The organism is Paenibacillus tabacirhizosphaerae (genome assembly GCF_040812395.1).
GTDB lineage: Bacteria > Bacillota > Bacilli > Paenibacillales > NBRC-103111 > Paenibacillus_E.
Genome location: NZ_JBFNXH010000010.1, coordinates 57,672 through 172,108, shown reverse-complemented (window position 1 = coordinate 172,108; position 114,437 = coordinate 57,672). Strand labels below are relative to the sequence as shown.

Here is a 114,437-nt window from a genome sequence, read left to right as displayed (position 1 = left end):
TGATTATGAGCGGAAGATGGGGCTGCCGCTCCGGCTGTCTGAAGAGCACGCTTCCCCTGCTCCGCTCATGACGATGCAGGATTTCGTTGGCATTCGCGGGAGAGAAATCAAGACCTCTGTGGATAACTTAAGCGTCTATCCCGGAGATTGGATCGCGGTGGTTGGCGCTAACGGAGCGGGTAAAAGCTCGCTGCTGCTGGCGATCATGCGGTTGATCCCAACGAAGGGCAGCTGCCGGATCGAAGGGGTGCAGGGAAACAAAGTGGAGCAGCTCGCTGAGCGCGTCGCTTTCGTGTTCCAGAACCCTGAGTTCCAGTTCGTGACGCACGCTGTGGAAGACGAGATTGCCTATTCGCTACCAGAGGGTGTACAGCAAGGAAGAATAGAATCAATGCTTCGGGAGTATGACCTGCTCGCGCTTCGTACCCGTCACCCGTTCCAGCTGTCGACGGGGCAGAAGCGCAGGCTTAGCGTCGCTTCCGCCATGGTGCGGGAGCCGCGCATCCTGCTGCTCGATGAGCCGACCTTCGGGCTGGATGCGCAGCGTACATTTCGCATGCTGGAGAAGCTCGAACAGCTGCGCGCGAGCGGAACGGCCATCATCATGATTACGCACGATGCGGAAATCGTGAACCGGTTCGCGACCCGGGTTTGGCAGGTCGAGGCGGGGCTTGCGAAAGAGCTTGCTCCATCGCAGTCCCCAAGCTTTGGCCGCGCGGCGGAAGGAGAGCCTCATCTATGCAAATGACGTTCACGTACCGCGAAACGTGGCTACACCGGGTGAACCCCGGCGTGAAGCTGCTGCTGTCCATTGTTATGTTCATCGTTGTTGTGCTCACGCACAACCTCAATACGATGATCTATCTCACCGTAGGCGCGCTCCTGCTGCTGATGTTGTTCTCCGGCCATCCTACCAAACGGCTGCTGCTGTACGCATCGCCGTTTCTGCTTATTTTCTTCTCATCTTCCACGGGGATGATGATGTTCGGCAATGGCACCAAGCTGTGGTTCCAGCTTGGATTCGTCAAAATCACCGAAGAAAGCTTCTACCGCGGCCTCCATCTGGGTTTCCGCGGTCTCCAGGTGGCTTCGGTGGGCTTGCTGTTCAGCTTGACGACACGGCCCGTCGCGCTGTTCTACTCGATGATGCAGCAGTGGAACGTAGCGCCGAAATACGCTTACAGCTTTTTGGCGGCACTCCGCATGGTTCCTGTCATCCTCGAAGAGTTTCAAACCCTTCGGCACGCCCTGAAGGTGCGGGGCAAGAAACGGCGCAGCCTCTTCACAGGCTGGTACACGACGCTTCGCATGTACGCCATTCCGCTGCTGGCGCAGAGCATCCGCCGTGCCCACCGAACGGCGGTCGCGATGGAGGCGAAGCGGTTCTCCTCGCTCCGCCAGCGAACCTACTACTACCGGATTACCTACACAGCGTGGGATCTCATCTATTTGTTGTACTTCATCCTGCTGCTTGGCGCCGCCTATTACTTAGGCGTGGCGTACCCGCTTATTAGCGGCGCAGCGGATGTCAGATAACCGCGCAGGTTCACCCAAAAAAAGCCTCCCCCGCCACGTGCCACGTGGCAGGGAAGGCTTTTTCTCTATCGTCCCCATTTGAGCGACATGGATAAGAGGCAGCATGGGACTTCATGCGTCTGGGTGTTGATCTCGAACTGCACGCTGCTGGGGGAGTAGCTGGTCTTCACCGAACATTCGCAGCCGAAGGAGCGAACAATGCGATCGACTTCCTGTTGATTGCCGGTTTGTGCGGCCGCCATGATTTGCTTGGCGATCTGCGGATCGGCTAACTTGCTGAGCAGGAGCGAGGCATCCTTCATAAGCCGCTGAAAGGCGGTAACGGAATGCGTAAGTATTTTCGTATCCACAGGCGGAAAGTCTCGTTCTGGAGTCCAGTAAACGGGACGATAAGCGGGAGGCAGGTATAAGCCGTCGTAGGATGAAGAATAGAGATGCGGGTGCACCCCCGGATAGTAGGAGTAAGAGTCGTTCATGAATGTTCTCCTTTACTTGAAGTGAACCTTAAGCTTAAGCCAGTATATGAAAAGAACAGGTTTAGGTGAATCCCTCCCTGATCCAACGATTGACAGAAAGGTAATCGCGCAATATAATACTAAACACATAGGAATTGTTATATTTCATCTACCGAACCAACGGAGATACGAATTCAATTTAGAATTTGTGTCTTTTTTTTATCATTTTTTGCAAAATTGTTGAAAAGGCATCTGTTGTATAGGACATACGGAGGTAATGGGAATGATCGAGTTTCAAGATATAGAGAAAGTGTTTGAACTTCCGGACAAGAAAGTAGAAGCGCTGAAAGGCATTCGTCTTACGGTGGAAAAAGGCGATATCTTTGGCGTGATCGGACACAGCGGAGCTGGCAAGAGCACGTTAATTCGCACAGTAAATATGCTGGAAAGGCCGACCTCAGGCAAAGTAATTGTGGACGGCAAAGATTTAACGGCGTTGACGGCTAAAGAATTGCGGGATGTGAAGAAGAACATCGGCATGATATTTCAGCATTTTAACCTGCTGGAGTCCAAAACCGTGTTTGATAATGTCGCAATGCCGCTCACACTGGGCCAAACCCCCAGGAAAGAAATTCAGGAACGGGTAAATGAGCTGTTATCGTTCGTAGGATTAAGCGACAAAGCCAAGAGCTATCCGAATCAACTGTCCGGGGGCCAGAAGCAAAGGGTGGGCATTGCCCGGGCGCTTGCTACGAACCCGTCCATTTTATTGTGTGACGAAGCGACGTCGGCGCTTGATCCGCAAACGACAAATTCCATTTTGCAATTACTAAAGCAAATAAATGAAGAGTTTCAGATCACAATTCTGATCATCACCCACGAAATGAATGTCATTAAGGAGATTTGCAACCGGGTTGCAGTGATGGCACACGGTCAAGTCGTGGAACAAGGCAATGTGCTGGAGCTGTTCGCCAAGCCGAAGACGGAAACGGCGCGCAATTTCGTGAGCTCGGTCGTGAGAGACGATATCCCGCAAAGCATTGTGCAGCTCCTGGCGAGTACGAAGGGAAGGTCGAAAATTTTCAAGGTTCATTTCTTGGGAGAGGGCTTTGGGCAGTCCCTATTCTCGCAGGTTGCGAAGCAGTTCGATAACGAGGTCCGTGTCTTGTTTGGCCAGATTATCGAGCTGCAGGGCGTGCCGTTCGGTAACTTCATTATCGAAATCCAAGGCGAAGAAGCCGAAATCGACCGAGCTTACGAGTACATCCGGCAGCAAAATGTAACAGTGAAGGAGATTTCGTAGCAGATGGAAGTGAGTATCAGTCAAATTGTGCAGGCGCTGTGGGAAACGTTGTACATGGTAAGCGTATCCTTGGTGTTCGCATCCTTGATCGGCCTTCCGATCGGGATTTTATTGGTCGTTACCCGCAAAGGCCACATTTTGGAGAACAATGCTGTTTTTTCAATTCTGAACCCGGTCATTAATGTGTTTAGGTCTATTCCGTTCATTATTCTCTTAGTGGCAATTATCCCGTTCACGCGGTTCATTGTCGGGACATCCATTGGCACAACGGCAACGATCGTTCCATTAGTTATCTATTGCGGTCCGTATATTGCCCGGTTGGTGGAAAACTCGTTATTGGAGGTGAATACGGGCATCATTGAAGCAGCGGAAGCGATGGGGGCTACACCGTCACAGGTTATTTTCCGTTTCCTGATTCCTGAGGCGTTCGGTTCATTAATCTTAAGCCTGACAACAGCGACAATTGGCTTAATTGGCGCGACGGCGATGGCCGGGGCTGTTGGCGGCGGAGGTATTGGCGACTTGGCGATTACCTATGGCTATCAGCGGTTTAGCACGATTACGATTGTGGCGACCGTTATTATTCTTGTTGTTCTTGTACAAGGGATTCAATCGCTCGGCAACGTGTCGGCGCGGAAAATACGCAGGAAATAAAGAAAACCAACTTACATAATGGGATAGGGGAAATGACGATGAAGAAGATAAGCGTATGGCTGCTCATAGCAATAATCACAGTGGTGGTGGCTGGGTGCGGGAAATCAGCCCAACAGCAGGAGATCAAAATAGGTATTCGGGGCGGGGAAAGCCGCACGTGGGATTTTGTGAAAGAGCAAGCGGAGAAAGAAGGCCTCAAGATTAAAGTGGTCCAATTCAATGCGAATGTCGACCCGAACACGGTGCTGAACGATGGAGAGATTGATGCCAATGCCTATCAGCATGTGGCCTATTTGGATCAGTTTAATACGAAAAATCACACGGATATTGTGCCTGTTGGTTCAACCATTATTGCTCCGTTAGGCATTTATTCCGATAAATTCAAGAATATCAAGGACATTCCCGACAATGCCAAAATCGCCGTGCCCAATGACAACTCCAACTGGGGACGAGCGCTGCTGCTGCTTCAAGAGGCCGGTTTAATTAAAGTCGTGGACAATTTCAATGGCGAAGGTGGAGCCGATAAAATCAAAGAGAATCCGAAACATATTGAAATTGTGCCGATTATTGGCGCGAATACGCCACGCGTGATGAAGGATGTCGCCGCTTCCATTATTAATAATGGCATCGCCGTAGAAGCGGGACTGTTGCTGAAAGATTCTCTTTATCATGAAAGCAATACCGCTAAACCTTATATCAACATCATCGCAACCACGAAGAAAAATGAGAACAAAAAGGAATTTAAAAAGCTGGTAGACATTTATCAGTCCAAAGCCGTTTCCGATTTTATCACGGAAACCTACAAGGGGAATTATATCCCGACAAAAGTTACGGTAGAAGAGTTGAAAAACTTTAAAGACGCCTACAAGAATAATAAGTAAAGCGAGGGATGCATATGGCTTCCAAAAGGCAGATCCATTTGTCCGCCTATTTAATAGGCACCGGCATTCATGTTGCATCTTGGCGGCATCCGGATGCCGCTCGAAATGCCAGCATTGATATTGAATTCTACAAATATTTGGCGCAAACGGCAGAGCGGGGAAAGTTCGATATCGCCTTTTATGCGGATAGTCTGGCTGTGAATGAAGATTCGCATCCGAATATTCTGAACCGGTTTGAACCGGCGACATTCCTCGCAGCATTAGCCGGAGCCACGTCGAAAATCGGTCTTGTCGGCACGGCTTCTACCACCTACCATGAGCCTTACAACCTCGCGCGTTTATTTGCTTCCGTCGATCATATTAGTGGCGGACGCGCAGGGTGGAATGTGGTGACTACCGGCGATGCGACAGGCGAAACGGCGCTTAATTTCAATCGCGACCACCACGTTGAACACGATGAGCGTTACCGGCGGGCGGAGGAATTCATCGACGTTGTCCAAGGCTTGTGGGATTCCTGGGAAGAGGAAGCCTTCGTGCAGAACAAAGAATCCGGTGTTTTCTTTGATCCCGAGAAGCTCCATCGGTTGAACTACAAGGGGGACTATTTCGCTGTCCAGGGCCCGTTGAATATCGGGCGGTCGCCTCAAGGACAGCCGGTGATCGTGCAAGCCGGCGCTTCTGAACCTGGGCAGCGGTTCGCCGCAAGAACGGCAGAGGTTGTGTTTTCCCACGTTAAAGATATTGAAAAAGCCAAAGAATTCTATAAAAGTTTGAAAGGCAAGCTGTCCGATTATGGCCGATCTCCTGAGGAGCTTCATATTCTGCAAGGGATATCGCCCATTATCGGGGATACCAAGGAGGAAGCTCAGGCCAAACATAAAGAAATCTCCGATTTATTGATCCCGGAGCAAGGCTTGCGCTTCTTATCCGGATACCTGGGCAAAGTGGATTTCAGCAAGTATTCGCTGGATACGCCTGCTGCGGAGGTGGATTTCCCGGAAGAAAACGGGATTCAAAGCCATTTTGAACGGATGACGGCGCTTATCCGGCATGCGAATCCAACGCTGCGCGATTTGTATGCCTTGTTGGAAGAAGGCTCGAATCTGGAGTTGATCGGAACGCCGGTACAAATCGCAGATGTATTGGAAAAATGGTTCACGGAAGGAGCCGCCGACGGCTTTATGCTGATAGCGCCGATTCTCCCGGGCGTGCTGGAGGATTTTGTCGATAAAGTGGTTCCGATTTTGCAGGAAAGAGGCCTCTACCGCCTGGATTACGAAGGCAGTACACTGCGGGAGCACTTGGGGCTGGCGAAACCGAGCAATCGCTTTGTAAGAGACCGGCACCATCAATAGACGCTTGCTTGGACAAAAACGAGGTCATAAGTGGCAGCGACGCCCCCCTGTATGCTGAACTTATGCTCATATTCCTTATACATGTTGGCGAAAAGGCGTCGCGGGCTGATGCCGCTTACTGTGGAAGCTTCTGAGGCGCTTGCTCCCGTTGCTTTAACCGAATGAAGGAAGTCTCTTACGGAAGCATAAGTTTCCGTTTGAATTGCGCGCTGAGAGTGAATATTTGAAAATCCCGCTGCATCGAGCGAATGGCGCCACTGCGCCATCGATTGAAACAAAAGACCGTGCCGTTGCGGCTCGAGACCGCTGGCTTTATAAACTTCATTGAATGCTTCGTGCAGCTCGTAGAACGTATCCGGGCCGAAGGTGGTGAACAGTAACAAACCTCCGGGCCGGAGCATTCTTCGGAGATGCCCCAGTGTCTGCCTTGGATTGCTGAGCCATTGAAAGCAAGCGTTGGATACGATGAGGTCGAATGAATCCGCTCCGCAATCAGCGGCCCACTCTTCGATATCAGCATGAAGAAAGTGTAAACGAGCCGGTTGATTATTGCTGTAACCTGCATAGTTTGAGCGGAGGCGCTGTTCAGCTGCATCAATCATTGCGGGAGCAATATCAAGGGCAGTAATTGACGAGCAGGGCCATTCCGTATACAAAATTTCGGTCAGAGTTCCTGTGCCGCAGCCGATCTCGAGCATGTTGATTCTGTCTGTGCCACTTTCATCCTTCCACGCTGTAAGAGCTTCTGCAAGACCGCCTGCCATCTTGCGCTGCACATGGGCGTGAGTATCATACGAACCTGCTGCACTGCGGTTAAATTGACTCCGGATTGCACGTATCTTGCTGCTCATGCCACCATCTCCTCAGTTCTTCAGCAATATGTGATTCCCTTCCCAAGAAGGGTACATGCCCGCAGTAGGGGATGGTCAGCAACTTGGCTTGAGGCAATTGGGCTGCAAGCTCTAATGCAGCGCCGTAAGGGCAAATCTTATCCTCGGTGCCGTGTACAAGAAGAACCGGACAATCAATTGCCGGCAGCCTGGACAAGAGTTCCTCGTTTCGCAAAATCTGCAAACCTGCGATGAGCGCAGGAGTCGTCCAACTGCCGATTGGAGGAAAACCTGTGCCAAGTCCGGACTCCCATTCCGCGTCTGTAAACACAAGCTGCTGAAATTTAGACTCCGTCGCTTGCCGATCTTTCGTAATCCCCGTCATCATTTGCCTGACGTAGGCATCTGCCCATCCGCGGGCCATCTCTTCTTTGGGGCGGGTAAAGCGGGCTGTTGCCGCAATTAACACAAGGCCATCGGCATATCCGTTGGCCGCCAGCCTAAGCGCAAGCAAGCCGCCAAGGGACCATCCTCCAATTAACAGCGGGCTGCGGTCAGTCCTTTTGCTAGAGGATATCTCCGAAGATAGGACATTTTTTGCCGCGGTTTCAGTCAGGAACAGCATTTTTTCCGGTGATTCGGCATGGCTGTAATCGACGGAAATATGGCGAAAGTCCGGCAGCAACCTACGCAGCCGATCAAACACGGCATCCGGCATGCTCCATCCTGTCAGCCACAGGATCGTGCCGCTGTTGCCCATTGCATTCATGGACGCAGCACCCCTAATTGATGTCCGACGTTTCGGATTCGCATGGCGGCATCGATCAGTTCTCGATCTGTATGTACGGCTGACAAGGAGAAGCGGAGTCGCGCGGTGTGATCTGGCACAGTAGGCGGGCGGATGGCTGCTGACGCAATGCCCGCAGCTTCCAGCGCACTGCTGAAACGCGCGGTCGCGGCATTATCGCCGATGATCACGGGTACGATAGGAGTGTCCCCAGAGCTAACGTTAAACCCGGCGTCGCTAAGCGTAGAACGAAAAAAACGGCTTGCCGCGTGAAGTCGTTCACGGCGCCAGTGCTCGCCCTTTACGAGAACCAATGCCGCTGCAATCCCGGATACAATCGAAGGAGGCAGTGCGGTTGAATAGATAAGCGGTCTTGCCTTGTTCACCAACCATCGAATTAATGTGCGGCTGCCGCATATATATGCACCATAGACACCGAATGATTTGCTGAACGATCCCATATGAATATCCACATCCTTCTTTAACCCGAGCGCATGGCATAATCCCTCGCCTTGCTGCCCATAAATCCCTCCGCTGTGCGCCTCGTCAACCATCAGCATGGCTTCATACTCTTGTTTGAGCGCGACAAGTTTATGCAAAGGAGCCTGGTCTCCGTCCATGGAGAAGACGGCGTCTGTAACGATCAGCTTTCGCCGCTTATCCCGGTGCTTATCCAATAATGCCCGTAAATGTTCCATGTCTTTGTGACGGTATCGGACATGCTCTGCGCGGCTTAATACGATGCCGTCCACAATGCTCGCATGGTTCAGCCAATCACTGAAAACGACATCGCCCCGACCCAACAGCGAGCCAATTACGCCAGTATTTGCCATATAGCCATTTGCAAAAACAAGCGCTGCTTCACAGCCCTGCCAATCAGCCAGCGCTTCCTCAAGGCGGCTATAAGGCGGCCTGTTGCCTGTCACCAGACGCGAAGCGCCGGAGCCGGCCCCTTCCGTCAGCAGTGCCTCGCGCATGGCTTCAATGATGGCCGGGTGTTGGGCGAGCCCAAGGTAGTCATTGGAGGACAGGTTGAGCAGTGCTCCTCCCCCGCGATCCGTGTAACCAGGAGATTCTGCGACCGTACGGCTGACACGTAAGGAACGCTCCAGCGAGGATCCAGCCAAAGTTTCAAGTTCTTTTTCTATCCATTTCATGTGGTCGTCACCGCCTTAAAGGGCGTTCAATTCAATTTCAAAGCCCAGATCATCAATGATTTGATAATCGGCTGAAGCGTCTTGGCCTGCTGTTGTTAAATAATCGCCTATGAAGAGGGAATTCGCAGCGTACAGAGACAAAGGCTGCAGTGTGCGCAGGTTGACCTCGCGCCCGCCTGCTACGCGAATTTCTTTCGACGGGCAAATGAAGCGAAACAGAGCCAGTACCTTCAATGCTTTCATTGCCGGCGTGCGCCCTGCATGCTCCAACGGAGTTCCCGGAATCGCATTCAGGAAATTGATCGGAATCGAATCGGCATCGAGTTCGCGAAGGGCATAAGCCATTTCAACAATTTCCTGATGGGTCTCGCCCATGCCGATAATGACGCCGGAGCAGGGGGACATGCCGTTGCTCTTAACTTTTTCAACGGTTTCAACGCGTTGGTCGTAGGTGTGGGTTGTAGTGATGGAGGGGTAATTGGCTTTGCTGGTGTTTAAGTTGTGGTTATATCGATGTACGCCGGCTTTTGCAAGATTTTCGGCTTGCTCGTCCTTCAAAATGCCCAGACAGGCGCAAATTTTTAGCGGCATGGTTTCACGGATTTCTTTAACCGCTTCGACCACTTGCTCGAGTTCTTTGTCTGTCGGGCCTTTCCCAGCTGCTACGATGCAATAGGTTCCCGCTTTACGTGCCAGCGCTTCGCGCGCACCGGCAAGCAATGTGTCTTTATCGAGCAGGGTGTACTTATTGACCGGAGCCGTTGAAACGATAGATTGCGAGCAGTAGCCGCAGTCCTCGGGACAAAGGCCGCTTTTCGCGTTGATGATTATGTTCAGCTTCACTTTATTTCCGTAAAAATGCTTCCTTACCGTATACGCAGCCTGCATGAGCGGCAGCAATTGATCATTGTCGGCCTCGAGTACGGCAAGCCCTTCCTCTAACGTTAAACATTCCCCGACTAACGCTTTGCGGGCAAGTGATTGCCACTCTATTTCGACTGCCATTCTGTCCATAGTATTCATCCTCCCGTAGATGGAACTGCCAATGCTTGTCTGATCGGCGCCAACTGGATTGTTTTCTTTACGGTTTGCATCAACGCCTCTGAATTCGCTTCGGCGTGCAAGCGGGGAAGCCGTCCGAGGACCTTAAGCCCGCTATATTGTTCGATTAGCTCGGCATTCATAGCAAGGCTAGGATCGCTATGCAGCTCCGTTAATTCGCCGTCATTCAAAATGACGCCTACGATGGGGACAGCGCGATGCTGCAGGAATGATGCAGTTAGCAGTGTGTGATTAATCGTGCCGAGGTTGGGCCGGGCGACAATCAGAGCAGGTATGCGGAGCGCTGCAATTAAATCCGCAACGAGGGCGTCGTCGGTCAGCGGAACAGCGACGCCGCCAGCGCCTTCGACGAGCAGCGCTTCGTAACGTTCAGCAAGCGGTTTGCCGGCAGCGATCAGTTCCTTCAGCGTAAGGGTTACACCGGCCTGCTTGGCGGCGATCAGCGGCGTAAGCGGAGCCTCGAATGAAAACGGCGCTACCGCCTCGGGCTGTTCATCAATTCCCGTGCTTGTCAGCAGCCGTTCAGCATCGGTACCTCCACTACCAAGAAGTGCCCCAGATTGCACCGGCTTCCAGACACCGGCATTCAGCCCTTCGGCGCGCAGCACACGGGCGAGGGCAGCCGTCACAACCGTCTTCCCAACGCCAGTGTCTGTCCCTGTCACAAATATTCCGCGTATCTGTTCAGCGTTCGCTTTATTCATACAGCCTCGTCCTCAGTGACGTTAAGTACCGATTCCGCCAATATATCAGCCATTGCATCCAATTCAGCTTCGCTGCTGGCAAGCGGAGGGATGAAAACAACTACATTGCCAAGCGGCCTCGTTAGCATGCCGAGTTCCCTGGCTCGCAGGCTCGTGCGAACGCCGATCCGTTCCGCCCAATCGTAGGGCTCGCGGGAAACTTTATCGCGGACGAGCTCAATTCCGACCATCAGCCCTTGTTGCCGGATTTCACCGACGTGCGGGCGATCTTTCAGCGCTGCGAGCTTATTTTCTACATAAGACGCCTTGGCTCGTACGCCTTCAACCATGTTGCGTTCTTCCATCAGCTTCAAACTAGCCAAAGCAACGGCACAACCAAGCGGATTTCCTGTGAAGGAGTGACCGTGGAAAAATGTTTTCTGCTCCTGGTAATCGGCGTAGAATGCGCCGTACACCTCATCCGTCGCAAGCGTCGCAGCAACAGGCAGATAGCCGCCTGTAAGCCCTTTGCCGATTACCATCAGATCAGGTGAAACGCCTTCGAGATCGCAGGCGAACATAGCGCCCGTGCGGCCGAAACCAGTCGCCACCTCGTCGGCGATGAGCAGTACGCCATGCTTGCGGCACAGCGCAGCCATCTCTCGCAAACAGCCTGGAGGCATGACAACGATGCCGCTGGCTCCTTGCACAATGGGCTCTACAATGAGAGCGGCAATCTTATCCGCCTGAGTCTCGAGCAGAGCACGCAGTGAGGCTAGCGTAGTTTCTAATGCTCCCGTTTCACCGCCTTTATGGCGATAAGCATAAGGATATGGAATGATGTGAGTGGGAAAGAGCATGGGGCGGAACACATCATGATAGAGCGGGATAGCACCGACACTAACCGCGCCAAGCGTATCTCCGTGATAGGCTTGATTCATGGTTATGAAAGTTGTTTTATCTTTTAATCCCTGGTTATGCCAGTATTGAAACGCCATTTTGACCGCGATCTCGACACCGGTTGCCCCTGAATCAGAGTAGAACACTTTGGTCAAACCTTGCGGGGCGATCCCCGCCAGCTTTGCTGCAAGCTCGATGGCAGGCACATTGGCCATGCCGAGGAGCGTGGAGTGCGCAACACGCCCTAACTGATCCGCGACCGCCTGATTCAACTCAGGTACGTTGTGTCCGTGTATGTTTAGCCAGACCGAAGAGAACCCGTCATAATAGGCGCGTCCATGAACGTCGTACAGCATAATGCCTTCACCGCGTTCAATAATGAGTGGGTCGGCATTCTCGTAATCTCTCATTTGTGTAAAGGGATGCCATAAATGAGCTTTGTTCATGGCAGCAAGCTGCTCATAATGCGGTGTCACAAGCTATCACCATCCGGTAATTATGTTAATTGTCAACCAAATAACAATAGAATAGGTTAACAATCGAATGTAGCCATTCTAGCAGACCATAGAGTCTGTTGTAAAGAAAAAGTAGCATACTGAATGCTTGCGGGTTCCACAAGCAAAATAAAAAAAGGCGGGCAAATTGGGTGTCAATTTGCTCGCCTTTTCGATTAGTTGCTTGATGTTACACGCGTTTCAGCGTTACATAACTCGTTGCTTTTGCTCCGGATGGAAGCACTGCTGTTAATTCGAAGGAGGTTACATTACCGGTTACAGTGACTTTACCACTGGAATTAATGGAGACAGTTCCAACAGGACTGCCAGACGCGCCTTGAATATCGTTTGCAATGAAGATTGTACCCAGTGCGAAATTGTAGGATCTGATCTCATCTTTTTCATACTTGTTATCGTAATTATCGATGACACTCAAATCCATATCTGTATAAGCGTCGAAGGCGTATACCGTAGTAGCTACGGAGACATTTCTGTCGATTGACGAATTGCCGGCTTTCACTGTTTTAGCTGCAATGCTGTCGCTTTTTACAGTGACGGTTACACGCAATTGCTTGTCATCGTTATTACCGATGCGTACAATCAATAAAACGTCAGCGGTACCGGGTTTGTTACCGAGCACATAAGCATGATGGTCAGCGGATACCGCGGCTTTAACAACGCTTGGATTCGAAGATTGAATGGACTGAACAACGCCAGGAATGGCTACCGGTTCCCCGCCTGAGGTTACTTTTATTTCAATTTCTTTGGCGAGCTGACTGAGTGCCGGATTTTCAGCTTCTGCTTTCGTAGCCAGTAAATCCAGGCCTGTTGCTGAGTCGGTTATGCCGCTGTCAAGCACATTAGGGATGACATAAGTGCCCGAAATTGCAACGTTCCCTGTATCTGTAGTTGGCGCAGAGATGGTCAGCTTGCCTGTAGCTGTCTGAATAGATGCAGCGTCCAAGCCGCCAAGCGTTACGGTGTAGTCACCCGCAGTAAGTGCGCCGTCTTTGGCAACTAGTGTTGCAGTTGTGCCATCGCTGGACCATTCCGTTGTAGTATTTACGACGGCAGTTCCTTTATTCAGTGTCAGTGTCGCTTTGGCAGTATCCACTTTTTTGTTTAAAGTAACCTGTACTTTTTTGTTGTCTGAATCCGCTTGTACGCTTTTGACGGAAACGAGCGTTTGATTTTGAAATGCGCCTTGAGCGGCGTAGGAGCTCAGAACCAGATCCGAGCGAGTAGCAGATTGATCGCCAGCTTTGCTAGCCGCGTGAATTCCGAGACCAGTCGCTTGTTTCACAGCGTCGCTATACCATGGCGTGCCGGTTACGCTCACTTTTTTGCCTAAACCTTTGAGCAGAACCGTGTCCAGTTGACCGGTTGTAACCGAGTCGCCAGGGACAAATGTCGTGTCGGTGACACCATCAATCAAGCCGGCTTTTTTCGCAGCTTCAATATACGGGATGGCCCAACCATTTGCTGAATCACCAGCAAGGACGTCGGAAAAGCTGGACACCTTAACGGTAGGATCCACTTTAATGCCATAGATTAATGTAGCTACTTTTGCGAATTGGGCACGAGTCATATTTTGTGTAAGACCGAATGAAGTGTTAGAGACGCCTTCAAAAATACCAGCCGAAATCATGGCGTCGATTTTAGCTTTCAGACCAGCGTCGATACCGGCCAAATCCGTAAAGTCAGAAGTGGATGCTGCAGCGGCAGCGGTCTGCGAAGGATTCGCAAGAGCAGCAGACGACAACATAGAGAATGCAATTGCCGAAATCGCAAGTGTTGTGAGTTTACTAGATTTCATAAATACCTCCTGATAGTGAATGATAAGATACTATAACTATACATTGCATGATGAGGTGCGTCATTGTCAAATTGTTGGCAGTCTATGTGATGGAGTGCTAAGTCCAGTAAAATAGTTTCATAGGCAAATGAGAATGATAATTAACCTCATCAACTAACTTATAGTGAGAATGATTATTATCCTCATTTACTAATTTTAAATAAACTACTTTACAAATGTAAGTGAAATAGATATAATAAACACAACAACATTGATGAAGCGAGGAGGTTGAAACCATGGGTAAATGCGCATGCGGCAACACACAAAACACTGAAGGTAACTGCGACGGTTCACACGCTAAAAAAGATAAGTAATTTCTCGCCAACATATAGAAAAGGATTCCACGAACATCGAGTTCGTCGGAATCCTTTTTTTCGTTTAGTAGCAAAACGCACTGTGCAAGCATTAACATAGAGAGAATCCTTTGTTATGCTCTCGCTTATCTACATTTCTAATGTCTGATTTGCGAAAGGTATTTCTATCGTGCAGAATAGAGGCAAGTATGTGATTCTGACAGAGGAGTGACGGATTGAATGAATGTGAAAGAAGCGATTCGTGAACGGCGCAGTATCGGTAAAGTCAAATCCGAGCCAGTAGATAAAGCCTTAATCGAAGAGATCCTTGAAGCTGCTGTGTGGGCGCCGAATCATTGTCATACAGAGCCATGGCGCTTTTGGGTCATGACGGGAGACGGCAGAAAGCTACTAGCGCGGGGGTATGCGGAAGTTGCGGCTGCTGAGGCTGGTGATGTGTCTGAAGAGGAATTGGCGCTAGTGAGAAGCGGGCAAGAGAAGAAAGCCTTTCGAGCGCCGGTCGTCATCGCTGTAGCTGTAGCGCCAACGGATCATCCGACTGTGCCGGAAATTGAAGAATACGCGGCTGTCCATGCCGCTGTACAAAATATGCTGTTAACTGCTCATGCGCTTGGACTAGGCACAGTTTGGCGCTCTGGAGCACCGACCTATCATCCGAAAATGAAGGAAACTTTCAATCTTCAAGGAAAAGAAGAGTTGGTCGGGTTCATTTATATCGGCTATCCGGATATGCCGACGCCGAAGGCGGAACGGGTGCCATTCGCGCAGAAAACGGTATGGCTCAGCGAGTAGAAGACTTTTAAAAAAAGGATGCGGGGCATGTCCCTGCATCCTTTTTATTTATTTTTTTAGCGCGACTGCGATTTGAGCAGCGGTTTGCGCGTTGTGATAGACGAGCGCGATGTTGGTTTCCAAGCTGCGGCCCTCGGTTAATTGTTTAATGCGCGCAAGCAGGAATGGCGTTACCTTTTTGCCGGTAATGCTCTGTTCTTTGGCTTCAGCCAGCGCCTGCTGAATAACGCCTTCAATTTCAAGGTGGTTCATGGCCGACTCGACTGGCACGGGATTGGCGATAATTGCGCCGCCGTTCATGCCAAGCTCCCATTTGGTGCGAAGCATGCTGGCTACTTGGGCAGCCTCTTCCAAATGGAAGTCTACGCCGTAGCCGCTTTCGCGTGCATAGAACGAAGGAAACTCGCTGGTTTTGTAACCGACAACCGGAACGCCGTGGGTCTCCAGGTATTCGAGCGTGCGGCCGATATCCAGAATGGATTTGACGCCAGCGCAGACGACCGCGACGTTCGTTTGCGCAAGTTCGGTCAAGTCGGCCGATACGTCCATGGTGTCTTCACCTTCGCGGTGTACGCCGCCGATACCGCCGGTCGCGAATACTTCGATGCCAGCCAGTGCGGCGCCGATCATCGTTGCGGCTACAGTCGTCGCGCCGATTTTACCGGACGACAGGATATACGGGAAGTCGCGGCGGCTGACTTTCTCCACGTTTCCGTTTGTGGCGAACGCTTCGAGCTCCTGCTCGTTCAGACCGATCTTGATTTTGCCATCCATAATGCCGATCGTAGCCGGAACTGCGCCGTTATCGCGGATAATCTGCTCGACCTTCTTGGCCATTTCAATGTTCTGCGGATAAGGCATACCGTGGGAAATAATTGTTGTTTCCAGTGCGACGACTGGCTTATTAGTAGCTAGCGCTTCTTTCACTTCATCTGTAAACGTGAGGTATTTATTCATAGCAGGGATAGTCTCCTTTAATTAAGTTGTTGGTTTAGCCGTTTGAATGAGGCGTTCCTCATTCAGCTCGCTGGCAACGGAATCTGCGGTTTGCAGCGTGATATGGGCAGCGGCAAGGCCGTAAGAACAGGCCTCGATATAGGAATGATGGTGCAGCACGCCATAAGCGACTCCTGCTAGGAAGGCATCGCCCGCGCCAGTTACCTCCACGACTTTCGTCGGAATGGGGGCAAAAAGCTGGCTTCCTTCTTCGCCATGATACATTATGCCTTTGCTGCCAAGCGTAATGAAGACGTGCTTCGCGCCGCGAGTACGGATAGCTTCCGCCAGCTTAACGAAGTCAGGCTCCGCGGTGATGGGAACGCCCGCAAGCTCGCAGGCTTCCTCCAGATTGGGGAAAATCGCGGTCACCCCTTGGAGCTGCTGGGGGAGCTTCTTCGCCTTCTCTGAGGAAACAGGGTCAACGAATAGGGGAACACCATCTTCGCTACAGCGTTTAATCAAATCATCCAACGTTTCGGCAGGCAGGTTCGTATCCGCGATGGCCAGCTTGGATGCGGCAATGTGCGACCATTTTTCTTTGATGAGCGCAGGTGAATATTTATCGTAAATTTCCATGTTGGCGAAAGCGAGGAACATCTCGCCGGTGGCATCCAAAAGCGCCGTGTATATCCCCGTGTTCTCATTTGGCAATACAATCGCCTGGCTGACATCGACCCCGCGTTTCCTCGTCTCTTCCAGCACCCACTGGCCAGCCTTGTCGTCACCGACTACGGTTAGCAGTGCTGCCTGGCAGGACAGCTTGGCGAGCGTTTCAGCTATGTTGCGAGCGACCCCACCGCACGCTTCCGTCACGGTGACCGGGTTCGAGGAGGCAAGGCGAATCGCTTGCTTGCTGCTCGCTTTGCTGTCCAGGTTTGCACCGCCGATGCACATGACGGTATTATCATCTGCTGTGATGTAAGCGCGGCCTCGTATAATGCCCTTCTTCATTAGCGCAGCGATATAACCGGCAACGGCTGATCTTGAGATGCCGATGCTGGTTGCCATTTCATGTTGGGAGATGAACGGATTCTGATGGATAAGCGCTAAAATTTGCTGTTCCCGATCCATGAGCGGCTCCTTTCTGTATGGTGCTGCTTCCAGTGTACTGCTCCTTTGGACATTTGTCTATATGGCAAACAATTGTCCGAAAGTATCTGTCTATGCATACAAAAACCTTGTTATTATTGCTTTTGCATCACTAAAAAGAAAATAGCCTGCTCGTGATCTCGAATGGCATGTGATTAAAACGAAGAAGGAGCTGGCCGCGGCAGCTCCTTCTTCGATTCATGTATGCAACTACTGGGGCATTCAGGCAGATCAGCAACTCTTAACGGGCGGCTTTGGAGCGGTTAGCGAATCCCAGTAAGCCAAGCAATCCGAGCAGTCCCCAATATTTCCACTTCGATGAGGGCTGAGTCGCTGCTTGCTCTGATAAAGCTGTGTAAGAGGTCGGGGGTGTGAGGCCATATGACGCAGCATTTGATTGGCTATGGATACTGCGGTCATCCCTGGGCATGCCGAATGGGTTCGTGTTGAAGAAAGTTGGCGAGCCTTGTTTGGCCGTTTCCCAACGCTCTTGCGGAGAGCTGACCTGCTTGGCCCTAGGATGGGCATGGAAATGGTGGGCTCCAAGCAAGGCTGTAATGGACAGAAATGATACGAGGGCAAGCTTCACTAATCGCGAGGACATGCTCTATACCTCCAAACGTTTGTTGAGTGTAAGTTAGCTAGGTATCGATATTTTCCCCATGATATTGGAAGTTATGTACAAAAAACCGTTGAGCCTCTAAAGGCATTCAACGGTTTTTTGGGTTGTGCTGCTAGTTACTTCGTAACTGTTACGGAAATCGTCGTTTTCATATTGGAATAGGTCACGGTGATTTTCGCAGTTCCTTTTCCAGTCGCTTTAATGATGCCATCCTTCACGTCGGCAACCATGATATTGGAAGAGGTCCATAATGCTGGTTTCGTCACATCATTTTCAGAGCCGTCTGTGTAGGTAGCCACGGCCTCGACCTCAGCGGTCTTGCCTTCGCGAAGCTCGACTTTAACGACATCGGTTTTCAAATATTTCAATGTATCGATTTCCACCGGAATCGAGATGGATTTCCCGCCAAATGAAGCGGTTAGTGTTGTTTTTCCTGAACTGCTGGCGGAGAATAAACCATCGGTAACCGTGCCTAATTTGTAGGCAGACACTTTCCAAGTTGCGGAATTGGTTACATCTTTGGTCGTGCCATCGGACAATGTGGCGGTAAGCTTCACTTGCAGCTGCTCGCCGCTTTTCACTGTGATGAAGGCGGTATCCGCTTCAAGCGTTTGGATCACGCCGATCTCCACAGGAATCGTAACGCTTTTGCCGCCGTAGGTAGCCGTAATCGTTGCTTTTCCTTTGGCGACAGGCGTTACAAGGCCTTTGGAAACCGTGACAATTGCCGTGCTGCTCGATTTCCATTCTGCATCGTTCGTTACAGTGCGAGTAGCGCCGAGAGAATCTGTCGCTGTCAATACGATCGAGCGGGTTTCGTTGACATCAAAGATCAGGCTGGATACACTCGCGGACAGGTCGCTCGCCATGTCGACTTGAACGGAGATCGTAACCGTTTTGCTATCCAACTGCGCCGTTAGCGTGACTTCGCCAGAAGTCAAAGCTTTCACGCTGCCTGCATCGACGGTAACGACTTTCGGATTGCTGCTTGTCCAGATCACATCCGAAGTTACTGGCTTGGTCGTGTCATCCGTATAAACCGCGGTTGCCGTCAGGGCGACTGCATCGCCTTTTTTCATGACGAGCTTCTCTTGACTGATCGTTAAGCTTTTCAAAACGCCAACCGATACTTGAGTCACGGCAGTTCGCGTGCCAAACTTCGCAGTCACGGTTGCCGCGCCCGTAGCGATCCCCGTAATATCGCCGTTTCTAACTTCGGCAATTTCTTTCGCGCTGGTTGTCCATTCTGCTTTGGTTGTGACGGTTTCTTGCCGTGCGTTCTTATAGTAGGCAGTGAGCACTAACTGCTCAGAACCGCCAATTTGCAGATTCACGGTTTTCTTGCTCAGTTTGATGCTGTCTGGAATATCGACCTCAATTGTAGTCGTTGTTGTTTTGCCGCCGTAACGGGCTGTTACTTTGGCGATACCGGATTTATAAGTTTTAACCAACCCTTTGGCAACAAAAACGACGTCTTCGTTATCCGAGCTCCATTCCGCGCGGTCTGTGACAGGTTCCGTCTTGCCGTCAGCGTAGGTTGCGTATAAAACCAGAGCTTGTTCTTCATTTGTTTGCATGGAGAGGAACTCTTCGTCCACAAATAATCGGTGCGGGACTTCAACGTCGACTGTAGCTTTGACGGTTTTATCTCCGAATTTCGCCGTCACGACAGCTTCGCCGATGGCATGAGCGATTAGCTTGCCACCGGATACTTCAACGACATCCTCGTCGCTTGACGTCCATTCTGCGCGAGCCGAAACGTCCTTGGTCTTATCGGCATCTGTAGGCGCCTCCGCATAAGTCGCTGTGAGCGTAAGCGTTCCGGTTTCGCCTTTTTTCAGCAACACAGTCTGCTTGTCCAGATCCAGTTTAACAGCGTTATCCACATCGACGGTAATCGTCGTTGTTTTCGTGCCGTAAGTGGCAGTCAGGGTAGCTTTACCAACGCCATAGCCTTTAATCGTGCCTTTGATGGCATCGGCTACTTTCTCTTTATCCGTCGTCCATACGGCTTTCTCCGAAACATCGGCGCTAGTGCCGTCCGGATAGGTCGCGATAAGTTCCACTTTTTCCGTACCGCCTGTCAGTAACGAAATTTGGGATTTCTTCGCATCAATACGTCTTACGACCTCAACGTCAACAGGCAGCGTTAAAGATTGATTCATATATTTGATAGTGATGATAGCACTGCCCGGATTCTGGCCTTTCACCAAGCCGTTGGTCACTGTCGCGACCGAGCTAGTATCGATGGTATAGTCAGCTTTACTGGTGACCTCCTCCGAAGTGCCATCCTCATAATAGGCCATGATTTTCAGTTGTTCGGTACCGTTGAGACGCAAATCCAACGATAGCTTGTCCATCGTTAGGGATTTGACTTTCTTCGTGACCGTAACGTTCACGATTTCAGTTTTACCCATATAGGTGGCGGTAATGACAGCTTTACCTTCTTTTTTGGCTGTAACGACGCCTGCATAAACAGAAGCGATATCCGTCGTTCCTGAAGTCCAATCGGTCTTGACCGTCGCGCTTTCGGTAGAGCCGCTAACATAAATGGCGGTTGCCGTTAGATTCGCCGTGTCTCCGACTTGGAGAACGAGTTCGTTCTTGTTGAGCACGAGTTTAGAGATTTCATCGGCTGCTGATACCGTTCCTACGACTAAGGATTGAGCGGCTATAACAAAAATAATTATCAATGATAACCACTTGCTGCGACTAAACTTCATGATTGATTACCTCCACTGTGTTCTCCTTCCAGTCATAAAAAAATTATGGAACGTAACTATTATCGGAAAAAGAACGTCAAAATTGAATAGCCAAAATGAGAAAACCCTGAGCGGCGGGCTGTTCGCTGGGCTCAGGGTCAATAGGTTTGAGAAGATGGCTGTAGTCGTCTTAACGCTTCACAACATTGAAATTAGAGTCGATTAGCAGCCAGTTTTGCGGGAAGCTGAGGCCCAGCTTCCAGTAACTGATGCCGCGTAGTTTAAGTTCTTTCAGCAGGCGGAATTTGGCTTGAATAGAGCGCGCATCCTCGAACCAAACCGTATGCTCCTTGCCTGCAGCATCCCAATAATTGAAATGGGGAGCTTGCGCGGTGTAGTCGTACAGGATTTGGGCGTTGTTCTTGCGAGCCAGATCGATTGCCGCCTGCGGGGAGACCGCTTTGGCGAAGGGCCCGCCTTTGACGTAAGGCAGCGTCCAGTCGTAGCCGTACAGGTTCTGGCCCATCATGATTTTGGAGGCGGGCATCTCAGTTAAGGCATATTCGAGCACTTTGCGTACAGGCCCAATGGGAGAGACAGCCATAGGTGGACCGCCACTGTAGCCCCATTCGTACGTCATGATGATGACGAAGTCGGCAATTTCGCCGTGAGCCTTGTAATCGTGGGCTGTGTACCATTCCCCAGCCTGGGCGGAGCTGGTTTTGGGCGCGAGGGCAGTAGACATCAAGTAACCTTCCTTGTGAATGCGATCGGCCGCTTTGCGGAGGAAGCGGTTATAGGCCTCTCGATCGGACGGGAGCAAGTGCTCAATGTCGAAATGAATGTCCCTGAAACCATACTGCTTTGCTGTCTTTATAATCGTATCCAGCAAATGGTTCTGAACCGTTTCGTCGGTGAGAATGATATGTCCCAGCCCTGCGCTGAATTGGTCATTCTCCAAATTCGTCACCACCATCATGAGGGTAACGCCCTCCTGCGAAGCGATGGTGCTGAGATCATCTAGTGGGGGCGCCTGGAGCGTGCCATCTCGTTTGATCCGGAAGCTGAACGGCGCCAAGTAGGTCAGATGAGGAGCGGCCTCCTTGGCTGAATCCTTGAGCAGGGGAGATACGTCCCCACCGCGGGGTTCAAGGTAAGCATTCACTTCAGCCGATGTCCGTGGAATCGGCGGGATGTATAGACGGAAGCCTACCGGAAGCGGACGGCCAATCGGAATACCGTTGACAGACGCTAACGTATGCGGGTCGACACCGACTTTACGGGCAATTAAGTAAAGACTCTCGTGCGGCTGCACCCAATAATAGGAGCCGATAATCGGAATGACTAATGCCTGTCCGATGACGAGCTGTTGACTCGGATCAATTTCATTCGCTTTAGCGATTGCATCCACGGACACGCCATAAGTCTGTGAAAGCTGGTACAGCGATTGTCCCTTCTGGATTGCATGGATTTGCATGGGGTTACCCTCCTTAGAGTTTTCCGTAAGGAAAACTGGCATCGTAAGCATAAACTGAGTTTTCCGTAAGGAAAACTTGCATCGTAAGCATAAACTGAGCTTTCCGGTACTTTTTCTTTACCTTATTCCGATAGAGTGAAATGGGTGTATGTCTACTCATTTTTCTTATCTGAAGTGAAGAGGGGGAGCGGCCCGCATGCATATCCTCAAGCGAAAAGAAGATAATAAGATAATTGGAAACTTCTTCTTAAAAGGTGCTGCTTATGACACGAAAACCTCGTCGCGAAATCGCTTTTGTCAGCTTGCTGGGCATAACACAACTGCATTTGCGAAGTCCGCTAATCATTGGTTGGTGGTCCGCCGCTTTCCCAGGGTTTGGGCATCTATTGTTGTCCAAGCACATCCGCGGTTTTATGCTCATTGGATGGGAGATGCTGATCAATACGCAAATGCATCTGAACGAAGCTATGGTGTATACGTTCACCGGTCAATTCGACCACGCCAAGGAAGTGGTGGATATCCAGTGGATGTCGCTTTACGCGCCCGTGTATTTATTTTCGATTTACGACAGCTACCGAACGACTGTGGATATGAATCATTCCTACCTATTAGCCGCAAGGGAAAATGCTCCGATTGCTATTTTTAGAATAGGGGCGTTGGAAATTAATTACGTAGATAAACGATCGCCATGGCTATCCGTCGTCTGGTCACTGCTGATGCCGGGTGTGGGGCAGCTCTATTCGCATCGCATAGTCAATGCCTTTTTCGTGCTTGTCAACTGGATCGTGATTTCTTATCTGGCTCATCTGCTCGAAGGGATTCATTATCTGCTTATGGGGGATTTTGCCCAATCTGCAACCGCCGTGGAGATGAAGTGGCTTATGTTCTTGCCTTCGATTTATGGATTTGCCATTTATGACGCTTATGTGGTTACCGTGGAGTACAATAGACTGTTTGACCGGGAGCAGGCTCGGTTTTTAAAATCCGACTACCAACCATCTCAGTTTGCTTTTCCTAAATCTCCGTTTTTAAAATGAGGGTGACAGCATGCATGTAGTATCTTCTTTTGAACATTCCATTTACTTAGAGCTGGCCATCACTGCGCTGGAAGAGGCTGGTATCCCCAAAGCGCGTATTTATGCTGTTCCTCTGCGTCGCAGATCCCAACAAGTGAAAATGTTTGATACCATTCATCGCTCCGATGGCGTAAGTTTATTCGACGCGGGTGTTGTTCTAGGGACTGCACTTACAGTCGTAGGCTCCTCCTATGGATTTATACTCAAGGAAGGTCCCATTTTTTGGGGCGTTATCGGTGCGATTGTTGGATTCATAATCGGTGCGCTGGCGGATGTCCTTCATAAAAAAAAGAAGTCCAAGCCGGGCGCAGCGAGCAGTAATACAGAAGTGGTAGTGCTCGTTTCTTGTTCCCAAGAGGATGTGAAACAGGTTGAATCTATTTTCTGGAGCCATCATGCTTTCGGCGTTGCGGTCTGTGAGTGACCGGGAAGAGGGACTGAAACAGCTTCTTAAATTCGGTACTATTGGGAAATAGTACTATCCAATTTGTGACATGGCTCCTATACTCGATTTAAAGAGTTATACATTATCGCGTTGCAGCAGGCAACCATTGGGGGATTTCAGTTATGTACACAAATCGGAAACGGAATACATCCGCATTTACATTTATGGTGTGGGCATCATTTATCGGCGCTTTTCTAGCTATGTTTATCGGAATTTATACACTTGAGGAATCGTTAAGCGTGAAAGGTTACTATGCGGTATGCGCGTTATTCCTGACGATGTCAGCCTTCGTCTTGCAGAAAGTCGTACGCGATAATTTGGAAGATGGATACGGAGCACGGAAGCGGAATACCTCGGCATTCACTTTTATGGCGTGGAGTGCATTTACATTGGCTCTGCTCGGAATGTTTATTGGCATTGTCGTTCTGGAACAACCGCTGTCTGTCAAAGGGTACTACGCAGTTACCGCGTTGTTCTTGACGATGTCCTCCTTCGTCCTGCAAAAAACGGTACGCGACAACAATGAAGACGATGCCTTGCACCATCCCATGGATACGGGCGAGGAACTATAATGAGAGCAGCGTTCACGGCCTTATGGAGGCTGGCGGACGCTTTTTTGAATACAACCGATTAGAAGTATATGGATAATAGTCCCGTGGGAACCATTTTAAATCTCATCTTTGGGAGTCGAGTTGTTGCAGTTGTAAACGAGAGGCTTAAGAGGAACGTGAGTGCGCTATTTACTCGAAAAGCGGCTTATGAAATAGACAGGCGGAACTACGATGCTTTATTTTGTTGTTTTCGCTGCCCGGCAGCCGAAATTTCGGTCGATAGAGCACTCACGTTCCGCTAAAATGGAGATGGGGACCAGTTTTCCTACATTAAGGTACTGCTGATCCTCATCCAACAACTTATAAGAAGGTGCGAGTATGTCCGAGGTTACTGTTCGTTTGATACATCATCATGAGCGGGAAGAACTACTGAATCTATATAAGCATTTGCATGTTGATGACCCTGAACTGGTCTATGACGATCATCTTGAGCAGCTTTGGACTGAAATCATGAATGATAGCTATATGAAAATCATTGTTGTGGAGGAAAAAGGAAAGCTAGTTTCTTCTTGTGTACTAACAATCATTAGAAACTTGACCAGAAGTGCAAGGCCTTATGGATTAATAGAAAATGTTGTGACGCATGAGGCATATAGAAAGAACGGTTATGGTCAGATGGTTTTACGTAAAGCGGAACAATTGGCGAGTGAAAAGAACTGCTACAAAATCATGCTGTTGACAGGATCCACGCGTGAGGAAGTCCACAATTTTTATGAAAAAAGCGGCTTCCGTAAAGGCCTGAAAACAGGTTTTATCAAGAAGCTCAATCCGTAAGTTAAATCGGTACAAAAAGGAGATAAATAGGAACGCTTGTTCTCAGAGAGAATAAAAGGTAAAATATACATACAATTGAATCTTGGGTGGCATGGTTTTCCTTCGAAAGGAGGTGAGGCCATGGATATAAAAGATGCAATAACGGTTATGTTCCTTTTTGGAATGTTCATCCTTGCACTTTTATCCTATGTAAATAACAAGAAAAAGTAAAAACCCACCCCAAGGTTATCTGCCAAAGGTGGGTCTTAATTGCCCTATGACTTAGAAGGGAAAAGATCATCCAAGCCAATTGTATGGCCAAGTGTTCTCAGCACTTGGTCTTTATTAATAGTATGGTACCATAATCAAATGTTTGCTTCAAATCTAAATACAATTTTTGGCGGGGCGATAAGAGAGCCAATCGTATATGTGCTGTAGATGGGGGTTCTAGTCATGCAAGAGTCAGTCTGTTCTGGGGGGATGACCACATTTTTAGATGAATGGCACGCCTGATCCGGCTGGACTGCATGGAGAAAGCCCAAACCGGCTAGGTTTTATTCGTCCATTTTGGGAAATAATAGGCTTACTTCAGGGAGGTTGATGAGAGATGACAATTGAACGCGCTGTTCTTCTGACCGTTTGGCTGGTCTGCCTCATCTTGATACCGATTACGATTCCCAGGGCTCGAATTCGCGAGGCTGTTCTTGTATTTCTAGCGAGCCAGGCGATTACATGGACATTGAGCATACTTTTTGTGGAGATGGGGCTGCTCGAAAATCCGGTCAGGGAATTTCCTGCCGCCACAGGGACGAATTTTACGAATAACTATGTCTTGTATCCATATCTGTCTACAATATTTTTCTTATATTATCCTTTGGGGAAATCCTTGCTCCGCAGAATTTGTAGCCAGGCTGTTCATTTAGCGATAGCTTGTATCTACGTGTATGCCATCAAGACCTATACGGATATCGTTAATTACCTGCATTATAATATGTTTCTCACGGGGATCGTGTTTTTCTTGGGCATGAATGTAACCAGATGGTATGGTTATTGGTTTTTCAAAAAGGCGTAGAGGGAAGGATAGAGTTGCCTTATGTTTTTTACGCTGGAGCGATTCATACTAATCATTGTATGGGTAGTGTCAATCACTGCTCTATTTCTTGTGCCAAATCGCTGCAAACGCGAGGCTCATGCGATCTTTTTGTTTCAACAGTTTTTAACTTGGATTCTTGGGCTCATCGTTGTTCAAAATGGGTGGATCGATTACCCGATTAGGGAATTCCGGCAGAACGCAACGAGCTTTACTTTCGAATTTTTGGCGTATCCCACGGTTGCCGCATATTTGAATATTTTCTACCCCGGGAAGAAAAAATCTTGGATCCAGTTCGTCTACATGACCGCCTACCCGGCTGGAATTACAGTCACAGAGCTTTGTATTGAAAAATCAACGCAGTTGATTGATTACATTTCTTGGAATTGGTACTGGACGTTTCTAAGCACTTGGGCAACGCTCTATCTGTCAAGAGGCTTCCATGTTTGGTTTTTTCGGAAAAGTACCCGATAGAACGGGTTCGGTTCTCGTTAGGGGAGACTTGTTGGCCTTATCATATACTTAGATGATACTTGCATAGACGTGAAAAAGGAGATGCCTCCCAATAGCTTTAGGCTACTGGTGGGGACAGCTCCTTATTTGTCAAAGCGCAGTTTTACGTGTTGATGATGTACTGGTTTAATGTTGCTTTGATCAATTCCAGACGGCCGGATTGGTTGACGATGTTGCTGCTGTTTTGCAGCGCGTAAGCTTCGAGCGTCTTGAAGTTCGCTTTACCGGAAACGATGTCAGCGCCGATGCCGGATTTGAAAGAAGCGTAGCGTGTGTCGAGGATGTTCTCGAATACGCGGTCTTCGATCAGTTTACCTGCGACTTGCAAGCCGCGAGCAAAGGAGTCCATACCTGCGATGTGAGCGTAAACCACATCTACCGGCTCAAAGGACGTACGGCGAACCTTAGCGTCGAAGTTTACGCCGCCGCGGCCAATACCGCCTTCGTTGAGCAAGATTTCATACATAGCCAGCGTGGATGAATAAAGGTCAGTCGGGAATTCATCCGTGTCCCAGCCAAGCAGCATATCGCCTTGGTTGGCGTCAATGGAACCAAGCATGCCGTTGATGCGCGCTACGCGAAGCTCATGCTCGAACGTATGGCCAGCGAGTGTAGCATGGTTTGCTTCAAGGTTTAATTTGAAGTGCGGCACCAGGTCGTATTTTTGCAAGAACGAAAGCGTTGTTGCTGCATCGAAATCATATTGGTGCTTGGAAGGCTCTTTCGGTTTTGGCTCGATCAGGAACTGAGCGTCGAAGCCGATTTCTTTGGCATAATCAACGGCGAGATGCAGGAAGCGGGCAAGGTTATCCAACTCCAGGCCAAGATCCGTGTTAAGCAGAGTCTCGTAGCCTTCGCGGCCGCCCCAGAAAACGTAGTTCTCAGCGCCGAGTTCTTTGCCGTGCTCTAACGCTTTTTTTACTTGTGCTGCTGCGTAAGCAAATACGTCTGCATTGTTCGTTGTGGCTGCGCCATGCACGAAGCGCGGATTCGTGAACATGTTTGCTGTGTTCCAGAGCAATTTTTTGCCGCTGGACTTCATATTGTCTTTGATCAGGGACACGATCTCGTCGAGATTGCGGTTTGTTTCTTGCAGTGTGCTGCCTTCAGGCGCGATATCGCGATCATGGAACGCGAAGTAGTCGACATCCAGAATGTTGAGAAGCTCAAAGCAGGCTTCCACGCGGGCTTTGGCCAGATCCATGCCATCGTATTTATCCCAAGCGCGAAGCGCAGTGCCGGCGCCGAACGGATCGGAGCCATTGGCCGAGAATGAATGCCAGTAAGCGATTGCAAAGCGCAGGTGCTCGCGCATCGTTTTGCCTAGAATGACTTGATCGGGATTATAAAATTTAAATGAAAGCGGGTTCGTCGATGATTTGCCCTCGTACTTAATCGTTTGAATGTTATCAAAGTAGCTCATGCATTTAGCCTCCCAAATGAGTGATAAAGCTTATGCAGCCATCATAGCATCAAACATAAAGTTTGTAAATTCATTAAACAAACTTAGTTGGTGCATGAACAGGCTATTCATGTTAAAATCAGTTCATTCGATTGGGGCGGCGAAAAGATCTGGCCACCTGAAGCGGTGCGGCCGAAAGCGCCCAAAAGGCCGCTACAGCGACGCGCCGTAGCGGAAAGGCACCTGTTAGCGCCCCAAAAGGCGCTAACAGGTGCGAAAAGATCCGGTCGCCGCCAGCGGGACGGCCGTAAGAGCCAAAAAGGCCGCTACAGCGACGCGCCGTAGCGTGAAAGGCACCTGTAGCGCCCCAAAAGGCGCTAACAGGTGCGAAAAGATCCGGTCGCCGCCAGCGGTGCGGCCGAAAGCACCAAAAAGGCCGCTACAGCGACGCGCCGTAGCGGAAAGGCACCTGTAGCGCCCCAAAAGGCGCTAACAGGTGCGAAAAGATCCGGCCGCCGCCAGCGGGTCGGCCGAAAGCGCCAAAAAGGCCGCTACAGCGACGCGCCGTAGCGGAAAGGCACCTGTTAGCGCCCCAAAAGGCGCTAACCAAGCAAACAGAGACAAGTAGTATGGGGGCTTATGATGAAGCAAACAGGCGATTTGAACCTGGTGAAAAAGATAAATAAATCGATCGTGCTGCACCACATCCGCACGGATTCGCCGATCTCCCGCGCACGCATCGCGGAGATTACGGGGCTTACGAAGGCGACGGTGTCCAGCCTTGTAAATGAACTGATCGAGAGCTCCCTCGTCGATGAAATCGGCGCCGGGGAGTCAAGCGGCGGGCGCAAGCCGATGATGCTGCTCTTCAACGGCACAGCCGGCTACGCCATTGGCGTGGATCTCGGCGTGCACGATATTTTGGCCGTGTTGACCGATCTCACGGGCCAAGTGGTTGAAGAATACAGAGTGCAGCATGACAATGCCTCTTTAGAGCAGGTAATCGGGCTGCTGAAGGCGAGCATTCGCGAGCTGATTCACCGCGCGCCCGAGAGCGTATACGGCATTATTGGCATCGGCATCGGTGTGCCGGGCATTTGTGACGAGAACGGCAATCTGCTGTTCGCGCCGAATCTCGGGTGGGAGAACGTGCCGCTGCAGCAGCAGGTGGAAGCGGAGTTCGACATCCCGGTCGTGATCGATAACGAGGCGAACGCGGGAGCCGTCGGTGAAAAGCAATTCGGCGCCGGCAAAGACACGGCGAATCTGGTCTACGTCAGCATCGGCATCGGCATTGGTGCCGGTATTATTATTAAGGGCGAGCTGTACCGCGGCGCGACCGGCTTTTCGGGCGAGATCGGGCACATCTCGATCCAGCATGACGGGCCCAAGTGCCGCTGCGGCAGTCTGGGATGTTGGGAGCTGTATGCATCGGAGCATGCGCTGCTTGAACAAGCGCGCCGAGAACTCGGCAGCGGGGCGGTGGATCTGGAATCGCTGCTGCGCAGAGCGGATTCTGGCGACCATGACGTCATCGCGCTGTTCGAGCGGCTCGGTTATTACCTGGGTGTAGGCGTGGTGAACATCATCAACGGCTTTAACCCGGATTTCATCATTCTTGGCGGTAGGCTCGCCGGTGCGGAGAAATGGTTGATGCACCCGCTGCTTACGCTTCTGGAGAAGCGTTCCCTGCCTCATCCGCGGAAGCAGCTTAATGTCCAGTTTTCTCAGTTAACCGATCGCTCAACCGTGCTGGGCGCCTCTTCCTTTGCAATTGCCAAGTTTTTCGCATCGACAAAAGTTTCGGTAGAATAAGGAAATGGAAATACTTCCGGAAACATATTGACCTGCCAAAGGACGTTAGGTAAAATGGGAAAGACCTAGTTGTTGACTCGGCATTAAAATTAACCTGAGATGTAAAGGACGGGAACCAACGATGCTTCTGCGTTCACTGATTGTTTGTTGTTATCTGATGGCCGCTTATTGGGCATCCTATCATTTCCCATCAATGAAGATGGTGTTTTACCCGACCCTCGGGGCATTCAGTTTCTTGTTCATGCATCGCGTAGATCAAATAAAAGATTTGGGGCGAATCATTATCGGAGCGAGTATTTCCGTAACGATTGGCAGCCTCTTATATGCCCTAAGTACTGGGGTGCTTTCCTTTTTTCTTACCGCGATTGTCACGATCTCCTTAATCCAATTTTTCAAATGGAATGCGGCCCCGATTATGGCGGTATCATTTATTCCATTCTTCGCTCACCCCGTCTCCGTCTGGGCGCTGCCGACTGCTGTGTTCGTCTCCTTAGTAGGTCTGTTGCTGTCGGTGTGGTTGACTGGGAAGCTGGAGCAGTTGCCGTTGCTTACAAAATGGTCGACAGCGATGCTGCCGCTGCGGGGAAAATGGGCCACGCTGAAGAAAGAGCTGTAAGCCATAAGAGGTTTCAAACAAAAAAAGCGAAAGGCAGACAAGAGCTGCATTTCGCTTTTTTTCTAAGGAGGCTATTATGATTCTGCACAAGGGAGAGACCTTGTTCCGTCAAGGGGAATCGGGTCCGCTGTATCATTTAAATCGTGGACTGCTGAAAATTGTCCGTTTCCATGAAGATGGGAACTCCACCTTAGTGAATATTATCGTGCCGAACGAAACGATTCCGCATCATTCGCTAATTAGCCCTAATCCCTACTATGGGACGGCTGTAGCGCTCACGACTTGCGAGGTTGAGGTTCTCTCGGCCGCGGATTGGTATCGCGATTTAGAAGAAAACCCTCACAAATGCCGCATCATTGCGCTTCAGCTGCAGGACAAACTGCGGATGATGCAGCAGCGAATCGACCAATTAACGGAGGTTACGCCAGCCGAAAAATTAAAGAAGCTGCAGCGTTGGTTCCAGACGTACATTGGTCCCGCAGCCTTGACGGACGTGCTGACACAAGAAGAAATCGGTCAATTCATCGGCCTTCGCCGCGAGACCGTCAACCGACTGTTGAGGGCGCAAGCGTCTCTTTTATAATTGGCCGGCAGGTCCAAAGAATTCATAATGGCTATCCGCCGCAGGGATTCCCCAAGCGCCAAGCGCGGCATGCACGGTTTGCATGAATGGAATCGGACCGCAGAAATAGAAGGCTGCTTCTGGGGTTGGCACCACCTTCTGGAGCCAAGGCAAGTCCAAGTAACCTTCTTTATGGAAGGTTTTTTCTGTTAGATCCGTCTCTGTCGGCTTGTCGTAGCACCAATAAAAGGATACCTGCGAGTGCTGAGCGGCAATGCTCTCTACGTGTTCGCGCATAGCATGGAGATCCCCGTTTTGTGCGGCATGGATGAACGTCACTTTTCGGTTCGGATTCGTTTCTACTAGTGTGTTCAACATGCTCACCATTGGCGTTAATCCTACACCGCCGCTTATGAATACTACTGGGCGTGAATCCTGTTGATCCAACGTGAAGTCTCCGGCAGGAGCCGATAGCCAAAGGACCGTGCCTTCTTCGACTTGCTCGTGCAGATAAACAGAAACTTTGCCTGCAGGTCGAGTATCAAATCCGTCTTCCCGTTTCACAGAAATCCGATAGTAGGGCTTCCCTGGAGCGTCTGATAAGCTGTATTGACGGATATGTGTGTAGGGGTCGCCTGGCAGGTTCACCTTCACGCTGACATATTGTCCCGGCTCAAAGGATGCGATGGCATTGCCGTCCTGCGGGACGAGATAAAACGAGGTAATCACTGCGCTCTCCTGGACTTTACGCGCTACACGGAACGCTCTGAAATCGGCCCAGCCGCCCGTTTGCCCTTCCGATTGTGCATACATATCTGCCTCAACGCCTATAAAAGCGTCTGCGATGACCCCGTAGGCTTCACCCCATGCCTGTAAAATCTCGTCCGTCGCGGCATCGCCGAGAACGTCCTTGATGGCGGTAAGCAGGTTTTGCCCGACGATGGGATAATGTTCCGCTTTCACACCGAGACTGCGGTGTTTATGCGCGATCATTTTCACAACTGGCAAAATTGTCTCTAACTTGTCAATATGCAGGGCTGCGGCATAAACCGCGTTGGCCAGTGCGGCCTGTTGTCTGCCTTGTTTTTGATTCGCGTGATTGAATATATGCAGCAGCTCGGGGTGGCTTGTAAACAAGAGTTCGTAGAATCGTTTGGTTATCGCTGTACCGTGCACCTCTAGGACAGGGACGGTCGATTTGATAATGGCTATCGTTTGTTGGCTTAACATGCGTAGATCGCCTCTTTCGCTTGTACTGGTTTTAATGACCCAAGTATAACGAAAGCGTGTTCCACGCCGTGTGATCTTAATCACATCAAAAGGCAACGATCTGTGACAGCAATAATTCGGAGGCAGGACTCCCGAAGCATGAACTTGAATAATAAGGAAAGAAGATTATCCTTATGAACAGGAGCAGATCTGCCAATGCCGGACTGGTCTTATCACGCTATTTTTCGCCCGTTCTTATTTCGCTTGCCCGCTTTAATCGCACGAGACCTCACCCTCCATGCCATGGGTAGTCTTAGTCGTGTTCCCGGCGGTGTTTTCGTGATCAAAACAATGGGGCACATAGAGCTGTCCCCCATTCTTCAAACTGAGCTGGCCGGCGTGCCTATTCAGTGTCCGGTGGGCCTCAGCGGCAGTCTTGATCCGCATGGCACGGCACATAAGGCGCTCGCCCAATTAGGACTGGGCTTTATTGAGATCGGGCCGGTGACGGTGCGTGGCGTTCACACGGAGGAGCCGATCCTGCGAGATGCAGAGCAGGAAGCCATCGTCTATCCCGATGGCTATGCGAATGACGGCGTCGACGCGATCGTCAGACGCCTGAGCAAGGGCACGGGCCATGCGCTGCCGCACTTCGTGCGGCTCCGGCCCATGCCGGGAAGTACGCCGCAGGAAGCGCTGACCCAGCAGCAGGAGCTGCTGCCAAGGCTCGCGCCGTATGCGGCGGGGTACTACATCGATGGCCTCGACGAAGGCTGGCCATCGCAGGAGGCTGTGGCGTACCTCGCGGAGGTGCGCCAGCTTGCGCAGGCAGCGGCCCCGGGGAAGCCGCTGCTGGTTTATGTGCCGCAGCATTATCCACAGGAACTGCTGCGGGAGTTGGTTGAAACCGCCCAGCTGCGCAGCTGGAGCGGTGCGGTTGTCGGCGAAGCGATGCGCGAGGCGCGTGAAGACCGCCGCATCCGCGTCGGCGGTCCGGAAGCGCTCAGCGAATCGCTGAGCCGGGTTCGGCTGCTCCGCGAGACGCTGGGCGAGCGGAGCGCGATCGTCGCGGCCGGCGGCGTGAGCCAGCCGCAGGACGCACTCGAGCTGCTGGCAGCTGGCGCGACCAGCGTCCAGCTGCACAGCGGGCTGGTGTACGCGGGGCCGGGGCTGCCCAAGCGTGTGAACGAAGCGATCCTGTATGATCGCATTCGGGAGATGGAAGCGCCCGAGACACCGTCGTTCTGGGCGAATTGGGGTTGGATGAGCCTGCTCGGCATGGCCATGATGATAGGTGGCGTACTCGCCTGGCTCATTGCGGCTACGAGTGTGCTGCTGCCTTACGACGAAACGTTTCTCGGCGTGAGCCGAAGCGCCATTCAGCGGTTCAACCCGCATTTGCTGCATTTCATGTCCCATGACCGGATCACCTTGGCCGGGACGATGATCGCTATTGGCGTTTTTTATTATCAACTGGCCCGAAATGGTCTTCGGTATGGCCTTCATTGGGCGCGCACCGCTGTGCTCAGCTCCTGTGCAGTCGGCTTCAGCAGCTTTTTCTTATATCTCGGCTATGGCTATTTCGATCCGCTGCATGCGCTTGTTGCCGCGGTACTGCTGCCAATGCTGCTGCTGACGCTGCGCGGATTAAAAGATCGCCCCTCGCGCAAACCGCCCGGTTTGCTTAACGATCCGGTATGGCGCCGGGCGCAATGGGGACAATGCTGCTTCGTAGTGCTTGGCTTTGCGCTTGGCATCGGAGGGCTGACAATATCTTTGGTCGGCATTACTTCGGTGTTCGTATCTACCGATCTAACCTTTATTGGTTTGACGGCGGAGCAGTTAACTGCGTGGAATGAGCATTTGATCCCGCTGATCGCTCATGATCGCGCGGGTTTCGGAGGCGCTTTATTTTCGTTGGCTGTAGCGATTACCGCTTCTGCACTTTGGGGGGTTAACCAAGGTGAAGAGTGGGTATGGTGGACGTTTCTTCTGGGTGGATTGCCCGGCTTTGCCGCGGGTTTGCTCGTTCATGTACATATTGGCTATACGGACTTCATACATTTGTTACCTGTCTATGTGGCTATTGCTTTATTCGCCACTGGCCTCGTTCTTATGTACCCATTTCTTGTCGGGAGAGCTCGTGGAGTGACTACGACAGCTTTAACAAAGGAATCTTAACAAGTAAGGCAGGTGAGAAGAAGCTATGGAAAAAATCGCCGTCATTTCAGATATTCATGGGAATATGCCTGCATGTGAAGCGGTGCTCACGGACATTCGGGACCGCGGTATTTCCCGTATCTTTTGTCTCGGCGATCTGGTCGGGAAGGGGCCGCACTCCGATCTTGCCGTAGATCGTATCCGAGACGCGTGCGAAACAGTCATTATGGGCAACTGGGACGATTTTATTAGCAAACCGACGGATAACCCGACCTTGAATTGGCACCAGCACAGGTTGGGTTCCGGACGCATGGATTACTTGCAGAGCTTGCCTTTCTCCTGTGAGTTCTGGATGAGCGGGAAGTATGTGAGATTGTTCCACGCTTCGCCAAGAAGCGTTTATGAACGCATCCAGCCGTGGGATACGATGGAAAAACGGCTATCGATGTTCGAGCCATCCTCGTTGTGTGTAGAGGAAATGCAAGCAGCGGATATGGCAGGCTATGGCGATGTCCATAATGCCTATTTGCAGAATTTGAATGGGCGTACCTTATTTAACGTAGGGAGTGTCGGCAATCCGCTGGATATGCCGCAGGCTTCCTATGCGATTCTTGAAGGGCGTTATGACAGCCGGGAGGCCGCGGCATTGAATATCCAGTTGGTTCGAGTGCCTTACGATATTGAACTCGCGGTGCAGCAGGCCAAGGAAGAGGAGATGCCGGAACTGGAACCCTATATCATCGAGCTGCGTACGGGAACCTATCAGAGGAAGAAGCAGTAATGGTCACTTTCATCCAGACAAGCGCTCTGAAACATGCTATAATGATGAGTTAAAGATTGGATCTAAGGAGCGACTACAAACGATGAATCACACAGAACTAAAAGGGCTTCGCGCCCAGATCGATGAGATCAATCTGAAATTGCTGGAGCTTTTGAACGAAAGAGCCCGGATTGCTGAATCAATCGGGGCTTACAAACGCAGTTCGGGCATTCAAGATGTGTACGACCCAGGCCGAGAGCGTGAAATTTTCGAGTATCTTTGCAGGCACAACAAAGGTCCCTTTGACGACGAAATGATCAAAAACATTTTCAAACAAATTTTTGATGAATCCTCTGAGCTGCAGAGCCGGCAAAGGGCGTAGTAAGTAAGAAACGGCTAAAGCGCAGAATGATTTCTGCGGCTCTAGCCGTTTTTTTATTGGTATTGCAGGCTGATCGCCTAGAGACAAGTTGATATCTAATGCAGATGAACGGAACGTGGGTTCGTTATTGTTTACATGCTATGCTTGTATCCCCATTTCGCGGAACGTGAGAGCGCTATTCGTGTGAAATGAGGGAGGAATTGCTCTCAAAAGTTTGAATAGCGGATCGTCGTTCCTTTCGCCGCTGCAAATAGGACAATTTATTGAAATAGCGAACCATAGTTCCGCGAGCTGGTCGAACTCGCCGCATCCGTCCCCGCCACAAATCTCCTATTCGCGGCAGCACGTATTGCATAGGGCAGACCTTCAAACTTTTCGAATGCTGCCGACATTTAAAATTGAGCAAATTCGGTCGGAACAGTTTGTCTACACCGATTTATGCACCAATCATATTACGGCACTACTTTCGTCTCCCCACATACAACAAATGCGAAGACACGCCCAGAATCGAGGGATCCGCGGCATTTTCAATCAACAACTGGATCAACTTCGCATACTCCTCTTCGCCCTGCTCTGCCCAATATTGCTTCTGCTCGCTTGTCAGTACGGCACCCAAATTGGATGAACCAATCAGGTTTATCGTTTCAAAGCCGTTACGTTCCATAAAAGGTTTAATTTCATCCATATGAAAATAATAAGCGCCGGTGAACCGACCTGCGTCACTGTGATTAAATATCCCTGTTTCTTGAAAATGATGAATAGCTTCAATCGAATTATTCGGCTTCCAGGCTTGTGGGAATTGCAATGAGGTTAGCAGCATGCGCATGCGGGATTGAAAAGCGACAAAAACAACACCGTCTTTTTTCGTCACGCGAAATAATTCTTTGACTGCGGCTGTCCGTTCTTCATCTTTTTGCAGATGATACAAAGGACCTAACATTAGTGAAGCGTCATAGCGTTCATCGGGGATTCCCTCCAAAAGGGCCGCATGTCTAACATAGAAGCCATCGAACTGATCCAATACGCCGAACTCTTGCGCTTTTTCCTTGGCCATATGGACCAATTTCGGTGTTAGATCAGAAAGGGTCACCCGGTAGCCTTGTTTGGCTAAAGCAATGGCATACTTACCTGGCCCGGCGCCATTATCCAGCACATGGCCGGCTGTGGGTAAATATTGCTTCATGAAGTGCCAATTAACGGTGAATTCTAGCGGTTCCCGATCTAACCTTCCCCACTCATCGAAGCTGGAATAATACGCAATCACTTTGTCCATCGTTACCACCTGCCTTTATTTTTGTGAAAAAGAAAAAACACCTATTGCCTCTAAAGAGGCGACAGGTGTTGGCCTTCGCGGTACCACTCTTCTTGTTTCTCAGAACCCGATCACGGAGGTTAACCGTTCTAATCTAGGATCTTTCGACCTTCGACCTGACCGCTCCAGGGTGAGTTGGGGAGGCTATCCACTGTCTCGCACCTACCGACAGCTCTCTGAACAATAGCAATTCCTTACTAATCCCATTCATCGCGTTTGCGTATAAGTTAAATGCAGTATAAAATTTCCTTATTATTCCTGTCAACATTCAATTTCAAGGGTTAATTGTAAGCCTGGCGGACATTCGGGAACTGCCATTTACCTGATCTTCACCTGTTCTCTGGATTGAGCCCGAGGTCCTTTTAGGTTATGATGATAGACGGTGCCTTGTGTATCGATTTTATTGGCGAGGACACTCCTAAAATTAAAGGATAAAGCGAGATGGATGAGATGAACGCAAAAGATTTACACTATACAATGCCAGCAGAATGGACGACACACGAGCGTACTTTCGTATCCTGGCCAGTCCAAGCCTCTATGGTCTATCCCGAAGATCATGCGGTAGTAACGCAAGGATACGCAAATTTGGTAAAGGCAATCGCTGAATTCGAGCCTGTCACTGTCATTGTGAACAAGGCCGATGCGGAGCAAGTAAAATCTCTGTTCGAGGAGACGAACATTGAGTTTCTGACGATCGATCATAATGATGCTTGGTTTAGAGACAACGGCCCGACATTCGTTCTGAATGCACAGCAAGAAATTGCCGGAGTTAATTGGAAGTTTAATGCATGGGGAGGCAAATACGCCCCTTGGAATCTAGATGATGAAGTAGCTCCGCAAGTGCTGGAGCACTATGGCGTTAAGCGTTTCGACGCGCCGCTCGTTATGGAAGGCGGTTCCATTCATGTAGATGGAGAAGGCACGCTGCTGACGACAGAGGAATGCCTCTTGAATACGAACCGTAACCCTGAGCTCAGCCGCGAACAAATCGAGGCGCATGTGAAAAATTTCGTCAACGTCGAGAAAATCATTTGGCTGAAAAACGGTTTGGACGGCGATGAAACGGATGGGCATGTGGATAATATCGCTTGTTTCGCTGCTCCTGGCCAAATTATTATGCAGGTGTGTAACGACCCGGCTGATGAGAACTATGCGATTACACAGGAGAATTTGGCGATTTTGCGGAGCGCGACGGATGCCAGAGGAAGAGCTTTTGAAATTGTTGAGATCGAGCAGCCTCCGAAAACGTTCTTTGAAGATCAGCGGCTGACGCTCAGCTATCTGAACTTCTATTTCGTAAACGGCGGGATTATCCTGCCGGTGTTCGGCGGTACGGCGGAAGAAACGGATCGCAAGGCCGAGCAGGTGCTGAGCACTGTGTTCCCTGATCGCAGAATCCGCAAGATTGACGGGATGTCCATTATCAAAGAGGGCGGCAACGTCCACTGTACGACCCAACAGATGCCAGCGAGTTTAAGAGCTTAAGCATAGCAGGCTGCCCTGCGAGCTAGGCGCGGAAAGATAGCCAGTAGCGCCCTTTTCGGGCGCAACAGCGGCGCTGAAGCGCAAGCGCCCGCCTGAAAGGGCCCAAAAGGGCCTAACAGGCGATGAATCCGCGCGTTAGGCGCAGAGCGATGGCCTGTAACGCCCTTTTTGGGCGTAACAGCTAGCGCTGAAGCGCCTGCGTCCGCCTGAAAGGGCCAAAAAGGGCCTAACAGGCGATGAACCCGCGAGCTAGGCGCGGAGTGATGGCCTGTAACGCCCTTTTCGGGCGTAACAGCGGCGCTGAAGAGCAAGCGCCCGCCTGAAAGAAAGGGCTAAAAAGGGCCTAACAGGCGATGAACCCGCGCATTAGGCGCGGAGTGATAGCCTGTAACGGCCTTTTCGGGCGTAACAGCAGCGCTGAAGCGCAAGCGCCCGCCTGAAAGGGCCCAAAAGGGCCTAACAGGCGATGAACCCGCGCGTTAGGCGCGGAAAGATAGCCTGTAACGCCCTTTTCGGGCGTAACCAGCGGCGCTGAAGCGCAAGCGCCCGGCTGAAAGGGCCAAAAAGGGCCTAACAGGCGATGAACCCGCGAGCTAGACGCGGAAAGATAGCCTGTAACGCCCTTTTCGGGCGTAACAGCGGCGCCGAAGCGCAAGCGCCCGCCTGAAAGGGCCAAAAAGGGCCTAACAGGCGATGAACCCGCGCGTTAGGCGCGGAGTGATGGCCTGTAACGGCCTTTTCGGGCGTAACAGCGGCGCCGAAGCGCAAATGCCCGCCTGAAAGGGCCAAAAAGGGCCTAACAGGCGATGAACCCGCGCGTTAGGCGCGGAGTGATGGCCTGTAACGGCCTTTTCGGGCGTAACAGCGGCGCCGAAGCGCAAATGCCCGCCTGAAAGGGCCAAAAAGGGCCTAACAGGCGATGAACCCGCGCGTTAGGCGCGGAGTGATGGCCTGTAACGGCCTTTTCGGGCGTAACAGCGGCGCCGAAGCGCAAATGCCCGCCTGAAAGGGCCAAAAAGGGCCTAACAGGCGATGAACCCGCGCGTTAGGCGCGGAGTGATAGCCAGTAACGGCCTTTTCGGGCGTAACAGCTGCGGTTGAAGCGCCTGCGCCCGGCCGAAAGGGCCAAAAAGGGCCTAACAGGCGATGAACCCGCGAGCTAGACGCGGAAAGATAGCCTGTAACGCCCTTTTCGGGCGTAACAGCAGCGCCGAAGCGCAAGCGCCCGCCTGAAAGGGCCAAAAAGGGCCTAAAACAGGCGATGAACCCGCGCGTTAGGCGCGGAGTGATGGCCTGTAACGCCCTTTTCGGGCGTAACAGCGGCGCCGAAGAGCAAGCGCCCGCCTGAAAGGGCTGCTTTACCACCAAAATGTCGATGAGGTGAATTGCATTGAGAAAAGTGAAAGTGGCAGCAACGCAAATGAGCTGCTCAACCAATATCGAAGAAAATATTAGTAAAGCCGAAGCGTTGGTTCGCCAAGCGGCTGCGCAGGGCGCTCAAATTATTTTGATTCAGGAGCTGTTCGAGACGCCTTACTTCTGCCAGAAGGAGAAGTCGGATTACTATCACTACGCGACGGAACTGGAGCATAACAAAGCGATCAATCATTTCCGTGAAATCGCCAAAGAGCTTCAAGTCGTGCTGCCGATCAGTTTTTACGAGAAAAAGAACTATGCGCGCTATAATTCGTTAGCTGTCATTGATGCCGACGGAGAAGTGCTTGGCTTGTATCGCAAAAGCCACATCCCGGACGGTCCTGGATATGAGGAGAAGTTTTATTTCAATCCCGGAGACACCGGATTCAAAGTGTGGAAGACGCGTTACGCCAAGATCGGCGTAGGCGTCTGCTGGGACCAATGGTATCCGGAAGCGGCCAGATGCATGGCGTTGATGGGGGCGGAGCTGCTGTTCTATCCAACGGCCATCGGATCAGAGCCGCAGGACGGCTCAATCGACTCGAAGGATCACTGGCAAATGTGCATGCTCGGGCACGCCGCGGCAAACTTAATGCCTGTCATCGCGTCGAACCGCGTAGGTACGGAGATAGATGAAGATTCCCGCATCGATTTCTACGGTTCATCATTTATCGCGGGTCCGCAGGGCAACAAGATTGCCGAGGCCGGACGTTCCGAAGAAACGACGCTCGTTGCCGAATTCGACCTCGATCAGCTGGAGGTTCAGCGCATCGAGTGGGGGATTTTCCGCGACCGTCGTCCCGATCTATACAAAAGAATTGCCACCTACGACGGTGATTTGGTGCTATAGGAAACATATGTAAAAAGGTAGGCTGCCCTTATTGAGGTAACCTGCCTTTTTCACTAATTTGGAAGGGAAGGAATTGATACATATGCTGATTCCTCTACTGAAGGGTCTTTTGATGGGGATAACCATAGCCGCGCCGGTAGGCCCTATTGGTGTTCTTTGTATAAGAAGAACGATTGCCTTTGGCAGGCTTCATGGCTTTCTATCGGGATTGGGTGCAGCGACAGCGGATGCTTTTTATGGCGTTATAGCAGGGTTTGGGTTAACGTTAATTTCCAACTTTCTTCTGGATCAGAAGCTGCTGCTTCAGGCCGTAGGCGGATTGTTCCTATGTTACCTGGGAGTCCAAACCTATCGCTCCAAACCGGCTGCTGATCCTGCCAAAGCTAACGAAGAATCTCGCTTCAAATCCTACGTTTCAACCTTCATGCTTACGATCACGAATCCGATGACGATTATGTCTTTCCTTGGTGTCTTTGCAGGGTTAGGCATGGGGAACGCGCAAGGAAATGTCGGCGCTTCTGTGGCTTTGGTCATTGGCGTGTTCTTGGGTTCTGCTCTTTGGTGGCTTGCACTTAGTTTGACTGTAGGCATTTTTAGAGATCGCCTGAAGGTCTCAACTTTTAGATGGATAAACCGAATCTCGGGTGTTATTGTTCTTATTTTTGGCGTTGTCTCGTTGCTTGGACTGCTTGCAGCCTTTGAAAATAAAGAGAACGTCAGCAAGGAAGTCGAAGCCGATCTACAGATCATCATGACGGATCAGAAATCCTCGTTATCAAGCAACCCAGGCACTTACATCGAAAATAACAAGAAGTCCTACAATCGTATCGTCAGCCATGGACAAGAGGCATTCGAGTATTTAACGAAAGAGCTTAAAGCGAGCGACAATGACGGACTTAAGGAATGGATCATGGCCAAAGCTTGCGAGGACATCCGGAATGGGAACAACCAGGAAATACAGTGGGAAACCGGTAAGCAGTGGCTCGCCAAATATGAACTGGCGAAGTAAGGAGAATTATGATATCTGCAATTATTCACGCATTTTTACTGGCTATAGGACTTATTATTCCGCTAGGCGTTCAAAACTTTTTTGTGTTTTCGCAAGGGGCTGTTAGGGAAAGATGGATCTATGTGCTTCCCATTGTGTTGACTGCCGCGATCTGTGATACATTGCTAATTCTTGTTGCGGTCTTGGGGCTGTCGGTCATCGTGTTCAGCTTTGTTTGGATGAAAATGCTGCTTGTGATTGTAGGCGCGCTATTCTTGTTTTATATGGGTTACTCCTCGTGGAAAACGAAGCCTGCGGCGAGCGCCCAAGTTCCGCAGCACACTCAAATGGGCAAATTAATCACGTTCACGATGATGATATCGATTCTAAATCCACATGCGATTCTGGATACGGTTGGCGTCATTGGCACAAGCTCATTAAGCTATTCCGGCTATGAAAAAGTTGCCTTCACGATGACTTGCATCGCCGTTTCATGGTTATGGTTTTTCTTGTTGGCGTTGGCTGGACGGCTCCTTGGGGTCAAAGACAAATCCGGCAGGCTGATTCCCTACCTGAATAAGGTATCGGCTATCGTGATGTGGGCAGCGGCGATCTACTTGGTAACGTCATTGTTAGGGCATTGAACCTCTCAACCGCCGCGCTGCGTACTACTTAAAGAAGGGAGAGATGATAAATGGACCCATCCAAGTATGAAAAGTATTTCTCCAATGATGGCTTCTGGGCCAAGTTGAAAAAAGGTGCCAAGGACGCCGGAATTAAGGTCATTTATACAGGGTTGCTCTTGTTTTACGCATTGGAAAGTCCGAAAACGCCGCTAAAAGCGAAAGTTCAAATTTACGGCGCGTTGGGCTACCTCATTTTGCCGCTGGATTTAGTTCCCGATCTGCTTCCTGTGGTTGGCTATGTCGATGATTTAGGCGCGCTGGGTTTAGCGCTCGGAGCAGTAGCGATGAGCATTAACAGCGATGTGAAGATGAAGGCGAAGGATAAGCTGAGAGAGTTTTTTGGCGAAGAGGCGGTGAGCAGCCCGGACGTTATTGACATTGAGGCGCAACTGGTGGACAAAGAAGATGCTTCTGAGAGTGACGAGCAAGTGAAGAAATAAGCGTGAAGCTCTTAGCAAAGCAAGACAGCCTGTTGATTTCGATCAACGGGCTGTTTGTCGATTTCGGTAGAATCGTGTAAAAACAATAGTTTCTTCCATTTCTAACTCAATGTATATACGGATTCTAATTCGATAACTTAACTTCTTTCCAACTTCCAGTTGCTCCTGAACCTACACGGATCCAACCAATGACACCAGGGTTTGCTACACCCGTGTTAAAAAGATACTCCCCAGCTTCCCAATTGGTCGTTTGAGGTAAACTATCTACCGAATATTTCCCATCCAAAGCTTTAATAGTATAGCTTATTGGCTCGATAAATATTGAGGATACTTTATTGTTTCTAAAATTTCTAATGTCAAATGCGATATCTTTTATAAAAATCGGAAAATCTGATGTGAGATTATTAACCTTCGTGTTTAAACCAAAAACAACAACAGCTCTTTTACCGGCTGGAGTTATGACTATTGACCCACTTAACTCATGATAATCTCCAAATAAAATAACTCCATGTGTAACAGTTGCTTCAATTTTTGTATCTCTAATTATGACTCTATTATGGTATTGGTTAACTAATATTGGAACACTAGCTTTGATTAACCCCCCAATAATACTGACGTTGGCATCAAGAATAATAGCCGAGTCTCTAATAGAAATACCAGTACCGTCATTTCTCATATTATTTATACGAGGATTAACTACTCGATGATTACCTGACATACCATTAATATATTCAAACTTGATACCATATGCATTGTAACAAACAATTTCTGTATCGATAATATCGATATTCTTAGATTTACCTTTAATTACAATAGCGCCTTCAGTACTACTTGACAGTGTAGATATCTTAGCCTTAATAGTTCCACGTTCAACCGATAAAAATTCAATTGCTTGATCGAACACATTAGCCAAACTTGCCTTTATTGTTATATCCTTACATTCGGAGAATTGACATGCTTCGGAGTAATTTCCAGGTTTATTTGGCGTCCAAGAAAGTAAAAACCTCCCGCTATCAGTAGATTCAATAATTATATTTAGATTTCTCCCCCCCCGAATAATCATTTCAGCTACCCAAGTAGAGTTACAAAATGCTTTAATGTTGCCGTCCTGTATTCCATTTCCTCGGATTACAGCAGCCCCAGGAACCTCAGAAACCTGAACCCCAGTATCCCCAGTATCCACTAGTTTTACTGGACTAGAATTGTTTTTAGAGTGCACATCAATATTAAATCTGTTACAGTGCTCTAATGTGATTGAATGAGTCGAATTTAAATCCCAAGAAGTGGAAAACAAAGAAAAATCACAGCTTTTCTCAAAGGCTAATCCCGGTCTCCCATCTAATGTTTTGCCTGTCATTAATATATTTATAGTTCCGCCAACACAATACTTAAATGAAACATTAAATGATTCAAACGTAAACCCCTTCTCTATGTCAATGGTATATGGAGAAGTAACTTTTGCTGCTGAAACTGAAGAAATTGCATACTTAATTTCCCTATCTAAAGTAATTATATTAGAAGAAATATCTACTACCTTAGCTATAAAATGAAGTACTGGGTATCTTGGTTGCGTAGGTGGTATTTCTATGCTATCACCATCTTCAACAGTGCCTACTATTTCTAAATAATCTCCAATTTGAAAAGGCACACTTGCGTTAGAGGTAATAATGGATTGTCCCGCTGAAATATTATTGAAACCATGGAAAGAATCTATTGATGAAGTGAAAATTAACTGACCATTACCAGTAATTGTAGTTTCACCATTAGTTATTAGAGTAATTTGTTTTTTGTTGCTCACCGTGATATCACTATCAATTTTATAATTTCCTGCAGGTACAAATACTACTCCGTATTCAGTGATAGCTTGGATTGCTGCTTGGAAGTGATTACTATGATCTAGACCATCGTTTGGTATCGCACCAAAGTCTTTAACATTTACAAGCACCACGGAGGGTGTTGATGCGATTGTCGGGTTACCATAAGTAGAGTTAGTAACTGTTTGACCAGAAGCAGCACCCTCTTGGGCAAACAAATTTCTCCCGGCTAACAATGTAATTCCAGCAACCCCAACGCCAGTTATGAATTTCCTTCTTGATATATTCTTATCTTCCCTTTCAGCCACAAGAACAACCTCCTTGATACTATTTGTATCAATAATAGCATGATCTGGGATTTTTTGTAACTGTTCGGAAATTACGAGTCTAATACTACCAAACTAAAGCTTTAGGAGTACCCTTTCTAACAAATTAAAAAGTATATGTCGACAGGTGTGTGTGACGAGCTCTCGGAGCGGAGAGATTCCGCACCTATCATGTGGTACGAGCATTTGACAGGATGGACGTAGAAGACCTGAAGTGAATCAGCGGTTTGGAGTATTGAAATACCGCCTCTATCTGCGATAGATCGTCTTTTTGTAGGGGTGAGCGGAACGTAGATACGCTAAGAGGCGGTATTTTGGCTGTAGGGACATTTCCGCGGAACTACCGTGCGTTATGAGCAGGAAATGCTGGGTTGTAGGCACATTTTCGCTCATTTAACGCACCCTAGTTCCTTTTCAGGGGAGGAAAAGGGACGTTATAGTGGAATAAGGCATCGTAGTTCCGATAAGCTCTACTTCCGCGCACATACAATTTTTGGAAGGATTACTTTAAAAACTGTCGAAGATCTATTGAGAATACGACAACGGCAAATGAACCAGGAGGCCCAATGAGAAACGAACATGAAATGCTGGATCTCATTTTAAGCTTTGCAAAAGAAGAAGAGCGGGTACGCGCCGTGATTATGAACGGCTCGCGTGTCGATCCCAACGCGCATCGCGATATCTTTCAGGATTACGATATTGTTTTCATCGTATCTGATGTTGACAGCTTTGTTCGTGATCGCAGCTGGATTAACAAGTTCGGGGAATTAATCATCATGCAGACGCCAGATGCGAAGAAAATTCAGTCACCTGGCCGCATGGATAAATATGCTTTTCTGATGTTATTTACAGACGGCAATCGCATCGATCTTACGCTGTATCCAGAAGCTAAAATAGATGAGTTCAAAGCAGAAAGCTTAAGCGCACTGCTGTTAGATAAAGATGGTAAGTTAAAACCGTTCCCTGCGCCAAGCAATCAAGACCATAGGATGATCCCCCCAACAGAGACAGAATTTGCGGACTGTTGCAACGAATTCTGGTGGGTCAGCACGTATATTGCCAAGGGGCTATGGAGGCGAGAACTTCCGTATGCGAAATTTATGCAGGATCATCCTGTCCGGAAAATGCTTATTTTGATGCTCGAGTGGCATATTGGCATTCGTTCCGACTTTGCGGTTATTCCCGGCAAGGCGGGCAAATATCTCGAAAAGTATCTCGAACCCGAGCAGTGGGCAGCATTTGTCCGCACGTTTCCGGATGCGGAATATGGACACATGTGGCAGTCACTTTTTGCTATGGGTGATTTGTTTAGGGAGACTGCGAGGGAAGTCGCGAACGCTTTTGGCTATGAGTATCCCATTGAAGACGACCAGCGTGTCACAGCTTATCTTCAACACGTCAGTGAGCTTCCGCAGGACGCAAAGGGCGTGTATGAATAGCTTCAATTTGGCCGAGTCTGCGGTGATTTGAAGGCGGCATTGCTTAGCACGTTGCGAATGAAGCGTACCGATTCCGCGCGTGTTAAGCTGTCTCCACCCTGGTAGCCCTCAACTGTGGCAGCCGTTTTACCCTCGGATAGCTTCTTATCGAGCAAATATTGAATGGCCCTGTCACCGCTTGCGTTGACCCCTTGCGTAGCTGCAACCAGTTCAGCCACGGCCGTCCGCGTAATCGACTTGTCGCGCTGCCCGTTGTTCACGGGATAGTTGTGATTTGCGGCGAAAACATAGTACTTTTCACTCCAAGGCGTGCTCTCTGGCTGCTCCGCAACGCCCTTCATGGCAAGCAGGAGCATTTTCAGGAACTGCTCTTCGCTCGTTGTCGTATCCGGACTAAAGATGCCTGGAGCTACGCCTCCCACCATCCCGATCTCTAACGCCCACTCAATGTCTTTCTTGGCCCAATGCGCTTCGATGTCCGTGAAAGAGACGGTTTTCGGCACCTCGTCTGAAGGGGGTTCTGGTTTTCTCGGATTTTGATTGTCGATAGTGACTTGGACCTTATTCCCAACCAGGTAATCTATGACATTTTTCGTGCTCGTATTATCTGTATTTATGGCATTATCCGTTAAAAGAATCTTTTTTAACTTCTTAGTGTATTGTAAAGGTTCAAGATTCGATATCCAATTCCCGGATGCGTCAATTTCCGAAAGGGAGTTCAAATTTTGCAGGGGTACGATTGATTTGATTCGGTTGTGGGATATATTGAGTGTAAAAAGACTTGTCAATTTCGAGAGCGGTTCAATATCAGACAATTGATTGTACGAAACATTTAAGTAATGAAATTCAGGCAAAACGATAAGAGGACGCAGATCGGAAACTTGATTATTGGCCAGGTTCAGTGTATGAAGTTTAGTCAGCCCGGAGAGCTGGCCTAGATCGGAAACTTGATTATCGCTTATTTCTATATCTTGCAAGTTGGATAGACCCGACAAAGGGGCCATTCGTGTGATCCGATTATTGCCAAGTTCTAGTTCCTCTAGGTTTTGTAAGGTTTGGAGCGGGCTGATATCCGTAATCTGGTTGTTTCGTAATTGAAGCCGCGTTAATTTGGTCAGATTCGATAAAGCATTCAAGTCGGTTAAATGATTGCCGCTAGCATCCAAACTTTCCAACTTAGTCAAACCTTGAAGCGGCGTTAAATCGGCGATCTGGTTATCTTTGACCTTGAGATAGGTAAGGCTGGAGAGTGATGTAAGCGGGCTGAGATCGGAAATGCTGGAATTGCTAAGATCTATCCTGGTTAATTTTGTCAGTTTGCTTAGCGTAGCGATGTCGGCTACTCGATTAGAACTCAGATTTAAATCCGTTAGGTTGGTTAGTGTAGCGAGAGGTTTGATATCCGTAAAATAGTTGTTGCCCAGATAAAGACTTCCCAGTTTAGGCAACTTGCCAAGCGGAGTCAGATCGGAGATGCGATTGCCGCTAATAACCAAATCCCAGTTCTCGCAGTCAGCGAACGCCTCAATGCCCTCCAGGCTTTTAATGGATGATTTATCCAAACTAAAAATATCATAGTTTGATTTCTTGCAATAATTGGTGATATCCGATTTCCGAATGATTTCATTTTGTTTCATTCCAAGCAATGTGCGTACCTTCGCTTCAAGCTGCTGGTCTTTGAAGACTGCTTCAGCATTAGGATCAGCGGGAACGGGTATTGTTTTTATGGGACTTACGACCTCAGGCAGCTTAAGATCAAGCGGAATCGCTCCGGCAGCGGTTACGGGAACGGAGACGAGCGTGGATAAGGTCGCTGCGAGGAATGACAATCGGTAAACAAACGGCCGCATGAAAAATCAACACTCCCTCAACTTTAAAATGGATGCGTTCCAATCCAGGACACGATGAAGTATCCTTTTCGTCCATCGTATCATGAAAAGGAATCAACGGATATAATCCAAATCCAAAAGTTGTAAATAAGGAGCAGTCCGGCGGCTCCCGTCAAGGGCTAAATAAGGCCAAGACGCACCCGCACAAATTGGCCGATATTCGCAATAGCCTGTTGAGCTTCGGGCAACATATAGGCAAGACATTGAAACACGCTCCACATGTTGTCCCATATTTCCAAAGTAACCTCTGCGCCAGCGGCTCTGGCGAGGTCGGCAAAACGCGTAGCGTCGCTTAATAAGACCTCATGGTCGCCTACTTGGATGAATAGATCCGGAAGGCCTTCCAAGTTCATCCTTAGCGGCGATAACAGCAAGGGCGCTTCCTCCGGGAAATTGCCTAAATAGGCTTCGATCATCCGCTGATTGCCTGTTCGGCTTCCTGTCGGATCCAGTTCGGCCCGGCTCTGGTAAGATTCGCCGTCCAGATGTACGAGATCGGTGTGCGGCGACAGGAGAAATGCGCCTGCCGGAAGTTCCTCTCCGGAGTCCCGTAGCGAAAGCAGGGTCATCAGTGCAAGACTGGCTCCGACAGAGTCACCGCCCAGCACGATCTGCCCGGGCGAATACCCGCTAGCCAGCAGCCAACGATAGGCGGCCAAGCAGTCCTCATTGGCGGCGGGATACGGATGCTCCGGTGCGAGCCGGTACTCCACCGACAAAACCTTGATCCCGCTGGCTTGCGATATTCTAGCCGTCAAATCGCGATAAAACGCGCAGGAACCCGCAATGAATCCGCCGCCATGGAAATAAAGAATCGCATGACTGCCGTTATCGATGCGCCCTGCTGTATAGACCCACTCTCCCTTTAACTGCGGAGTAGTGATTTGTTCCACGACGATATCGGGAAGCGGCGGGAAGTTCGCTGCGGCCTCAGCCATTTCAAGGCGAATTTGTTCCACAGTCTTGTCACTGTATTGGCTTGATTGTTTCAAATGAGCTTTAATTGCCGCAAGATGCGCGCTATTCGTTTTGTTCATATGTTTGCCTCCTACAAGGTTGGATGTCGTCATTCTATAGCCTGTAGGTAGGTACAAGGTCAAGCTGTAATCTTAGGCTTCCAATGTTTTCATTTTGAGAACCTGGAGTGTCGATTGTATTTCGGGATGCTTGTCGGCGGCTTGCAGAGTGGCTTTTAAGCTTGCCAGCATCGCTTTCGTTTGTTCCTGCCGGGCAATTTCCGCATCAATGTTGCTCATTTTCCGTTCGATAACAGCGAGGAAATCAGCAATGCTAATGGAACTGGTCTCGGATTTGTGGAGCGCTTTTTTAATTTCTTTCAGCGTAAACCCGCAGAACTTTGCGTTTTTGATAAAAGCAAGCCGGGTCAGCACTTCCTCCTGATAGAGGCGGTACCCGGACTCCGAACGCGTCGGCGCTGGGATTAGACCATGATGCTCGTAATATCGCAAGGTTTCCGTATGCACATCTGCCATTTTCGCAACTTGGCCCCGTAAATAGCCCCCCATTGTCAAAACTCCTCTCGGAATCATTCTTTCAACATTTTACCAAATTTAATGAATATCCGGCTAAAAAAAAGAAACCCGCCACGTCATGTTCATGACAGAAAGGCAAGTTTCGTTCGTAAATTAGAAATCGTCAAGATGAGCAGGAAACCATCCATGCATGAGTGTCAGCTGCGGTTCCGCGCTGTATGCCAGTAATCGTGTCGTAAAGCCGCTGCGTTAACTCGCCAATGCCGCCCTCCCCAACGAGCAGGGACTGATCATTCCAGTGTAAGCTTCCGATAGGCGATACAACAGCTGCCGTACCTGTTCCGAAAGCTTCCTGGAGGGTTCCGTTCGCATAGGCTTCAACAATTTCGGTTATCGAAATTTTCCGTTCGGCAACGGGGATTCCCCAATCGTTCAACAGCTGAATGATGCTGTCTCGTGTAATGCCCGCGAGGATGCTTCCGCTCAAGCTTGGTGTTACGACCTTCCCGTCAATGAGGAAAAAGACGTTCATGCTGCCCACTTCTTCCAAATACGTTTTCTCGGTAGGATCGAGCCAGAGCACTTGCGAGCAGTTTTTCTCTTTAGCAAGAGCTTGCGCTTTCAAGCTGGCTGCGTAATTGCCCGCGGCTTTGGCATTGCCCATTCCGCCTTGCGCGGCTCTTGCATAGTTTTTCTCCACGAGGATGTTAATCGGCTGCAGCCCTTCTTCATAATAAGCGCCAACTGGCGAGAGAATGACGGCAAACAAGTAACGGGAAGAACTGCGCACGCCAAGTGCGGCTTCCGTTGCAATGACGAATGGGCGAATGTACAGGGAGGAGCCGGGCTTCTGCGGCACCCATCGGGCGTCCAAACGGACGAGCGCTTGAATGGCACCCGTAACGAAGTCGGTGTCTAACGGCGGCATAGCCAACCGTTCGCTGGAATGATTGAGCCGCTTCGCATTCTGATCAGGGCGGAAGATCCGGATCTCGCCATCCTCGCAATGGAAAGCTTTCAGGCCTTCAAATACGGCCTGCCCGTAGTGAAACACCATGGCCGAAGGGTCCATCGCGAGCGGTCCGTAAGGAACGATACGCGGATCGTGCCAACCTTGGCCTTCCTCATAATCCATCAAAAACATATGATCGGTGAAATAACGTCCAAAACCGAGCGCGTCTGCGGCCTTTGGAAGAGGGCGGGCATGTTCTGTCTGTTCGATTCGAATGGTTCCGTACATATCGCAGCACTTTCCTTCTCTTATGATATCGTCCATGTATCCGTTAACATAGCGTTACTTTAACTATAGGGATATCTCGTTCATTGATCAATTCAGAATTATCAATTACTATCATAGATATTATCTATGATAGTAAAGGGGGAGGAGCCGTGGAACATCGACTGTTGGTGTATTTTCTAGCTGTCTGTGAAGACCTGCACTTTACGAAAGCAGCCGAAAAGCTGGGCATTAGCCAGCCTACGCTAAGCCAGCAGATCCGACTGCTGGAGTCGCAATTAGGGACACCGCTTTTCCAGCGGATCGGGAAAAAAGTATTTGTCACTGAAGCGGGCCAAGTCCTCTATAAGCATAGCAGAAATATATTTCACGAGCTGGATCAGGCACAGGCCGCTATCAATGAAATGCGAGGGATGCAGAGGGGTCGGCTGCGCATCGGATGCTCCGGCAATCACCTGCTGACGGCGGCGATTCTCGACTTCCATGCTCGCTACCCGAAGATTGAACTGTCCGTCATCGAGCTGGCGACCGAGGAGACGAAGGAAGGGCTGATGAGCAATCAGCTCGACCTTGGCGTTGTTTTTCTGCCTGATGAAGAAGAGCATTTGCAGCGTATTCGGTTGTACAACGAGCGCTTGCAGCTCGTTGTCTCCAGCAAGCATCCGCTTGCTCACGCGGAGTCTATTCGGATGCGAGATCTGGACCAGCTTCCGCTTGCGATGCTTCAGAAGAAATTTTATGTGCGTCAGATGATCGATGACTGCGCGAAAGAAATCGGCTTCCCGCTGAAGCCGGTGCTGGAGCTGTCCACCTTGGAATCCTTGCTGCAAATGGCGAAGAACAACTTGGGCGGGGCGATTCTGCCGGCCTCCTATGTCAAGAGCGTGAGCGCGGACAGCGGCTTCCAGAGCATCCCTATTGTGGACCCGATCCCGCAAAAGGAGGTCGGCATCGTGTTTCGCAAAGACATGTTCCTGTGTACGACGACTGACACGTTTATTAAAGAAATATGTAACACGTTTGAGCGGCTGCTCCGTTCGGCATATAAGTAATCGTGAACAATGGCTAAAGCTAGGGGGGAGAGATACAAATCGCAATGATTTCCTTCTAAAGGCTTACAATGCTTGGTTAGCTGGTCCTGACAAACTGTGCGAGAATCGGACATTAGAGTCAGATGATAGCAATGTTTTTCTAAAGTGGAACCAATCTTCATTCCGGGTTTTGAATCCTCTAATCATGAATTGTGGATGTTGGACTTCAAATAGGGACCATAGGTGGGCTTTTTGATTGAACTAACGAGAAACGAGTTAAGGGCTATCCTTTGCGGGATGGCCCTTTTAAATACTTGCCGTTACATACAGAGCTGAGAGCTGTATCATAAGTGATGGCGAGAAATTATGTTGATGGAAAGTTCGGGGAATGTTACAGCTGTTGTTGGAACAAAGAGATTACAATTCTTGAAAGTTTTTCTTGACAAGATGAAGGGTTTTATGCAAAGTTACTGTTGTTGAATAGGTGAAAAGAGCGCGAGGCGAGGAAAGGTGAACACTCTGAAAGCGAATCGGATGGAAGCGTTTAGCGATGGCGTGTTGGCGATTATCATTACGATTATGGTGTTGGAATTTAAAGTGCCGGAAGGCCATGACTGGTATGCGCTTATCAAACTTGGCCCGAAGATTCTTAGCTACATCTTCAGTTTCGTATATATAGGCATCTACTGGAACAATCATCATCATCTGCTGCACATGGTTCGAACGATGAACGGGCGGTTGATGTGGCTCAACTTGCTGCTTCTCTTCTGGTTATCCCTTGTGCCATTCACGACAGCTTGGATGGGAGAGAGTCATTTTGCGGCCGCTCCAACGGCACTGTACGGTATTATTCTATTACTATCGGCGCTCTCGTACTGGCTGCTTCAGCGCGCGATTATTAACCAGCATTCAGGCGATTCCTCATTTGTCCTGACGATGGGCAAAGACTTGAAGGGGAAATTATCTCCTCTGCTCTACTTGATCGCGGTCTTGACCGCATATGTGAGTACTTGGATATCCGGCTTATTTTTCGTACTCGTTGCCGTGATCTGGTTCGTTCCGGATAAGCGAATCGAGCATGCCCTGAAAGGCCACTAAGAAAAGCTCTTCGATTCCCGCGAGCAGGCGGGCTTCGAAGAGCTTTTTTTGGCTGACGCAGTCGCGTCAAATCATAGGCAAGTAAAACACAGCTTAATGTGGGCCGCCGTTAGGTGGCCTTTCGAGTTGTGTGCAAAAACTTGCAATTATAGACAGCGTGGAGAACCCTACCATTTCGAATGTAATCATTCGTCGCCCTTTTTGTCGTTCAGGTTGTAACATTAGGTCTTAATTAGCTGGATGGGTTAAAAATTAGTTGCAATAGCATTCTATATGGCGTATTATTAAATTAGTTGCAATACCATTCTATTAAAGGGGGGAGTAAACTGAGCGAGCATTGGAGGCAAAATGTCAAGGGCGCAACGGAATCGCACGGCCCATACATCTCAGCCATCTATCGCCACATGCAGATATTGATCTCAGCCGAGCTGGCGCCATATCGAATCGGAAGCGGACAATATATTTTTCTGATGGCGATTGCTTTACAGCAGCCAATCACGCAGAAGGCGCTAAGCGAGAAGCTGCTCATTGACAAGACGACTACCGCCAAGGCCATTGCCAAGCTGGAAGCAGAAGGATACGTGCGGAGGGAAGCCGATCCCACCGACAACCGCTATCAACTGCTCTATTTGACAGAATCGGGACATGAGGTGGTGCCGAAGGTACAGGAAGCGCTGGGCCGTGTCAAGAACAAAACCCGGAAGGGCATTTCCGATGAGGAGTATGACTTGTTGGTAGGCATGCTGAAAACCGTGCTTCGCAATCTGAGCGAGCAGGAGGAGACGTAGGGATGAGCGGGAACGGAGAGGCAGGCTTGACCGGCTGGCGTTACGATGCACCTTCATCGGTTCGGAGGGTTAGAATTTCAGTAGAACGGTAATCAAATCAGGCATCTTCACGGCAACCGCATGTCTGCTCATGCCGAAATCCGAATGCGATCGACGGATTGAAGAAGGGAAGGCCGCATTCATATGTATCCCGATTCGGGCTGGGTGTCCGTTTATTAATACCTATCAAGATGTCACTCATGCCAATGAAATCGCGCGTTTTAAATATGATCAAATAAAATTTAGGAGGATGTACATGATGATAGTGATTCCGTTTATCGTAGTGGAGAACTGCAAAGTCGAAATTAAGTACTATCAAAGCGTTTTTGGGGGCGAGATTGCGATTCTGCGCAAACAAGGGGAAGAGGTGCTTAACGCTGACCTGCATGTCGAGGGGGCAACCCTAAAGTTTGCCGATACTCAAGCGGCAAAGCCGGCACTGAAAGGCGATTACGTGAGAGTCTTCTTGAAAATCGAGACGGAGGAAGCGTTCCGAAGGATCTACGGAGAATTAGCGGCCGGCGGAACTATTAATTCGGAAGTGTACGAAGCTCCGTTTAACGGACTGCTGGCCATCGTTACCGACCGAAACGGCGTGTGCTGGGTGCTGTCCTACTATCGTAATTAATGCTGAAAAATCTGATGCGGAGTCGTCCTATCGGATCAATCAAAACGTCTAAAATTCCCATTATCAAGCTGAAGATTTTTGAACGAAGAACGATAGTTAAATACCAGGGGGCTGCCGCGTGGCGGCCCTTCACTACGCTAAAGAGCAGGCTAGTTGAATAAGGAATGGATAACTATAATAAAGAAAACTCGCCAACACTTCGGCGAGTTTTGCTTTTTTATGTGCCAATGCAAAGTAATAACAACTGTCTATTTTGATTTATTATTTCGGAAAAGCACCTACACAATGATAGCACCTTTGTCGTAAGTGTAGTTATTCAATTGTGTTCTTGTGTTCTTCATTGCCTTATACATATTTTCTACGTGTTCGTCGACTTCATCTCGTGACATGCGTAAGCGATTCACAGAAGTACCATATCCAATTTCCTTTTTACCCTCTTCTAATCCTTTGAAAATTCCATTTGCGAAAGCATCTAATGGTTCTCCATGCGTATGCAACCCCGCTCCACCTAAATCTGTATTCACTGCCGGAAGAGCAACTTCAATTTAGAAATTTCCACCTCATGGACAGGTTGAATGAAGGAATGTGGGAGCGTAGACTCTGTGAGACATGGAAGGGTTAACCGCCATGAGCAAGTGTGGAGATCCATAAGTGCAACCATACTTTACCGGAGTAACCACTTTTTACAGAGAAGTGGACTAAGTGAGGATATTTTTGAGCTTTCCGCAGTCCCACAATATTCTTCATATTCAATTTGACTCCATGAGTAAGTTGTCTTTTAACAAAGCAACAAGGTCAAATTCTAAGAAAACATGAGTATTTAAGAGTAAAGCGATTCTCCATAGAGAAAAGTTAATTATAAACAGATCTGAAACTTATTTCCATTTTCTGGCGTCTCCTTATAGAAAGCTAAGACTAATATTGATTAAAGAATTGGGAGGGATTGTGTGAGTATATTATACGCAAGGTATACCGAGGGCATTTCTTTTACAGGAGATACTAAGAAAGACATAGAACGTTTTTTTGTGAATCATAATGAGCATGGTACATATCAGCATACTATTTCTGTTGCTAGTGAAGCAGTTCGAATAGCAAATAAGTTTTTGCTGGATTCGTTCAAGAACACGGTTCAAGAAACAAAATCTGCTTCGATTTTCTTTATCGCTTTTTAGAGAACGTAATCGATTCAAATGCGGCCACTATATTGAAACGGGATCTGCGATTGCTGTGGATCCCTTTTTTAAAGATATGCTTCAAGCTTCAATTCAACACTTTAGCGAGGCAAGGGCTTTTCCTAGGGTCATAAAACAGATGCCTTGGAAGAGCCTTGACAAACGCGCTCGTCCCTGAGGGACGACGGAGTCGTTTATCCTTAACAAATGTTAAATCCTTTACAGAACTAAAGGGTTAGGGATACCCATTATAACAGATAGGAAAGTATGTGTTGTCAGGAATGTGTGTGTGACGAGCCCGCAGAGCGGAGAGATTCCGCACGCATCGTGTGGTGCGACCATTTGACAGGATGGACGTAGAGGATGCGAAGATTCGGAAGTGCCACAGCGGTTTGGAGTATTGAAATGTCGCCTCAATCTGCGATAGATCGTCTTTTTGCACGGGTGAGCGGAACGTAGGTGCGTTATGAGACGGTGTTTTCGGTTGTAGGGACATTTCGCGGAACTACCGTGCGTTATGAGCAGGAAATGCTGGGCTTTAGGAGGTCTCAGGCACATTTTCGTTTATTTAACGCACCCTAGTTCCGCTTCAGGGGGAGAAAAGGGTCGTTACCGTGGAATAAGGCATCGTAGTTCCGTCGATATCGCTGTGCATGGAGAATAGGCGGTCCGGCAGCACCGCCTCGGTTTTCTTACGAAGCTTGCGGAGGCGAAATGAACCCGGAATCTTACAGGGTGTTCATGGATAGGAAAACCGAATCGAGGATCGGTTAGGGAAAGAAAAGAAGAAGGCAGCACAAAGTAGAACAGAAAGGGAATGGGTATGGGGTGGAAAAGCGATAGCGGCCGCCTTTAAAGTCGTGTTCGCACCACCTTGTCCAATCAAGGAACACGACTTTAACAGCGGTTGGAAGCCCGTACTTAAGTTCCCTCTCTATGCTCCAACATATGGGTTTAGACAAGAACCTGAGACACGGCCTCAGGGGTTGCTTAAAAACACTTTAGGATTTGAACATACCGACCGTTGGTATACAATGAAAAGACGATAGGAGGTTCACTTCATGACAACAGATGCCACTCAGCGCAGCGCAAGCTTTCAGCAAATTTTGGAAACGGCGGAGCAGTTGATTAAAGAAAAAGGGTGCCGCCAAACGACTCTTCAGGATATCATTGAGCGTACGGGATTATCCAAGGGTGCGATTTACCATTATGTTTCCGGCAAAGATGAGCTGCTGGGCTTGATTCTAAAGTCCAAAACGGAGCTGTTGAATGCCAAGTTCGAGCAAGCTGTAGCGGGAACCGTTGGCCCGTTCGCTTCAATAAAAATGAGATGGGGAAAGCGCAGCAATGATGATATCCAGCCGAGAGCAGCGATTCAAATCATTAGAGGCGGCCACAGTTAACAAGATAAGAGATTTGATTGAAGGATAGAGGAACATAGCGATGGCGAAGTATGTATACACCTACGCCTGCCATGAAGATGAGCAGGCGTTATGTGAGTTGGAACTGCGCACTTTACTGGGCGCAGAAGTGGGTGCGCGCTATGTGACGAGCGCGCGCTGCATCGAGCCGAGCCGCAGCCCGTTTCTGAAGCTGCGGCTGGATGTATTATTCGAGGCCGGCAGCCTGGAAGAGCTGGCCTCGCGGCTGGAGACGTTGACCGTACAAGGGTCAACGTTCAAGGTAGTGTTCGCGGAGACGGACACTGCGGTCAGCTATGACCGTCAGCGGGAGATCGAACGCGAACTAGGGCGGCATCTCCGCGGCAAAGCCGAGATGCGACGGCCGGAGCAGTGGTTCGCCGTGACAGAGCTGGGAAGCCGGTGGTTGTTCGGCGACTGCTCCTTCGGCGAAGCCGTGTGGCTTCAGCATCAGCAGAAGCCGCAGAACTACTCCACCGCCCTGAGTACGCGCGTAGCGCGGGCGGTGGTGAACATTGCCGTGCCCGAGGCAGCGGGCACGCGGGTCCTGGACCCGTGCTGCGGCATCGGCACGGTGCTGATTGAGGCGATGTCGATGGGGATCGATATCATCGGCTGCGACATGAACCCGCTGGCTGTGCGCGGCGCGCGGGTGAACCTGAAACACTTCGGCATGCCGGATGTGGTGAAACTCGCGGACATGCGAACCCTAAGCTGGGCAGACGGCACGGAGTCGCTGACCAGCCCGGGTGGCCGCTATGACGCGCTAATCCTCGACATGCCCTACAACCTATGCTCGAAGCTGCCGGAAGATGAGCAGCTTCAGATGCTGGTCAGCGCCCGGCGTCTTGCCGGACGCGCTGTCATTATTACGACCGAGCAGATTGATCCGCTCGTAGCGCAGGCAGGCTTCCGCATCGCGGAGCGCTGCGTCGTCCGCAAAGGCAAGTTCAGCAGACAGATTCTCATCTGTGTCTAGATTCAGTACAACATTTTACCGAGCGGTCCATTCTCGTCGATGATGTCTTGGATCTCGTACACCGAGATCGGGAAGTACAGGAACCCGTACACATAAGCGGCAAGCTCATACACTTGGAAATAGACGACCAACGCCTTATCGGCGATATAGTAGTCCTGATCGGGACGAATGCTTTTGAACTCGACAAGCAGTGGGATGTTCCTTGCCTGGATTTCGGCTTGAATGATGGCGCTAAGTCTAGCTACATAGTCGCTTCCGGGCTTAAACAAATCTTTGAGCGCGTATTGTTTGCCGGTTTGGGTGCTGAAGGTCAATGATTTCTGAATCGTTATCCCATGCGCGCCGCCTGAATACGCATAGTTCAAAAGCGACAGGCTGAGCACGTTCCTTTGATTGTTCTTCAGTTCGTAATTCGCCGTCACATCGGTCATCGGATTCTGCGGGTACCCTTGATGATGAAGGAGCTGATTCACCGCATGGACAATATCCGTGTTGATTTTGTGCTGGACCGAAGCGGGCGTCAATTGCACAACGGCTGGATATAACAGATTGAGCTTATCGCGCAATACTTGATACGTTTTTATACTAACAGGCTTATCCATTCGATCATCCGTCCCTACGTTTTTGTTACATGGTATTCGGAGGGTGGGCGAATGGTTCATTCAAACTTTGATGTGTGCCCTTAGATATTGCCGTTTCTTCATAGGTGGGTTAAAATGAGTCTTTCTAACGTTAACTGAGAAACAAGGGGTTCTATAGACTAAAGAACGCGTAGGTGACTAGCATGATTGAGATAAAGATTTCGAAACTTAGTAACGGCGAGTTCAACAGAGGGGTATTTGCGACAAAAGATATTTCAAAAGGCGAGCTGATTCATGAAGCGCCGGTCATTCCTTACCTGAATGAGGAGCATGAGTTCATTGAGAAAACCATCCTTGCGGATTATGTGTTTGAGTATGGCGCTAACCACACAGCCGTCCTCTTGGGATATGGAAGTTTGTTTAACCACTCCTATACGCCTAATGCTACCTATGACATTAACTTCAAAAATCACACATTTGATTTCTTTGCTTATACAGAGATCAAAGCGGGGGAAGAGATTCTCATTAACTACAACGGCGAGGTTGATTGCGACGATCCGCTGTGGTTTATGGAACAGGAATAAGCGTGGAACAGTAAGGTCACGTGGAAAAAGCCCTCTCGGGCTTTTTTCAGGTTGATCTGACGATTTTCTTTCAATCCTATGTGTTATTCGGCTCCCGTTCCGAATCTCTTCGCATTTCTAGCGCGGGCGCGTTCGATCTCGACCTCGCGATTGCGAGGCTCGGCGTTGGTGACGAGCGAGTCCAGCAGCTTCTGGGCAACTAGTGTGACTTCCTGGATGGCTTGCTGGAATGCCGCCTCATTTGCCTTCGAAGGCTCGGTGAATCCCGAAATCTTTCTTACGAATTGCAGCGAAGCTGCCTGAACCTCTTCGCCGGTAGCTGGCGGGTCGAAGTTGAATAGGGGCTTAATATTTCGGCACATAAGCAGTCTCCTTGTAATAACGATTTTGGATTTAATTTTACTATATTCCAATCTTCCTCTCCACGCAAAAAAAAGGCATAACGCAGAGGCTTCGAAAGTCCCTGTGTTATGCCTTTTTTTCAGGTGAGCGAAAGATTCTACTCGGCGCTGGACTCGCCAGTTTGGGCCGTTGCGGAAGTTCCCTTCAACTGTGAGGATAACTGCTCCACCTGCTCTTGGGATTCGCTGTCTTCCGCACTCGCTTGCGCAGCGTTAATGGCATGACTAATCACATCATTTTCTTCGTTTGTGGACATGTGAAATCACCTCCTCGTTATGTATGTACAAAGTATGCCGCATTCCACCTGTTTTCATACAAGATAATTAAGTTTCGCAGGTTAATAGGACGTACCTATAAAAGAGATAGGGTTTACCTACTTCACAAATAGGGGGACTGCCTCCATAATAGAAGAAAATGTAAATTGGTGAGGTGTTGGGAATGGGGAAATCATTTGAAGCCATGCTTCCTGAGCATGAGGCATTTATTGCCAAGCAGCATATCTTTTTTGTCGGGTCGGCTCCGCTTAGCGGGGAGGGGCATGTGAATCTTTCGCCGAAAGGGCACGACGTGCTGCGCGTGCTGTCTCCGACGAAAGTCGCTTATTTGGACTTAACCGGCAGCGGCAATGAAACGAGCGCGCATCTCGAAGAGAACGGGAGAATTACGCTCATGTTCACCGCTTTTGAAGGTCCGCCGATGATTGTGCGGTTGTATGGCGAGGGCCGTGTGGTTCTGCCGGATTCCCCCGATTGGGAGGAATTGCTTCCGAAGTTCACGCTCCTGCCGGGCGCACGCCAAATGATTGTGGTTGACGTGCATGAGGTGAAAGCGTCATGCGGCTTCAGCGTCCCTTTCTACACGTATGAGAAGGAAAGAGAGACGCTTCAGAAATGGGCCGCTACTAAAGACGAGCAGGGTTTGCTTGACTATCATAAGGAAAAAAACATGGTAAGCATGGATGGGTTGATGACCACGATCGGCCGAAAGTTATCCACAGGTACTGTGTCCTAACTTACTCGAAATGCTTTCGCAGCTCTGTAGGCACCTCGCGACTTTTGCGGGTGGCGCTATCCATCGTGACACTCGTGACGAGGGCGTCGGCGCATAGCTCGCCTCGTTCATTGACGATTTCCTGCTTCAGCACATAGCTGGATCTGCCCATTTTCTCGGGGCGGCAGCTTACTGTTAAGCGATCGCCTTGTTTGCACTCTTTTTTATAATTGATGTTGATGTTCACGGTGACGGTTTGAATGCCCATGCGGCTGAATGCCTCATAAGGCAGTTCGGACTGCTCGTACCATTCCTCGCGTCCCCATTCGAGATATTCTAAATATTTGGCGTTGTTCACGTGACCGTTCACATCGATTTCGGTGGATCGGACGATGATTTCAAGTTTGGCTTCCATTGGATGACGGCTCCTTTATCGAACACCTGGCATAGGCAGGTGTTTTTTTGTACAGATATGTTAAATCCTTTACAGAACTAGAGCGTTAGGGATACTCAGTCTAACACGCCAGAAAGTATATGTCGTCAGGTGCTGTGTGTGATGAGCTCGCAGAACGGAGAGACTCTGCACGCATCGTGTGGTACGAGCAGTTGGCAGGATGGACGTAGAAGATCCGGAAGTGCCACAGCAGTTTGGGTCACCCCATACCGCCTCGATCTGCGATAGACCGTCTTTTTGCACGGGTGAGCGGAACGTGAGTGCGTTATGAGGCGGTATTTTCGGTTGTAGGGACATTTCGCGGAACTACCGTACCTTATGAGCAGGAGATGCTGGGTTGTAGGTACGTTTTCGCTCATTTAACGCACCCTAGTTCCTCTCCAGGGGGAGAAAAGGGACGTTACCGTGGAATAAGGCTTCGTAGTTCCGTCGATATCGCTGTGCATGGGAATTGGCGATCCGGCAGCACCTCCTCCGTTTTCTTACGAAGCTTGCTGAGGCGAAATGTACCCGGAATCTTACAGGGGGGTCATGGGTGTGGGATAGAAAAGCGGTAGCGGCCGGAATCATACCCATTTCCCTCCCCATGCTCCAACGTATGGGTTTAGACAAGGACACAGCCTCAGGTTTTTTATTAATTCAGCGGTGACTAAGCCTATTATAGCTAAAATATCCGTGTGAAAAACAGCGGCTCCTCGGACCTTACTTGGAAAAGTTTTTTCTGAAACGGAGAGGAGAACCCGCCAGTTTAATGAATGAGCGGGGTTTATGCATTATTCATCCGAAGCGGCAACTTCGGGAAGCATCGTAATTTGCTGGCTCAGGTGGTTGAGGGACTGCACAATACGGCTTAGCACTTCATCAGCTTCGAAATAGGTTGTATGCGAAACGGGTGTCCAGCCCAACATCCCCGGACACTTCACTTCCATATCCTCGGTTACGACCTGATGATAATGCGGATTGAGGTTTTTGATCGGGTAGGCAATCAGATCATCCTTATCGTAGAAGTTGGCCCATTCGCCTATGCCAAGTTGCTGCAGGCCAGGTGCCGGTACGGAGATGGGAATGCCAAAATCTCGAAATCTCAGCGTCCATAAGGCGATTGGACTACCCATGGTATAGAAATGAGTAAGCGTTTCGCCTCGAACAAGGCGGGAGTGGCAGTTGTTAATCAGCGCCGCTGTTTTTGCACTCAACTTGCCATGCTGCAAATCATAGAAGAAATTGCTGGAAATAATCGTGCCCAGGCTATGGGCGATGATACAGAGAGGCGCATTTTCGCCGGCATCCTCAGCGAGGCTTTGCAAACAAGTCGCATAACGCAAATGGATGTCATCATAAATATAATCGTCCTGGCAGGGGCCATTTTCGGGAGGGATCGCTTGATAGGCAATAGCGTCGCCAAAATAATGAACGACAAATTGACGGAGTCCAGGGAACTTATCCCAATGGAGCTGATCGGCGTGTGTGTGATGCCACAGTTTTTTTTCCAGATGATCGGTGATGTCCGCCCAGAAGACCCCCTTCACAATCAGGTTGATATCCGGGTTTAATGCTGCTATTCGTTCCACCAACTCCCGTTTCATGTCCTCGTGAAAATTCGGCCCTTGTTGCCCCATACCATGAATAATGGCAACTGCTATGTTCATCCAATCACACACCTCCTAAAAATTACCAATACTACTTAAAGTATTCGTCAGGTGTGATTTTTTTCCTAGTTCGATTTGTGCCCTTATTAAAAAAATTAGGGCTGCATATGCGACGACGAAACAGGAAATGATTAGCGGGAAAAGAAATCAGGATGCGGCCAGGAGGAGGCAATACCTATGGAACAGGGTTATCGTATTGAACGCGATACGATGGGAGAAATCAGAGTGCCTGTGGATAAGTTGTGGGGGGCGCAAACGCAGCGCAGCTACGAGAATTTCAAGATTGGGACGGAGCGAATGCCTTTCCGGCTTATTCAAGCTTTTGCCATGTTGAAAAAGGCGGCTGCGCAGGTGAATCGCGAGCTCGGCGGGTTAACGCCGGAGAAGGCCGATGCTATCGCACAGGCGGCTGACGAAATCGTGCAGGGCCGCTGGAACGACGAGTTCCCGCTCGTCGTCTGGCAGACGGGCAGCGGGACGCAGTCGAACATGAACGTCAACGAGGTGATCGCACATCGCGGCAACGAGCTGCTGGCGGGGGCAGGGGATGGCGCTTCGCGCATCCATCCCAACGATGATGTGAATCGTTCGCAGAGCTCGAACGATACGTTCCCGACGGCGATGCATATCGCAGGCGTCATCGCCGTTGAGGAAGAGCTGCTGCCGGCGCTTGCGCTGCTGCAGGAGACGCTGCGCGCCAAGATGGAGGCCTACGCCTCCATCGTTAAGATCGGCCGCACCCACCTGCAGGATGCCACCCCGCTGACGCTGGGGCAGGAGATCAGCGGCTGGTGGGCGATGCTGGAGCAGGCCGCGCGCATGGTGCGCAGCAGCGTAGACACGATGCGCGAGCTGGCCATTGGCGGCACCGCGGTCGGCACGGGGCTGAACGCGCATCCCGAGTTCGGCGCGCGTGTCGCCGAAGCGCTCTCCCGCGAGACGGGGACGCGCTTCGTCTCGGCGGCGAACAAGTTTCATGCGCTGACCAGCCATGACCAGATCGTGCACACGCACGGCGCGCTGAAGGCGCTGGCGGCGAATCTGATGAAGCTCGCCAATGATGTGCGCTGGCTGGCGAGCGGTCCCCGCTGCGGAATCGGGGAAATCACGATTCCGGAGAACGAGCCCGGCAGCTCGATCATGCCGGGTAAGGTCAATCCCACGCAGAGCGAGGCGATGACGATGGTCGTCTGCCAAGTGATGGGCAACGATGCGGCCATCGGCTTCGCCGCGAGCCAGGGCAATTTTGAGCTGAACGTGTTCAAGCCCGTCATCATTTATAATTTCCTGCAGTCTGTACGACTGCTGGCGGACAGCATGCGCTCGTTCAACGATAACTGCCTTACAGGGATGGAGCCGAATCACGAAGTGATTCAGCGGAATCTGGAGCAGTCGCTCATGCTCGTTACGGCGCTCAACCCGTACATCGGGTATGAGAAGGCAGCGAGTATTGCGAAGCAAGCCCATAAGGAGGGGCTCACTTTGAAAGAGTCTGCCATTCGCAGCGGTTACCTGACAGCGGAGCAGTTCGACAGTTACGTGCGGCCGGAGAACATGGTGCAGCCGAAGGCGACCTAGTTATCTGGCAGCACGATTCTGCGAGTGACAGGTATCCATTGCCACGCCCTTCTCGAATTTTTCGGCTTATCTGTTTGCTTGCTGCCTATCGTTTTGTGCTTTTGTCTATTACGACGCATGCTGTTCCTTTCTACTAGATGGAAAACCTCCATCTAATCTTGCTCTACTTGAGATAATTGCGCATTTACAAGGAGAACCTGCTGTTAAATCAGCCATTTTGGCCAATTCTGAAGCGGACAGCCCAAATTAGATGGAGAAATTCCAGCAAGTCCTCTTTCAGCTCCGACGTTTCCAGCAATTAACGGGAGGTTTTCCTGTTAATCAAGGGGGCAGGTTGCTGCGAAGGCCTTGCTATTTTCCCAAGAACTTAATTTCCGGTTAACTCCGATGACGATTCGCAGACTCGGATTTACCGCCGGCAACGCGAGAATTAATCTTACTAGGATAGCCCCATTTCAAGGACAAATCGCCTGCGAGGGCGATTTTTTCTATTTCCTTCACATGTAGTTATCCATGTTTATTTTTAGTTATATCAAGGGAATATAACTTTCAAGTAATCTTAATAGTGTAAGCAAGACATATAACTAAACAGCATTTGGGAGGGTCACATATGAAGAAATCTTGGAAACAGTGGGTAGGCGTAGGCACAACGGTCATGATGGCTGCAACGGTAGTTGCCGGCTGCGGAAGCAATACCAGTACACCGCAAGATACCAACAAACCGGCTGCAACGACGGATGCGAACGCAAACGCGAATGCGAAACCGTTTGCAGGCAAAACGATTTCATTGGTTACCGCGAACCACCCTTGGGCCGACGCGATCAAGCCGTTGCTGCCTGACTTTGAGAAACAGACAGGAATCAAAGTCAACGTCGAGAGCTTCTTCGAGGATCAGCTGACACAGAAGCTGACTGTACAATTCACTTCAGGCTCGGCGACGCCGGATGTTTTCATGTATCGTCCGCTGCAAGAAGGCAAGCTGTTCTATAAGAACGGCTGGGTGCAGCCGCTCGACGATTACGCTCAGAAAGCGAAGGATTATGACTTTGCCGATTTCTCCAAATCTGCAATCGGATCAACGACTGTGGATGCCAAGCTGGCAGGCATTCCGATTATTACGGAGCAGGAGATTATGTATTACCGCAAGGATTTGCTGGAGAAGGCCGGTATTCCTGTGCCGAAAACCTTGGACGAACTGACTGCGGCGGTTAAAAAACTGCACGATCCGAAAAATGACATGTACGGTTTCGTCGCCAGGGGGCAACGTTCGCCTCTCGTTACACAAGTATCTTCCTTCTTGTATTCCGAAGGCGCAGACTTCACGAATGGCGACAAAGCGGTTATCAACACGCCGGAAGCTATTAAAGCCTTTACAACCTACGGCACATTGCTGAAAGATTACGCGCCTCCTGGCGTGCTGAACATGTCCTGGCCGCAAGCGTTCGCTATTTTTGCTCAAGGCAAGGTTGCGTTCTTGACAGATGCGAACTCCCTTTACAAAAATGCGACCGATCCAGCGAAATCCCAAGTTGCCGATAAAGTTGGCTTCGCCGTCTTCCCAGGGGGTAAAGCAGGTTCCAAGCCTTACAGCATTACATCTTGGGGACTTGCGATGAATGCCAAATCGGGCAATAAAGATGCGACATGGGCATTCATTCAATGGGCAACGAGCAAAGATATCGTGCTGAAAACACAGCAATTAGGCAACCCAGGCGCTCGCGCTTCCGTATGGGATAAACCGGAAGGCACGACAGGCTTCCCTGCTGAACTCGTACCGGTTATTAAAACAAGCGCACAAAATGGAGTTGACCACGACCGTCCGACAGTTATCAGTGTAGGTGAAGCTCGTGATGCGGTTGGTGAAATTGTTCAAAAAGTAATGTCTGGCGAAACAAACATTCAGCCTGTGGCGGACAAAGCCAATCAAGCGCTGCAAGTGATCATGGATAAAGATAAAACGAAGTAAGCAATGCAAACATAACAGTTCTATATGAGGGTCATCCCAGGTGGCCCTCTCTCTTCACCCTTAGCATAAGGGGGAGTCTCAACAGGAAGGGTGAATTCGCATGCAATACAGTTGGTTTAACCGCAATTTGAAATGGATCTACACCTTGCCGGCTGTTCTCTTCGTCCTGCTTATGATGCTGTTTCCCATCATCTATACGGTTCGGATCAGCTTCTACGAGTGGAGCATGTCCGCGACAACGCCGCCGCTCTGGGTAGGTTTGTCTAACTATATCGCGTTATTCAAGGACCAGCGTTTCTGGCATGCGACAGGCTCGACGTTTTATTTCACCATTCTGGCGCTTACCCTTGAAGTGGCTCTAGGTATCGCTATCGCCCTGCTGCTGTCCAGAGAGTTCAAAGGTAAAAATCTGGTGAAAACGGTTTTCCTGCTTCCCATGGTAGCAACGCCGGTGGCAATGGGCTTGGTCTGGATGCTGATCTATGAGCCGACCATTGGTATCGCCAATATGATGTTGAAATCGCTAGGCTTTCAGCCGTTGTTATGGCTGGCTTCGCCGAATCAGGTCATCCCCTCCCTGGTTATCGTAGATGTCTGGGAATGGACGCCGATGATTGCGCTCATTATTATGGCGGGCATCGCTACACTTCCGTCGGATCCCTATGAGGCGGCCGATGTAGATGGAGCAAGCACGTGGAGAAAATTCGTTTCGATCACGCTTCCTTTATTAAGGCCGACTATTATTGTGGCTGCCATGCTGCGCTTGATCGACGTTTTGAAAACGTTCGATATCATATATGCAACGACGCAAGGCGGGCCGAACTTTGCTTCGGAAACCTTGAATCTGTACGGCTATGTGCTCGGCTTCCAATACTTTAAGCTGGGTATGGCTTCATCGCTGCTTGTTATTTTCTTTGCCCTGGTAATGGGGTTGACGTTGTTTATGATCTGGATGCGCAAACGAATGGAGGGAGCCAACTCATGAAGAAAAGAAAAGGTCCCCAAATTGCGCAAACGCTGCTTACGTTCGTTGTTCTTATCGTTTTCGCTTTCCCGTTCATCTGGATGCTGCTTGCTTCTTTTAAGACACAATCGCAAATTCTTTCGACGGGTCAAATGTTTATTTTCAAGCCGACGTTTCATAACTATGTCAGTGTGTTCAAGGAATACGATTTCCTGAAATTCATTTGGAATAGCTTCATTGTTGCATTTGGTTCCACGCTGCTCTCCCTGATTCTGGGTCTTCCTGCAGCGTATGCGATTGCTAGGCACCACCTTCAGAAATTAGGACTTCTTATCTTAGTTGCGAGAATTATTCCGGGAATCACTTTCTTGATTCCTTGGTTCATCCTGTTCTCCAAAATTCATCTGGTGGACACGTATACAGCACTGATCTTAAGCCATATGCTCGTTGGTTTGCCGTTTATTATTTGGATCATGATCTCTTTCTTCGAGGCGCTTCCTACCGAAATTGAGGAATCGGGGCTTATCGACGGATGTACGCATCATCAAGTGTTTCTCCGCATTATTTTGCCGATTTCGGGACCGGGCGTTATTACCGCATCCCTGTTATCCTTCATCTTCTCGTGGAACAACTTTATGTTCTCCGTTATTTTGGCCGGGGACAAAACGAAAACGTTACCGATTGCCGTATTTAATTTTATGTCGTATTCAGAAATCAATTGGGGCGCGCTCATGGCAGCTGCCTGCATTATTACGCTTCCGGTGCTGATCATTGCGCTAGTCTCTCAACGTTATGTGGTGAGCGGGCTTTCTGCGGGTGCTGTTAAAGGCTAGTAAGGAAAAATTACGCTTACGGGAGTAGTCGGCTTATAATAAGGTGACTACTCTCGTGGCGTAAAATTCTATAGGGTAGTTAGCAGAAGCCGTAGAAAAGGTGATCGTGTCGTGCCCTATAAATTGAATATTTTCAGCAAAATATTGGTGTTGTTAGTCCTGCTCCTTACTCCAATCGTTGTGCTCTACAGTTTTTCGAACCGGATCACGAACAACGTTGTTCAGGATCAGATCCAGTCTTCGAATTTGAACCAGCTCTCATTCTTCCTGCATCAATTGGATACGAATGTGGAGCGTTTGGCCATGGCGCCTGTTATTCTCGGCAGCGATCCCTATATCCGGGAGTTTATCGACAAGAGCGGTTCGCCCGACTATGACATGCTGAAGGAGCAGTCAAGAATTATTGAGAAACTCAGCCTGCAGAGCGTGTCCAATGGATGGGTCAATGAGCTGAGCATCGCCATCCCTAAGGAGAAGAAGGTGCTGTCCTCCAGCATTTTCGTAAACGGTACGGATGTGTGGCCGTGGACAAGCGCGGTGCATCGCACCTGGTCCTATGAGGGAGAAAGCCTTACGAAGAATGGCGCCTCTTTCGTCAGGGAGATCAGCGAACCCGTTCGTGCGGAATACGTGAATCAGGCGCGTGTGTTATATCAAGTCAGATTTAGTGTGCAAAATATTATTCAACTTCTGGACGTGTACAAACAGGATAAGCGGAGCGACCCTTTTTTATTTCATCCCCAAGCGGGTTCGATCGTGAACAGCACTTCTCTGGGTACCATTACCGGAGCTATTCGTGACAATTTGGCAGGGCAAAGCTTGCCGGCTTCCGGTCAACTGCAATTTACGATCGACAACCAGCGGTACTTGATAAGCTATGTGAAATCTGAGCAATTGGGTTGGTATTTGGTTGACTACGTGCCTGTGCAGAAAATATTGTCGCCGATTACGACGACGCGCAACATGTTTTATATCTCTATCGCTCTGCTGCTCGGGATGAGTGTGCTGGCATCCTTCCTGCTGTACCGGAACGTACAGATTCCGATCGGCAAGATGATTCAGAGCGTGCAAAAAATGAAGCGGGGCGACTTGTCGGCTCGGATCGATTACCGGGCGAAAAATGAGTTTGATTTTCTCATTCAACGATTCAATGAAATGGGTGAGCAAATCCAGGTACTCGTAGAGGATGTGTACGCCGAAAAAATACGTTCCCGCGAGGCGACGCTCAAGCAATTGCAGTCGCAGATTCACCCGCATTTCCTGTATAATTCCTTGTTTTTCATTATCAATTCGGCGGAGCTGGAGGACAAAGAATCGGTCGTGGCGATGGCGCAAAATTTGGCCGAGTTCTACAGGTATACAACCCGGGTGGAGAATCAAATGGTTCGTTTGAAAGACGAAGTGGACCTGGTTGGCCATTATTTGACCATTCAAACGCTCCGCATTCATCGGTTAACCTTCGAAATGGCTGTGCCGCAGGCGATGATGGGCGAACGGATTCCGCGGCTTATCCTTCAGCCTCTGGTGGAGAATGCGATTATCCACGGCATCGAGCGCAGCATGCAAGGCGATCGTATCACGATAACCGGCAAGCAGGATGAAGACTGGAATTGCCTCATTGTGGAAGACAACGGCGGCGACGTTTCGGACGAGGTGCTGAATCGGCTTCATAAGGAGCTGCAGGCCACGATGACCGATGAAATTGGCTGTGGAACCTGGAATGTGCACCACCGTCTGTTCTATCAATTTGGCGCTGGCTCAGGGCTCACTTTCCAACGAGCGGAGAGCGGCGGAATGAGAGCCATTCTGACTTGGAGCCGTCATGCTCAGGGGAGTCAGCTGGGGACAGAGGAGAGAAGCGGATGATTCAGCTTTTAATTGTCGATGATGAAGTTCATGTGGTCGAGCGGCTTTGTTCCACGATTAATTGGGCGTCGCTTGGCATAGAACAAGTGTTCAAAGCCTATTCCGGGCAAGAAGCGCTCGAGCTGCTCGAGCAGATTTCTATCGATATTGTCATTACAGATATCCAGATGCCTGGCCTATCGGGCTTGCAGCTTATTGCGGCGGTCAACGGTCGGTGGCCGAAGACGAAATGTATTTTGCTTTCCGGCTATTCGGATTTCAATTATGCCAAAGAGGCTATCCTCCAAGGTTCGGAGGACTATTTGCTGAAGCCTGTAACGGAAGAAGATCTGTTGTCCACAGTCAGGCGCGTCATGGATAAGCAGCAGCGGGAATGGGAAGAAGTCGTTTCCAGACAGCGGTTGACCTATACCTTACAGGAAAATCTCCCCCTGTTGCGGGGCAATTTATTGAACGATTTGCTGCAGGGCCGTAAAATCTCGGAGCAGTCCTTGCGGGATAAAATGCATACGCTGTCGCTGATCGATTACCATGAACAGACCTTTGCTATTATGATGATTCGCCTGGAATCCGAGTTTCTTGAATACGATATAGGGCGATTATCGTTAATGGAATATGCCATCAGCAATATGGTGGAAGAGTTGTTCGGGGAGAAGTTCGACAGCTGGCATACGAAGGATGCCCATGATTATCTGGTTTTCGTGATGAAAGGCAAGCAAGATAGCCCCGATAAGGAAGACATGGCTTGGTTGGAACGGACTGCGTCTGTGCTGCAATCGGCCGTGAAAAACTATTTAAAAGGAAAAATATCGATTCTCGTCTCCAGCTGGGGCCGTTTTCCCCATGATATGAATACGCTCTATAACCGTTCGCTGAGCGCTTTTCGCAAACGGATCGGCAGCGAGCATGAGCTGTTTATGCGGCTTGGCGACGAGGCTGCCCTAACCGAGTTATCCGCTTTACAACGGTTATATGAGCCGCCGACGCTCAATCATTTGCTTGAGGCTGCGCGTTGGGAGGATACCGAGGAGAAGCTTCGCGTCATTTTCGATGAAATGGAAGCGAAGTATTCCGAATCTCAGGAGCATTTGCTGGAAGTGTATTTTTCTATAGCTTCTGCCTTTGCGTATATCGCTCACAAAAATGGACGGCAGCTTCATCTGCTCATCGGGACTGACTACGACCGCATGATGGAGGGTGTCCCTTTTCGCACGGTTAACCAGCTTCGGGAATGGTCGGTGCGGGCTCTGCAGCGGATGAAAGAAGATATGGATCAGGAGCGGAAAGACAGCAGGGTTTCGCTCATCAACGATATTCGTTCGTTCATCGAGCAACATCTGGCGAGTGATGTCTCCCTGCAATCCATTGCGGAACATGTGTATCTGCATCCGGTGTATGTGTCCAAAATCTATAAGCTGGAAACAGGCGATAACTTAAGCGATTATGTGAATCGATTGCGTATGGATAAAGCTGCGCATGTCTTGAAGCATAGTCAGGATAAAATTTATGAAATCGCTACGCAGTTGGGCTATCAGCGCCCGCATTCGTTTAACCATGCGTTCAAGAAGCATTACGGCATGACGCCGCAGGAGTATAGGGATCAGTATTCATAGTGCGGAAGAGGGGGCAGCAGCTGTGCAAGAGATGACTCAACGCGTCAAGCAATCGAAGATTATTGTCATCATTAGAGGAATCGAAGCATCGATGGCGGATCCGCTCTTCGAGGCGTTGTACGAGGGAGGAATCCGCTTCGCGGAAGTGACGCTGAACACGCCGGATGCGCTGAATATCATCCATGCGATGCGGGACAAGTATGAGGGCCGTATGTCGGTCGGTGCTGGGACGGTGCTTAACGCCAGGATGGCGCATGAGGCGATGCAAGCCGGGGCTGAGTTTTTAATTTCTCCGAACGTGGATCAAGGCATGATCGAAGCCGCTTTATCCCGGGGCGTGCTCCCCATGCCGGGAGCGATGACGCCGACGGAAATTGTGCAAGCCATCCACTACGGTGCCCCTATGGCCAAGGTTTTTCCTTGCTCGAGCTTGGGTCCCGGCTATATCAAAGAACTTCGCGGCCCTCTGGGCCATATCGATATGTTAGCCGTTGGCGGCGTCACCAAGGAGAATGCCGCCGCTTTTCTCGAAGCGGGAGCAATTGGAGTTGGAGTAGGCGGAAGTTTGGTTTCCCTCCATGACATCCAACAAGGGCACTATGCAGCTATTGCGCAGTATGCTAAGCAACTAGTAGCCGCTGTGAACGAGACTTCATCCACGAGAGGGGATTTCTAATATGAAAATTACGAAATTGGAGCTATTCAAAGTGCCGCCGAGATGGCTGTTTCTGAAGATCGAGACGGATGAAGGCATTACAGGTTGGGGAGAGCCTGTCGTAGAGGGCAAGGCAGACACAGTAGCAGCGGCAGTCAGAGAAATGAGCGATCATATCATCGGCACCGATCCCATGCGAATCGAGGATTTGTTCCAAGTGCTGTATCGCGGCGGATTCTACCGCGGAGGCCCGATTCTGTCCAGCGCGATTTCCGGGATTGAGCAGGCGTTATGGGATATCAAGGGCAAGTTCTACAATGCCCCTGTGTATGATCTGCTAGGCGGCGCGTGCCGCGACCGGACACGGGTGTATTCGTGGATTGGCGGCGACCGTCCAAGCGACGTTGGTCAGGCCGCCAAGCAGCAAGTCGCGGCGGGATTTACGGCGGTGAAGATGAACGCGACCGAAGAAATGCACTACATCGATTCGATTGGCAAAGTAGACGAGGCGATCGCCCGTATTGCCGCAGTTCGCGAGGCCGTCGGCAAAGAAGTCGGTATTGGCATTGATTTTCACGGCCGTGTACATAAGTCGATGGCCAAAATCATCGTCAAGGAGCTGGAACCCTACCGGCCGATGTTCATTGAAGAGCCTGTTTTGCCGGAAAATAACGAAGCGCTGAAGGAAATTGCCCGCTATACCTCCTGTCCGATTGCGACAGGGGAGAGAATGTATACGCGATGGGGCTTCAAAGAACTGCTCGCCCAAGGCATTGTAGACATCATCCAACCGGATCTGTCTCACGCAGGCGGCATTCTGGAGACGCGCAAAATCGCCGCGATGGCGGAAGCTTACGATATCGCCGTAGCGCCGCATTGCCCGCTAGGCCCTATCGCTTTGGCAGCGTGCCTGCAGCTGGATACCTGCTCTCCGAACGCTTTTATTCAAGAGCAAAGCCTGGGCATTCACTACAATCAAGGCAGCGATTTGCTAGATTATTTAGTGGACCCTTCCGTGTTCAAGTATGAGGAGGGCTTTGTGAAGAACTTAACCGCTCCCGGACTCGGCATCGAAGTGAACGAAGCGAAGGTGCGGGAGATGGCCGCTATTGGACATAATTGGAAAAACCCGGTTTGGCGACAAGCGGACGGTACCGTCGCGGAGTGGTAAACCGGTACTGCCAAGTTGCGCAAATCAATGAATGAGGCTATCCCTTAAGCAGCTAATCTGCTTAGGGGATAGCCTCTTCAATTTGCAGCTTATGCTGTTATGACCCGAATATAAAAATTCATTTTGTTGGAAAATTTTATAAGAATTTTACATTTAATCTTCAGATATCGACAGTCTTTCCCTCTCATTAATATATATACTAATTTTGAAAAAAATGAAACTTGGAGGGAATATAATGGAGATCAAAAAAGAATGGATCGAGCCCTGCTTGGAAGTTTTGGATGTAAGGGAAACCGCGCAGCAGCCAACATGGAGATTCAAGGAACCCGATGATCATCATGATTTTTGGTACAGGGAATTATTTCTGGTCAGCTAATCAACTAAGCAACGACTAAATTCGACGAAATAAAGGAGGATGTTGCATGATCAAAAAAATCGTATTAAGTATCGTTCTAGCATTTTCCGTTGTCGCCTTCGGTTCGGCAGCCTATGCCGCTGCGGACAATGCCAGTCTTTCCGGCAGCGAGGCTGTTACAATCCCCGATGCTAAACTAGAATCGGTAGTACGAGCAACGTTAAAGAAGCAGAATGGCAGCATTACCGTTTCCGATATGGAGCAGCTCACTGTTTTGGATGCGAACTATCTCAATATCAAAAACCTGCAAGGGTTGGAGTACGCCAAAAAACTGAAATCGCTTAAACTGAAGTATAACGAAATTACTGATCTCACGCCGATCTCCAATTTAACTTCCCTGGAGACACTAGCTTTTGGATTGAACAAAACGCTCACAGTCTTCCCCTCCCTTCCGAAACTTAGCAATCTAACTTCCCTTGATTTCGAAGAAAGCCAGTTTAGTGATATCTCAAATCTTAAGGACTTACCGAATCTTAGCTCTCTCACCATTAGTGATAATCGAATCAGCGATTTTTCTCCGTTATCCAACCTCAGCAAGTTGAAAACTCTTTGGGCTACTAACGTTAATATGACTGACCTTTCTCCGCTTGCCGGGGCTACATCCCTTGAATATCTGTACTTGGGTACCTTTCCATACCACAGCAATATGAATGAAATCTCCGACCTCTCTCCGCTTAAAAACCTGAAAAACTTGATTGAATTGAGTGTACACGATAATAATGTCACGGACCTAAGTATACTCGAACAGTTATCCCCCCGACTAAACTATATTGATTTGAATTCAAACCAAATAACGGATATTGCCCCTCTCTATAACTTCTATTTAAAAGGCGGCTTAAAGGGTAAAACCATAGACATTAGAGGTAACCCTCTGAATGTTTATGCAGGTTCAAAAGCTTGGGATCAACTTATGTATATGAAGGATCATGGTGGCTCGACTATCGATTTCAAATCATACTCCACTTCAACTCCACCCAAGGCAAGCGATATTACCGTTTATAATAATGGATTTGTCGTTATCAAAAATGTGCGTAAGGGCATTCGGAGAATTTATGTTGAAAGAGAGATATACCCGAATTTTTTTGATACTGTGGGGTATGCAGATGTAACCCCTAATGCTACTGTTATTCAAATCCCGCTTGATCTTGGACCAATTGATCCTGGAGGCGGTAAAGTTTACGTGTCTGTCGAAGATTTTATAATGCGGGCTAGTTATGAAGTCGGAGTTTCATATGACCCTTTAACCGCAGCCGATAATCTGCCGCCGGTCACGAAATACCAAGTGCAGCCTGTATACGAGACTTCCAGCAAAGGCGAACGCTATATCAAAGCTTCGACGATTACACTTACAGCATCCGATAGCAGCGGCATTCAATCAACCAAGTATCGCATCAATGGCGGCAACTGGACGAGCTATACGGAGCCGTTCACGATACTCGCGAAAGACACGCTGAAAGTTGAGTACATGAGTACGGATTCGAATGGAAATATCGAGGATATCAACGTGATGGATTTCGACCGCGGCACGTTCGTTGGCGCCGGTAGAGCCGATTAATTGAAAAAGGATGACCTCTCACGGCTATACCGGAGGTCATCCTTTTCATTGGCAACGTTTTTCCGCCAATACATTTCAACCATTAGTTTTTACTCACAAACGAGTAGACCCATGCAATTGCGCATGGGTCTACTCGTTTGCACACACCCGCATGGGGATCCGTGCAGTCGTTCATCTTCTGCTGCTTGTGTTCGATAAGGTGGGGAGCATCTTCAAATCCTTCACCATAGACGAATTACAAATCGGACATACGGGACTTTCATCGAAAGAGAAGTTATCCCGCATCCAGCAGGAGCACTGCTCAGTAGAGCAAGTCCAGATGCTTGTTTGTTCTTCCGGGACAGGTTCCAACGATTTCTTTGAAAAATACAATCGAACTCCTCCTTATCAAAAGTAGACTCAGACTCGCAAGCAGCTTCCTTCATATGTGGTGGACTACAGCTTAACTACATTTTCAGCCTGTGGCCCGCGGTTACCTTGAACAACTTCAAATTGAACACGCTCGCCTTCATCCAAACTTTTGAAGCCTTCACCTGTAATAGCGCTGAAGTGGACGAATACGTCTTTACCGCCTTCAACTTCGATGAACCCAAAACCTTTTTCCGCATTAAACCATTTAACCGTACCTGTTTCCATGTTTACAAAAACCTCCAACAATAATTTGTGCGCAGCTTGCCGTGACTACCTTGGCCCGGACAGCTTGTTAACGCAGCTTTGATAATATATCCAAAAGATCCAGAGCTTATTCCACTTTTGGCTAAAAATTCATAAAAGTGTGCCGTGTCACAAAATCGGAGGGTGTTCCGTCTCAAGAGCATTAAGGGATGGGAAGGGGATATTCAAGATGGAACAACACATCGTTATTGTTGGCGGGGGCTATGCAGGCCTCAATATGGTCAATTCGCTGCTGAAGCAGTTTGATGGGCAATCGCATGTGCGGATGACCTTGATTGACAAGGAGCCGCACCATCTTAGGAAAGTGCTGCTTTTTCAAGGCGCAGTGGAGGAGAAGAGCCTTGCAATTCCGTTCTCCTCTTACTTTGACGGCAAGGTTGAGATCCTGCAAGCCGAGCTTGCTTCTGTCGAACATGAACAGCAGTTAGTCATGCTCAAGCATACGAGCGGACGAAGCGAAGCGCTTCGCTATGACCGGCTGATTCTGTGCCTAGGCAGTAAAGTCGTGTCGGCCGGGCCTGAGCAGGGCGGTATATCATTAACGGACATGGACAGCAGCGCAAGCATACGAGCGCAGTTGGAGCATGGCGTGGATAGCGCCCGTCAAGCATCAGAAGATGCAGAGCGGCGGAGGCTCCTGTCCGTGGCGGTAGTCGGAGGCGGCATTACTGGCATCGAGACCACCAGCGAGCTTGTTTGCGGCTTGCGGAACAAGGCCGCAGCAGCGGGGCTTGACCCAGCGTTAGTCAGCGTGACGCTGGTGAACTCGCAGGCGAGGCTTCTCGAGGCCGCTCCGCCGCACGTGAGCCGGCGGCTCGAGAAGGAGCTGGGCGAGCTAGGCGTCAGCGTGCTGCACGGCGCGAGGGCAGCAGCTTTTCGCGAAGGCGCGGTTCAACTGCAGGGTGGTGGCAGCATATCTGCCCGCACGTGCGTCTGGACGCTAGGCCTTCGCCCGAACCCGCTGGTGCGGCAGCTGGGCTTGGCAGTTGAGCGTAATGGCAAGTTGCAGGTGGACGCGCGTTACCATGTGGTTGGCGCTGAGAACGTGTACGCCATCGGCGACTGCGCGCATGTCGTAGACCCTGCAACCGGTCAAGCGGACGGCATGACTTGCAAAGAAGCGATTCCGCAAGCGGCGCGGCTGGCTAAGATAATTAAAGCGGAGCTCGCCGGTGATAAGGGACCGGAGCACGCTCCTTTTACTAACCTGTTCTGCATTGGGCTTGGGCCTGAGAAGGGTTTTGTTTGGATTCAAAAATGGGGATTGAATCTGATGATAACAGGCAAAGCAGGCCGCCAATTCCGCAGAATGACATGGGATATGGCCAGTTTAATGAATCGCAAGGCGATGAAGGGGCAGAATCATCAAGTCCAACCCAGATAACGACTCTCCTCCCATGGAAGAAATGTCCATTGACTTAATATTGTGAATTGTCTTACAATTTAATCAAAGGCATCCTTTTTGAAATGGGGGGATGGTAAGATGAATGCGTCAGACATTATGGTTTCTCACGTGGTTAAGGTTTTGGAAGGGGATACAATCCGCACCGTTTTGGAAAAATTCGTGACGCACCGTATCGGCGGCATGCCAGTCGTTAATCATTGCAACCAGATTAAAGGCTATATCAGCGATGGCGATATCATGCGCGCGGTTGGCTCGCAGACGAAGATTGTCGTGGCTTCTCCATTTTTCACATCGACATGGCTGGACACGCAAACGATGGAAGACAAGTACCGGGATATTGTCACGGCCAATGTCATGGAATTTGCAACGAAAAAAGTTGTCACTGTAGGGGTGGATATGCCGATTGATGAGGTTGCTACGATTCTTGGCAGAAAACATCTTAAAAAAGTCATTGTGGAGAAGAACGGCGGTTACCTGACGGGCATTATTAGCCGCGGAGATGTGATGCGTTTCTTGAATAATCAGTATGTACACAAACAACTAAGTTAATTTTACGGGGATTCCCGTTGATTTGAATTGCCAGCATGCTTTTGAAAGGTTTGCGGCTCAAACATGAAACAGCTCGCCACTCGCAAGGTTGTGATGACCTTGCGAGGGCGAGCTGTTTGATTTCGTTAGCTAAGCAATAAGATCACCAGCAGCTCGAACAGTACGAGCGTTATGATTTGGTTATACTGTGCTGGTGTATAGATAGGGCGATTCTGTCCGTGCGGATGCTGCCCGTATGGATGATAATGCGGATGCGGATGGTGATGGTGATGATGGTGATGACCATGCGGATGTACATAAATATAAGCATGGTGTCCGTCTACATGAACTAGCGTTCCTTCATGCTTATGTCCATCGATCGTTTGAACTTGTATGTGTTTGCCTATATGCGGATGCAAGGTGCTGTGAATGGCATGCTTCTTTTGCTGCAGGATCGGGGTGTGCGACGAATCTCCTTGATAAATGACTTGCGGTGTCGGCTGCACGTGCGGAACTTGTTGAAACGGGGTGCCCGGTTGAAGCTGCATGCCCGGAGTACCTTGCGGGCCTTGTTGATTCAATGGATTTGTATACATATTTAGCTCCTTTTTCGTACTGCTGCACGGAAACAGCAGGTCGTTTGCCTAGTTTTCACTTTAGACTATTCAACTGTACGAAAAAGGTGTCTAGGAGGCAGCAGCCTATGCCCCTCATTTTAACAAATAATGTTTAAATCCTTTACAGAACTAAAGGTAGGGATACCCATCCTAACAGAGAGCATATGTCGTCAGGTTTGTGTGTGTGACGAGGTCACAGAGCGGAGATTCCGCATGCATCGTGTGGTTGGGCCATTTGACAGGAACGTGGAAGATCTGGAAGTGCCATAGCCGGTTTGGAGTATTGAAATACCGCCTCGACTGCGATAGATCGTCTTTTTGCATGGGTGAGCGGAACGTAGGTGCGTTAAGAGGCGGCTTTTTCGGTTGTAGGGATATTTCGCGGAACTACCGTGCGTTATGAGCAGGAAATGCTGGGCTGTAGGCACTGTTCCGCTCATTTAACGCATCCTAGTTCCTCTTCAGGGGGAGAAAAGGGACATGAGCATGGAATAAGGCATCGTAGTTCCGTTCGATATCGCTGTACATGGTGAATAGGCGGTCCGGCAGTAGCTCCTCGGGCATGCGTTGTGCGCCGCCGCATGGCGGCTGTCACACGTATTCTTGTGAAGGAGACATGTGCTCGGAATCTTACAGGGGTGTTCATGGATAGGAATACCGAATCGAGGATCGGTTAGGGAAAAGAGAAGAAGGCAGCACAAAGCAGAACAAAAAGGCCAACCAGATAGTTCTGGCTAACCTGATAATACGAAAAGGGAATGGATATGGGGTGGAAAAGCTAGCGTCCGCCTTTAAAGTCGTGTTCGCGCTACCTTGTCCATGCAAGGAACACGACTTTAACAGCGGCTGGAACCCTATATCCTTTCCCCTCCTCATGCTCAAACGTGTGGGTTTGAAAAAGACTAATCCCGCTTAATAGTTACAGTACGCGTCGCGTCATCAAATCCAACCTTGCTGCCAAGATTCTCGGCAATGAAGCGAATCGGCACGAAGGTGGAGCCGTTATGAAGAGCGGCCGCGCTTTCTAATTGCTCAGACGTGCCGTTTACAGTCGCTGCTTGGCTACCGAGTGTTAGGACAATCGTTGTGCCGCTTAGCGCATCTGCAATCGTTACCTGCTTCAGCTCTCCGTTCCATTTCACCTCGGCTCCCAACTGTTCGGAGATGAATCTCACTGGCACCATCGTCGTATTGTCTGCATTGATAAACGGCTGCGGCGCTTCAGACGATTCACTGCCGCTATTTTGCAGTTGAAGATGGATTTCCTTCTTGGTCACTTTCAAATCGTCCTTCAGGAACTTGTAAACGGGGGATCCTTTTTCCAACTGATTCAGAAGGTTATAGATCGACGAAAGCTCCGCTCCCAGATTCAGAACGCCGCCGGAAACGTCTATGGCATCAGCCTTAACAGGTTTGTTGATGTTCCAAGTCTCACAAACGTAGGTTACTTTGAACGCGGCAATCCCTGATTTTGCATCAGTGACAGGCAAGCTGAGCTCGTATTGCTCTTTGCGGATTTGTTTGTCCGCATCGATGAAGAGGTCCACTTTCAGTGCGGATTGACTGTATAACAAAGATTTTGTTTGTATCCCGGCTATGGATAAAGGCGAAGTCGATTGAGCCATCTGATCCAGAGAAGCGGCGGCATCTTCTAGATACTGATGGATTGCTGAATAAACGAAGCCTACAGCTAATGATTTGTTTTTGATCAGGCTGGCCACGCCAGTTCCCTCCTGTTCATTGATCAAAGGCTGGAGAACGTCATACAGCTGGCTGATCAGGTCTTTCAAACCTGCTTCGTCGGCGAGAATGTTCTTGAGCAATCCCTTCAGCAGATCGGCGAGGTCACTGCCGCTTAGCTCTACATGGGCTTTTTGCAAAGAAAGAGACTCATTGTTAACAGGTTCGGTAACGGAAGTAACCGTCATATTTTTAGGATTAGCGGCATTGGCCAGCAGAAATTTAGTCAGTGCAGGTTGAATTTCTGCCACCTTCGTGCCGAGCTGGCTTTGAATTTCTTTGGGCAAAATACCAGCTGCCTTCTGAGTGGAGTTCGTGAACGGATCGAATACGATCGGCTTGGGAGCACCTTCCACTTTTAGGATGAGCTTGGTCCCGTCCATATTCAATTTGAATGGAATGGAGCCTTTGCTGTAAGTCAGCGCGCCGTCTGCAGACAAGTGCTGCGCGTCCTGCATAGCGGCATTGTTAATAGCCACTTTGACATCTTTGAGCGCGTTAAATAAAACTTTCTCTTCGGCGGATAGCGTATTTTTGGGATTCGTCACCAATTCCAACTGAAGACTGCCTTTGGAAGCGGCGGACGTCATGCTTGCACTATTTTGAATAGCTTGGGCAATATCTAGCCCTTGAACAGCTTGACAGCCCGTCAACGCGAAAAGCAGGGCTACCAATGCGGTGGACATCCACCAAGTGAATCTCTTTTTTTGCATGCTCGAATCTACTCCTTTTATTTTAATAGACGTATGAAGTGCGCTGAAAGTTTATACGCTTGTCGGGGAAGAACGATTCGCTGAAAGCAGCAGAAATTTTCAACAGGCGGACGGTTCTCCCTATGAGGGGAGCCTTTTTACTATGCAACCTTTCCGGTTATGGAGCGTCTATAAAGTAAGGTGTGTTAAATGTTGGAAAGGATGTTGATGGGATTCAGATGTGGAAGAAGACGGTGTTAGTCTCGGCGGTAGGGCTGCTCCTATGCGCCGCTTTAGTGCCTACAGGGATGTACGCAGATAATGATGTTCAGCTTCAGAAGCCGGACACGCTTCGGGTTCCTCCGATGATAACGCTGCTCGCTTCAACGCCTTTTTATAATAGTCTGGATGACTTGGATACGAAGCAAGAAGGTTTGCTAGCGCCTCAAGAGGGGGTCGTTGTGCTCGCAGGGCAGGTAGGCTGGTCGAGGGGGAAGAGCGTATGGAAAATACAAACCTGGCAAGGGGGAAAATATATTTCTCCAGACCCCTGGGATGTGGATGTTCCTGCGCCGAAGAAGCTTCTCTTATTCCAGGAAACCCCCATTTACGCATCGAAAAATGCTAAATTAAAGCCTTCGGCAACGCTGTCGCCGCAAGAAGTGCAGGTGGTGGGGGCTGAGAGCCAATGGTTCTATAGCAATAATGGCGATGAGGATTTGAAATGGATCCAGATCCATACGACTTGGCTTGGCGATCAGTGGTTGCAACTGCCTGTCAGCAAAATCGGTTATGTGAAGCCCGCGGATGAATATGCGTACTATAGCAGCGGTTGGATTATGCCTACACCGGAGTTTATTGCCAACACGTATCATCCTGATCGTTACAATGTTCCATTGGGTTTGAAGAATCAAATTGTGCATGTAACAGGCGAGTTCGTAACGCCGTACGATACGAATTATCAGATTCAGACGGAACACGGCCCCATGTATGTCACAGCCAAAGGAACCCCAATTAGCCAAACTACGGAGTCCACCGTGTTGAAGTCACAAACGCCATTGTTTAGCGAGCCCTTCGGTGATCGTACAACCATCACTACGATGTTAAGTCCGCAAACGGTATCTTCATTTGAAAAATTTACAGACATGAAGCTATATCATGTTCACACGGAGCTTGGGGACGGCTGGGTGGACCCCTATTATGCAGAGCCAGTGGATGCGAAGCCGACGCAAGTGTCCATTGAACTGAAAGGGGAAACACAGCTGTATCAGCTTCCTATGGATCGTTTATACATGAATGGCTCCGTGCTAACGAACCAAACCGTGAAGCCTAGCCAAACCTGGATTGATGACCAGCAGCATGTCTGGTACCAACTGCAAACGAAGGATGGAAATGCATGGTTCATGTTCAACCCGGGCACGGATCGTTTAGTGGAGCGCGATGGCGGTCCGCTTGCCCAGCTTACCTATGAAGGTTCGAATCTCGTGCCTGTAACCGTCGAAGGGGATCGGTTGTCGTATGGGGTTGATGTTGGTTATTTGAAAGGGGATCAGCCCTATCTCTCCGACATCTTTTTATGCCAATCCTTACAGTTCATTCTGGACAGGGAGAGTGTGCCTGATGCAGTAATCTTTACACATAAGGATGGCTATTCGTTTCGGATTTATAAGGGCAAGAATGAGGCAGTAACGTTCTGGAAAGGGGTGGAGCAGGAGAAAGTCAAGCTGCACGAAGCGCCAAACTGGACGGATGATCAAGTCTATCTTCATTCAGAGGATGCCAGCCTGTTAATGGGCGCTGCGGTTGATTGGTTTAAGAACCGAAGCAGGTTCTATCTGTTTACGGATGATTACCATGTGAATGGTTCTAACCTGCCGGCAGAAATCAAAGGCAGCAGCCTTCGCTTGGCGGCACATGTCTATGATCGGACAAAGGGATGGTATGAAGGCCAGCCTTCGCTTCGCCCGCACTTCGCGGTAACTAATCGTAGTCTGCCCGCAGCGACGCCAGCTTCGTTTGCCAAAGAAGAAGAAAAGGAAACATTGAGGTCTTGGTTTGCCGCTAATATTTTTGTTAAGTTCGAGCAGTCGCAGACCATTACGCTGCAACAAGGCAATAATCAGCTTCATGCTGCCATCCAGATAGGGAAGCGGATTTTATGGCAGCAGGACTATACAGTAACGGGTACAGGAGCAAGTGCAAGCTCGAGTCCGTGAAAGGTGTTTTGAAACGAAAGCGGGATGGGAACGTATTGAAAAAATAAGTAATTTTATCTTTAAAATGGCAAATGATTACGCGCAGGGAGGTGAGGCTCATGATGACATTGTTTGCGATTTGTTTCTTTGCCGGACTTGCGCTCACGCTGCTGATAACGCTATTTGGCGGCGATCTGTCGGAATTTCACGTGGATAGCGGAGCCGTGCACGCACATGCCGGACCATCATTTTTCAACCTTTCATCACTGCTCGCCAGCTTGACGGTATTCGGCGGTGTCGGTTATATGCTAGGCAGTGTAGGGATGACGAGCGTGCTGCTCATTCTGCTTATTGCGATTGCCGCCGGACTCTTGATCGGCTGGTTTTTCTTCCTCTTCTATGCCAAGGTCATCTATAAGCATGATCACAGCATGAAAGAGAGCGATTTTGACCTGCAAGGGCAGTTGGGCCACCTATCCGTCCCCATCCATGCGAAGGGTACAGGTGAAATGAAGTTTGTCCTGCAGGGGACCACGCGCTCCATCAGTGTAAAGTCCGAGCATGGAGAGTCGATCGGCAAAGGCGCGAAAGTCGTGATTTTGCATATAAACAAAGGTATTGCAACGGTCACTGAGTTTAACGAGTAACGAGCATGTTAGACAGGGAGGGCATTTGATATGTTAACCGTTTTGTATGGAGTTGCCGCTATTGTTGTTGTCGTTTTTATCTTACTGGCCTCAATTGTAAAAGCGTATAAGAAGGTCCCGCCGAATGAAGCGATGATCGTTTACGGTCTTGGTGGCAAAAGGGTCGTCCAGGGCGGAGGCACCTTCGTGATTCCCGGATTCCAGAGCTATAAGACGATTAGCATGATGCTGATGAGCTTCGATGTGAAGCCGGATCAGCCGATGTTCTCTCAGCAAGGGATTCGGCTCAAGATCGAGGCCGTCGCCCAGATTAAAATTCAAAGCGATCCCGTTGCCATTGCTACCGCATCCGAGCAGTTCCTCGATCATACGATGGTCGAACGGGAAACGATTATTTTGCATTCCGTAGAAGGCCATCTTCGTGGTCTTGTCGGGCAGTTAACGGTCGAATCTATCCTCAAAAACCCTGACGAGCTAAATAGTAAAATGCGTGAAACGTGCTCAGAGGATCTGGATAAAATGGGACTCAGCCTCATTTCCTTCGTGCTGAAGCGTGTAGCCGACGACCAAGGCTATATTGAGAATCTGGGCGTCCCCGAAGTGGAGCGCATTCGTAAAAGCGCAAGCATTGCCAAGGCCGAAGTGGAGCGGGACATCCAAATCCGGCAAGCCGATACGGAGAAAGAGTCCGCGATCCGCAAAGCGGAAGCGCATCAGCTTCGCATCGAGGCCGAAAGCGCCGCTTCTGCCAAGGAAGCACAATATCGCAAGGAACTCAGCATCAAAGAAGCGGAGTTCAAGCAAGAGACGACGAGCAGACAGGCAGAGGCCGACCTCGCTTATGAACTCAAGCAGAACCAGATTCAGCAGTCGCTTGTTACGGAACAGGTGAAAATCAAACAGATGGAAGCAGAAGCGAACAAAAACGTTCGCCAAATCGAGGTCGAGCTCAAGCAGAAAGAGCTTGAGGCGACTGTAATCAAGCCGGCTGAGGCCGAGAAGCAGGCGGCGATTATGCGCGCGGAAGTGAACAAGCAGCGGCAAATCCTTGAAGCGGAGGCTGAGGCGGAATCGACGCGCAAACGCGGGGATGCGACGGCCGAGGCGGAGCTCGCCAAAGGGAAAGCGAACGCGGAAGTCGTCCGTTTGGCCGGTATTGCCGAAGCGGAAGCGCTGGAGAAGAAGGCGGAGGCCTACAAGCAGTATACACAAGCGGCGGTTACGGTGGAGATCCTTCGTATGCTGCCTGAGCTGGCAGAGAAAATAGCGGCTCCGCTAAGCAACGTGGACAAAATCACGGTCATTTCACAGGATGGCGCGACCTCCGGCGTAAACCGAATTACAGGCGATATTACGAAAATGATCGCTCAGGTACCGGAAATTGCCCAGACCTTGACAGGGAAGACCGTAACGGATCTGGCGCGTGCATTTCTGGGCAAGGATAACGCGCTTATTCCCGCGAATCCGGATAAACCAACGGAGTAAATCTAGTTGAGGTGCTTCACTTGGATTTCAGGTGATCTTTTATAATGAGCAAGGGGAGCGAATTGGGGAATCGAAGGATGCGACAACCGAGCTGGCCGATGGCGGAGAACGGAAAACTGTGAGTTTAACTGTGGAAAGTGATGTCATCGATTATGCTTATGCAACGCTACAGGTGAAGACACTGTTCGGGAATGAGGTGACTGATTTGGAGCCATCTGCGCGCATGTCGATCACAGACCCGGCACATCCCGGGCTGCAGTTAGGAGCCAATCACGTTAGAAGAGATGGCATATTCAGCGTTATCCGTGGACAATACCAGCTCGACAAGACGTTAGGCCAGATGCTAATCAAAGGCAAGTTAATATTTATGGACAGCAAGGGCCTGGTGCTCGGCAGCGCACCGCTTCATATTCAGGCAGAAGCTAATCTGGAGGGAAAGGGCATGCTCCATGCGTTTGAGTGTGTCGTACCTCATGATGTAACGAATTATTCAAGTATCAAACTCGAAATTACGGATTGATTCATTAGTAAAGTGCCTGCAGTGATTATGCTGTGGGCGCTTTTTTGCTTTTGAAGCGGTTGAAAATCTACTGTGATCGACCAATTTGCTATACAATGATAACAACATCATGGCACATGTCAGCCAGGGCTGGCGTTATTACAGAAATGAGGAATTCATTGTGCATACCTACAAGCAGTTTCTTAGCGATTTGGTGCGAAATTATGTGTTGGGTTCCACCGCTGCGGTTATCGTTGTAGGCGGGGTCATTATTTCAACTACGCTTCGCATTTCAAATGCAGAGCTGGTTCGCCTATTTGCGATCATGATCGCCTCGCTCATCGTGATGATGGTTTCCGAATTCATTGTATTTCGTAGACAGTTGAAACCGATTCACAGAATGGTTCAGCAGGAAGTGCCTGATTTGGCTTCCATTCGGGAGGCCTATCTACAGACACATCGCTTTCCGGCTCTTTCTGTGAAACGCATTCTCGGGCCGCACTTTCTAGGCTTATCGATTCCGGCCATGCTCATGGCCATCACGGGCATACGGCTCGGCTGGTTGTCTTTGCCTTTGTTTTATGTGGTCCTGGGCGGCATCGGTGCTGTGCTGGTTGCAAGCATGCACGCCTTGCTGGAATTCTTCATGACGGCCAGAGCCATACGCCCCGTACTGCTCCACATTCGCGAGCTGGGGCGGCGCATCTATGGAGAAGACGTATCGCTCGATGGGCGAGTGATCGTGTCCATTCAGCGCAAATTTCAACTAAGCGCTTTCCTGATCGGGACGATGCCGCTTTTCTTATTCAGTCTGGCGACCCAAATTCGTCTAGTGACCCAGTCGGCGGGAATTACCTCTGAATACTGGAAGTGGGCGGCTATCATTTTGCTGCTTGGCGTAGGCTTCTCATCGCTTGGAGCGAGAATGCTAACCAAAGACATTCAGCAGCCGATCCAAGATCTGTACAGCGCAATGAAAGAAGTTCAGGCCGGCGATCTTCAGGTGCGGGCGTCTGATTTATATTCCGATGAATTTTCACGGCTAATCGCGGGCTTTAATCATATGGTGAAGGGTCTTGAAGCGCGCGAGCATATGAATAATCTGCTGCTTCAGAGTTACTTCAGTACCTTAGCGGCAGCGCTGGATGCTAGAGATGCCTATACGGCAGGTCATTCTCAGCGTGTAGCCAAGTATTCCCTCATGATCGGACGAGCTGCCGGGTTGAATGAACAGGAGCTCGATCTTTTAAACAAAACCGCGCTGCTTCACGATATTGGCAAAATTGGTGTCCGAGACGCGGTGCTGCTGAAGGAGGGGCGTTTGACCGAGGAGGAATTCGAGCAAATCAAGCTGCATCCGGTGCTGGGCGAAACGATCCTGAAACAAATAGAGCCTCCTGAGGCGATGGCTCCTCTTCTTCCGGGTGTACGCTCACATCATGAGCGCTATGACGGCAAAGGATACCCTGACGGGCTGCAGGGCCAGGAAATCCCTGTATTCGGCCGGATTATCGCGGTAGCCGACGCGTTCGACGCGATGACATCGGATCGCCCTTATCGCCAGGGGATGGTAATTGAGAAGGCGATGTCCATACTGGAAGAGGGGAAAGGGACCCAGTGGGACCCGGTTTTTGCCCAAATGTTCATTCACGCTCATGCTTCCTCATAACAAGAACGTAACGAATCACCGTATTTCGTGTGAAAAGTGCAAATGAATGGTATTCCGCTTCATGGGCAACCTGCGGATAAGCAGTATAATAGAGAAAAAGGCAGAGGAGGCTGGGGGATGGATTTGGATGAATTGCGCTATCCCATTGGACTATTTGAGCATGAGGGCGAGATTACACAGGAGCAGCTTCAACAATGGATGGCTGACATTGAGTCGACGCCGAGACGACTTCAAGAAGCAGTCGCTGGACTGACGGATGAGCAATTGGACACGTCTTACCGTCCAGGCGGCTGGACGGTGCGTCAGGTGGTTCATCACGTTGCGGACAGCCATTTGAACAGCTACACGCGTTTTAAGCTGGCATTGACAGAGGAGGAGCCGACAATCAGACCGTATTATGAGGATCGCTGGGCTGAGCTTAGCGACGGTAAGTCCTCGCCCGTGGGGTTGTCGCTTGCACTGCTGGATGCTTTGCACAGTCGTTGGATGATCCTTCTGAAGTCGCTGCCTGCCGAACAGTTGGCAAGAGCTTTCGTGCATCCGGAATCGGGCCAGACCATTCGTCTGGATTGGAACGTTGGCAATTATGCCTGGCATGGCAACCATCATATTGCTCACATTTTGCGACTGCGTGATCGCATGGGGTGGTAAATAGGGTGGCTCAGATTCAGGGAGATATTATCTTAGAAGGTCGAACTGTCACCTTGATTCCTATGGCTTCGAGCCATAAGGAGGCTTTATTCGAAGCAGTGGGGAAACCTGAAGTTTGGCAGTACACATGGGGACATCTGACTACTTTAGAGGACATCTCGGATGCAGTGGAACGGGCGCTAGCGCACCAACGGAGCGGTTCTCATATCCCCTTTGTTATTGTCGACAACGCCAGTGGGCGAATTGTCGGAGCAACGAGAATCGGCGACATGGATGCCGCCAACCGGAATGCGGAGATCGGCTGGACGTGGCTGTCCCCGGATGTGTGGCGGACGCGCGTCAACACAGAGTGTAAGTTTCTATTGCTATCGCATGTATTCGAACAGATGCATGTACTCCGTGTCCAGTTCTCGGTAAGCAGTTATAATCTGCGGTCGCAAAGGGCTGTTGAGCGCATTGGCGCCGTCCGCGAAGGGATTTTCCGCAAGCATAGAATTAAGGTGGACGGCACCATTCATGACAATATCTTCTACAGCATCTTGGATACGGAGTGGCCAGAAGTTAAAAGTAATCTACTCTATTTGTTGGAGACGAAATACAGTGAATAGTGTTTGTAGTGCTGATCTTCGAACAACTTCGAACAACAGGAGTTGCTTGTACTTTTTGTAGAGGGGAACTACAGGCCTCTATTTGTAGGAATCATTCACTTTGTTTGGAGTTGGCGGAACATGGGTGCGTTAAAGAGGGTAAATTTAGCTCTTGGATGGCAAATTCAACGGAATAGCGCACTGTAGTTCCTTCAATGCGCAATATCGGGCGCTTTTTGACAAAATAACGTACGCACGTTCCCCGAAATCTTATTACCTGGGGAACCTCCCTCCTTCAAATATCGAGAATCCCCCCTCAAGCTCAGGGGGGTTCTTCGGCGGCGCCCAATACATGGTTATAACGATAGTTATTCCATGTTAAGAAAATATGCAGGGCCAAGAGAGCTCGGCTGATGCCCTCGGGAAGTACCTTGCAGAGCGCCGGGCGTAGCATCGCTCCTCAAGTCAATACAAAGCAAAAACAAGCTCCAGACCCAAGGTCAATCCTGGGTTTGGAGCTTGTTCTTTTACTCCGTCTTGTCGTAGGACAAGTAATGGTCAACCTTGTCGATCCATTCCTGTACATAATGATCCGTAGCCCACTGTGCCATGACGAGTTGCTCCCCTGGCTGCAGGCTGACAGTCAACTGCGGCTCGCTGTTCGGCGCTTGCCCGTAAGGGTAGAAGTTGAGCTTGCCTTCTTCGAAGACGACGATCATATCGTTAAGCGGCGATGTTAGCGCATCGCTCGCATTCGGCCAAGAGGAGCGGATATCGCTCCACGAGCAGCAGAGCGTGTCGTGGTTAACGACTTTGTCCGGGAGGTCGCGCGGGAAATCGCGCAGCACATAACGATCCGGACTGGGTGAGTCGGAGCGAGTTGTCTCCGCGACCTTGCCAACCCAGCGGCCTGGCTCACGCTGGACGGTCCAGCTCTGGCCGGTGATCTCGGTGCGAATTTCAACGGGCAACGGTGGGATGGAGATGTTGTCCAGAACCTTGTTAATTGTTGTGCCATAAAGATCCGTGAGCGAAACATGGTTCTTGTCTGCCGGTTTAGTGTAAAACTGTGTGGTGTGGCCTTCTTTGAGCTGCGGCAGGGTTCGAACCCAAATGCGATTCGCTTGGTAAGGCGCGTTGCCGCCCCAAGCTTCTTCCGATTCCGCAATCGACAAGTACTGATTGCCAGCGAAAACGAGTGTTTCCACATGCGTGAGTTCTTCATCCGGATTATCGGTGAACGTTTCCTCTTTCACCGGTTGATCGGCCAAGTGGGCGGATAAGTAGTGATATTCGTCCGTTTTTGTTTTGTTGACGAGCGAATCGATTTTCCAGAAATTTTGCTTGTACGGCATGAGAATTCCGCTACCTTCAGACGTTTTCTGCAGCTTCCCGCGAACGGGGGCGATTAACATGGTCCGATAAGTACTGTAGCGGAGGGAGCTCAGCGTACGGTTGCTGTCCGTAGCTTCATGCTCCGTCCTGAGCCCGATCAGCAGTGCGGTGCTGATTGGTGCCGGGGAGGAGACAATAGCTTGCGCCTCCGCTTGAGCAGGGGTTTCAACCAGCGCAGCGGCATCGCTCTCCGTATGAATCGAGTCCCAGGGGAAGAGCATCACGACGGCTGCAACAACAGCGAGTCCTGAGAAGCACAGAAGTGGCTTTATTCGAGGTTTTGCCCGTTCCTTGCGATCGATCGCTTGCTCAATGTCCTTCTGAAGCCTGGATGTAAAGCCGGATTGTTGGAGCGGCCCGGATTCCAGTTCCTTATGTAAATCATCCGGATCAGGAGAGTTCACGCGCTTCACGCTCCTTCAGCCCGATCACCTTCAATCTGGCATGATGGAGCCTCGATTTCACAGTTCCCTCTGAGATGTTCAGAACAGCTGCCATTTCCTTCGTCGAGAGCTGATGATGGGCATGCAAAATCAAAATTTCCCGATATTTAGGAGGCAGGGAAATCACTTTTTTCCATATGTCACTAGCGTACAGCTTCTCCATGGCTTCATTTTCAGCAGATTGTGATGTTCCTGCAGATTGAATGAAGCCAACAAGGGTAACCTTGCGCCAGAATGCTTTGCGTAAATAGTCATAAGCGGTATTGCGTGTAATTGTCAGCAGCCAAGTCTTCACAGAGGCTTCGCCGCGGAAGGTCGTTAGATTGCGGTAAACTTTGAGGAAGGCATCTTGTGAGATGTCGTCCGCCAAATCCATATTACGGCATATGCTGAACGCATAATTCCATACATCGTTCCCGTAAGCATCCATCAAATTGCGAAGGATCGCTTTCTGGTCCGTTGTTTCGGATACGTACTTTAAATATTCAAATACATGGACACCGGTCGTCTCCATACTCTCACCTCTCTGAATTAGACGTTACATGTTAGAAAAAAGTTCGCCGCTCGACAAAATATTTTTTTGGAGTCACACTTGCTTATTGAACATCGTTTACATTGGCGAGGGATTCGGTTACGGGTATACTGAACACAGAGCTGCGATTGTTTTGGGTGCTAATCTGGTTATAACAAACGGCCTGTTTTCACAAAAAAGGAGCGTGGATTCATCTTGGATATTTCGGATATATATGACGAATATAAACCTTTGCTATTCTCGATCGCCTATCGAATGCTGGGTTCCGTCGCAGATGCGGAGGATATGGTGCAGGACACATTCATGAATGCGCAGCAGTTGTATCCGAATCAAGTGCATCATACCAAAGCCTATTTATGTAAAATGATTACGAATCGCTGTATTGACTATACAAAATCTGCACGCAAACGAAGAGAGCTTTATGTTGGCGAGTGGCTGCCAGAGCCTTTGCTCATTGATTCGGATGATCCGTTGCACGCGATCGAGCGGGATGAAACGTTCTCATACGCATTCATGGTTTACATGGAGAAGTTGACGCCAGTTGAGCGGGCTGTATTTATTTTGCGGGAAGCCTTCGAATATGACTATACGGAAATTGGTGAAATTGTCGGTAAATCGGAAGCCAACTGCCGCCAAGTTTTCAGCCGGTTGAGGCGAAAGCTTCGAGAAGAGGAAGCGCCTGCCGTTCATGCCAATGAGCATGCTTACGGCTTAGCACAGCAGTTCCTCCGTGCTTCAAGCACGGGTAACCTCGATGAGCTCATTCGCTCCTTGAGCGAAGATGTCGTTCTGTACTCGGATGGCGGAGGCAAAGTCTTGGCCGCATTGCGTCCAATTCTGGGGCGTGAGCGAGTTATCAAATTTCTTCACGGCATTCAGAGCAAGAGATCGGACGATGTTCAGTATCAATTGGTCAATATGAACGGTCAGCGCGGTATGATTATTAGCGAACATGGGCGCACGATCGCTGCGGTGAATATCGAGCTTGATGCGGAAGGGCGCGTGCAGCGTATTTTTTTCATGCGCAATCCAGATAAATTGCAGCTTCCGAATAGGGAGAAAGGTGTTGAGTAGGACGCGTGATCCTTTTCCTATATCATTCGGGAGTTCCCAGGATTATGGGTCTTTGTCCATAGAAATTACGGTGTGTCGAAATGTAGAGGAGAACGCCAGGCGCGGAGCGAATAAAAGAGAATGGTTTCGTGGCTTCCAATCGCCGCAGTTTCAGGGATTTCTTGACAAACGATGGTGTCAACACGCAATATGAAGGAAGAACACTGCCTACATTATCGGGCCCCAAGGAAGGAAGTACACCATGAATTTCGTTGAGCATGTCTGGGAACATCTACGATCCCGACACATTAACAATTATCCGCAGCCGATTGCATTAAATTTGGGACTTGTGTATACAGTGAAATTAGCCGATATGAAAACAAATCTGTTTTGGTTACCCTTCGAGTATACAGGGTTGGCCTACATCGATTTGGGGCAGCAGGTGAACATACATCCTTATTACAGAGGGGCTATTATCGAGGAAATTGAGCTTTCACGGGGGACTGACCTCCATAAGCCTCAAACGGAAGAAGCGCTCATCAAAGCTATTTACATGAAGAGCTGGGAGATGCACCAATTGCTTGGGCAGGAGAAATACGAGATGCTTCAAGGAACGGTGCCGGATTATTTGATGAAAATGATGTACATGGTCGACTGGCTTCGCTATTATAATTCAGTCAAACTGGTTGGAGCCGATCAACGAATCGGATAAACTGGTCCAAGATAAAAAGCGCATGTGGCTGCAAACCGCATGCGCTTCTTTCTTTGCCAGAATGTTTAAATCCATTCAGAACTAAAGCGTTAGGGACCCCCTTTCTAACAGAAAGCTTATGACGTCAGGTTTGAGTGTGTGTGACGAGCTCGCTGAGCGAGCGGAGAGATTCCGCGCGCATCGTGCGGTACGGGCATTCGATAGGATGGATGTAGAAAATCCGGAAGTGCCACAGCGGTTTGGATCGTTGAAATGTCGCGTCAATCTGCGATAGATCGTCTGTTTGCACGGGTGAGCGGAACGTAGGTGCGTTAAGAGGCAGTATTTTCGGTCGTAGGGACATTTCGCGGAACTACCGTGCGTTATGAGCAGGAAATGCTGGGTTGTAGGCACATTTTCGCTCATTTAACGCACCCTAGTTCCGCTTCAGGGGGGAAAAAGGGGTTTTACTGTGGAATAAGGCACCGTAGTTCCGTGGATGCATGGGTTTAGACAAGGACCTGAGGCACAGCCTCACAGCCTCAGGTTATTCTTAAGCAGTGAAATCCAGCTGCTCGGCAAGTCATGCCTATGGCTATAGTCCTAGTGTGTGTAGTTCCAGCTTATCTTTAATTCTAGGCATCTAGCAGGTTTTCAAAGCTTGGCAGAAGGCTTATCCTTGGAATGGCGCATAATTTCGCTAAAAAAATCATGGAGAAGCGGAGAGACATAGATGTTTAGACTTAAGAAATGGATAGCGCTCGCAATGATATGTTGCGTAATGTCTATTGGTGTCGTGGAGGGGGAGGCTGAAGCTGCGGGTTTTGCAGACGTGCACGGACATTGGGCGGAGCAGACGATCGGCCAGATGGCGCAGCAGGGGCTGCTGGATGGATTTCCAGATGGCACCTTTCGACCGGATGATTCTGTTACAGCGGATCAATTCATCAAAATTGTTTTGTTAGCCTTTACCGATATGTACCCGAATGGCGAGCGAAAATGGAAGCCTGCGTTTTTGCAAGCTTTGAGCAGCAGCAATCAAGGCATTTTACAGCAGGATTACCGCGATTTTACGTTTAAACCCAGTACCGTTGGTTATTGGGCAAAGCCTTACTTGGATTTGGCCAGTGACCTCCATTTCATGACGAAGGGTCAATTCAAGGACTATAAAGCGAAATTGAAACGCGAGGATGTCGCTGAGATTTTATTTTATTTGCTCAAAGAAACCGAGTATTTGGAAGATGAAGTGTACAGTATGAAAACCGCTTCCCAATTTGGGGATTACCAAAGCGCGTCAGCCAGACAGCAGAAATTCATTGGCGAAGCGATGACGAAGGGAATCATGGAAGGATACCCGAACGGGTATTTTGGTGTTGGGCGATTCGTCACTAGAGCGGAAGCGCTTCAGATTATTGCCCGTTTACAGACGAAAGAGAAGCGGGTAACCGTAAACAACGTCAAAGAATCGTTCATTAAGGTAGTTCCGACGAAAGATGGCAGCTACAAGAAATTGGTTTTCCCGGATCAGCGCATGCTGCAAGCCTATGAAGTGATGGAAGAAGCCGGTAAGCTGCGAGGTACGAACTATGATCTGGAAGAAACGACGCTGCGCTTGTTTCGGGATGCGGAAGCGAAGAGCATAGCGGTCGGCGGTGCGACCGAGGAAGCGCGATATAGCAATGAAGCCTCTCTGTGGCTCGATCCGCAGTTCTTGACCTATGGGGTGACCGTTCGTCTCGAAGAAGGCACGCTTGCTCGTAATCAGGAAAGCATCCGCAAATTTACGGATTTCTTGTTCGGTTATGATGCAGACATTTTCAATCGCCAATTTTCGGAAGCTTGCGACCGCGTTGCGGCAAAGGGCGTTTTGGAAACGACCACCAAGCAAATCGGGAATTACGCGGTAGAGGCACGTTTGGAGCCTGACGGGAAGACGCTTGTCTTTTCAATTATTCATTCCTAATATAATTTGGCTATGTTAAATCCAGATGTTGATTTTTACGATAAGAAAACCGCCTCGTTGAAGAGGCGGCTTATTGAGCTCCCTCAGTACAATTCACTTTTCTTACGAATGCTCGCTTATTCGCAGGATATCTCCCTTATCAAAAATACAGAATGAAAGTAAGAGAGCCAGTGTAGTTGACCAGGACAACATGAAGGCGTGAGGAAATAGAGGGGGAGATTGTAACCCTATATTCTTCCATATACTGCACGTATTCTCCACGCCGCCCCTGGAGGTTTTCACTCCCATGTCTCAACGGGTCTCTGCCCTCTCATTCCTTCGTTACGCCTGTCCAAGGGGTGGAGGCCGGTCTTGCTATCGTTACGGGTCTTTGCCCTTTGGTTCAACCGGTAAAACCTGACGCTGCGATATGGCACCCCAATGGTACATGGATGTATACAACTGCAAAATGGTTTGTTCTTGACCCCCATGTGGATTTTGAGCCGAGGCCATCGCACTAACGACTTTATTTGCGGTTTTGCCGGTAAACCAGATTCCGCCCGTCGTATCTAAGAATTGCTTAATCTGTGAAGGGACATTACCAAATCGGGTTGGCGTACTGAAAATAATCGCATCCGCCCACACATCTTACCATATAAGGATGCCTTACTCCCCGAACCGCTGCACACAGCAGCAGTCACGGGAAGACATTAAAGTTATCAGATGATTCAGTCATTCGCATTGGGATTAGAGTTTACAGCTCCGATTATTGTATCGCTGAATATTTCGTCGGTGATAAAATCGTATTGGCGACTCTTAGTGTTAGAGCACCATTCTTCTCTGACGCTACACGACCGGCAATCCATTCGGGATCGCTAAAAAAGGAAGCCCACGCTCGTTCTCGATGAGAGAGATCTTCGAATTCGCAAAGATAAACGAGTTTTGGATTTTCACCGACTACGACATTCCAGTATCCCAGCGCTTTTATCCCATGTTTTTTAAATAGGGGCTCCGTCACTTCCTCAAACCGCTTGTGTAAATCGGCAGATTTGCCTGGAGCTATTGTATATTCACGCCATTCATGTATCATTCTAAATCCCCTCTCAAACCAGATTTTGATTGGATATATTGACTGTTTCTAGTACGACATCAATTCTAAATCAATGGAATATGTTTGGGCAGGTTTTTGTTCCAATGATAACGTAGACTGAACTTTCACTCACAGATTAAGGCTTGATGCTGTACTAGTCTCTATACCGTATCACATGATTTGTATACAATTCTTCATTGTAGAGAAGTTCTTGTCCATGTGAAGAACTGAGCAGTGTGGGTTTGATTTCATCAATAATTGCGGCGCTATCTATGTTCTCGTTGATGTCAATGCTAAAACTTCTAATGGGTGGATGTAAATCCTCCTTACCTGTAATAAAGAGATCTCCTGTTAAAAGTACATTATCCAATTCATGATGGTAGATGACATGCCCCGGTGAGTGCCCAGGTGTTAGATAGTATTGGATAGGTAGGTGTGCAAGTGTTTGCTCTGTTAATGGCAGAACCCTATTGGCCACCCCTGTATTTTCAAGAGTATTGAAGTTCGGATAGGGTGCTTCTCCATTGATATAAATAAGTTCTTTCTGATGTGCATAAATAGGAAGGTTAAACTTCTCTAACCACTTTGCAGCACCTTGAATATGATCACTGTGGCCATGGGTAAGTAAAATTGTTTTTGGAGTACCAATAGCTGTGGCAGCCTTCATTTGAGCATCTACTAATCCTTCTAGACCTGTATCGATGATATACACATCATCATGATCTTTAATTAACCAGGTATTAACAGGGATATGAATAGGTTCAGTGACTACAGATTCGCATTTATATACATGTTCGGATAGTTGAATCAGGTTCATGTTAAGCACTTCCTTTTAGTATGGTTTGGAATTTTTGATATCGTTTTTGATTACATTAAAAATTTTCAATGGCAATTTTACCAATAACTCTGCCCGTTTCCAGCAATGAATGAGCTTTTCGTAAATTCTCTGCATGGATAGGGGAAAGACGTTCGCTTAGGGTAGTTCTTATCTTTTTACTATCAATTAAATCAGCTACTTCGTTCAAGAGTGTGTGTTGTTGAATCATGTCCTCCGTTTGAAACATAGATCTTGTAAACATGAACTCCCAAACAAAGGTTGCACTTTTGTTTACGATCGATGGCATATCAAGCTGCCCGTCTGCAATGATGGAACAAATTGTTCCTTGGGGTGCAATCGCATTCGCCATGTTTACCCAATGCTTAGCTGTTGTGTTAAGACAAAGAATGTACGGAACGGTTTCATATCCTAACTGCTTTAATTGGGGGACGAACTCTTCAAAGTGGTTGATGGTGTAGTCAACCCCTTGTTCTTTTGCCCAAGCCACGGAATCAGGTCTGGAGGCAGTTCCAATAACGGTCAGTCCGGCCCATTTTGCTAATTGGACGGCTATAGATCCAACCCCACCTGCAGCTCCAATAATAAGAATCGTTTTATTCTTATTTTCGTTGGGTTCACGACTAATGTTCATACGTTCAAACAATGCCTCATAAGCAGTCAGCGTTGTTAATGGCAGGGCAGCAGCTTGTGCAAAGTCTAAAGATTTCGGCTTTTTCCCTACAATCCTTTCGTCAACAAGATGGAATTCACTATTACCCCCTTGCCGAGTAATGTCACCAGCGTAATAAACCTCATCACCTGGACGGAATAACGTGCAATCTGGGCCAACTTCTTCAACAACACCCGCTACATCCCAGCCTAAAATTTTTGGGGTTTCTTCAACCTTTTCTTTAGGTGATCGAACCTTATAATCAACTGGATTAACGGCCACAGCTTTTACACGAACGAGTAGATCTCGGCCAGTTGCAACTGGCTTTTCAATTTTTAGATCCAACAAACTTTCTGGGTTTTCAATAGGCAAATAACGATGCAAGCCGACAGCCTTCATAGTTTCCATAGTTCATTTCATCCCTTCATCTAGTTATTTAGAGTTGTTCAACGGTATAAAAATGTGAGTTGGTTACCGTTCGTGTTCCAACTTCTGTTATAATAATGCAGGAAGTTATTTTATGTAAGTACGCACAATTTTGTTGTATAGTGTACTTTTTTATACTAAGACTTGAATGGAGGCAAACAAATGAAAAGTATTAATAATGAGTACCCATCTTGTCCTGACCCCCGCGGATGTCCAGTAGAAACCACATTAGAAGTGGTTGGAGGTAAATGGAAGGGCATCATTTTATATCATTTATTATCAGGGACAAGGCGCTTTAATGAATTTCGCAGGTTAATGCCAGATATCACACAGCGAATGTTGACCCTTCAGCTTCGTGAATTGGAGGATGGTGGGGTAGTACACAGGGAGATTTATAAAGAGGTTCCGCCAAAGGTTGAATATTCGTTAACGGAGTTCGGTCAGACCTTAGAACCCATTATTAATCTCATGAGAGACTGGGGGTTGAGGTATAACGAGGAGATTGCAAACAAAAGGGATATGTTAGTAAAAGTGGAGTAACAAATTACTTGCGTCACTCGATCCAGTTACAGAGTTACAGGGCTCACGAGTGGTCTGGCTGAAATTAAGCTTCATAATAAGAGCACCTCCTTGATGGTGTTGGGTATTTACCCGTCGACAAACCCATCATACCGAGGCGCTCTTTTTTTGACAAAGCCCATTTCTTAGGCTATAAGGAATGTTTAGTTCAATGATTAAGACACACAATTCAGCATGATAATAACGATAAAACCTGATTAATTGAATCTATTTGATATAACGGTTCATCATATCCTTCAAGTCAGAACTGCAAAAAGTAGATAAGCTCTCGCTTACCATTATCGTTTAACATAGCCAATAATTTAAAAAACCACTTCCTCTCCAATTAGGGCGGAAGTGGTTTTTTGTATGGAAACCGGTATCGTTATACGCTCTTAAAAGATTGAATCGCTTGCTCCAGACTAGCTGCCGCCTCTGCGGATTCAGGTATCCACCGGTTTGAGCGAACGGATAGAACGATTTGCCTCAGCAGATCCTCCGGCATATCCACATCACTTGATTTCGCTGTAAAAGCTGTGATGAGTTGCAGCTCAGGCACGACAAAAATACGCTGGCCGCCTGATCCAGATGCATAGAACATATCGTATCTTCTGGTATCGCCCTCAAAACGTCCCCGATTTAAAGCTTTGATCCACCAATAGTACCCATACCCGCCTCGCGTACCATCTCTATAATTAAGATATGCGCGTTGGGTCAGCGATTCCTTGATCCATTCATTCGGGAGTACGGTTGTTTGATCCCAGACGCCTTGCTTCAAATACAACAAACCAAGCTTGGCCATATCGCGAAGGGTCAATGCCAACGCCCAAGCCCCGATAGTGTAGCCCTGAGGGTCATGGTTCCATTTCGCATCCGTTATGCCTAGCGGCGCGAATAAGCGAGATTTGGCATAGTCAAACAGCGTTTCGCCAGTCGCTTTCTGCATCACAGCGGATAGCAGGTGCGCGTCTCCGTTGCTGTAATTAAAAGCTGCGCCTGGCTGGTGGATGGAGGGGTGTTTCCATATTTGCTCAATCCAGTCATCTGAGTACATCATCTCCGATGAGGATTCCTCCTGATCGTCTTTCCATTCCAATCCTGATGTCATAGATAGCAGGTGATGAATGGTAATCGTTGATTGAACAGGATCTTTCGTGATTTCCGGGAAAAAGTCAGTGAGTTTACGATGAACGCTATTTATTTTTTGTTCAGATACAGCGATGCCTATAAGGGCGGAATTCACGGATTTGGTGACTGAACGCATATCCTGGGGGATATCGGCTTGTGTATGTTTGTTGTAAGCTTCAGCCACTACATAACCGTTGCGGATGATGATGAGGCTTTGCACATTGCGGTCCTGGAATGCTTCAAGAGTCTCAGCAATCGCGGCTGAGTCCATCCCTTGAGATTCTGGTGTAGCCGATCTCCAGCCGTTCGTCGGCCAGTAGAAATCGTTTGCAGCTTTGTTAGTCGCTGAGGGTGAGGGCAACGATTGTCCGGGGGTGCTCCCGACGCTATTTTCGCCATTCCCTGACGCGACTGGTAGTGATAAGGCGATTCCACCTCTGACACGTTTCTTCTTTTTATTATTCATACGAATGGTATCCTTTCAGAAGTAAACTGATCAAAAAGAAGCATACTCCTTAATTATGAAAAAAATATAGCGTAAACCTTAAAATAACCTAAATTTTACCTGAGTATATACTTAAAATTGAACATTTCGGACACAAAATATATAAACTTCCCTAAAAACGTACATACAAGTTTTGTGAATCAACCTTTTTCACGTTACATATAGATAACATGTACGTACAAGTGTATAATGAAGATCATCAGGACATTTTATCGGAAGGTGTTGAGCGCAGTTGCTGGAAAAATTGAAGCAAGCAGTTTTGGAAGCGAATCTGGATTTGCCGAAATATCAGCTCGTCACGTTTACATGGGGGAATGTTAGCGGCATCGATCGCGGGCAGGGACTCGTCGTCATCAAGCCAAGCGGGGTGCCATACGAAGAACTGAAGGTTGATGATCTTGTTGTCGTTGATTTGGAAGGAAAGATCGTTGAAGGGAAACTGAAGCCTTCCTCCGATACGCCAACACATTTGGCGCTTTACCGGGCATTTCCCACAATCGGCGGCATCGTGCATACGCATTCTTCCTGGGCGACGACATGGGCGCAAGCTGGCCGGGGCATTCCGGCGCTTGGCACCACCCACGCTGACTATTTCTACGGCGAAGTGCCATGCACGCGGCTAATGACGGAAGCGGAGATCAAGGGCGCTTACGAACTTGAAACGGGCCATGTTATCATTGAAACGTTCGAGGGCAAGGATCCATCCATGGTTCCTGGTGTGCTGGTCAACTGCCACGCGCCTTTCAGTTGGGGCAAAGATCCGCACCATGCAGTTCATAACGCGGTTGTGTTGGAAGAAGTTGCGAAGATGGCTTATCGCACGTTTCAGTTGAATCTGTCGATACCAGCTATGGATCAGATACTGCTCGATCGCCATTTTCTGAGAAAGCATGGAGCAAACGCCTATTACGGGCAAAAATAATAGCAAAGGGGCGGTTGGCGATGAAGCCGGCTGCCCTTTTGCTTTTGGCGTGGGAGATAGGTTCTGATATGATAAACATGTTTAAGTGCAATAGATTTTTTGGGGAAGTGAGATGATTATCGTGTTTACGAAATCAGCATATGAAGGATCTCGGGCCGAGCAATATCAACTGCTCATTAAGCAAGTCGAGGCATTAACGCATGATGAACCGAATCGAATTGCGAATCTAGCCAACGCTTCGGCGCTGCTGCAGCAATTTTTGAACGATATTAACTGGGTGGGTTTTTATTTAATGGAGGGGACTGAGTTAGTTCTAGGGCCATTTCAGGGCCTTCCGGCGTGTGTGCGCATTCCCCTTGGCAAAGGCGTCTGTGGAACGTCGGCGCTGCGCCAGGAAACTATTCGTGTCGCGAATGTTCACGAGTTCCCTGGCCACATTGCCTGTGATGCGGCATCGCAATCCGAGATTGTGATCCCGATTGTCAAAGCGGGCGAGCTCATTGGCGTGCTGGATATAGACAGCCCAATTCTAAGCCGATTTGATGAAGAGGATCAGCACTATTTGGAGCAGTTCGTCGCGGCGCTGGCGGCGAGTATGTAGCGGTTTTTGCGAATTGATTTATAGAAAATCCACATTTTGAATGAGCCCGTGCTTCTTGGCTTCGACAACGGCTTCGGACCGCGAGCGGACATTTAATTTCTCGAAAATACGCGATAAATGATACTCAACAGTACGCTGGCTCATGAATAGAAGACTGGCGATATCTTTATTGCTTTTGCCGAGAGCAACCTCTTGAAGGATCGTTTGTTCCTTCTGATTAATGGAGGTGTGCTCCATCGATTTGTTGGTATCTGGAGCGGCCAGCTTCAAATCCATTCTTCGCAATTGCTTCAAAAGCATCGTCGGAATAACCGACTCCCCGCGCAATGCACAGCGAATCGATTGAACCATCTGCTCCCAGGAAGTAGCTTTGCTGATAAACCCGCTGACGCCGGCTTCCATGAGCATATTAAAGTTGGGGGCTATTTCGAACCCTGTATAGATGACGATCAGCGCATCGGAATTGATGTCGAGTATCCGTTTCGTCAGCTCAAGTCCATTAATAACAGGCATATTTAAATCGCAAAGCATGAGGTCAAATGCAGCCCCATTCGCTAACAGCTCAAGGGCTTCCATCCCGCTGGATACGACAGTAACCTGCAGATCGCCCTCCTGCTCAAGGCGGTTCTTGGTGCCCTCACCGACAGAGGGATGATCATCTATCAGCATAATGGAAATCATGCACGTCAACTCCTTCTAGCGTAGAGATGTATCAAAGACATATTGCTTAAGCGGAGACGGGGAGGTCAAGGGAATCGTGATGTGCAGATCCATGCCTTTGCCTGGCGCCGAGGTAAACATCACCTTGCCATCCAGACTGGCCACCCTTTCCTGAATCCCCCACAATCCCATATGGGTAAAAGACGATTGCAGAAGCGTCAAATCCATCCCGATCCCGTTATCTTTATACAGAAGGGTAATACTTTCAGCCGTATTCGATAAATGCAAGTCAACTTGATCCGCTTTGGCGTGCTTATCCGCATTTTGGAGCAATTCTTGAACGATTCGGTACAACGTGAGAACCTGATTGTCATCCAGCTCCGCATGGAAAGCTTCGGCATTTATTTCAACTGCATAGTTGGTGCGAAGCCTGACTTGAGCTAATAAATGATGGATGGCTTCAACAATCCCAATCTCTTTGAGAAAGGGAGGACGCAGTTCGTTGCAGGTTTCACGAATTTGCGCCACCACATCCAGCAATCCTTCGCGTATTTGTTCCATATCTTGCCTAAGCGGAGCAGAAATAGAATGAGTTTTCATGATATCTTCGAATCGGCGATACCAGAGCATTTGATCCTGCAACGCCGAGTCGTGCAGATCCGCGCTTAATCGCCTCCGTTCCTTCTCCGAAATGGAGAATAAAAGCCTGAGCAGCCATGGCGGCGCTTTCTGATCCTCCGAAATGCTCATTTGCAGCTTCCCGATGAAATCATGCGTCAACTGGAAATTTTCATAAACGATCGTTACATAGGTAAACAAGGTTTTCATCCATGCGATTTCTTCGGTATTGAATCGTAACCCCGATACTTTGTTCGTTAACCATATGATCTGATAGCTGCCATTCTTCATCCCGAAGAGGTAACTCATGCCACTCGACAGCGGAATAAATTCCCCAATCCGGACGTCCTGGAGTCCGACTTTCAACTGTTCGAAAACCTGTTCCTCTTGCAGCAGGCCTATTTGGGTTCTGACAGCAACGTACGCTTGCGCGGAATCCACCTCCAGCAGAGCGGCGTTTTGTACGGGTAAGACCTGTTGGATCTCTTCCAATAAGGCCGACTCTAGCTCGCTAGGCTGCATGATTTGGGATATCCGGCTGGTGAATCGGTCGAGGCTTCGCTGATAAGGAGTTGTTCGTTTCAACCAACCGAAGCGCGGGGAATCCAGGGTTTCTTTGGCGAACAGCAAGCAGACGAAAGCGATATGGACCAGCAGAAAAATTTGAAACGATTTGATCACATTCACGGCATCGTTAAGCCAAATTAAGTAGGTCAGGCCAGCAACAAGGGAGGCCGGTACAATAGCAAGCAATGCGTAATTGCGAACGCGGCGGCAGACGTAATCGATATCAAACAGCGGATTGTTCGTCAGAAGATAGATATAGAAGAACGGAATGCAGGTAATGAACAAGGCGGCTATCTCTGCCGGGATCAGGTCAACACGAAACAACAGTCTTGGGATGGCGATCAGACATACAAATGGAAAAAAAGAGAGCAGTTGTCCGGCTAGAACAATTTTATAAAAGGAATGGAACGGGTTCGGTCGGCGTACGAACTTGCGAAACATATTGACCAAAAGAATGATGTTCATTGCCGTATTCATGATGAGTTCGGGAAGATTATTCGAAAATAAGGGAAACGGATGATAGAAATCCGTATATAAAACCAGAAATTTATTGCAAATAATCCCTACGGCGCCAAGGTATCCGCAGCATATAAAAGGAAATGGAATGAACCTTTCTCCGCGCTTCTTTAAGTAGGCATACAAAGTATGCATGAGCAGTGTCGGGATCATAGGAAACGTAAATGAAATAAGAAGAATGGCGAAAGGAACATTCCTCGCAGAAGCGCCGGCCATTACATAGCTTAGCGCCACAGTAAGAGAGAAAGCGATTAGAAGCTTGATTTCCTTCTCGTTCGCCTTTTTGCGATATAATGTAAAACTTATCCATAGCATGACGGCAAAAAACAGGAAAGGAGCGATGACATGCGCGCTTAGTGTTAGGCCGGTGTCATAAGCTTCGAAGCGCGTGAACTTTCTCTCTCCGTCCAGTTCTAGCTCAATGCTTTCGATGCGTTCAATCACTCTCGAATGTCTGGTCAGTGTGAACTGGTCGGGACTGACGTCGTTGATCGCCAGAATCCTGGTTCCTGCCGGGATACGCTGAGCATATGCCCAAGATGTTCCAGAAATCTTTTGAACCTGCCATTCTCCTGAAGGCGACTTTCCTGCCAGGATGCCAATATATGTGTACTTCAGCGAGATGTGAAGCGTGCAGATGCCTATGGCGAGAATGGCAAGAAGCAAGGCAAAGAACGCGGCTAACCTGAATTTGGAAGGAAGCATAATTCCTCCGTGTTGAAAGATTTTTCATAGACGAACGCAGGGTTTCTCGCTTCACTTTATCATGAAGAGACGCTATTTTCCACGAAAACCCATTTCGTAATTGCCGAATATAGCATTGCGGTCTCTGAAATGCAGAGGGGGCATTCGGTTTACGGAGAGATCCCGCAATGGATTTGAGGAAAATCCCCATCGTCTTTTCGGTGCTTCATGGGAAATTAAGGGTTACGATAATCTCATACTATGATGGTGAGGTGGGTTCAAGGTGACAACTCAGACAGCCAGTGCGGTGCAGCAGCGTGCTGGATTATCCAAGGGAGCAACGATTTTCACATTTTTGCTGGGGATTTTCATGGGGGCGCTGGATCACGGTATTGTGGGGCCGGCATTAAGTTCAATTCTATCAACTTATAACGTCAGTCCCTCATGGGGCGTGTGGAGCTTTACGATTTATACGTTATTGTTCGCAGTCAGCATACCGATTCAAGGCAAGCTCTCCGATCGATTTGGCCGCAAACCCATATTCATGGCGGGCATTCTGATCTTTGCTGCCGGGTCCCTGATTGCGGCATTCGCGCCGAATTTCACGCTATTCTTATTGGGGAGAGCTGTGCAGGCTATTGGAACAGGGGGGATCTTTCCGATTACCGCTGCGCAGATTGCGGTTTCTTATCCGCCGGAGAAGCGCGGGAAGGCGCTTGGCCTCATCGGGGTTTTCTTCGGAGTCGGGACGATTCTGGGTCCCGTTCTCGGCGGCCTCCTGATCGCTTCGCTGCAGTGGCAGTGGATTTTTCTCATCAATGTGCCGATTTCCATCGTGATTTTAATTGTGATCTCCAGGTTTCAGGCAAGCCAGGAACTGGTGAAGAAGCCAATTGATTTTGCAGGGATGGTTCTGCTAGTTGGGCTAATTGTAAGTATGATGCTAGGGATTACGCAAACGAATCTGTGGTATCTGCTCGCTTTCATCGTCATTCTGCCGATATTTATCCGGATCGAGCGGAGACAGAAAGACCCGATTCTGAAATTGGGCTATTTGACCGAGAGCAAAACAGCGATGCTCTTAGTTTCTTCGCTCTTATCGGGCTTCGTCATGGCTAGCGCCATCAACATGCTTCCTTTATATGCGGAAACGCTGTTGGGGCTGGCCAAAGGCAGCTCTGGCCTCACGATAACGCCTATGGCTGTGTCGTCTATGCTGGCCTCCCTGTTGGCCGGAGTACTGGCGGATAAAATAGGGGCCAAAAGAGTGCTGCTGGCGGGCTTTGCGCTAACGGCGCTGGGCGCCGTGTCGCTTGTGCTCCTGGGCACCTCGGTGGCCGCCTTCATCGCCATCATCGTGATGATGGGCTTTGGCGTAGGCATCATTATCGGAGCGCCGCTCAATGTTTTAATGATCCAATCCGTGGATCTCAAGGAAACAGGCGCGGCCATCGGGTACTTGAGTTTATTCCGTTCTCTCGGTTCGACGATAGGACCAACGGTGGCTGGCATCCTGTTGGTTAAGTTTCAGAGCGGATTCAGCAGTCTATATGGGATAAGCGCGGCAGCATCCGTTTGTGGACTCCTGCTTGTCCTCATCTATGTAAAGCGTAAGTGACAACGAGAAGCGTGTGCGAAATCCTGTATTCTGAGGGGGAATTCTTAGGTCCGTCAGTCCCTGCTTTGAATCACGAGCAGCATGCCTGTTTCCAGCTCGATAAGCCCTTCCTGCTCCAGCAGCACGTTGCTGATGCCTAGAGATTGGCCGATCTGCAGCGTCGCCTGGTGGAGCGGGTACTGAAAGCCATGCAGCGTGATGCCGGTTACATTCAGGCTGAGCGGCAGCAGTGATACATGTGTGTAAGACCCTTTCCGGATGCGGGCCGGTTTATCGATCACGATAATTTCGTTGCTGGCATCGATGATTGTGCATGGGATGCCACGATCCAGCCCTTTGCGCAGCAAGTGGATGTTAGCCAGAGAGTGATCGAATCGAGTGCCCAAGGCGCCCAGCAGAACTATGCTCGCAGGCTCCTGTGCCAGCGCCCATTCGAAGGCCATTTCGGTATCGGTCAAGTCCTTATAGATCGGATCGCAGTCCAGAAAATGCCGACTCGAATCGCGGATTCGATCTCGTTCCTCCTGCGTAACCGAGTCGAAGTCCCCCATGGAGATATGCGGTTGCAAACTACGCTCAATCAAGTAGAGAGCGCCGCGGTCTGATCCGACAAGCACATCTTCGGTGTGGATTTCTTTCAGAATCCACTCGCCCAGCGTCCCGCCTGTCACGATGACAATTCGTTTCCCTTTCATTGCGTCCCGTCTCCTCTAACTTCATTTCAACGCTTATTATACCATAGAGACGCAAAAAACCGAGCCGCTTCGCGAGAGGCAGCTCGGTCATTCCTTAACTCAGGTTCGTGTATCCACGCGCCGTCGTACCTTCGTGTTATCCTTCTGATCGTGATCAATCTCGGCTTCATTCATGGAGAAGCCCTTCATTTCCCAAGTCGTTCGGCCTAAAATTAAATCAGCAGGGAATTCGTCGCCACGCTTCAGCGTGACTTCATGCCCGGCTTCGTCAGCATAAACACCGTCTGTCTCGACTGTGTCGCCGCTCATGGGATCCATGGTTTTATCGTTAGACATGCCGCATTCCTCCTTTCCAACAGCCTAATCATACCTTTTCCTAGGAAGGAGGAAATTATGAGCCGGATCATGTAGAATGAGAGGGTAGTCAAGGGGCAAACCGGGATAAACAGATCGGAGAGAACACAAGTATCATGGCTTTTATGCCAGCCTTATTGATCGCGGCTGTATCCGTTCCTATTCAGAACGAACGGGCAGATCTTTTTAAAAAGTGGTTTTAATTAAATGAACCATTGAATTTATAACCGACGCCCCTCACGGTGATGATATAGCGGGGTTCTGCAGGATTGGATTCAATTTTCTTGCGCAGATTGCTGATATGTACAATGAGAGTTCGCGGATCGCCAATGCTGTCCAGGCTCCACACAAGTTCAAACAGGTGCTCGATTTTGTAAACGCGGTTTGGTGTTTTGGCCATTAACGATAAGAGGTCGAATTCTTTAGCTGAAAGGGAGATCGTTTGGCCGTTTACTTTGACGATGTGGCTAACCAAGTCGATTTCGAGGCCGGGGAATTTCACCAGCTGAGGATCGTCTTTGTGCTGCTCGCGAATGGAATTCCGACGTAAATGAGCCTTTACGCGAGCTACAAGCTGGCTGGGGCTGAAGGGTTTGGTCATGTAGTCGTCGCCGCCCATGCTTAAGCCGAGTATGATATCGATGTCCTCGCTCTTGCAGGATATGAACAGAATCGGTGTGTTGCTCGTTTTGCGCAGCTGTCGGCATACCTCGATGCCATCCAGTCCAGGCAACAATATGTCCAAAATAATGAGGTCGGGGTTGTGTTCACGAACAATATCGAAAACATCTTGTCCATTGTTGGCACTGATGACCTGATAGCCTTCTCGCGCGAGATAGAGTTGTATTAATTCGACGATTTCTGGTTCGTCATCAACGACTAAAATTTTTTCTCCTGACATGTATGGAATCCTCCTCAGTTACGGAACGACTCTATTGAAAGTAAGTGATTCCCATTCTCCAAATGTTTACTATTATTATAGAACGATTCTCCCAGTAAATACTATACTTTTTATCACTAAATGCTCTATGGTATGCGAAGAAAGTAACGAAATTGCAAGATTTGAATACTTGTATATGCAAATAAACCAAAATAAGGATTTTATAGGTGTGATTCCAAAGTCATCTGTCAATATAGGTATATCGTTCTGGATGGAAATCCCGATTTTCGATAAAAGTAGACCAAAAGTGTCATTTCCTGACGTCATTTGACCCAAACTTTAGGAAAATTTTATATAATCTTTATGTTTACATGCTACGCTACCTTTGTCTCTATGAAGAAGTGCGGAAAGGGGCGGCAATTCTGTTGAAAGATAATAGGGCGCAATTGGACCATATTAAGCTTTCTTGGCTAAGGCCGGAGCAGTTTGTGCATCAATTCATTGAACAGGCATGGGATTTGTTTTGCGTGTTCGATATATATGGTAATTTAATGTATGCTTCGCAAAGCTTTGACCGGATTGCCGGCTTCATTCCAAGCAGCTTCGAGCAAGTGGTGGAGACCATCGATTCGGAGTACCGGATGGATGTGCATAAGCTATTTATAAAAACGCTTCAGACTGGAAGCAGCAACAAGTTGGAATTTCTTGCGAATCGCGGAGGCGAGAGTGAGGGGAATATGTGGCTGGAATGTACGTCAATCCCGATTTCCGATGAGCAAGATCAGCTCGCTCAAGTGTGTTTTGCCTTAAATGATATCACATTACGCAAAAATCAAGAAAATCGCTGGATTGCGATGGCGCATCACGACCCTCTGACGGGCTTGCCCAATCGTCGATTATATAAAGAGCATATGAGTCAGATGCTGCTGCAAGCCAAGAGAACGGCCAGGCCGTTTGCTCTGCTTTATCTGGATATTGATGATTTCAAAATCATTAATGACACCATGGGCCATGACATTGGGGATGCATTCCTGCAGGAGTTCGCTAGTCGAATTCAAGGATGTTTGCGGGAAATTGATATGTTCGCCCGGATGGGAGGCGATGAATTCACGATTTTGCTCCCGGCAGTGGATTGCCAGGGACATGTGGAAAGCGTCGCTCAGCGAATCATTCGTTCTATGGATGTACCATGGGAAGTAAAGGGGCATACATTTCGAGCAACACTCAGCATGGGAATTACGATGTATGACGGAGACCAATCGGATGCAGCACGCCTGATGAAGCAGGTGGACATTGCCCTCTATCAAGTGAAGGGGAAGGGCAGAAACAATTATCAATTTTTCCAGAAGGATACTGATATATTTAGAGAATATGAATCTTAACGCTGTAAGGGCCGAGCGCTCCTGCGGCGTTTTTTGCGTTTATTCAAGGGTGTGTAGCGAAGCACCAATATTTACTCATAGCTTAAAGATCATCTTTCCTGCAAGATAGAAAGAACGCAACTAGACTCCACAACAAGGGAGATGAATATACATGTACATACGGAAAAAACTGGCCAAGGTTGGTATTATTGTCTCCATAGCAGCGGTATTGACACTCGCAACGAGTCAACATCATGTTATCTCCGTAGATGCAGCTTCAGCTCAGGGCAAGTTCGCCATGTCATATATGTACTTTGGCAGTCCGAGTTCCTATATCAATCAAGTAGCGAAAAGCGGTCAGGCACTGGATGTGGTGTCTCCCAGTTATTTTCACTTGAATACGGATGGCAGTTTGCAAGTTTCTGATTCCTTGCAGTCGTCCTTTATCGATGAGATGCATAAGCAAGGGAAAAAGGTGGTTCCTTTCCTAAGCAACGATTTTGACCAAGCGGTTGGCCAAAAAGCAATTGATAATCGCGAAGCGCTCGTTAGCCAAATTGTGAATGCCATTTCAAGCAATCATTTGGACGGCATTAATCTGGATATCGAGAATGTGGATGCCAGCTACCGCGACAGCTATACGGATCTGGTGAAAAAGCTGCGCGAAAAGCTGCCAAGCACAATGGAAGTATCCGTAGCCGTGGCTGCGAACCCCACAGGCGCAACGAAAGGCTGGATTGCCGCCTTCGACTACAAGGCGTTAGCTGAAGTTAGCGATTACTTGATGCTGATGGCTTACGACGAAAGCTATCCCGGCGACCCGACGCCAGGCCCTGTAGCTAGCTTGCCCTTTGTCGAGAAATCGATTCAGTATGCATTAAAGCAGATTCCGTCCGACAAGCTTGTGCTGGGTATCCCGTTTTATGGCCGTTACTGGAATCAAGATTCGGCTTCCAATGGAGCAGGGGTCTCGAATCAAACGGTGAATAAGCTCATTCAGACCTATCAAGGGACCGTTCGTTATGATGCGGCAAGCCAATCGCCAGTGGCTACTTTTACGATTAATCCAACAGATAAAGAAACTTCAATTAACGGTAAAAAGTTAGCGGCGGGTACGTACACGGTTTGGTACGAAAATGAGCAATCGTTAAAAGAGAAGCTCAAATTGGTGAGCAAGTACAACCTGAAGGGAACAGGAAGCTGGAGCCTGAATCAAGAGATGCCTGATGTATGGGATTTCTACAGCCTATGGTCGGACGGCTTCTATTTCACCGACATGCAGAAGCATTGGGCACAGGCTGACGTGCTAGCCGCTGCGAATCGAGGCTGGATGCTTGGCACCGCCTCAGACCGGTTCGCGCCTGACGCTGCGCTCACAAGGGCAGAAGCCGCGACGATTATGGTTCGCGCACTTGGTCTATCCGGCGAGACGGCTTCCTCGAACGCCGCCGGCTTCAAAGATGTGCCTGCCTCCCATTGGGCGAGGCAGGATATTATGATCGCGAAGCAGCATGGGCTGATCGAGGGGATCAGCGATGATCGCTTCGCGCCGGATGGCGTGATCACGCGGGAGCAGATGTCCGTGCTGCTCGCCCGCGCATTGAAGCTGCAGCCGACGGGTACGGCGGCAGTGAAGTTCTCCGACGTGCCGGCTGGAAGCTGGTCGGCCGAGGCCATTGCTGCGATGAGCAGCAGCGGCCTCGCGGGCGGCTTCGCCGACGGCACGTTTCGCCCGGGTGCGTCCTTGACGCGCGCGGAAATGGCGGCGCTGCTGAATCGCGCCCAGCCGCTGCTCACGAAGTGAGCCGGCTCGGCATTTGACAGGATGGACGTAGAAGATCCGGAAGTGCTACAGCGGTTTGGATCATTGAAATGTCGCCTCAATCTGCGAGAAATCGTCTTTTTGCACGGGTGAGCGGAACGTAGGTGCGTTAAGAGGCGGTATTTTCGGTTGTAGGGACATTTCGCGGAACTACCGTGCGTTATGAGCAGGAAAAGCGGGGTTGTAGGTGCGTTTTCTCTCGTTTAACGCACCCTAGTTCCGCTTCAGGGGGAGAAAAGGGACGTTGCTGTGGAATAAGGCATCGTAGTTCCGTAGATATTGATGTACGTGGGGATTGGCGGTCCGGCAGCGGCAGTACCTTCTCGGTTTTCTTGCGAAGCTTGCGTAGGCGAAATGTACCCGGAATCTTACTCTTACAGGGGTGTTCATGGGTATGAATACCGGATGGAGGGCAGGTTAGGAGAAGGCAGCACAAAGTAGAGCAGAAAGGGAATGGGTATGGGGTGGAAAAGCGATAGCGGCTGGGAACCCAATATCCATTTCCCACGTCATGCTTGGACGTATGGGTTTAGAGAAGACCTGAGGCAAAGGGCAAAGCCTCAGGTTTTTTCTTGTTAACGAGACGGCCTCAGAGGCTTTGGCTTCGGAACGGTTGCCTCAATGTGGTCGCCAATACCGTTGTCTTTGGCGGTTTTGACGAAAGTAGTCTGTTGCTTGGGGCCAGGCTTGTCAGTGACAAACTGGCGGAAATGTTTGATTTTATTTTCCGATTGTGTGCTGCAATTGCTGCCGATTTGTACAAGAGAGGAGGAGGCTACGGCGATAATCCGGATCCCGCCGACGCGAATGAACGAGCCCCAGTTATCCACAGTCATTGTGACTGGATCTGGTGGTTGTGGGATAGGGATGGGCCTGTGATAGAAGGGATACGCCTCAAAGTTGCCTTCATTGCCGTAAAAAAAAGGCACTTCTCGCTGAACGGCAAGTGCTCTTGATTTCAGCGCGGTTTCCACATGATCGCCAATATGTAGGATGCTGCTGGAACTGATGTCAAGCGTATGGAGTGTGCCTACGATGGATAATCGAGCCATCGTGGTTAAGCCTCCTCAGTCAATGGTACGAAGGGCGCGATAATAACGGATTCCGGCGGCGTATCGAACATGGAGGATAATGAAATCGTCTCTGTATCCCCAATCAGGAATACGGAGGAGCTCGCAACCCCGACAATTCGGACATCGCCTACGAAAAGCTGTTTGTTTTCCACGCAAAAATTCATCATAGAGGACCATCCTTTCTGGGTAAGCTGGCTATGTAAGACTCAATGGCGCTTAAGATATCCTGCTTTGTTTTCGCCATAATGCCAGTAGCGATGCTTTCCATAGGTTCTTTGAAGCCTACGCTGCGGTATTGATTGACATAATGCTGAATGCGGGTATCTAATTGCTTGCGAATGTCAGAAAGGATGAGCTCCTTATAATCATCATCCAGCGGATACTGGTATTTAAGCTCCAGGTTACGCATGTCAGTCTGGAAATCCTGCTGCAAATAGTGTTCAATCCCGCTTGAAACTTGCTGCTGAACGCCAAAGTCTGGTGGAGTTTCAGGAACAGGCGCCATCGGGTTAGCGGTCTCAGCCCCAGTTGCATCTAGCCCCTCTTTTCCTACAGAAACACCGTTCACGGTAAAATCCTCCATACTATCCAGCGATCCGGGACTAATCCCGATGGTCAATGTGCCATCCAGCTTTTCGACTTTCAACTGATCAAAGTTATATTCAATTTTATCAATATGAATTCGTTTCTGGTCTTTCTGAGCGTTCACTTCAGCTTGCAGTTTGTTGACGGTTTGTTCTAAATGGTTGACGATTTGCTCCAATTTGATAATCCGTTGTTTCTGGGCTTCCATATAGGTGCAGAGCTGTTGCGTCCATTGCTGCCAAGAGACAGGGGTATGCATCTTCGAAAGCACCTCTTTTCGCTAGCTCCAGCTAGATTTGTCGAGTTAAATTCGGCTTCTTGTTTGGAACTTCTTATTTTGAACCAGCTCCAGCCAATTTCTCTAGTATGATGGAATCGGAGGCAGGCAGCAGGAAAACCTCCAGCAAATGAGCCTGCGCCTTATGTTGGCGGAGGCAGCGGGACGAGCGAAATAGGATTCGAAGCACTGCTTCCTGCAAGTTGAGGTGCGGATTCTGTGAATCCCCCTGTGTTATAAAGATTGGATAAAGAGCGAATCGATCCAGCGCTCCCGATTTGCAGAACCGATGAGTTGGAGACAGACCCTACCTTCAAGTTCTGTATCATAATCGTTTGATGGATGTTCCAATTCATTCCGGATGAACACCTCACTCGCTTGGACTCTGAGGGGCTTCATCCCGGATGAACACCTCGCTCGTATTTAGATGATTATTCCGCTGGCATTGTTTTCGATAAGGTCAGAATCATTCGTGACAGTGGTGCTGTAAGCATTGTAAATTCGTGGGAAATCTCCCGTATTGAATGAGCCTGCGCCCGCGAATGCTTTGGATGAGCTGGTAGGGGATATGATGAGGCAATCGCCGAATTGGACAATAGAGCTTGGGCCTACACTGATAATTTTGACATTTCCCACGATAGACGGCATAGTCGGTCTCCCTTATTTCAGGCTTCTCACTTTTTCAGTATATGAGGATATTCGCCCAGGGGTGCCCTGTTCATCGGGCGGGTGTCACGATCTGGACGCTGGCACATATACTGATACGGAAAATGAGGTGATGAGCTTGAGCGGGTTTAATCGCCATCCTTGGCTGAAGTGGGAACAAATTGAGAAGTTTCTGGGGCAAAAGCTGCCTTTCGGTGAAAAAGGGCAGACCTTTCTAGATAATATGACGTGGGTTGAAGGATATGTACAGGACATGCTGAAAAAAGCGATGCCATCCGGTACGGATGCAAGCATCTCGAATCATGCCGGAGCTGGATCGGAAATTTTTGAGACGCATGAACATGTCATTCTTAAAGTAAAGCTGGCCACGGAAGAAGATCCGAGAGCGATGCAAGTGTTTATAAAATCGAATCAAATCAAGCTGACGGGCTATATCAGCGGCAAGAGCAAAATTGTGAAGCTGCCATCGATCGTTCTGCCTAGAACGGCGCGCGTACGCTATAAGCAGCGCACCTTAGAGGTGAAAATTCGCAAGCGCGGCCTCAAGGAACAGTATCATGAAGCGTATATTCGTTTCTAAATATAAACATAAAGAGACCATCCCTATGTTCATACAGATTCTGGGTAGTCTCTTTATGTTGTATGCTTTTTATTGACACGACTTTGGCAGCGTAATGATGGCCGTCGTTCCTTCTCCTAACCGGCTTTGGAGCTTAATTGAGCCTTTATGTTTCTTAACAATATTATAAG

At 49.1% G+C, this 114,437-nt stretch carries 111 protein-coding genes and 3 pseudogenes (2 of these 114 cut by a window edge); 65 read left to right on the top strand and 49 right to left on the bottom strand.

Going from position 1 to position 114,437, the window contains the following annotated elements:
- Window positions 1-748 carry the 3' portion of an ABC transporter ATP-binding protein gene (locus ABRS97_RS18370; RefSeq protein WP_367816296.1) on the top strand. The gene continues 728 nt to the left of window position 1, outside the view, so only the last 748 of its 1,476 coding nucleotides appear in the window; its start codon lies off the left edge, out of view; the stop codon is at window positions 746-748.
- On the top strand, window positions 739-1,536 hold the full coding sequence (locus ABRS97_RS18365) for an energy-coupling factor transporter transmembrane component T family protein (RefSeq protein WP_367816294.1): 798 nt from the start codon (window positions 739-741) through the stop codon (window positions 1,534-1,536). Before ABRS97_RS18370 ends, ABRS97_RS18365 begins: the two co-directional genes overlap by 10 nt.
- 65 nt (window positions 1,537-1,601) lie before the next feature.
- On the opposite strand, the gene ABRS97_RS18360 is transcribed toward ABRS97_RS18365, so the two are convergent.
- Window positions 1,602-2,012, bottom strand: coding sequence for a YuzC family spore coat inner layer protein (locus tag ABRS97_RS18360; protein ID WP_367816292.1), 411 nt, complete (start codon window positions 2,010-2,012; stop codon window positions 1,602-1,604).
- A 262-nt stretch (window positions 2,013-2,274) separates the two neighbouring features.
- Between ABRS97_RS18360 and ABRS97_RS18355 the strand changes: the two genes are divergently transcribed.
- The 4 genes from ABRS97_RS18355 to ABRS97_RS18340 are packed head-to-tail and all read left to right on the top strand — an operon-like array spanning window position 2,275 to window position 6,184.
- A complete protein-coding gene (locus tag ABRS97_RS18355; RefSeq protein WP_367816290.1) occupies window positions 2,275-3,294 on the top strand; it encodes a methionine ABC transporter ATP-binding protein in 1,020 nt (339 codons plus the stop codon).
- 3 nt (window positions 3,295-3,297) lie between these two features.
- Entirely contained in the window at window positions 3,298-3,948 is a 651-nt protein-coding gene (locus ABRS97_RS18350) for a methionine ABC transporter permease (RefSeq protein WP_367816288.1), read from the top strand.
- Window positions 3,949-3,986: 38 nt separating this feature from the next.
- Window positions 3,987-4,829 (top strand): MetQ/NlpA family ABC transporter substrate-binding protein, encoded by an 843-nt coding sequence (locus ABRS97_RS18345; RefSeq protein WP_367816286.1) that lies wholly within the window; start codon window positions 3,987-3,989, stop codon window positions 4,827-4,829.
- Between the two features lie 14 nt (window positions 4,830-4,843).
- On the top strand, window positions 4,844-6,184 hold the full coding sequence (locus ABRS97_RS18340; protein WP_367816284.1) for an LLM class flavin-dependent oxidoreductase: 1,341 nt from the start codon (window positions 4,844-4,846) through the stop codon (window positions 6,182-6,184).
- Here ABRS97_RS18340 and bioC read toward each other — a convergent pair.
- From bioC to ABRS97_RS18305, 7 genes are all read right to left on the bottom strand, one after another.
- Window positions 6,178-7,035, bottom strand: a complete 858-nt coding sequence (bioC, locus tag ABRS97_RS18335; protein WP_367816282.1) for a malonyl-ACP O-methyltransferase BioC — start codon at window positions 7,033-7,035, stop codon at window positions 6,178-6,180. The genes ABRS97_RS18340 and bioC overlap by 7 nt on opposite strands.
- A complete protein-coding gene (locus ABRS97_RS18330; protein ID WP_367816280.1) occupies window positions 6,998-7,783 on the bottom strand; it encodes an alpha/beta hydrolase in 786 nt (261 codons plus the stop codon). The genes bioC and ABRS97_RS18330 overlap by 38 nt, the downstream gene beginning before the upstream one ends.
- Window positions 7,780-8,958: an 8-amino-7-oxononanoate synthase gene (gene bioF, locus ABRS97_RS18325; RefSeq protein WP_367816278.1), complete on the bottom strand. Its 1,179-nt coding sequence runs from the start codon at window positions 8,956-8,958 to the stop codon at window positions 7,780-7,782. The genes ABRS97_RS18330 and bioF overlap by 4 nt, the downstream gene beginning before the upstream one ends.
- Window positions 8,959-8,973: 15 nt before the next feature.
- Window positions 8,974-9,972, bottom strand: coding sequence for a biotin synthase BioB (bioB, locus tag ABRS97_RS18320; RefSeq protein WP_483312473.1), 999 nt, complete (start codon window positions 9,970-9,972; stop codon window positions 8,974-8,976).
- Between the two features lie 5 nt (window positions 9,973-9,977).
- Window positions 9,978-10,724, bottom strand: coding sequence for a dethiobiotin synthase (bioD, locus tag ABRS97_RS18315; RefSeq protein ID WP_367816276.1), 747 nt, complete (start codon window positions 10,722-10,724; stop codon window positions 9,978-9,980).
- The gene (gene bioA / locus ABRS97_RS18310) at window positions 10,721-12,049 is read right to left on the bottom strand and encodes an adenosylmethionine--8-amino-7-oxononanoate transaminase (RefSeq protein WP_367816368.1); all 1,329 of its coding nucleotides are present in this window, start codon (window positions 12,047-12,049) and stop codon (window positions 10,721-10,723) included. Before bioA ends, bioD begins: the two co-directional genes overlap by 4 nt.
- A 238-nt stretch (window positions 12,050-12,287) precedes the next feature.
- Window positions 12,288-13,913, bottom strand: coding sequence for an S-layer homology domain-containing protein (locus ABRS97_RS18305; RefSeq protein ID WP_367816274.1), 1,626 nt, complete (start codon window positions 13,911-13,913; stop codon window positions 12,288-12,290).
- 572 nt (window positions 13,914-14,485) lie between these two features.
- On the opposite strand from ABRS97_RS18305, the gene ABRS97_RS18300 reads away from it, so the two are divergent.
- Entirely contained in the window at window positions 14,486-15,058 is a 573-nt protein-coding gene (locus tag ABRS97_RS18300; RefSeq protein ID WP_367816272.1) for a nitroreductase family protein, read from the top strand.
- 48 nt (window positions 15,059-15,106) lie between these two features.
- Here the strand turns inward: ABRS97_RS18300 and ABRS97_RS18295 are convergent, their stop codons facing one another.
- From ABRS97_RS18295 to ABRS97_RS18275, 5 genes are all read right to left on the bottom strand, one after another.
- A complete protein-coding gene (locus ABRS97_RS18295) occupies window positions 15,107-16,015 on the bottom strand; it encodes a pseudouridine-5'-phosphate glycosidase (protein WP_367816271.1) in 909 nt (302 codons plus the stop codon).
- Between the two features lie 21 nt (window positions 16,016-16,036).
- Window positions 16,037-17,128 carry a carbohydrate kinase gene (locus ABRS97_RS18290; RefSeq protein WP_367816269.1) on the bottom strand — a complete coding sequence of 364 codons (1,092 nt, stop codon included), beginning with the start codon at window positions 17,126-17,128 and terminating at the stop codon, window positions 16,037-16,039.
- Between the two features lie 259 nt (window positions 17,129-17,387).
- Window positions 17,388-17,750, bottom strand: a complete 363-nt coding sequence (locus tag ABRS97_RS18285) for a hypothetical protein (RefSeq protein ID WP_367816267.1) — start codon at window positions 17,748-17,750, stop codon at window positions 17,388-17,390.
- A gap of 134 nt (window positions 17,751-17,884) precedes the next feature.
- A complete protein-coding gene (locus ABRS97_RS18280) occupies window positions 17,885-20,491 on the bottom strand; it encodes an Ig-like domain-containing protein (protein ID WP_367816265.1) in 2,607 nt (868 codons plus the stop codon).
- A 169-nt stretch (window positions 20,492-20,660) separates the two neighbouring features.
- Complete coding sequence (locus tag ABRS97_RS18275; RefSeq protein WP_367816263.1) at window positions 20,661-21,947, bottom strand: glycosyl hydrolase family 18 protein; 1,287 nt, start codon at window positions 21,945-21,947, stop codon at window positions 20,661-20,663.
- 263 nt (window positions 21,948-22,210) lie between these two features.
- Here ABRS97_RS18275 and ABRS97_RS18270 point away from each other — a divergent pair, with 263 nt between their 5' ends.
- The 8 genes and pseudogenes from ABRS97_RS18270 (at window position 22,211) to ABRS97_RS18235 (ending at window position 26,396) form a co-directional block, all read left to right on the top strand.
- The gene (locus ABRS97_RS18270) at window positions 22,211-22,984 is read left to right on the top strand and encodes a hypothetical protein (RefSeq protein WP_367816261.1); all 774 of its coding nucleotides are present in this window, start codon (window positions 22,211-22,213) and stop codon (window positions 22,982-22,984) included.
- A gap of 10 nt (window positions 22,985-22,994) precedes the next feature.
- Entirely contained in the window at window positions 22,995-23,447 is a 453-nt protein-coding gene (locus ABRS97_RS18265; protein ID WP_367816259.1) for a hypothetical protein, read from the top strand.
- Between the two features lie 143 nt (window positions 23,448-23,590).
- Window positions 23,591-23,794: pseudogene (locus ABRS97_RS18260) on the top strand (YiaA/YiaB family inner membrane protein); the annotation flags it as partial.
- A gap of 42 nt (window positions 23,795-23,836) precedes the next feature.
- Window positions 23,837-24,040 (top strand): YiaA/YiaB family inner membrane protein, encoded by a 204-nt coding sequence (locus tag ABRS97_RS18255; RefSeq protein WP_367816366.1) that lies wholly within the window; start codon window positions 23,837-23,839, stop codon window positions 24,038-24,040.
- Between the two features lie 357 nt (window positions 24,041-24,397).
- Complete coding sequence (locus ABRS97_RS18250; protein ID WP_367816258.1) at window positions 24,398-24,853, top strand: GNAT family N-acetyltransferase; 456 nt, start codon at window positions 24,398-24,400, stop codon at window positions 24,851-24,853.
- A 120-nt stretch (window positions 24,854-24,973) separates the two neighbouring features.
- Window positions 24,974-25,063 (top strand): putative holin-like toxin, encoded by a 90-nt coding sequence (locus ABRS97_RS18245; RefSeq protein WP_367816256.1) that lies wholly within the window; start codon window positions 24,974-24,976, stop codon window positions 25,061-25,063.
- Between the two features lie 376 nt (window positions 25,064-25,439).
- Window positions 25,440-25,904 (top strand): CBO0543 family protein, encoded by a 465-nt coding sequence (locus tag ABRS97_RS18240; RefSeq protein WP_367816254.1) that lies wholly within the window; start codon window positions 25,440-25,442, stop codon window positions 25,902-25,904.
- A 21-nt stretch (window positions 25,905-25,925) separates the two neighbouring features.
- Window positions 25,926-26,396 carry a CBO0543 family protein gene (locus tag ABRS97_RS18235; RefSeq protein ID WP_367816252.1) on the top strand — a complete coding sequence of 157 codons (471 nt, stop codon included), beginning with the start codon at window positions 25,926-25,928 and terminating at the stop codon, window positions 26,394-26,396.
- A 142-nt stretch (window positions 26,397-26,538) separates the two neighbouring features.
- Here ABRS97_RS18235 and xylA read toward each other — a convergent pair whose 3' ends face one another.
- A complete protein-coding gene (gene xylA, locus ABRS97_RS18230; protein WP_367816250.1) occupies window positions 26,539-27,858 on the bottom strand; it encodes a xylose isomerase in 1,320 nt (439 codons plus the stop codon).
- A gap of 618 nt (window positions 27,859-28,476) precedes the next feature.
- On the opposite strand from xylA, the gene ABRS97_RS18225 reads away from it, so the two are divergent.
- From ABRS97_RS18225 to ABRS97_RS18215, 3 genes are all read left to right on the top strand, one after another.
- A complete protein-coding gene (locus tag ABRS97_RS18225) occupies window positions 28,477-29,652 on the top strand; it encodes an ROK family protein (protein WP_367816248.1) in 1,176 nt (391 codons plus the stop codon).
- 121 nt (window positions 29,653-29,773) lie between these two features.
- Entirely contained in the window at window positions 29,774-30,268 is a 495-nt protein-coding gene (locus tag ABRS97_RS18220) for a hypothetical protein (RefSeq protein ID WP_367816246.1), read from the top strand.
- 76 nt (window positions 30,269-30,344) lie between these two features.
- Window positions 30,345-30,851 carry a Crp/Fnr family transcriptional regulator gene (locus ABRS97_RS18215; protein WP_367816244.1) on the top strand — a complete coding sequence of 169 codons (507 nt, stop codon included), beginning with the start codon at window positions 30,345-30,347 and terminating at the stop codon, window positions 30,849-30,851.
- On the opposite strand, the gene hmpA is transcribed toward ABRS97_RS18215, so the two are convergent.
- On the bottom strand, window positions 30,846-32,060 hold the full coding sequence (hmpA, locus tag ABRS97_RS18210; protein ID WP_367816242.1) for an NO-inducible flavohemoprotein: 1,215 nt from the start codon (window positions 32,058-32,060) through the stop codon (window positions 30,846-30,848). The two genes, ABRS97_RS18215 and hmpA, sit on opposite strands and share 6 nt — an antisense overlap.
- Before the next feature lie 648 nt (window positions 32,061-32,708).
- On the opposite strand from hmpA, the gene ABRS97_RS18205 reads away from it, so the two are divergent.
- The 3 genes from ABRS97_RS18205 to ABRS97_RS18195 all read left to right on the top strand — a co-directional run bounded on the left by ABRS97_RS18205 (window position 32,709) and on the right by ABRS97_RS18195 (window position 35,341).
- Window positions 32,709-34,220 (top strand): dihydroorotate dehydrogenase, encoded by a 1,512-nt coding sequence (locus ABRS97_RS18205; protein WP_367816241.1) that lies wholly within the window; start codon window positions 32,709-32,711, stop codon window positions 34,218-34,220.
- Window positions 34,221-34,245: 25 nt separating this feature from the next.
- On the top strand, window positions 34,246-34,980 hold the full coding sequence (locus ABRS97_RS18200) for a metallophosphoesterase family protein (RefSeq protein WP_367816239.1): 735 nt from the start codon (window positions 34,246-34,248) through the stop codon (window positions 34,978-34,980).
- Between the two features lie 82 nt (window positions 34,981-35,062).
- Window positions 35,063-35,341, top strand: a complete 279-nt coding sequence (locus tag ABRS97_RS18195) for a chorismate mutase (RefSeq protein WP_367816237.1) — start codon at window positions 35,063-35,065, stop codon at window positions 35,339-35,341.
- 460 nt (window positions 35,342-35,801) lie between these two features.
- Here the strand turns inward: ABRS97_RS18195 and ABRS97_RS18190 are convergent, their stop codons facing one another.
- A complete protein-coding gene (locus ABRS97_RS18190) occupies window positions 35,802-36,614 on the bottom strand; it encodes a class I SAM-dependent methyltransferase (RefSeq protein WP_367816235.1) in 813 nt (270 codons plus the stop codon).
- A 489-nt stretch (window positions 36,615-37,103) separates the two neighbouring features.
- On the opposite strand from ABRS97_RS18190, the gene ABRS97_RS18185 reads away from it, so the two are divergent.
- The 5 genes from ABRS97_RS18185 to ABRS97_RS18165 all read left to right on the top strand — a co-directional run bounded on the left by ABRS97_RS18185 (window position 37,104) and on the right by ABRS97_RS18165 (window position 42,518).
- The gene (locus ABRS97_RS18185) at window positions 37,104-38,138 is read left to right on the top strand and encodes an agmatine deiminase family protein (protein WP_367816364.1); all 1,035 of its coding nucleotides are present in this window, start codon (window positions 37,104-37,106) and stop codon (window positions 38,136-38,138) included.
- A 1,390-nt stretch (window positions 38,139-39,528) separates the two neighbouring features.
- The gene (aguB, locus tag ABRS97_RS18180; protein ID WP_367816233.1) at window positions 39,529-40,404 is read left to right on the top strand and encodes an N-carbamoylputrescine amidase; all 876 of its coding nucleotides are present in this window, start codon (window positions 39,529-39,531) and stop codon (window positions 40,402-40,404) included.
- 82 nt (window positions 40,405-40,486) lie between these two features.
- Window positions 40,487-41,413, top strand: a complete 927-nt coding sequence (locus ABRS97_RS18175; protein ID WP_367859123.1) for a LysE family translocator — start codon at window positions 40,487-40,489, stop codon at window positions 41,411-41,413.
- A gap of 8 nt (window positions 41,414-41,421) precedes the next feature.
- The gene (locus tag ABRS97_RS18170) at window positions 41,422-42,036 is read left to right on the top strand and encodes a LysE/ArgO family amino acid transporter (RefSeq protein WP_367816230.1); all 615 of its coding nucleotides are present in this window, start codon (window positions 41,422-41,424) and stop codon (window positions 42,034-42,036) included.
- Window positions 42,037-42,086: 50 nt separating this feature from the next.
- Entirely contained in the window at window positions 42,087-42,518 is a 432-nt protein-coding gene (locus ABRS97_RS18165) for a DUF1232 domain-containing protein (protein WP_367816228.1), read from the top strand.
- 124 nt (window positions 42,519-42,642) lie between these two features.
- Here ABRS97_RS18165 and ABRS97_RS18160 read toward each other — a convergent pair whose 3' ends face one another.
- Window positions 42,643-44,640, bottom strand: a complete 1,998-nt coding sequence (locus ABRS97_RS18160) for a glycosyl hydrolase family 28-related protein (RefSeq protein WP_367816227.1) — start codon at window positions 44,638-44,640, stop codon at window positions 42,643-42,645.
- 584 nt (window positions 44,641-45,224) lie between these two features.
- Here ABRS97_RS18160 and ABRS97_RS18155 point away from each other — a divergent pair.
- On the top strand, window positions 45,225-46,097 hold the full coding sequence (locus ABRS97_RS18155) for an aminoglycoside 6-adenylyltransferase (RefSeq protein ID WP_367816225.1): 873 nt from the start codon (window positions 45,225-45,227) through the stop codon (window positions 46,095-46,097).
- 2 nt (window positions 46,098-46,099) lie between these two features.
- Here the strand turns inward: ABRS97_RS18155 and ABRS97_RS18150 are convergent, their stop codons facing one another.
- The 4 genes from ABRS97_RS18150 to ABRS97_RS18135 all read right to left on the bottom strand — a co-directional run bounded on the left by ABRS97_RS18150 (window position 46,100) and on the right by ABRS97_RS18135 (window position 50,719).
- Window positions 46,100-47,947: a leucine-rich repeat domain-containing protein gene (locus ABRS97_RS18150; RefSeq protein ID WP_367816223.1), complete on the bottom strand. Its 1,848-nt coding sequence runs from the start codon at window positions 47,945-47,947 to the stop codon at window positions 46,100-46,102.
- A 158-nt stretch (window positions 47,948-48,105) separates the two neighbouring features.
- Window positions 48,106-49,023, bottom strand: a complete 918-nt coding sequence (locus tag ABRS97_RS18145) for an alpha/beta hydrolase (RefSeq protein ID WP_367816222.1) — start codon at window positions 49,021-49,023, stop codon at window positions 48,106-48,108.
- Between the two features lie 72 nt (window positions 49,024-49,095).
- Entirely contained in the window at window positions 49,096-49,512 is a 417-nt protein-coding gene (locus ABRS97_RS18140) for a MerR family transcriptional regulator (RefSeq protein ID WP_367816220.1), read from the bottom strand.
- A gap of 130 nt (window positions 49,513-49,642) precedes the next feature.
- Window positions 49,643-50,719 carry a branched-chain amino acid aminotransferase gene (locus tag ABRS97_RS18135; RefSeq protein WP_367816218.1) on the bottom strand — a complete coding sequence of 359 codons (1,077 nt, stop codon included), beginning with the start codon at window positions 50,717-50,719 and terminating at the stop codon, window positions 49,643-49,645.
- A 149-nt stretch (window positions 50,720-50,868) separates the two neighbouring features.
- Here ABRS97_RS18135 and ABRS97_RS18130 point away from each other — a divergent pair, with 149 nt between their 5' ends.
- The 4 genes from ABRS97_RS18130 to ABRS97_RS18115 all read left to right on the top strand — a co-directional run bounded on the left by ABRS97_RS18130 (window position 50,869) and on the right by ABRS97_RS18115 (window position 54,300).
- Window positions 50,869-51,768, top strand: a complete 900-nt coding sequence (locus tag ABRS97_RS18130; protein WP_367816216.1) for a LysR family transcriptional regulator — start codon at window positions 50,869-50,871, stop codon at window positions 51,766-51,768.
- A gap of 498 nt (window positions 51,769-52,266) precedes the next feature.
- Entirely contained in the window at window positions 52,267-52,845 is a 579-nt protein-coding gene (locus ABRS97_RS18125; RefSeq protein WP_367816362.1) for a TMEM175 family protein, read from the top strand.
- Window positions 52,846-53,138: 293 nt separating this feature from the next.
- The gene (locus ABRS97_RS18120) at window positions 53,139-53,633 is read left to right on the top strand and encodes a MarR family winged helix-turn-helix transcriptional regulator (protein ID WP_367816214.1); all 495 of its coding nucleotides are present in this window, start codon (window positions 53,139-53,141) and stop codon (window positions 53,631-53,633) included.
- Between the two features lie 295 nt (window positions 53,634-53,928).
- A complete protein-coding gene (locus tag ABRS97_RS18115) occupies window positions 53,929-54,300 on the top strand; it encodes a VOC family protein (RefSeq protein WP_367816212.1) in 372 nt (123 codons plus the stop codon).
- A 278-nt stretch (window positions 54,301-54,578) separates the two neighbouring features.
- On the opposite strand, the pseudogene ABRS97_RS18110 reads toward ABRS97_RS18115, so the two are convergent.
- Window positions 54,579-54,845, bottom strand: a pseudogene (locus ABRS97_RS18110) (hypothetical protein); the annotation flags it as partial.
- A gap of 402 nt (window positions 54,846-55,247) precedes the next feature.
- Here ABRS97_RS18110 and ABRS97_RS18105 point away from each other — a divergent pair.
- The 3 genes from ABRS97_RS18105 to ABRS97_RS18095 all read left to right on the top strand — a co-directional run bounded on the left by ABRS97_RS18105 (window position 55,248) and on the right by ABRS97_RS18095 (window position 57,872).
- Window positions 55,248-55,472, top strand: coding sequence for a hypothetical protein (locus tag ABRS97_RS18105; protein WP_367816210.1), 225 nt, complete (start codon window positions 55,248-55,250; stop codon window positions 55,470-55,472).
- Between the two features lie 1,061 nt (window positions 55,473-56,533).
- On the top strand, window positions 56,534-56,875 hold the full coding sequence (locus tag ABRS97_RS18100; protein ID WP_367816208.1) for a TetR/AcrR family transcriptional regulator: 342 nt from the start codon (window positions 56,534-56,536) through the stop codon (window positions 56,873-56,875).
- A 40-nt stretch (window positions 56,876-56,915) separates the two neighbouring features.
- Window positions 56,916-57,872 (top strand): TRM11 family SAM-dependent methyltransferase, encoded by a 957-nt coding sequence (locus tag ABRS97_RS18095; protein WP_367816206.1) that lies wholly within the window; start codon window positions 56,916-56,918, stop codon window positions 57,870-57,872.
- Between the two features lie 2 nt (window positions 57,873-57,874).
- On the opposite strand, the gene ABRS97_RS18090 is transcribed toward ABRS97_RS18095, so the two are convergent.
- Window positions 57,875-58,474 (bottom strand): DUF3298 and DUF4163 domain-containing protein, encoded by a 600-nt coding sequence (locus ABRS97_RS18090; RefSeq protein WP_367816204.1) that lies wholly within the window; start codon window positions 58,472-58,474, stop codon window positions 57,875-57,877.
- Between the two features lie 182 nt (window positions 58,475-58,656).
- Between ABRS97_RS18090 and ABRS97_RS18085 the strand changes: the two genes are divergently transcribed.
- Window positions 58,657-59,037 (top strand): SET domain-containing protein, encoded by a 381-nt coding sequence (locus ABRS97_RS18085; protein ID WP_367816203.1) that lies wholly within the window; start codon window positions 58,657-58,659, stop codon window positions 59,035-59,037.
- An 83-nt stretch (window positions 59,038-59,120) separates the two neighbouring features.
- Here the strand turns inward: ABRS97_RS18085 and ABRS97_RS18080 are convergent, their stop codons facing one another.
- Together ABRS97_RS18080 and ABRS97_RS18075 are read right to left on the bottom strand one after the other, a co-directional pair.
- Entirely contained in the window at window positions 59,121-59,399 is a 279-nt protein-coding gene (locus tag ABRS97_RS18080; protein ID WP_367816202.1) for a DUF2277 domain-containing protein, read from the bottom strand.
- Window positions 59,400-59,536: 137 nt separating this feature from the next.
- Entirely contained in the window at window positions 59,537-59,695 is a 159-nt protein-coding gene (locus ABRS97_RS18075; RefSeq protein ID WP_367816200.1) for a hypothetical protein, read from the bottom strand.
- 182 nt (window positions 59,696-59,877) lie between these two features.
- On the opposite strand from ABRS97_RS18075, the gene ABRS97_RS18070 reads away from it, so the two are divergent.
- Window positions 59,878-60,450: a pyridoxamine 5'-phosphate oxidase family protein gene (locus ABRS97_RS18070; RefSeq protein WP_367816199.1), complete on the top strand. Its 573-nt coding sequence runs from the start codon at window positions 59,878-59,880 to the stop codon at window positions 60,448-60,450.
- Window position 60,451: 1 nt separating this feature from the next.
- Here the strand turns inward: ABRS97_RS18070 and ABRS97_RS18065 are convergent, their stop codons facing one another.
- On the bottom strand, window positions 60,452-60,844 hold the full coding sequence (locus ABRS97_RS18065; protein WP_367816197.1) for an acyl-CoA thioesterase: 393 nt from the start codon (window positions 60,842-60,844) through the stop codon (window positions 60,452-60,454).
- 812 nt (window positions 60,845-61,656) lie between these two features.
- Window positions 61,657-62,532, bottom strand: a complete 876-nt coding sequence (locus tag ABRS97_RS18060) for a chemotaxis protein (protein ID WP_367816195.1) — start codon at window positions 62,530-62,532, stop codon at window positions 61,657-61,659.
- Between the two features lie 177 nt (window positions 62,533-62,709).
- Here ABRS97_RS18060 and fumC point away from each other — a divergent pair, with 177 nt between their 5' ends.
- The 10 genes from fumC (at window position 62,710) to ABRS97_RS18010 (ending at window position 75,148) form a co-directional block, all read left to right on the top strand.
- Window positions 62,710-64,110, top strand: a complete 1,401-nt coding sequence (fumC, locus tag ABRS97_RS18055) for a class II fumarate hydratase (protein ID WP_367816193.1) — start codon at window positions 62,710-62,712, stop codon at window positions 64,108-64,110.
- A 610-nt stretch (window positions 64,111-64,720) separates the two neighbouring features.
- The gene (locus ABRS97_RS18050) at window positions 64,721-66,076 is read left to right on the top strand and encodes an ABC transporter substrate-binding protein (protein WP_367816191.1); all 1,356 of its coding nucleotides are present in this window, start codon (window positions 64,721-64,723) and stop codon (window positions 66,074-66,076) included.
- Between the two features lie 100 nt (window positions 66,077-66,176).
- Window positions 66,177-67,061 (top strand): carbohydrate ABC transporter permease, encoded by an 885-nt coding sequence (locus ABRS97_RS18045; RefSeq protein ID WP_367816190.1) that lies wholly within the window; start codon window positions 66,177-66,179, stop codon window positions 67,059-67,061.
- The gene (locus tag ABRS97_RS18040; protein ID WP_367816188.1) at window positions 67,058-67,873 is read left to right on the top strand and encodes a carbohydrate ABC transporter permease; all 816 of its coding nucleotides are present in this window, start codon (window positions 67,058-67,060) and stop codon (window positions 67,871-67,873) included. The genes ABRS97_RS18045 and ABRS97_RS18040 overlap by 4 nt, the downstream gene beginning before the upstream one ends.
- 111 nt (window positions 67,874-67,984) lie before the next feature.
- On the top strand, window positions 67,985-69,739 hold the full coding sequence (locus tag ABRS97_RS18035) for a sensor histidine kinase (protein ID WP_367816186.1): 1,755 nt from the start codon (window positions 67,985-67,987) through the stop codon (window positions 69,737-69,739).
- Window positions 69,736-71,352 (top strand): response regulator, encoded by a 1,617-nt coding sequence (locus tag ABRS97_RS18030; protein WP_367816184.1) that lies wholly within the window; start codon window positions 69,736-69,738, stop codon window positions 71,350-71,352. Before ABRS97_RS18035 ends, ABRS97_RS18030 begins: the two co-directional genes overlap by 4 nt.
- Before the next feature lie 31 nt (window positions 71,353-71,383).
- A complete protein-coding gene (locus ABRS97_RS18025) occupies window positions 71,384-72,028 on the top strand; it encodes a bifunctional 4-hydroxy-2-oxoglutarate aldolase/2-dehydro-3-deoxy-phosphogluconate aldolase (RefSeq protein WP_367816360.1) in 645 nt (214 codons plus the stop codon).
- A 1-nt stretch (window position 72,029) separates the two neighbouring features.
- Window positions 72,030-73,178, top strand: coding sequence for a galactonate dehydratase (gene dgoD, locus ABRS97_RS18020; protein ID WP_367816182.1), 1,149 nt, complete (start codon window positions 72,030-72,032; stop codon window positions 73,176-73,178).
- Window positions 73,179-73,413: 235 nt separating this feature from the next.
- A complete protein-coding gene (locus ABRS97_RS18015; protein WP_367816181.1) occupies window positions 73,414-73,554 on the top strand; it encodes a paeninodin family lasso peptide in 141 nt (46 codons plus the stop codon).
- A gap of 46 nt (window positions 73,555-73,600) precedes the next feature.
- Window positions 73,601-75,148 carry a leucine-rich repeat domain-containing protein gene (locus tag ABRS97_RS18010; RefSeq protein WP_367816180.1) on the top strand — a complete coding sequence of 516 codons (1,548 nt, stop codon included), beginning with the start codon at window positions 73,601-73,603 and terminating at the stop codon, window positions 75,146-75,148.
- A 171-nt stretch (window positions 75,149-75,319) separates the two neighbouring features.
- Here the strand turns inward: ABRS97_RS18010 and ABRS97_RS18005 are convergent, their stop codons facing one another.
- Entirely contained in the window at window positions 75,320-75,520 is a 201-nt protein-coding gene (locus ABRS97_RS18005) for a cold-shock protein (RefSeq protein ID WP_367816178.1), read from the bottom strand.
- A gap of 63 nt (window positions 75,521-75,583) precedes the next feature.
- A complete protein-coding gene (locus ABRS97_RS18000) occupies window positions 75,584-75,784 on the bottom strand; it encodes a cold-shock protein (protein ID WP_163949983.1) in 201 nt (66 codons plus the stop codon).
- Window positions 75,785-75,992: 208 nt separating this feature from the next.
- Between ABRS97_RS18000 and ABRS97_RS17995 the strand changes: the two genes are divergently transcribed.
- Together ABRS97_RS17995 and ABRS97_RS17990 are read left to right on the top strand one after the other, a co-directional pair.
- On the top strand, window positions 75,993-77,207 hold the full coding sequence (locus ABRS97_RS17995) for an NAD(P)/FAD-dependent oxidoreductase (protein WP_367816177.1): 1,215 nt from the start codon (window positions 75,993-75,995) through the stop codon (window positions 77,205-77,207).
- Between the two features lie 99 nt (window positions 77,208-77,306).
- Window positions 77,307-77,777 carry a CBS domain-containing protein gene (locus ABRS97_RS17990; protein WP_367816175.1) on the top strand — a complete coding sequence of 157 codons (471 nt, stop codon included), beginning with the start codon at window positions 77,307-77,309 and terminating at the stop codon, window positions 77,775-77,777.
- Between the two features lie 125 nt (window positions 77,778-77,902).
- On the opposite strand, the gene ABRS97_RS17985 is transcribed toward ABRS97_RS17990, so the two are convergent.
- Both ABRS97_RS17985 and ABRS97_RS17980 read right to left on the bottom strand, forming a co-directional pair.
- The gene (locus ABRS97_RS17985; RefSeq protein ID WP_367816173.1) at window positions 77,903-78,352 is read right to left on the bottom strand and encodes a hypothetical protein; all 450 of its coding nucleotides are present in this window, start codon (window positions 78,350-78,352) and stop codon (window positions 77,903-77,905) included.
- A gap of 923 nt (window positions 78,353-79,275) precedes the next feature.
- Complete coding sequence (locus ABRS97_RS17980) at window positions 79,276-80,826, bottom strand: copper amine oxidase N-terminal domain-containing protein (protein WP_367816172.1); 1,551 nt, start codon at window positions 80,824-80,826, stop codon at window positions 79,276-79,278.
- Between the two features lie 218 nt (window positions 80,827-81,044).
- Between ABRS97_RS17980 and ABRS97_RS17975 the strand changes: the two genes are divergently transcribed.
- The 7 genes from ABRS97_RS17975 (at window position 81,045) to ABRS97_RS17945 (ending at window position 88,559) form a co-directional block, all read left to right on the top strand.
- Window positions 81,045-83,021 (top strand): hypothetical protein, encoded by a 1,977-nt coding sequence (locus ABRS97_RS17975; RefSeq protein ID WP_367816171.1) that lies wholly within the window; start codon window positions 81,045-81,047, stop codon window positions 83,019-83,021.
- Between the two features lie 98 nt (window positions 83,022-83,119).
- Window positions 83,120-83,647 carry an NfeD family membrane protein gene (locus tag ABRS97_RS17970; RefSeq protein ID WP_367816169.1) on the top strand — a complete coding sequence of 176 codons (528 nt, stop codon included), beginning with the start codon at window positions 83,120-83,122 and terminating at the stop codon, window positions 83,645-83,647.
- 30 nt (window positions 83,648-83,677) lie between these two features.
- The gene (locus ABRS97_RS17965) at window positions 83,678-85,132 is read left to right on the top strand and encodes a flotillin family protein (protein WP_367816167.1); all 1,455 of its coding nucleotides are present in this window, start codon (window positions 83,678-83,680) and stop codon (window positions 85,130-85,132) included.
- 31 nt (window positions 85,133-85,163) lie between these two features.
- Window positions 85,164-85,652 (top strand): hypothetical protein, encoded by a 489-nt coding sequence (locus tag ABRS97_RS17960; RefSeq protein WP_367816166.1) that lies wholly within the window; start codon window positions 85,164-85,166, stop codon window positions 85,650-85,652.
- A gap of 109 nt (window positions 85,653-85,761) precedes the next feature.
- Window positions 85,762-87,300, top strand: coding sequence for an HD domain-containing phosphohydrolase (locus ABRS97_RS17955; RefSeq protein ID WP_367816163.1), 1,539 nt, complete (start codon window positions 85,762-85,764; stop codon window positions 87,298-87,300).
- Window positions 87,301-87,417: 117 nt separating this feature from the next.
- Window positions 87,418-87,951 (top strand): YfiT family bacillithiol transferase, encoded by a 534-nt coding sequence (locus ABRS97_RS17950; RefSeq protein WP_367816161.1) that lies wholly within the window; start codon window positions 87,418-87,420, stop codon window positions 87,949-87,951.
- Window positions 87,952-87,956: 5 nt separating this feature from the next.
- The gene (locus ABRS97_RS17945) at window positions 87,957-88,559 is read left to right on the top strand and encodes a GNAT family N-acetyltransferase (protein ID WP_367816159.1); all 603 of its coding nucleotides are present in this window, start codon (window positions 87,957-87,959) and stop codon (window positions 88,557-88,559) included.
- A 506-nt stretch (window positions 88,560-89,065) separates the two neighbouring features.
- On the opposite strand, the gene ABRS97_RS17940 is transcribed toward ABRS97_RS17945, so the two are convergent.
- Both ABRS97_RS17940 and ABRS97_RS17935 read right to left on the bottom strand, forming a co-directional pair.
- On the bottom strand, window positions 89,066-90,337 hold the full coding sequence (locus ABRS97_RS17940; protein ID WP_367816158.1) for a hypothetical protein: 1,272 nt from the start codon (window positions 90,335-90,337) through the stop codon (window positions 89,066-89,068).
- Window positions 90,324-90,890, bottom strand: coding sequence for an RNA polymerase sigma factor (locus tag ABRS97_RS17935; RefSeq protein ID WP_367816156.1), 567 nt, complete (start codon window positions 90,888-90,890; stop codon window positions 90,324-90,326). Before ABRS97_RS17935 ends, ABRS97_RS17940 begins: the two co-directional genes overlap by 14 nt.
- A gap of 213 nt (window positions 90,891-91,103) precedes the next feature.
- On the opposite strand from ABRS97_RS17935, the gene ABRS97_RS17930 reads away from it, so the two are divergent.
- The 3 genes from ABRS97_RS17930 to ABRS97_RS17920 all read left to right on the top strand — a co-directional run bounded on the left by ABRS97_RS17930 (window position 91,104) and on the right by ABRS97_RS17920 (window position 94,615).
- Window positions 91,104-91,982: an RNA polymerase sigma-70 factor gene (locus tag ABRS97_RS17930; RefSeq protein ID WP_367816154.1), complete on the top strand. Its 879-nt coding sequence runs from the start codon at window positions 91,104-91,106 to the stop codon at window positions 91,980-91,982.
- A 241-nt stretch (window positions 91,983-92,223) separates the two neighbouring features.
- On the top strand, window positions 92,224-92,673 hold the full coding sequence (locus ABRS97_RS17925; RefSeq protein WP_367816153.1) for a hypothetical protein: 450 nt from the start codon (window positions 92,224-92,226) through the stop codon (window positions 92,671-92,673).
- Between the two features lie 712 nt (window positions 92,674-93,385).
- Window positions 93,386-94,615: an S-layer homology domain-containing protein gene (locus tag ABRS97_RS17920; RefSeq protein ID WP_367816151.1), complete on the top strand. Its 1,230-nt coding sequence runs from the start codon at window positions 93,386-93,388 to the stop codon at window positions 94,613-94,615.
- Between the two features lie 408 nt (window positions 94,616-95,023).
- Here the strand turns inward: ABRS97_RS17920 and ABRS97_RS17915 are convergent.
- The 4 genes and pseudogenes from ABRS97_RS17915 to ABRS97_RS17900 all read right to left on the bottom strand — a co-directional run.
- Window positions 95,024-95,236, bottom strand: a pseudogene (locus ABRS97_RS17915) (NAD(P)H-dependent oxidoreductase); the annotation flags it as partial.
- A 124-nt stretch (window positions 95,237-95,360) separates the two neighbouring features.
- Window positions 95,361-95,684 (bottom strand): NIPSNAP family protein, encoded by a 324-nt coding sequence (locus ABRS97_RS17910; RefSeq protein WP_367816150.1) that lies wholly within the window; start codon window positions 95,682-95,684, stop codon window positions 95,361-95,363.
- 154 nt (window positions 95,685-95,838) lie between these two features.
- Window positions 95,839-96,501, bottom strand: coding sequence for an MBL fold metallo-hydrolase (locus ABRS97_RS17905; protein ID WP_367816148.1), 663 nt, complete (start codon window positions 96,499-96,501; stop codon window positions 95,839-95,841).
- A 55-nt stretch (window positions 96,502-96,556) separates the two neighbouring features.
- Entirely contained in the window at window positions 96,557-97,579 is a 1,023-nt protein-coding gene (locus ABRS97_RS17900; protein ID WP_367816147.1) for a zinc-binding alcohol dehydrogenase family protein, read from the bottom strand.
- A 180-nt stretch (window positions 97,580-97,759) separates the two neighbouring features.
- Here ABRS97_RS17900 and ABRS97_RS17895 point away from each other — a divergent pair, with 180 nt between their 5' ends.
- Window positions 97,760-98,137, top strand: coding sequence for a winged helix-turn-helix transcriptional regulator (locus ABRS97_RS17895; protein WP_367816145.1), 378 nt, complete (start codon window positions 97,760-97,762; stop codon window positions 98,135-98,137).
- Window positions 98,138-98,540: 403 nt separating this feature from the next.
- On the opposite strand, the gene ABRS97_RS17890 is transcribed toward ABRS97_RS17895, so the two are convergent.
- Window positions 98,541-99,749, bottom strand: coding sequence for a serine hydrolase domain-containing protein (locus ABRS97_RS17890; protein ID WP_367816144.1), 1,209 nt, complete (start codon window positions 99,747-99,749; stop codon window positions 98,541-98,543).
- Between the two features lie 271 nt (window positions 99,750-100,020).
- Here ABRS97_RS17890 and araD point away from each other — a divergent pair, with 271 nt between their 5' ends.
- Both araD and ABRS97_RS17880 read left to right on the top strand, forming a co-directional pair.
- Entirely contained in the window at window positions 100,021-100,710 is a 690-nt protein-coding gene (gene araD, locus ABRS97_RS17885; RefSeq protein WP_367816142.1) for an L-ribulose-5-phosphate 4-epimerase, read from the top strand.
- Between the two features lie 121 nt (window positions 100,711-100,831).
- Window positions 100,832-101,311, top strand: coding sequence for a GAF domain-containing protein (locus tag ABRS97_RS17880; RefSeq protein WP_483312476.1), 480 nt, complete (start codon window positions 100,832-100,834; stop codon window positions 101,309-101,311).
- Window positions 101,312-101,329: 18 nt separating this feature from the next.
- Here ABRS97_RS17880 and ABRS97_RS17875 read toward each other — a convergent pair whose 3' ends face one another.
- Together ABRS97_RS17875 and ABRS97_RS17870 are read right to left on the bottom strand one after the other, a co-directional pair.
- Window positions 101,330-101,992, bottom strand: coding sequence for a response regulator (locus tag ABRS97_RS17875; RefSeq protein ID WP_367816138.1), 663 nt, complete (start codon window positions 101,990-101,992; stop codon window positions 101,330-101,332).
- A 15-nt stretch (window positions 101,993-102,007) separates the two neighbouring features.
- On the bottom strand, window positions 102,008-104,377 hold the full coding sequence (locus ABRS97_RS17870) for a sensor histidine kinase (protein WP_367816137.1): 2,370 nt from the start codon (window positions 104,375-104,377) through the stop codon (window positions 102,008-102,010).
- Between the two features lie 262 nt (window positions 104,378-104,639).
- Between ABRS97_RS17870 and ABRS97_RS17865 the strand changes: the two genes are divergently transcribed.
- A complete protein-coding gene (locus ABRS97_RS17865; protein ID WP_367816135.1) occupies window positions 104,640-105,974 on the top strand; it encodes an MFS transporter in 1,335 nt (444 codons plus the stop codon).
- A 53-nt stretch (window positions 105,975-106,027) separates the two neighbouring features.
- Here ABRS97_RS17865 and ABRS97_RS17860 read toward each other — a convergent pair whose 3' ends face one another.
- From ABRS97_RS17860 to ABRS97_RS17850, 3 genes are all read right to left on the bottom strand, one after another.
- Complete coding sequence (locus ABRS97_RS17860) at window positions 106,028-106,669, bottom strand: thiamine diphosphokinase (protein ID WP_367816133.1); 642 nt, start codon at window positions 106,667-106,669, stop codon at window positions 106,028-106,030.
- Between the two features lie 99 nt (window positions 106,670-106,768).
- Window positions 106,769-107,005: a hypothetical protein gene (locus ABRS97_RS17855; protein ID WP_367816131.1), complete on the bottom strand. Its 237-nt coding sequence runs from the start codon at window positions 107,003-107,005 to the stop codon at window positions 106,769-106,771.
- A gap of 217 nt (window positions 107,006-107,222) precedes the next feature.
- On the bottom strand, window positions 107,223-107,924 hold the full coding sequence (locus tag ABRS97_RS17850; protein ID WP_367816129.1) for a response regulator: 702 nt from the start codon (window positions 107,922-107,924) through the stop codon (window positions 107,223-107,225).
- A gap of 404 nt (window positions 107,925-108,328) precedes the next feature.
- Between ABRS97_RS17850 and ABRS97_RS17845 the strand changes: the two genes are divergently transcribed.
- A complete protein-coding gene (locus ABRS97_RS17845) occupies window positions 108,329-109,285 on the top strand; it encodes a diguanylate cyclase domain-containing protein (protein ID WP_367816128.1) in 957 nt (318 codons plus the stop codon).
- Between the two features lie 151 nt (window positions 109,286-109,436).
- A complete protein-coding gene (locus ABRS97_RS17840; RefSeq protein WP_367816126.1) occupies window positions 109,437-111,068 on the top strand; it encodes an S-layer homology domain-containing protein in 1,632 nt (543 codons plus the stop codon).
- Window positions 111,069-111,661: 593 nt separating this feature from the next.
- Here the strand turns inward: ABRS97_RS17840 and ABRS97_RS17835 are convergent.
- The 5 genes from ABRS97_RS17835 to ABRS97_RS17815 form a co-directional block, all read right to left on the bottom strand.
- On the bottom strand, window positions 111,662-112,138 hold the full coding sequence (locus tag ABRS97_RS17835) for a spore germination protein GerPE (protein WP_367816125.1): 477 nt from the start codon (window positions 112,136-112,138) through the stop codon (window positions 111,662-111,664).
- Between the two features lie 5 nt (window positions 112,139-112,143).
- Window positions 112,144-112,323 (bottom strand): spore gernimation protein GerPD, encoded by a 180-nt coding sequence (locus ABRS97_RS17830; protein ID WP_367816358.1) that lies wholly within the window; start codon window positions 112,321-112,323, stop codon window positions 112,144-112,146.
- Window positions 112,323-113,003 (bottom strand): spore germination protein GerPC, encoded by a 681-nt coding sequence (gerPC, locus tag ABRS97_RS17825; protein WP_367816123.1) that lies wholly within the window; start codon window positions 113,001-113,003, stop codon window positions 112,323-112,325. Before gerPC ends, ABRS97_RS17830 begins: the two co-directional genes overlap by 1 nt.
- A 161-nt stretch (window positions 113,004-113,164) precedes the next feature.
- Window positions 113,165-113,377 (bottom strand): spore germination protein GerPB, encoded by a 213-nt coding sequence (locus ABRS97_RS17820; protein ID WP_367816121.1) that lies wholly within the window; start codon window positions 113,375-113,377, stop codon window positions 113,165-113,167.
- Window positions 113,378-113,444: 67 nt separating this feature from the next.
- Window positions 113,445-113,669 carry a spore germination protein gene (locus ABRS97_RS17815; protein ID WP_367816120.1) on the bottom strand — a complete coding sequence of 75 codons (225 nt, stop codon included), beginning with the start codon at window positions 113,667-113,669 and terminating at the stop codon, window positions 113,445-113,447.
- Between the two features lie 136 nt (window positions 113,670-113,805).
- On the opposite strand from ABRS97_RS17815, the gene ABRS97_RS17810 reads away from it, so the two are divergent.
- Window positions 113,806-114,267 (top strand): hypothetical protein, encoded by a 462-nt coding sequence (locus ABRS97_RS17810; RefSeq protein WP_367816118.1) that lies wholly within the window; start codon window positions 113,806-113,808, stop codon window positions 114,265-114,267.
- 69 nt (window positions 114,268-114,336) lie between these two features.
- Here ABRS97_RS17810 and ABRS97_RS17805 read toward each other — a convergent pair whose 3' ends face one another.
- Window positions 114,337-114,437: the final stretch of a sensor histidine kinase gene (locus ABRS97_RS17805; RefSeq protein ID WP_367816116.1), read on the bottom strand. The gene runs 1,267 nt beyond the window's last position; the window shows 101 of its 1,368 coding nt (coding positions 1,268-1,368); its start codon lies off the right edge, out of view; its stop codon occupies window positions 114,337-114,339.

Bases quoted from the DNA above. Each gene is read 5' to 3' on its own strand.
- ABRS97_RS18365 (WP_367816294.1), top strand. From the start codon at position 739: ATGCAAATGACGTTCACGTACCGCGAAACGTGGCTACACCGGGTGAAC.
- ABRS97_RS18360 (WP_367816292.1), bottom strand. From the start codon at position 2,012: ATGAACGACTCTTACTCCTACTATCCGGGGGTGCACCCGCATCTCTAT.
- ABRS97_RS18355 (WP_367816290.1), top strand. From the start codon at position 2,275: ATGATCGAGTTTCAAGATATAGAGAAAGTGTTTGAACTTCCGGACAAG.
- ABRS97_RS18350 (WP_367816288.1), top strand. From the start codon at position 3,298: ATGGAAGTGAGTATCAGTCAAATTGTGCAGGCGCTGTGGGAAACGTTG.
- ABRS97_RS18345 (WP_367816286.1), top strand. From the start codon at position 3,987: ATGAAGAAGATAAGCGTATGGCTGCTCATAGCAATAATCACAGTGGTG.
- ABRS97_RS18340 (WP_367816284.1), top strand. From the start codon at position 4,844: ATGGCTTCCAAAAGGCAGATCCATTTGTCCGCCTATTTAATAGGCACC.
- bioC (WP_367816282.1), bottom strand. From the start codon at position 7,035: ATGAGCAGCAAGATACGTGCAATCCGGAGTCAATTTAACCGCAGTGCA.
- ABRS97_RS18330 (WP_367816280.1), bottom strand. From the start codon at position 7,783: ATGAATGCAATGGGCAACAGCGGCACGATCCTGTGGCTGACAGGATGG.
- bioF (WP_367816278.1), bottom strand. From the start codon at position 8,958: ATGAAATGGATAGAAAAAGAACTTGAAACTTTGGCTGGATCCTCGCTG.
- bioB (WP_483312473.1), bottom strand. From the start codon at position 9,972: ATGGACAGAATGGCAGTCGAAATAGAGTGGCAATCACTTGCCCGCAAA.
- bioD (WP_367816276.1), bottom strand. From the start codon at position 10,724: ATGAATAAAGCGAACGCTGAACAGATACGCGGAATATTTGTGACAGGG.
- bioA (WP_367816368.1), bottom strand. From the start codon at position 12,049: ATGAACAAAGCTCATTTATGGCATCCCTTTACACAAATGAGAGATTAC.
- ABRS97_RS18305 (WP_367816274.1), bottom strand. From the start codon at position 13,913: ATGAAATCTAGTAAACTCACAACACTTGCGATTTCGGCAATTGCATTC.
- ABRS97_RS18300 (WP_367816272.1), top strand. From the start codon at position 14,486: ATGAATGTGAAAGAAGCGATTCGTGAACGGCGCAGTATCGGTAAAGTC.
- ABRS97_RS18295 (WP_367816271.1), bottom strand. From the start codon at position 16,015: ATGAATAAATACCTCACGTTTACAGATGAAGTGAAAGAAGCGCTAGCT.
- ABRS97_RS18290 (WP_367816269.1), bottom strand. From the start codon at position 17,128: ATGGATCGGGAACAGCAAATTTTAGCGCTTATCCATCAGAATCCGTTC.
- ABRS97_RS18285 (WP_367816267.1), bottom strand. From the start codon at position 17,750: ATGTCCTCGCGATTAGTGAAGCTTGCCCTCGTATCATTTCTGTCCATT.
- ABRS97_RS18280 (WP_367816265.1), bottom strand. From the start codon at position 20,491: ATGAAGTTTAGTCGCAGCAAGTGGTTATCATTGATAATTATTTTTGTT.
- ABRS97_RS18275 (WP_367816263.1), bottom strand. From the start codon at position 21,947: ATGCAAATCCATGCAATCCAGAAGGGACAATCGCTGTACCAGCTTTCA.
- ABRS97_RS18270 (WP_367816261.1), top strand. From the start codon at position 22,211: ATGACACGAAAACCTCGTCGCGAAATCGCTTTTGTCAGCTTGCTGGGC.
- ABRS97_RS18265 (WP_367816259.1), top strand. From the start codon at position 22,995: ATGCATGTAGTATCTTCTTTTGAACATTCCATTTACTTAGAGCTGGCC.
- ABRS97_RS18255 (WP_367816366.1), top strand. From the start codon at position 23,837: ATGGCGTGGAGTGCATTTACATTGGCTCTGCTCGGAATGTTTATTGGC.
- ABRS97_RS18250 (WP_367816258.1), top strand. From the start codon at position 24,398: ATGTCCGAGGTTACTGTTCGTTTGATACATCATCATGAGCGGGAAGAA.
- ABRS97_RS18245 (WP_367816256.1), top strand. From the start codon at position 24,974: ATGGATATAAAAGATGCAATAACGGTTATGTTCCTTTTTGGAATGTTC.
- ABRS97_RS18240 (WP_367816254.1), top strand. From the start codon at position 25,440: ATGACAATTGAACGCGCTGTTCTTCTGACCGTTTGGCTGGTCTGCCTC.
- ABRS97_RS18235 (WP_367816252.1), top strand. From the start codon at position 25,926: ATGTTTTTTACGCTGGAGCGATTCATACTAATCATTGTATGGGTAGTG.
- xylA (WP_367816250.1), bottom strand. From the start codon at position 27,858: ATGAGCTACTTTGATAACATTCAAACGATTAAGTACGAGGGCAAATCA.
- ABRS97_RS18225 (WP_367816248.1), top strand. From the start codon at position 28,477: ATGATGAAGCAAACAGGCGATTTGAACCTGGTGAAAAAGATAAATAAA.
- ABRS97_RS18220 (WP_367816246.1), top strand. From the start codon at position 29,774: ATGCTTCTGCGTTCACTGATTGTTTGTTGTTATCTGATGGCCGCTTAT.
- ABRS97_RS18215 (WP_367816244.1), top strand. From the start codon at position 30,345: ATGATTCTGCACAAGGGAGAGACCTTGTTCCGTCAAGGGGAATCGGGT.
- hmpA (WP_367816242.1), bottom strand. From the start codon at position 32,060: ATGTTAAGCCAACAAACGATAGCCATTATCAAATCGACCGTCCCTGTC.
- ABRS97_RS18205 (WP_367816241.1), top strand. From the start codon at position 32,709: ATGCCGGGAAGTACGCCGCAGGAAGCGCTGACCCAGCAGCAGGAGCTG.
- ABRS97_RS18200 (WP_367816239.1), top strand. From the start codon at position 34,246: ATGGAAAAAATCGCCGTCATTTCAGATATTCATGGGAATATGCCTGCA.
- ABRS97_RS18195 (WP_367816237.1), top strand. From the start codon at position 35,063: ATGAATCACACAGAACTAAAAGGGCTTCGCGCCCAGATCGATGAGATC.
- ABRS97_RS18190 (WP_367816235.1), bottom strand. From the start codon at position 36,614: ATGGACAAAGTGATTGCGTATTATTCCAGCTTCGATGAGTGGGGAAGG.
- ABRS97_RS18185 (WP_367816364.1), top strand. From the start codon at position 37,104: ATGAACGCAAAAGATTTACACTATACAATGCCAGCAGAATGGACGACA.
- ABRS97_RS18175 (WP_367859123.1), top strand. From the start codon at position 40,487: ATGCTGATTCCTCTACTGAAGGGTCTTTTGATGGGGATAACCATAGCC.
- ABRS97_RS18170 (WP_367816230.1), top strand. From the start codon at position 41,422: ATGATATCTGCAATTATTCACGCATTTTTACTGGCTATAGGACTTATT.
- ABRS97_RS18165 (WP_367816228.1), top strand. From the start codon at position 42,087: ATGGACCCATCCAAGTATGAAAAGTATTTCTCCAATGATGGCTTCTGG.
- ABRS97_RS18155 (WP_367816225.1), top strand. From the start codon at position 45,225: ATGAGAAACGAACATGAAATGCTGGATCTCATTTTAAGCTTTGCAAAA.
- ABRS97_RS18150 (WP_367816223.1), bottom strand. From the start codon at position 47,947: ATGCGGCCGTTTGTTTACCGATTGTCATTCCTCGCAGCGACCTTATCC.
- ABRS97_RS18145 (WP_367816222.1), bottom strand. From the start codon at position 49,023: ATGAACAAAACGAATAGCGCGCATCTTGCGGCAATTAAAGCTCATTTG.
- ABRS97_RS18140 (WP_367816220.1), bottom strand. From the start codon at position 49,512: ATGGGGGGCTATTTACGGGGCCAAGTTGCGAAAATGGCAGATGTGCAT.
- ABRS97_RS18135 (WP_367816218.1), bottom strand. From the start codon at position 50,719: ATGTACGGAACCATTCGAATCGAACAGACAGAACATGCCCGCCCTCTT.
- ABRS97_RS18115 (WP_367816212.1), top strand. From the start codon at position 53,929: ATGATGATAGTGATTCCGTTTATCGTAGTGGAGAACTGCAAAGTCGAA.
- ABRS97_RS18100 (WP_367816208.1), top strand. From the start codon at position 56,534: ATGACAACAGATGCCACTCAGCGCAGCGCAAGCTTTCAGCAAATTTTG.
- ABRS97_RS18095 (WP_367816206.1), top strand. From the start codon at position 56,916: ATGGCGAAGTATGTATACACCTACGCCTGCCATGAAGATGAGCAGGCG.
- ABRS97_RS18090 (WP_367816204.1), bottom strand. From the start codon at position 58,474: ATGGATAAGCCTGTTAGTATAAAAACGTATCAAGTATTGCGCGATAAG.
- ABRS97_RS18085 (WP_367816203.1), top strand. From the start codon at position 58,657: ATGATTGAGATAAAGATTTCGAAACTTAGTAACGGCGAGTTCAACAGA.
- ABRS97_RS18080 (WP_367816202.1), bottom strand. From the start codon at position 59,399: ATGTGCCGAAATATTAAGCCCCTATTCAACTTCGACCCGCCAGCTACC.
- ABRS97_RS18075 (WP_367816200.1), bottom strand. From the start codon at position 59,695: ATGTCCACAAACGAAGAAAATGATGTGATTAGTCATGCCATTAACGCT.
- ABRS97_RS18070 (WP_367816199.1), top strand. From the start codon at position 59,878: ATGGGGAAATCATTTGAAGCCATGCTTCCTGAGCATGAGGCATTTATT.
- ABRS97_RS18065 (WP_367816197.1), bottom strand. From the start codon at position 60,844: ATGGAAGCCAAACTTGAAATCATCGTCCGATCCACCGAAATCGATGTG.
- ABRS97_RS18060 (WP_367816195.1), bottom strand. From the start codon at position 62,532: ATGAACATAGCAGTTGCCATTATTCATGGTATGGGGCAACAAGGGCCG.
- fumC (WP_367816193.1), top strand. From the start codon at position 62,710: ATGGAACAGGGTTATCGTATTGAACGCGATACGATGGGAGAAATCAGA.
- ABRS97_RS18050 (WP_367816191.1), top strand. From the start codon at position 64,721: ATGAAGAAATCTTGGAAACAGTGGGTAGGCGTAGGCACAACGGTCATG.
- ABRS97_RS18045 (WP_367816190.1), top strand. From the start codon at position 66,177: ATGCAATACAGTTGGTTTAACCGCAATTTGAAATGGATCTACACCTTG.
- ABRS97_RS18040 (WP_367816188.1), top strand. From the start codon at position 67,058: ATGAAGAAAAGAAAAGGTCCCCAAATTGCGCAAACGCTGCTTACGTTC.
- ABRS97_RS18030 (WP_367816184.1), top strand. From the start codon at position 69,736: ATGATTCAGCTTTTAATTGTCGATGATGAAGTTCATGTGGTCGAGCGG.
- ABRS97_RS18025 (WP_367816360.1), top strand. From the start codon at position 71,384: ATGACTCAACGCGTCAAGCAATCGAAGATTATTGTCATCATTAGAGGA.
- dgoD (WP_367816182.1), top strand. From the start codon at position 72,030: ATGAAAATTACGAAATTGGAGCTATTCAAAGTGCCGCCGAGATGGCTG.
- ABRS97_RS18015 (WP_367816181.1), top strand. From the start codon at position 73,414: ATGGAGATCAAAAAAGAATGGATCGAGCCCTGCTTGGAAGTTTTGGAT.
- ABRS97_RS18010 (WP_367816180.1), top strand. From the start codon at position 73,601: ATGATCAAAAAAATCGTATTAAGTATCGTTCTAGCATTTTCCGTTGTC.
- ABRS97_RS18000 (WP_163949983.1), bottom strand. From the start codon at position 75,784: ATGGAAACAGGTACGGTTAAATGGTTTAATGCGGAAAAAGGTTTTGGG.
- ABRS97_RS17995 (WP_367816177.1), top strand. From the start codon at position 75,993: ATGGAACAACACATCGTTATTGTTGGCGGGGGCTATGCAGGCCTCAAT.
- ABRS97_RS17990 (WP_367816175.1), top strand. From the start codon at position 77,307: ATGAATGCGTCAGACATTATGGTTTCTCACGTGGTTAAGGTTTTGGAA.
- ABRS97_RS17985 (WP_367816173.1), bottom strand. From the start codon at position 78,352: ATGTATACAAATCCATTGAATCAACAAGGCCCGCAAGGTACTCCGGGC.
- ABRS97_RS17980 (WP_367816172.1), bottom strand. From the start codon at position 80,826: ATGCAAAAAAAGAGATTCACTTGGTGGATGTCCACCGCATTGGTAGCC.
- ABRS97_RS17975 (WP_367816171.1), top strand. From the start codon at position 81,045: ATGTGGAAGAAGACGGTGTTAGTCTCGGCGGTAGGGCTGCTCCTATGC.
- ABRS97_RS17970 (WP_367816169.1), top strand. From the start codon at position 83,120: ATGATGACATTGTTTGCGATTTGTTTCTTTGCCGGACTTGCGCTCACG.
- ABRS97_RS17965 (WP_367816167.1), top strand. From the start codon at position 83,678: ATGTTAACCGTTTTGTATGGAGTTGCCGCTATTGTTGTTGTCGTTTTT.
- ABRS97_RS17955 (WP_367816163.1), top strand. From the start codon at position 85,762: ATGGCACATGTCAGCCAGGGCTGGCGTTATTACAGAAATGAGGAATTC.
- ABRS97_RS17950 (WP_367816161.1), top strand. From the start codon at position 87,418: ATGGATTTGGATGAATTGCGCTATCCCATTGGACTATTTGAGCATGAG.
- ABRS97_RS17935 (WP_367816156.1), bottom strand. From the start codon at position 90,890: ATGGAGACGACCGGTGTCCATGTATTTGAATATTTAAAGTACGTATCC.
- ABRS97_RS17925 (WP_367816153.1), top strand. From the start codon at position 92,224: ATGAATTTCGTTGAGCATGTCTGGGAACATCTACGATCCCGACACATT.
- ABRS97_RS17920 (WP_367816151.1), top strand. From the start codon at position 93,386: ATGTTTAGACTTAAGAAATGGATAGCGCTCGCAATGATATGTTGCGTA.
- ABRS97_RS17910 (WP_367816150.1), bottom strand. From the start codon at position 95,684: ATGATACATGAATGGCGTGAATATACAATAGCTCCAGGCAAATCTGCC.
- ABRS97_RS17905 (WP_367816148.1), bottom strand. From the start codon at position 96,501: ATGAACCTGATTCAACTATCCGAACATGTATATAAATGCGAATCTGTA.
- ABRS97_RS17900 (WP_367816147.1), bottom strand. From the start codon at position 97,579: ATGGAAACTATGAAGGCTGTCGGCTTGCATCGTTATTTGCCTATTGAA.
- ABRS97_RS17895 (WP_367816145.1), top strand. From the start codon at position 97,760: ATGAAAAGTATTAATAATGAGTACCCATCTTGTCCTGACCCCCGCGGA.
- ABRS97_RS17890 (WP_367816144.1), bottom strand. From the start codon at position 99,749: ATGAATAATAAAAAGAAGAAACGTGTCAGAGGTGGAATCGCCTTATCA.
- ABRS97_RS17875 (WP_367816138.1), bottom strand. From the start codon at position 101,992: ATGATTTCCATTATGCTGATAGATGATCATCCCTCTGTCGGTGAGGGC.
- ABRS97_RS17870 (WP_367816137.1), bottom strand. From the start codon at position 104,377: ATGCTTCCTTCCAAATTCAGGTTAGCCGCGTTCTTTGCCTTGCTTCTT.
- ABRS97_RS17860 (WP_367816133.1), bottom strand. From the start codon at position 106,669: ATGAAAGGGAAACGAATTGTCATCGTGACAGGCGGGACGCTGGGCGAG.
- ABRS97_RS17855 (WP_367816131.1), bottom strand. From the start codon at position 107,005: ATGTCTAACGATAAAACCATGGATCCCATGAGCGGCGACACAGTCGAG.
- ABRS97_RS17850 (WP_367816129.1), bottom strand. From the start codon at position 107,924: ATGTCAGGAGAAAAAATTTTAGTCGTTGATGACGAACCAGAAATCGTC.
- ABRS97_RS17840 (WP_367816126.1), top strand. From the start codon at position 109,437: ATGTACATACGGAAAAAACTGGCCAAGGTTGGTATTATTGTCTCCATA.
- ABRS97_RS17835 (WP_367816125.1), bottom strand. From the start codon at position 112,138: ATGGCTCGATTATCCATCGTAGGCACACTCCATACGCTTGACATCAGT.
- ABRS97_RS17830 (WP_367816358.1), bottom strand. From the start codon at position 112,323: ATGAATTTTTGCGTGGAAAACAAACAGCTTTTCGTAGGCGATGTCCGA.
- gerPC (WP_367816123.1), bottom strand. From the start codon at position 113,003: ATGCATACCCCTGTCTCTTGGCAGCAATGGACGCAACAGCTCTGCACC.
- ABRS97_RS17820 (WP_367816121.1), bottom strand. From the start codon at position 113,377: ATGAATTGGAACATCCATCAAACGATTATGATACAGAACTTGAAGGTA.
- ABRS97_RS17815 (WP_367816120.1), bottom strand. From the start codon at position 113,669: ATGCCGTCTATCGTGGGAAATGTCAAAATTATCAGTGTAGGCCCAAGC.